Annotated in this window: 117 protein-coding genes (2 of these 117 running past the window's edge); 27 read left to right on the top strand and 90 right to left on the bottom strand. The window is 37.2% G+C overall.

Annotated elements, in window-relative coordinates:
- From FLUTA_RS09850 to FLUTA_RS09705, 31 genes are all read right to left on the bottom strand, one after another.
- On the bottom strand, positions 1-793 hold the 5' portion of the coding sequence (locus tag FLUTA_RS09850) for an NADH-quinone oxidoreductase subunit N (protein ID WP_013686727.1). It extends 587 nt beyond the left edge of the window; the window shows 793 of its 1,380 coding nt (coding positions 1-793); the start codon lies at positions 791-793; its stop codon lies beyond the left edge, outside the window.
- Position 794: 1 nt separating this feature from the next.
- Entirely contained in the window at positions 795-2,231 is a 1,437-nt protein-coding gene (locus tag FLUTA_RS09845) for a complex I subunit 4 family protein (RefSeq protein ID WP_013686726.1), read from the bottom strand.
- A 3-nt stretch (positions 2,232-2,234) separates the two neighbouring features.
- Entirely contained in the window at positions 2,235-4,160 is a 1,926-nt protein-coding gene (gene nuoL, locus FLUTA_RS09840) for an NADH-quinone oxidoreductase subunit L (RefSeq protein ID WP_013686725.1), read from the bottom strand.
- A 3-nt stretch (positions 4,161-4,163) separates the two neighbouring features.
- Positions 4,164-4,493 carry an NADH-quinone oxidoreductase subunit NuoK gene (gene nuoK, locus FLUTA_RS09835; RefSeq protein ID WP_013686724.1) on the bottom strand — a complete coding sequence of 110 codons (330 nt, stop codon included), beginning with the start codon at positions 4,491-4,493 and terminating at the stop codon, positions 4,164-4,166.
- Between the two features lies 1 nt (position 4,494).
- Positions 4,495-5,007 carry an NADH-quinone oxidoreductase subunit J family protein gene (locus FLUTA_RS09830; protein ID WP_013686723.1) on the bottom strand — a complete coding sequence of 171 codons (513 nt, stop codon included), beginning with the start codon at positions 5,005-5,007 and terminating at the stop codon, positions 4,495-4,497.
- Positions 5,007-5,546 carry a NuoI/complex I 23 kDa subunit family protein gene (locus tag FLUTA_RS09825; RefSeq protein WP_013686722.1) on the bottom strand — a complete coding sequence of 180 codons (540 nt, stop codon included), beginning with the start codon at positions 5,544-5,546 and terminating at the stop codon, positions 5,007-5,009. The genes FLUTA_RS09830 and FLUTA_RS09825 overlap by 1 nt, the downstream gene beginning before the upstream one ends.
- A 2-nt stretch (positions 5,547-5,548) precedes the next feature.
- On the bottom strand, positions 5,549-6,679 hold the full coding sequence (gene nuoH, locus FLUTA_RS09820) for an NADH-quinone oxidoreductase subunit NuoH (RefSeq protein ID WP_013686721.1): 1,131 nt from the start codon (positions 6,677-6,679) through the stop codon (positions 5,549-5,551).
- A gap of 1 nt (position 6,680) precedes the next feature.
- Positions 6,681-7,649 carry an NADH-quinone oxidoreductase subunit G gene (locus FLUTA_RS09815; protein WP_013686720.1) on the bottom strand — a complete coding sequence of 323 codons (969 nt, stop codon included), beginning with the start codon at positions 7,647-7,649 and terminating at the stop codon, positions 6,681-6,683.
- Between the two features lie 13 nt (positions 7,650-7,662).
- Positions 7,663-9,006: an NADH-quinone oxidoreductase subunit NuoF gene (gene nuoF, locus FLUTA_RS09810; protein ID WP_013686719.1), complete on the bottom strand. Its 1,344-nt coding sequence runs from the start codon at positions 9,004-9,006 to the stop codon at positions 7,663-7,665.
- A gap of 2 nt (positions 9,007-9,008) precedes the next feature.
- Positions 9,009-9,482 (bottom strand): NADH-quinone oxidoreductase subunit NuoE family protein, encoded by a 474-nt coding sequence (locus FLUTA_RS09805; protein ID WP_043024226.1) that lies wholly within the window; start codon positions 9,480-9,482, stop codon positions 9,009-9,011.
- Positions 9,483-9,546: 64 nt separating this feature from the next.
- On the bottom strand, positions 9,547-10,767 hold the full coding sequence (locus tag FLUTA_RS09800) for an NADH-quinone oxidoreductase subunit D (RefSeq protein WP_013686717.1): 1,221 nt from the start codon (positions 10,765-10,767) through the stop codon (positions 9,547-9,549).
- 12 nt (positions 10,768-10,779) lie between these two features.
- Positions 10,780-11,286, bottom strand: coding sequence for an NADH-quinone oxidoreductase subunit C (locus tag FLUTA_RS09795; protein WP_013686716.1), 507 nt, complete (start codon positions 11,284-11,286; stop codon positions 10,780-10,782).
- The gene (locus FLUTA_RS09790) at positions 11,279-11,827 is read right to left on the bottom strand and encodes an NADH-quinone oxidoreductase subunit B (RefSeq protein ID WP_013686715.1); all 549 of its coding nucleotides are present in this window, start codon (positions 11,825-11,827) and stop codon (positions 11,279-11,281) included. Before FLUTA_RS09790 ends, FLUTA_RS09795 begins: the two co-directional genes overlap by 8 nt.
- Positions 11,815-12,180: an NADH-quinone oxidoreductase subunit A gene (locus FLUTA_RS09785; RefSeq protein WP_013686714.1), complete on the bottom strand. Its 366-nt coding sequence runs from the start codon at positions 12,178-12,180 to the stop codon at positions 11,815-11,817. The genes FLUTA_RS09790 and FLUTA_RS09785 overlap by 13 nt, the downstream gene beginning before the upstream one ends.
- 286 nt (positions 12,181-12,466) lie before the next feature.
- Positions 12,467-14,296 (bottom strand): tetratricopeptide repeat protein, encoded by a 1,830-nt coding sequence (locus tag FLUTA_RS09780; RefSeq protein WP_013686713.1) that lies wholly within the window; start codon positions 14,294-14,296, stop codon positions 12,467-12,469.
- 7 nt (positions 14,297-14,303) lie between these two features.
- Positions 14,304-14,831 (bottom strand): hypothetical protein, encoded by a 528-nt coding sequence (locus FLUTA_RS09775; RefSeq protein ID WP_013686712.1) that lies wholly within the window; start codon positions 14,829-14,831, stop codon positions 14,304-14,306.
- A gap of 175 nt (positions 14,832-15,006) precedes the next feature.
- Positions 15,007-16,278, bottom strand: a complete 1,272-nt coding sequence (serS, locus tag FLUTA_RS09770; protein ID WP_013686711.1) for a serine--tRNA ligase — start codon at positions 16,276-16,278, stop codon at positions 15,007-15,009.
- Between the two features lie 112 nt (positions 16,279-16,390).
- Positions 16,391-16,660, bottom strand: coding sequence for a 50S ribosomal protein L27 (gene rpmA, locus FLUTA_RS09765; RefSeq protein WP_013686710.1), 270 nt, complete (start codon positions 16,658-16,660; stop codon positions 16,391-16,393).
- A gap of 45 nt (positions 16,661-16,705) precedes the next feature.
- Positions 16,706-17,017, bottom strand: a complete 312-nt coding sequence (gene rplU / locus FLUTA_RS09760) for a 50S ribosomal protein L21 (protein WP_013686709.1) — start codon at positions 17,015-17,017, stop codon at positions 16,706-16,708.
- 118 nt (positions 17,018-17,135) lie between these two features.
- The gene (locus tag FLUTA_RS09755; RefSeq protein ID WP_013686708.1) at positions 17,136-19,211 is read right to left on the bottom strand and encodes a M43 family zinc metalloprotease; all 2,076 of its coding nucleotides are present in this window, start codon (positions 19,209-19,211) and stop codon (positions 17,136-17,138) included.
- Between the two features lie 230 nt (positions 19,212-19,441).
- Positions 19,442-20,044: a fasciclin domain-containing protein gene (locus tag FLUTA_RS09750; protein WP_013686707.1), complete on the bottom strand. Its 603-nt coding sequence runs from the start codon at positions 20,042-20,044 to the stop codon at positions 19,442-19,444.
- 115 nt (positions 20,045-20,159) lie between these two features.
- Positions 20,160-20,327, bottom strand: a complete 168-nt coding sequence (locus tag FLUTA_RS21590; protein ID WP_013686706.1) for a hypothetical protein — start codon at positions 20,325-20,327, stop codon at positions 20,160-20,162.
- Positions 20,328-20,416: 89 nt separating this feature from the next.
- Positions 20,417-22,231, bottom strand: coding sequence for a BatD family protein (locus FLUTA_RS09745; RefSeq protein WP_083800546.1), 1,815 nt, complete (start codon positions 22,229-22,231; stop codon positions 20,417-20,419).
- Positions 22,140-22,802: a tetratricopeptide repeat protein gene (locus FLUTA_RS09740; protein WP_169312078.1), complete on the bottom strand. Its 663-nt coding sequence runs from the start codon at positions 22,800-22,802 to the stop codon at positions 22,140-22,142. Before FLUTA_RS09740 ends, FLUTA_RS09745 begins: the two co-directional genes overlap by 92 nt.
- A gap of 41 nt (positions 22,803-22,843) precedes the next feature.
- Entirely contained in the window at positions 22,844-23,971 is a 1,128-nt protein-coding gene (locus FLUTA_RS09735; protein WP_013686703.1) for a VWA domain-containing protein, read from the bottom strand.
- Entirely contained in the window at positions 23,964-24,989 is a 1,026-nt protein-coding gene (locus FLUTA_RS09730) for a vWA domain-containing protein (protein WP_013686702.1), read from the bottom strand. The genes FLUTA_RS09735 and FLUTA_RS09730 overlap by 8 nt, the downstream gene beginning before the upstream one ends.
- The gene (locus tag FLUTA_RS09725) at positions 24,986-25,900 is read right to left on the bottom strand and encodes a DUF4381 family protein (RefSeq protein ID WP_013686701.1); all 915 of its coding nucleotides are present in this window, start codon (positions 25,898-25,900) and stop codon (positions 24,986-24,988) included. The genes FLUTA_RS09730 and FLUTA_RS09725 overlap by 4 nt, the downstream gene beginning before the upstream one ends.
- Complete coding sequence (locus FLUTA_RS09720) at positions 25,897-26,766, bottom strand: DUF58 domain-containing protein (RefSeq protein ID WP_013686700.1); 870 nt, start codon at positions 26,764-26,766, stop codon at positions 25,897-25,899. Before FLUTA_RS09720 ends, FLUTA_RS09725 begins: the two co-directional genes overlap by 4 nt.
- Before the next feature lie 6 nt (positions 26,767-26,772).
- Positions 26,773-27,789: an AAA family ATPase gene (locus FLUTA_RS09715; protein ID WP_013686699.1), complete on the bottom strand. Its 1,017-nt coding sequence runs from the start codon at positions 27,787-27,789 to the stop codon at positions 26,773-26,775.
- Between the two features lie 112 nt (positions 27,790-27,901).
- Positions 27,902-28,393, bottom strand: a complete 492-nt coding sequence (locus FLUTA_RS20760; protein ID WP_052301367.1) for an ankyrin repeat domain-containing protein — start codon at positions 28,391-28,393, stop codon at positions 27,902-27,904.
- A gap of 16 nt (positions 28,394-28,409) precedes the next feature.
- Positions 28,410-30,179, bottom strand: a complete 1,770-nt coding sequence (locus FLUTA_RS09705) for an Ig-like domain-containing protein (RefSeq protein WP_043023749.1) — start codon at positions 30,177-30,179, stop codon at positions 28,410-28,412.
- Between the two features lie 128 nt (positions 30,180-30,307).
- Here FLUTA_RS09705 and FLUTA_RS09700 point away from each other — a divergent pair, with 128 nt between their 5' ends.
- A complete protein-coding gene (locus FLUTA_RS09700; RefSeq protein ID WP_013686696.1) occupies positions 30,308-30,670 on the top strand; it encodes a hypothetical protein in 363 nt (120 codons plus the stop codon).
- Positions 30,671-30,744: 74 nt separating this feature from the next.
- Here the strand turns inward: FLUTA_RS09700 and FLUTA_RS09695 are convergent, their stop codons facing one another.
- From FLUTA_RS09695 to prfB, 5 genes are all read right to left on the bottom strand, one after another.
- Positions 30,745-31,122 carry a hypothetical protein gene (locus tag FLUTA_RS09695; protein WP_013686695.1) on the bottom strand — a complete coding sequence of 126 codons (378 nt, stop codon included), beginning with the start codon at positions 31,120-31,122 and terminating at the stop codon, positions 30,745-30,747.
- A 245-nt stretch (positions 31,123-31,367) separates the two neighbouring features.
- Positions 31,368-32,765, bottom strand: coding sequence for a type III PLP-dependent enzyme domain-containing protein (locus FLUTA_RS09690; protein ID WP_013686694.1), 1,398 nt, complete (start codon positions 32,763-32,765; stop codon positions 31,368-31,370).
- A gap of 316 nt (positions 32,766-33,081) precedes the next feature.
- Positions 33,082-33,399 carry a hypothetical protein gene (locus FLUTA_RS09685; RefSeq protein WP_013686693.1) on the bottom strand — a complete coding sequence of 106 codons (318 nt, stop codon included), beginning with the start codon at positions 33,397-33,399 and terminating at the stop codon, positions 33,082-33,084.
- A 115-nt stretch (positions 33,400-33,514) separates the two neighbouring features.
- Complete coding sequence (gene arsC, locus FLUTA_RS09680; protein WP_013686692.1) at positions 33,515-33,859, bottom strand: arsenate reductase (glutaredoxin); 345 nt, start codon at positions 33,857-33,859, stop codon at positions 33,515-33,517.
- A gap of 105 nt (positions 33,860-33,964) precedes the next feature.
- Positions 33,965-35,047: a peptide chain release factor 2 gene (gene prfB, locus FLUTA_RS09675; RefSeq protein ID WP_013686691.1), complete on the bottom strand. Its 1,083-nt coding sequence runs from the start codon at positions 35,045-35,047 to the stop codon at positions 33,965-33,967.
- Between the two features lie 140 nt (positions 35,048-35,187).
- Between prfB and gcvH the strand changes: the two genes are divergently transcribed.
- The 3 genes from gcvH to FLUTA_RS09660 all read left to right on the top strand — a co-directional run bounded on the left by gcvH (position 35,188) and on the right by FLUTA_RS09660 (position 38,521).
- Entirely contained in the window at positions 35,188-35,565 is a 378-nt protein-coding gene (gene gcvH / locus FLUTA_RS09670) for a glycine cleavage system protein GcvH (protein ID WP_013686690.1), read from the top strand.
- Between the two features lie 105 nt (positions 35,566-35,670).
- Positions 35,671-36,231, top strand: coding sequence for a hypothetical protein (locus tag FLUTA_RS09665; protein ID WP_013686689.1), 561 nt, complete (start codon positions 35,671-35,673; stop codon positions 36,229-36,231).
- 202 nt (positions 36,232-36,433) lie between these two features.
- Positions 36,434-38,521, top strand: coding sequence for a T9SS type B sorting domain-containing protein (locus FLUTA_RS09660; RefSeq protein ID WP_013686688.1), 2,088 nt, complete (start codon positions 36,434-36,436; stop codon positions 38,519-38,521).
- 108 nt (positions 38,522-38,629) lie between these two features.
- Here the strand turns inward: FLUTA_RS09660 and FLUTA_RS09655 are convergent, their stop codons facing one another.
- The 5 genes from FLUTA_RS09655 to deoC form a co-directional block, all read right to left on the bottom strand.
- The gene (locus FLUTA_RS09655) at positions 38,630-39,211 is read right to left on the bottom strand and encodes a hypothetical protein (RefSeq protein ID WP_013686687.1); all 582 of its coding nucleotides are present in this window, start codon (positions 39,209-39,211) and stop codon (positions 38,630-38,632) included.
- A 236-nt stretch (positions 39,212-39,447) separates the two neighbouring features.
- Positions 39,448-39,873: a hypothetical protein gene (locus tag FLUTA_RS09650; protein ID WP_013686685.1), complete on the bottom strand. Its 426-nt coding sequence runs from the start codon at positions 39,871-39,873 to the stop codon at positions 39,448-39,450.
- Between the two features lie 13 nt (positions 39,874-39,886).
- Positions 39,887-40,768, bottom strand: a complete 882-nt coding sequence (locus FLUTA_RS09645; protein WP_013686684.1) for an aldehyde dehydrogenase family protein — start codon at positions 40,766-40,768, stop codon at positions 39,887-39,889.
- Between the two features lie 149 nt (positions 40,769-40,917).
- A complete protein-coding gene (locus tag FLUTA_RS09640; RefSeq protein WP_013686683.1) occupies positions 40,918-42,420 on the bottom strand; it encodes an aldehyde dehydrogenase family protein in 1,503 nt (500 codons plus the stop codon).
- A gap of 82 nt (positions 42,421-42,502) precedes the next feature.
- Positions 42,503-43,423, bottom strand: a complete 921-nt coding sequence (gene deoC / locus FLUTA_RS09635) for a deoxyribose-phosphate aldolase (protein ID WP_013686682.1) — start codon at positions 43,421-43,423, stop codon at positions 42,503-42,505.
- 220 nt (positions 43,424-43,643) lie between these two features.
- Between deoC and FLUTA_RS09630 the strand changes: the two genes are divergently transcribed.
- From FLUTA_RS09630 to FLUTA_RS09585, 10 genes are all read left to right on the top strand, one after another.
- Positions 43,644-44,462 carry a 3'(2'),5'-bisphosphate nucleotidase CysQ family protein gene (locus FLUTA_RS09630; RefSeq protein WP_013686681.1) on the top strand — a complete coding sequence of 273 codons (819 nt, stop codon included), beginning with the start codon at positions 43,644-43,646 and terminating at the stop codon, positions 44,460-44,462.
- Positions 44,459-46,000 carry a hypothetical protein gene (locus tag FLUTA_RS09625; RefSeq protein WP_013686680.1) on the top strand — a complete coding sequence of 514 codons (1,542 nt, stop codon included), beginning with the start codon at positions 44,459-44,461 and terminating at the stop codon, positions 45,998-46,000. The genes FLUTA_RS09630 and FLUTA_RS09625 overlap by 4 nt, the downstream gene beginning before the upstream one ends.
- Positions 46,000-47,481, top strand: coding sequence for a hypothetical protein (locus FLUTA_RS09620; RefSeq protein WP_013686679.1), 1,482 nt, complete (start codon positions 46,000-46,002; stop codon positions 47,479-47,481). Before FLUTA_RS09625 ends, FLUTA_RS09620 begins: the two co-directional genes overlap by 1 nt.
- Positions 47,482-48,093: 612 nt before the next feature.
- Positions 48,094-48,957 (top strand): heme o synthase, encoded by an 864-nt coding sequence (cyoE, locus tag FLUTA_RS09615; protein WP_169312077.1) that lies wholly within the window; start codon positions 48,094-48,096, stop codon positions 48,955-48,957.
- Positions 48,958-48,982: 25 nt separating this feature from the next.
- Entirely contained in the window at positions 48,983-50,038 is a 1,056-nt protein-coding gene (locus FLUTA_RS09610; protein WP_013686677.1) for a cytochrome c oxidase subunit 3 family protein, read from the top strand.
- Positions 50,039-50,059: 21 nt separating this feature from the next.
- Positions 50,060-51,112: a cytochrome c oxidase subunit 3 gene (locus tag FLUTA_RS09605; RefSeq protein WP_013686676.1), complete on the top strand. Its 1,053-nt coding sequence runs from the start codon at positions 50,060-50,062 to the stop codon at positions 51,110-51,112.
- A 19-nt stretch (positions 51,113-51,131) separates the two neighbouring features.
- Complete coding sequence (locus tag FLUTA_RS09600; RefSeq protein WP_013686675.1) at positions 51,132-51,500, top strand: cytochrome C oxidase subunit IV family protein; 369 nt, start codon at positions 51,132-51,134, stop codon at positions 51,498-51,500.
- A gap of 24 nt (positions 51,501-51,524) precedes the next feature.
- The gene (locus FLUTA_RS09595; RefSeq protein WP_013686674.1) at positions 51,525-52,217 is read left to right on the top strand and encodes an SCO family protein; all 693 of its coding nucleotides are present in this window, start codon (positions 51,525-51,527) and stop codon (positions 52,215-52,217) included.
- On the top strand, positions 52,214-52,882 hold the full coding sequence (locus FLUTA_RS09590; protein ID WP_013686673.1) for an SCO family protein: 669 nt from the start codon (positions 52,214-52,216) through the stop codon (positions 52,880-52,882). Before FLUTA_RS09595 ends, FLUTA_RS09590 begins: the two co-directional genes overlap by 4 nt.
- The gene (locus FLUTA_RS09585) at positions 52,860-53,438 is read left to right on the top strand and encodes a DUF420 domain-containing protein (RefSeq protein WP_013686672.1); all 579 of its coding nucleotides are present in this window, start codon (positions 52,860-52,862) and stop codon (positions 53,436-53,438) included. Before FLUTA_RS09590 ends, FLUTA_RS09585 begins: the two co-directional genes overlap by 23 nt.
- A gap of 171 nt (positions 53,439-53,609) precedes the next feature.
- Here the strand turns inward: FLUTA_RS09585 and porG are convergent, their stop codons facing one another.
- Positions 53,610-54,440: a type IX secretion system protein PorG gene (gene porG, locus FLUTA_RS20755; RefSeq protein ID WP_013686671.1), complete on the bottom strand. Its 831-nt coding sequence runs from the start codon at positions 54,438-54,440 to the stop codon at positions 53,610-53,612.
- Between the two features lie 25 nt (positions 54,441-54,465).
- Positions 54,466-55,479 (bottom strand): aspartate-semialdehyde dehydrogenase, encoded by a 1,014-nt coding sequence (locus FLUTA_RS09575; protein ID WP_013686670.1) that lies wholly within the window; start codon positions 55,477-55,479, stop codon positions 54,466-54,468.
- A gap of 320 nt (positions 55,480-55,799) precedes the next feature.
- Between FLUTA_RS09575 and FLUTA_RS09570 the strand changes: the two genes are divergently transcribed.
- Both FLUTA_RS09570 and FLUTA_RS09565 read left to right on the top strand, forming a co-directional pair.
- Positions 55,800-56,927: a DEAD/DEAH box helicase gene (locus FLUTA_RS09570; protein WP_013686669.1), complete on the top strand. Its 1,128-nt coding sequence runs from the start codon at positions 55,800-55,802 to the stop codon at positions 56,925-56,927.
- 84 nt (positions 56,928-57,011) lie between these two features.
- A complete protein-coding gene (locus FLUTA_RS09565) occupies positions 57,012-59,570 on the top strand; it encodes a lamin tail domain-containing protein (RefSeq protein ID WP_013686668.1) in 2,559 nt (852 codons plus the stop codon).
- Positions 59,571-59,673: 103 nt separating this feature from the next.
- On the opposite strand, the gene pyk is transcribed toward FLUTA_RS09565, so the two are convergent.
- The 14 genes from pyk to FLUTA_RS09505 all read right to left on the bottom strand — a co-directional run bounded on the left by pyk (position 59,674) and on the right by FLUTA_RS09505 (position 71,710).
- The gene (pyk, locus tag FLUTA_RS09560; protein WP_013686667.1) at positions 59,674-61,092 is read right to left on the bottom strand and encodes a pyruvate kinase; all 1,419 of its coding nucleotides are present in this window, start codon (positions 61,090-61,092) and stop codon (positions 59,674-59,676) included.
- A complete protein-coding gene (locus FLUTA_RS09555) occupies positions 61,089-61,520 on the bottom strand; it encodes an IPExxxVDY family protein (protein ID WP_013686666.1) in 432 nt (143 codons plus the stop codon). Before FLUTA_RS09555 ends, pyk begins: the two co-directional genes overlap by 4 nt.
- A gap of 170 nt (positions 61,521-61,690) precedes the next feature.
- A complete protein-coding gene (locus FLUTA_RS09550; RefSeq protein ID WP_148235419.1) occupies positions 61,691-62,272 on the bottom strand; it encodes a hypothetical protein in 582 nt (193 codons plus the stop codon).
- 104 nt (positions 62,273-62,376) lie between these two features.
- Positions 62,377-62,526 carry a hypothetical protein gene (locus FLUTA_RS21585; protein WP_013686664.1) on the bottom strand — a complete coding sequence of 50 codons (150 nt, stop codon included), beginning with the start codon at positions 62,524-62,526 and terminating at the stop codon, positions 62,377-62,379.
- A gap of 69 nt (positions 62,527-62,595) precedes the next feature.
- The gene (locus tag FLUTA_RS09545) at positions 62,596-63,237 is read right to left on the bottom strand and encodes a hypothetical protein (protein WP_013686663.1); all 642 of its coding nucleotides are present in this window, start codon (positions 63,235-63,237) and stop codon (positions 62,596-62,598) included.
- 69 nt (positions 63,238-63,306) lie between these two features.
- Positions 63,307-63,942, bottom strand: a complete 636-nt coding sequence (locus FLUTA_RS09540; protein ID WP_013686662.1) for a hypothetical protein — start codon at positions 63,940-63,942, stop codon at positions 63,307-63,309.
- On the bottom strand, positions 63,939-64,025 hold the full coding sequence (locus FLUTA_RS22045; protein ID WP_071841680.1) for a T9SS type A sorting domain-containing protein: 87 nt from the start codon (positions 64,023-64,025) through the stop codon (positions 63,939-63,941). Before FLUTA_RS22045 ends, FLUTA_RS09540 begins: the two co-directional genes overlap by 4 nt.
- A gap of 23 nt (positions 64,026-64,048) precedes the next feature.
- Positions 64,049-64,672 (bottom strand): hypothetical protein, encoded by a 624-nt coding sequence (locus tag FLUTA_RS09535; protein ID WP_013686661.1) that lies wholly within the window; start codon positions 64,670-64,672, stop codon positions 64,049-64,051.
- A gap of 72 nt (positions 64,673-64,744) precedes the next feature.
- Positions 64,745-65,371, bottom strand: coding sequence for a hypothetical protein (locus FLUTA_RS09530; RefSeq protein WP_013686660.1), 627 nt, complete (start codon positions 65,369-65,371; stop codon positions 64,745-64,747).
- Positions 65,368-68,274 (bottom strand): T9SS type A sorting domain-containing protein, encoded by a 2,907-nt coding sequence (locus tag FLUTA_RS09525; protein ID WP_013686659.1) that lies wholly within the window; start codon positions 68,272-68,274, stop codon positions 65,368-65,370. Before FLUTA_RS09525 ends, FLUTA_RS09530 begins: the two co-directional genes overlap by 4 nt.
- A gap of 3 nt (positions 68,275-68,277) precedes the next feature.
- A complete protein-coding gene (locus FLUTA_RS20750; protein WP_013686658.1) occupies positions 68,278-69,279 on the bottom strand; it encodes a hypothetical protein in 1,002 nt (333 codons plus the stop codon).
- Between the two features lie 168 nt (positions 69,280-69,447).
- Entirely contained in the window at positions 69,448-70,170 is a 723-nt protein-coding gene (rnc, locus tag FLUTA_RS09515) for a ribonuclease III (protein ID WP_013686657.1), read from the bottom strand.
- Positions 70,171-70,177: 7 nt separating this feature from the next.
- A complete protein-coding gene (fabF, locus tag FLUTA_RS09510; protein ID WP_013686656.1) occupies positions 70,178-71,431 on the bottom strand; it encodes a beta-ketoacyl-ACP synthase II in 1,254 nt (417 codons plus the stop codon).
- Between the two features lie 42 nt (positions 71,432-71,473).
- Positions 71,474-71,710 (bottom strand): acyl carrier protein, encoded by a 237-nt coding sequence (locus FLUTA_RS09505; protein ID WP_013686655.1) that lies wholly within the window; start codon positions 71,708-71,710, stop codon positions 71,474-71,476.
- A gap of 160 nt (positions 71,711-71,870) precedes the next feature.
- Here FLUTA_RS09505 and purN point away from each other — a divergent pair, with 160 nt between their 5' ends.
- Together purN and FLUTA_RS09495 are read left to right on the top strand one after the other, a co-directional pair.
- On the top strand, positions 71,871-72,446 hold the full coding sequence (gene purN, locus FLUTA_RS09500; RefSeq protein ID WP_013686654.1) for a phosphoribosylglycinamide formyltransferase: 576 nt from the start codon (positions 71,871-71,873) through the stop codon (positions 72,444-72,446).
- A gap of 4 nt (positions 72,447-72,450) precedes the next feature.
- Positions 72,451-73,149, top strand: a complete 699-nt coding sequence (locus FLUTA_RS09495) for a MarC family protein (protein ID WP_013686653.1) — start codon at positions 72,451-72,453, stop codon at positions 73,147-73,149.
- A gap of 175 nt (positions 73,150-73,324) precedes the next feature.
- Here FLUTA_RS09495 and FLUTA_RS09490 read toward each other — a convergent pair whose 3' ends face one another.
- The 4 genes from FLUTA_RS09490 to FLUTA_RS09475 form a co-directional block, all read right to left on the bottom strand.
- The gene (locus FLUTA_RS09490) at positions 73,325-74,350 is read right to left on the bottom strand and encodes a rod shape-determining protein (protein WP_013686652.1); all 1,026 of its coding nucleotides are present in this window, start codon (positions 74,348-74,350) and stop codon (positions 73,325-73,327) included.
- A 251-nt stretch (positions 74,351-74,601) separates the two neighbouring features.
- Positions 74,602-76,134 carry a bifunctional phosphoribosylaminoimidazolecarboxamide formyltransferase/IMP cyclohydrolase gene (gene purH / locus FLUTA_RS09485; protein ID WP_043024216.1) on the bottom strand — a complete coding sequence of 511 codons (1,533 nt, stop codon included), beginning with the start codon at positions 76,132-76,134 and terminating at the stop codon, positions 74,602-74,604.
- A gap of 196 nt (positions 76,135-76,330) precedes the next feature.
- On the bottom strand, positions 76,331-77,374 hold the full coding sequence (locus FLUTA_RS09480; protein WP_013686650.1) for a PorP/SprF family type IX secretion system membrane protein: 1,044 nt from the start codon (positions 77,372-77,374) through the stop codon (positions 76,331-76,333).
- 2 nt (positions 77,375-77,376) lie between these two features.
- Positions 77,377-80,457 (bottom strand): CotH kinase family protein, encoded by a 3,081-nt coding sequence (locus tag FLUTA_RS09475; protein ID WP_013686649.1) that lies wholly within the window; start codon positions 80,455-80,457, stop codon positions 77,377-77,379.
- A 180-nt stretch (positions 80,458-80,637) separates the two neighbouring features.
- Here FLUTA_RS09475 and FLUTA_RS09470 point away from each other — a divergent pair, with 180 nt between their 5' ends.
- Both FLUTA_RS09470 and FLUTA_RS09465 read left to right on the top strand, forming a co-directional pair.
- Positions 80,638-81,066: a hypothetical protein gene (locus FLUTA_RS09470; protein WP_013686648.1), complete on the top strand. Its 429-nt coding sequence runs from the start codon at positions 80,638-80,640 to the stop codon at positions 81,064-81,066.
- Positions 81,066-81,779, top strand: a complete 714-nt coding sequence (locus tag FLUTA_RS09465; RefSeq protein WP_013686647.1) for a DUF2490 domain-containing protein — start codon at positions 81,066-81,068, stop codon at positions 81,777-81,779. The genes FLUTA_RS09470 and FLUTA_RS09465 overlap by 1 nt, the downstream gene beginning before the upstream one ends.
- A gap of 77 nt (positions 81,780-81,856) precedes the next feature.
- Here FLUTA_RS09465 and rodA read toward each other — a convergent pair whose 3' ends face one another.
- The 8 genes from rodA to FLUTA_RS09425 form a co-directional block, all read right to left on the bottom strand.
- A complete protein-coding gene (gene rodA, locus FLUTA_RS09460; RefSeq protein WP_013686646.1) occupies positions 81,857-83,254 on the bottom strand; it encodes a rod shape-determining protein RodA in 1,398 nt (465 codons plus the stop codon).
- A gap of 133 nt (positions 83,255-83,387) precedes the next feature.
- The gene (locus FLUTA_RS09455) at positions 83,388-85,271 is read right to left on the bottom strand and encodes a penicillin-binding transpeptidase domain-containing protein (RefSeq protein ID WP_013686645.1); all 1,884 of its coding nucleotides are present in this window, start codon (positions 85,269-85,271) and stop codon (positions 83,388-83,390) included.
- Complete coding sequence (locus FLUTA_RS09450) at positions 85,268-85,750, bottom strand: rod shape-determining protein MreD (RefSeq protein ID WP_148235418.1); 483 nt, start codon at positions 85,748-85,750, stop codon at positions 85,268-85,270. The genes FLUTA_RS09455 and FLUTA_RS09450 overlap by 4 nt, the downstream gene beginning before the upstream one ends.
- Positions 85,751-85,786: 36 nt before the next feature.
- On the bottom strand, positions 85,787-86,635 hold the full coding sequence (gene mreC, locus FLUTA_RS09445; protein WP_013686643.1) for a rod shape-determining protein MreC: 849 nt from the start codon (positions 86,633-86,635) through the stop codon (positions 85,787-85,789).
- 64 nt (positions 86,636-86,699) lie between these two features.
- A complete protein-coding gene (locus tag FLUTA_RS09440) occupies positions 86,700-87,425 on the bottom strand; it encodes an outer membrane beta-barrel protein (RefSeq protein ID WP_013686642.1) in 726 nt (241 codons plus the stop codon).
- A complete protein-coding gene (galE, locus tag FLUTA_RS09435; RefSeq protein WP_043024215.1) occupies positions 87,412-88,437 on the bottom strand; it encodes a UDP-glucose 4-epimerase GalE in 1,026 nt (341 codons plus the stop codon). The genes FLUTA_RS09440 and galE overlap by 14 nt, the downstream gene beginning before the upstream one ends.
- A 21-nt stretch (positions 88,438-88,458) precedes the next feature.
- Positions 88,459-89,901, bottom strand: coding sequence for an oligosaccharide flippase family protein (locus FLUTA_RS09430; RefSeq protein WP_013686640.1), 1,443 nt, complete (start codon positions 89,899-89,901; stop codon positions 88,459-88,461).
- A 9-nt stretch (positions 89,902-89,910) separates the two neighbouring features.
- Positions 89,911-90,639 carry an FkbM family methyltransferase gene (locus FLUTA_RS09425; RefSeq protein WP_013686639.1) on the bottom strand — a complete coding sequence of 243 codons (729 nt, stop codon included), beginning with the start codon at positions 90,637-90,639 and terminating at the stop codon, positions 89,911-89,913.
- 490 nt (positions 90,640-91,129) lie between these two features.
- Here FLUTA_RS09425 and FLUTA_RS09420 point away from each other — a divergent pair, with 490 nt between their 5' ends.
- From FLUTA_RS09420 to FLUTA_RS09405, 4 genes are all read left to right on the top strand, one after another.
- Positions 91,130-91,657, top strand: coding sequence for a DKNYY domain-containing protein (locus FLUTA_RS09420; protein WP_013686638.1), 528 nt, complete (start codon positions 91,130-91,132; stop codon positions 91,655-91,657).
- A gap of 88 nt (positions 91,658-91,745) precedes the next feature.
- Positions 91,746-92,888 (top strand): glycosyltransferase family 4 protein, encoded by a 1,143-nt coding sequence (locus tag FLUTA_RS09415; protein ID WP_013686637.1) that lies wholly within the window; start codon positions 91,746-91,748, stop codon positions 92,886-92,888.
- A gap of 23 nt (positions 92,889-92,911) precedes the next feature.
- Positions 92,912-93,742: a hypothetical protein gene (locus FLUTA_RS09410; protein WP_013686636.1), complete on the top strand. Its 831-nt coding sequence runs from the start codon at positions 92,912-92,914 to the stop codon at positions 93,740-93,742.
- An 8-nt stretch (positions 93,743-93,750) separates the two neighbouring features.
- A complete protein-coding gene (locus tag FLUTA_RS09405) occupies positions 93,751-94,695 on the top strand; it encodes an endo alpha-1,4 polygalactosaminidase (protein WP_013686635.1) in 945 nt (314 codons plus the stop codon).
- Between the two features lie 12 nt (positions 94,696-94,707).
- On the opposite strand, the gene FLUTA_RS09400 is transcribed toward FLUTA_RS09405, so the two are convergent.
- The 6 genes from FLUTA_RS09400 to FLUTA_RS09375 form a co-directional block, all read right to left on the bottom strand.
- Positions 94,708-95,892, bottom strand: a complete 1,185-nt coding sequence (locus tag FLUTA_RS09400; protein WP_013686634.1) for an ABC transporter permease — start codon at positions 95,890-95,892, stop codon at positions 94,708-94,710.
- 5 nt (positions 95,893-95,897) lie between these two features.
- Positions 95,898-96,857: an HlyD family secretion protein gene (locus FLUTA_RS09395; RefSeq protein WP_013686633.1), complete on the bottom strand. Its 960-nt coding sequence runs from the start codon at positions 96,855-96,857 to the stop codon at positions 95,898-95,900.
- A gap of 7 nt (positions 96,858-96,864) precedes the next feature.
- Positions 96,865-98,256 (bottom strand): TolC family protein, encoded by a 1,392-nt coding sequence (locus FLUTA_RS09390; RefSeq protein ID WP_013686632.1) that lies wholly within the window; start codon positions 98,254-98,256, stop codon positions 96,865-96,867.
- A gap of 145 nt (positions 98,257-98,401) precedes the next feature.
- Entirely contained in the window at positions 98,402-98,980 is a 579-nt protein-coding gene (locus FLUTA_RS09385; RefSeq protein WP_013686631.1) for a Crp/Fnr family transcriptional regulator, read from the bottom strand.
- 23 nt (positions 98,981-99,003) lie between these two features.
- The gene (locus FLUTA_RS09380) at positions 99,004-100,185 is read right to left on the bottom strand and encodes an acyltransferase family protein (protein WP_013686630.1); all 1,182 of its coding nucleotides are present in this window, start codon (positions 100,183-100,185) and stop codon (positions 99,004-99,006) included.
- Positions 100,182-101,432, bottom strand: coding sequence for an LETM1 domain-containing protein (locus FLUTA_RS09375; RefSeq protein WP_013686629.1), 1,251 nt, complete (start codon positions 101,430-101,432; stop codon positions 100,182-100,184). Before FLUTA_RS09375 ends, FLUTA_RS09380 begins: the two co-directional genes overlap by 4 nt.
- 378 nt (positions 101,433-101,810) lie before the next feature.
- Between FLUTA_RS09375 and FLUTA_RS09370 the strand changes: the two genes are divergently transcribed.
- From FLUTA_RS09370 to FLUTA_RS09360, 3 genes are all read left to right on the top strand, one after another.
- A complete protein-coding gene (locus FLUTA_RS09370) occupies positions 101,811-103,634 on the top strand; it encodes a T9SS type A sorting domain-containing protein (protein ID WP_013686628.1) in 1,824 nt (607 codons plus the stop codon).
- Between the two features lie 174 nt (positions 103,635-103,808).
- Positions 103,809-104,447, top strand: a complete 639-nt coding sequence (locus FLUTA_RS09365; RefSeq protein ID WP_218916793.1) for a peroxiredoxin — start codon at positions 103,809-103,811, stop codon at positions 104,445-104,447.
- Positions 104,444-104,893 (top strand): DUF4395 domain-containing protein, encoded by a 450-nt coding sequence (locus FLUTA_RS09360; protein ID WP_013686626.1) that lies wholly within the window; start codon positions 104,444-104,446, stop codon positions 104,891-104,893. Before FLUTA_RS09365 ends, FLUTA_RS09360 begins: the two co-directional genes overlap by 4 nt.
- Before the next feature lie 48 nt (positions 104,894-104,941).
- Here FLUTA_RS09360 and FLUTA_RS09355 read toward each other — a convergent pair whose 3' ends face one another.
- From FLUTA_RS09355 to FLUTA_RS09285, 15 genes are all read right to left on the bottom strand, one after another.
- A complete protein-coding gene (locus tag FLUTA_RS09355) occupies positions 104,942-105,406 on the bottom strand; it encodes a hypothetical protein (protein WP_013686625.1) in 465 nt (154 codons plus the stop codon).
- A gap of 68 nt (positions 105,407-105,474) precedes the next feature.
- On the bottom strand, positions 105,475-108,357 hold the full coding sequence (gene infB / locus FLUTA_RS09350; RefSeq protein WP_013686624.1) for a translation initiation factor IF-2: 2,883 nt from the start codon (positions 108,355-108,357) through the stop codon (positions 105,475-105,477).
- Between the two features lie 146 nt (positions 108,358-108,503).
- Positions 108,504-109,739 (bottom strand): transcription termination factor NusA, encoded by a 1,236-nt coding sequence (gene nusA / locus FLUTA_RS09345; RefSeq protein WP_013686623.1) that lies wholly within the window; start codon positions 109,737-109,739, stop codon positions 108,504-108,506.
- A gap of 6 nt (positions 109,740-109,745) precedes the next feature.
- Positions 109,746-110,222 (bottom strand): ribosome assembly cofactor RimP, encoded by a 477-nt coding sequence (rimP, locus tag FLUTA_RS09340; RefSeq protein WP_013686622.1) that lies wholly within the window; start codon positions 110,220-110,222, stop codon positions 109,746-109,748.
- Positions 110,223-110,346: 124 nt separating this feature from the next.
- Complete coding sequence (locus tag FLUTA_RS09335; RefSeq protein ID WP_013686621.1) at positions 110,347-110,823, bottom strand: hypothetical protein; 477 nt, start codon at positions 110,821-110,823, stop codon at positions 110,347-110,349.
- Complete coding sequence (locus FLUTA_RS09330) at positions 110,823-111,239, bottom strand: hypothetical protein (protein ID WP_013686620.1); 417 nt, start codon at positions 111,237-111,239, stop codon at positions 110,823-110,825. Before FLUTA_RS09330 ends, FLUTA_RS09335 begins: the two co-directional genes overlap by 1 nt.
- A gap of 26 nt (positions 111,240-111,265) precedes the next feature.
- Positions 111,266-111,769, bottom strand: coding sequence for a hypothetical protein (locus FLUTA_RS09325; RefSeq protein WP_013686619.1), 504 nt, complete (start codon positions 111,767-111,769; stop codon positions 111,266-111,268).
- Positions 111,766-112,254 carry a hypothetical protein gene (locus FLUTA_RS09320; RefSeq protein WP_013686618.1) on the bottom strand — a complete coding sequence of 163 codons (489 nt, stop codon included), beginning with the start codon at positions 112,252-112,254 and terminating at the stop codon, positions 111,766-111,768. The genes FLUTA_RS09325 and FLUTA_RS09320 overlap by 4 nt, the downstream gene beginning before the upstream one ends.
- A gap of 26 nt (positions 112,255-112,280) precedes the next feature.
- Positions 112,281-112,757 (bottom strand): hypothetical protein, encoded by a 477-nt coding sequence (locus tag FLUTA_RS09315; protein WP_013686617.1) that lies wholly within the window; start codon positions 112,755-112,757, stop codon positions 112,281-112,283.
- Positions 112,754-113,176, bottom strand: coding sequence for a hypothetical protein (locus FLUTA_RS09310; protein WP_013686616.1), 423 nt, complete (start codon positions 113,174-113,176; stop codon positions 112,754-112,756). The genes FLUTA_RS09315 and FLUTA_RS09310 overlap by 4 nt, the downstream gene beginning before the upstream one ends.
- Positions 113,177-113,202: 26 nt before the next feature.
- On the bottom strand, positions 113,203-113,679 hold the full coding sequence (locus FLUTA_RS09305) for a hypothetical protein (protein WP_013686615.1): 477 nt from the start codon (positions 113,677-113,679) through the stop codon (positions 113,203-113,205).
- Positions 113,676-114,101, bottom strand: a complete 426-nt coding sequence (locus FLUTA_RS09300) for a hypothetical protein (RefSeq protein ID WP_169312076.1) — start codon at positions 114,099-114,101, stop codon at positions 113,676-113,678. The genes FLUTA_RS09305 and FLUTA_RS09300 overlap by 4 nt, the downstream gene beginning before the upstream one ends.
- A gap of 26 nt (positions 114,102-114,127) precedes the next feature.
- The gene (locus tag FLUTA_RS09295; RefSeq protein WP_013686613.1) at positions 114,128-114,604 is read right to left on the bottom strand and encodes a hypothetical protein; all 477 of its coding nucleotides are present in this window, start codon (positions 114,602-114,604) and stop codon (positions 114,128-114,130) included.
- Complete coding sequence (locus FLUTA_RS09290; protein WP_148235417.1) at positions 114,601-115,020, bottom strand: hypothetical protein; 420 nt, start codon at positions 115,018-115,020, stop codon at positions 114,601-114,603. Before FLUTA_RS09290 ends, FLUTA_RS09295 begins: the two co-directional genes overlap by 4 nt.
- Before the next feature lie 26 nt (positions 115,021-115,046).
- Positions 115,047-115,343 carry the 3' portion of a hypothetical protein gene (locus FLUTA_RS09285; RefSeq protein WP_013686611.1) on the bottom strand. The gene runs 180 nt beyond the window's last position, so 297 of the gene's 477 nt are visible here — the last part of the coding sequence; its start codon lies off the right edge, out of view; the stop codon is at positions 115,047-115,049.

The raw sequence follows: 115,343 nt of genomic DNA, 5'->3' as shown, positions 1-115,343 counted from the left end.
TCCAGAATAAGAATAATTCTCCTTGACCAAAACAAATCGCAAACATTTTAAGGAAAGCATAAAACGCAGCTATTTTAACTACAGATGCCATAAATCCAGTTACAGCATGGGGTGACCCATCGTATACATCTGGACTCCAAAAATGGAAAGGTGCAGCTCCAATTTTAAAGACGAAAGAAGCCATAATTAGAAGCACACCAATCATTAAAATAGGACTCAATGTATCCATTTCTCCAACTTTCATCTGAATTTCAGCAAGTTTAAACGTCCCTGTTGCTCCGTAAACCCAAGCCAATCCGAATAAGAAGATTCCTGTTGCGAATGATCCAGTTAAGAAATACTTCAAAGATGCTTCTGAAGAGCGCACATCTGACTTATTACTCCCTGCCATGACATAGATTGGTAAGGAAAGGATTTCTAAACCAAGAAAGAACATAAACATATCTGTATATGCTGTCATAATCATGGCACCAGTGGCAGAGAACATAAGCAATCCAATATACTCGCCTGTATGCGTTGGATTTTCTTTAAATCGTTCGTAACCAATTCCAATAATTAAGAGCGATAATACACAGATTGCAAGGCTAAAAATCAACGCAAACTGATCAAAAAGCAATCCCTCATAAGTCAAAAAGTCAAAAAATGCTTTTCCTGTTTGAAGTTGAGTGATAATAATGATAATGGCAGCTAACAAACCAATCATTGCTGAGCTTACAACTAACCAAGGCTTCTTAGCAAAAGCAGCAAATAGGGAAATCAATCCACTGGCAAAAACAACTAATAATGCATCCATATTATAAACCTGAAGGTGTTGAAAGTGTTTCTAAAACTATTTTTAAACTTGGATTTACAAAATCCGTAATCACTGCTGGGTAAACTCCCAAAATCACTACTGCGATAACAATGAATGCCAAAACAAAGAGTTCAGACCAATGCAAATCTGCAAATTGATCTCTTGTTACTGGACCGTACATACTCAATTGATAAGCTCTAAAGGTATAAACTGCTCCTAAAATCAATGTTGTTCCTGCAATAATTCCAATAATCATGTCAAACTCAACAAGTCCTTTTAACATCAAAAATTCACCAATGAAGCCGCTTGTTAATGGAACCGAAACCGAAGCGAACGCCAAAGCTGCAAACCAAAATGCAAATTTCGGAGCTTGTTTTGCAAATCCACCCAAATCAGCCAAGTTTCTTGTTCCCGTTCTGCGTTCAATAATCTCTACAGCAAGGAACAATCCAACTGCAACCAATCCGTGATTGACAATTTGAACCATACTTCCTGATAAAGCATCAAAATCCCAAACCATGATTGCTGCAGCAATTAATCCAACGTGAGACATCGAAGCAAATGCGAATACACGCTTGATATCTTTTTGTTTAATGGCAATAACCGCTGCATAAACAACACCAATTGTAGCTAAAACGATAACAAAATACTGTAAACAAGGCATTGCTTCTGGAAATAATGGAATCATCCAGCGAATCATTCCGTATAGAGCCATTTTCAGCATAATACCAGAAAGTAACATAGTACCAGCCATTGGAGACTTCGTATAGGTATCAGGCTGCCACGTATGGAAAGGAAAAATTGGAATTTTAATGGCAAATGCCAAGAAGAATCCAAGCGCCAACCAACAAGCGGTTTTAGAAGTAAAGACAACTGCTTTCAAATCTTCGATCTGGAAAGATGCTGCGTTTACTTTGATTCCGATTAAAGCTGCCAACATAGCAAGAGATCCTACAAATGTGTAAATGAAGAATTTCATCAATGCTGCCTTTCTTTCCGGGGCACCAAACCACCAAGAGATTAAGAAGATCGGAATTAAGGTAATTTCCCAGAAAACGTAGAACCACAATCCATCCATTGAAATGAACACGCCAATTAGACCCAATTGCATGAAGAAAACCATACTTGTAAACAAGCGATTTTCTGCCAATTCATTTTTGAAATTAGATACCAAAACCAATGGAACCAATACTGCTGTCAATAACAGCATGAGTAAAGAAATTCCATCGTAGCCAAAGCTAAGGGTAATTCCAAACAACCATTGTTTATTTGCAAATAATTGAACTGTTCCATCATTGTTGTACTGCGTCATACATGCTATTACAACACCTAAAACGGCAAGCGAACCGATAATTCCGTATGCACGAACGCCACTTTTAGGGACGATCAATACCGATAACGCAAAGAAAACTGGTAAAATAAATAAAAGAATTTCCACGTCTTAGTTTTTATAATAGATAATGTAATAAACAATTAACCCAATGATTCCGAAAACCATCCAAAGAATGTAATTGTCTGTTCTTCCCGTTTGAATTTTACGGACTAAATCTCCTGATTTTCCAATCACTTTTCCAATTCCAACCACACTACGGTGTAAAAATACACCTTCAAAATAATGTGCTCCTTTTTCAGAAATCCAAAGAACAGGTCTCACAAACAAGAAGTCGTAAATCTCATCAAAGTACAATTTCATGGCAGACGCTTTTGCTAAACCTTTCACATCCTCATCTGCAGCTGGAAGACTATTTTTCTTCACATAAACAATGTATGTTACAATTGCAATAATAACAGCCATCGCTCCCGCAGCAACCATCAACATCAATGTTGTATTTGGATCTGCATGCTCACCCATTTGAATTCCAGAACCAGAAACATTATGAGCATAGTAATGAGACAACCAATGTGTTCCATTGTGGAGGAAAACACCTGGTAAATTCAACAATCCACCAAAGATGGAAAGAATCGCAAGAATTACCAAAGGCAAAGTCATAGAAGCAGGACCTTCATGTAAATGATGCTCTTGTTCGTGCGTGCCACGGAATGTTCCGAAGAAAGTCACGAAATACAAACGGAACATATAAATCGCAGTCAAAGCTGAACTAAACATCAATGCGAAATACACGAATTTGTGTGATTCGAATGCATGACCGATAATTTCATCTTTCGAATAGAAACCAGAAAGCAATGGAATACCTGAAATTGCTAAAGTTCCAATTAAGAAGGTAATGTGTGTAATTGGAATTTTCTTGCGAAGTCCTCCCATTTTACGAATATCTTGTTCGTCAGACATAGCATGAATCACACTTCCAGATCCTAAGAATAACAATGCTTTGAAGAATGCGTGTGTTGTAACGTGGAACATAGCCGCTGTGTAAGCTCCCATTCCCAATGCTACAAATAACATCCCCAATTGAGAAACCGTTGAATAAGCCAATACTTTTTTGATGTCGTTTTGACGCATCGCAATGAATGCTGCAACAATCGAAGTTGCCAAACCAACGTACAACATGATATCTTTTGTTAGATGCGCACCATCCAATTCGAATAAGAAATTAGAACGAACCGTTAAGAAAATACCAGCTGTTACCATCGTTGCAGCGTGAATCAATGCAGAAACTGGAGTTGGTCCAGCCATCGCATCAGGTAACCATGTAAACAAAGGAATTTGAGCCGATTTACCAGTTGCACCGATAAACAAACAGATTGTAATACCGAAGATGAGCATTTCAGAGATTTCGAATCCTTCTGTCATTACTGCATTCGCAACTTCTCCGTATTCCAATGTTCCGAATTTTCCAAGAATCAAGAATAAACCTATCAATAAACCTAAGTCTCCAATACGATTCATGATGAATGCCTTGCGAGCAGCCAATGTGTTTTTGAAGTCTTGGTACCAGAATCCAATCAACAAATATGAACAAATTCCTACACCTTCCCATCCGAAGAACAACATGAAATAATTGCTTCCCAAAACCAGAACCAACATCGCAAAAATGAAGAGATTCAAATAGGTGAAGAACTTGTAATATCCAGCATCATGCTTCATGTAACCCATGGAGAACAAATGAATCAATGTTCCAACACCTGTTACAATTAAGGTCATCCACATGGATAAATTATCTGCGAACAATCTTGCATTTAAAGAGAATGAACTTGTTTTAATCATTGTAAACAAATGAACCGTTACCGATTCACCATGCTGTACGCTCATAAAAGCCATCACTGCAAGAACAAACGAAACGGCCATTACACCTGTTGCAATCGTTCCCACCATCACTTTTGAAAGAGATTTCCCTATTGTACCATTGATAAATGCCCCCATTAACGGAAGCAATAAAATCAAAGGAAGTATTTGTGATACCGACATGTTTTAGTTTTTTAATTTGTTAAACAATCGAATATCCACTGAACGGGTATTGCGGAAAAGAAGCACTAAAATCGAAAGACCTACCGTTGCTTCAGCAGCAGCCACAACCATGACGAAGAACACAAAAAGTTGTCCGTCTGCCTGCCCGAAATATGTTGAAAACGCTACCAGTAACAAATTCACTGCATTGAGCATTAATTCAATACACATCAATAAAATGATTGCATTCTTACGGTAAAGCACACCAAACACACCTATGACAAACAATGCCGTAGCAAGTACCATGTAGTGTTCAATCTTTACCCCTGATTCAAATAATGTCGCTAATAACATATCAATCTATAGTTTGTTTTTCTTTCTTCGCTAAAAGAACTGCCCCAACCATTGCTGCCAAGAACAATACTGAAGAAACTTCAAAAGGAAGTACGTATTTTGTAAATAGAATTTGCCCCAAGTTCTCAACCAATCCTACTTTTTCAGAATTCGCATCAATCATTGGAGTTGCCAGAATTGCATCGCGCATTGCTGCAACCACTACTAGGAATAGACTTCCTCCAGCAACAGCAGCTCCGATGGTCATCATAGGAGAATGTTTTGGTTCGTTTTCCTTATTGAGGTTCAATAACATCAATACGAATAAGAAAAGGACCATGATTGCTCCTGCATAAACGATAATGTTTACAATGGCGATGAACTGAGCATTCATCAAAACGTAGTTCGCAGAGATTAAGAAGAATGTAAGTACTAAGTACAATACACTTCTCACAGGGTGTTTACTCAAAACAACCATCAAGGCTGTTCCAATAGTCAATCCACCAAGAATATAAAATATACTATCTAAACTCATTACGCAGGTCTTTTTCCGGTTAATTGTCTTTTACTAATGTCTACACGCTGATCAACTGGTTCAACCAATTTATCTTTTCCGTAGATAAAATCATTGCGTTCAAAATAAGTAGGAACGATACGATCTGTTAAGAAAATTGCTTCTTTTGGACATGCTTCTTCGCACAAACCACAAAAAATACAACGCAACATATTGATTTCATAGGTCGTTGCATATTTCTCCTCGCGGTATAAATGCTCTTCGCCTTTTTTACGTTCTTCCGAAGTCATTGTGATTGCTTCTGCTGGACAAGCCACTGCGCATAATCCGCATGCTGTGCAATTTTCTCTTCCTTCTTCGTCACGCTTTAATACGTGTTGTCCTCTATAAACAGGTGCAAACTCGCGTTTAACTTCCGGATATTTAACAGTATTATGTTTCTTGAAAACATGCTTCAAAGTAATCCACATACCTCCCAAAATTGCAGGGAAGTACATTTTCTCCATGAAGGTCATCTTCTTGTTCGAAACGACTTTTTTACGATTTGATAAACTTTCCATTCTTATAAGCTATTTCCAGTTTTAGTCTTTTCAATGGATGTATTCACACCCAAAGGCTCCTCCATTTTTGCATTACTTGCAGATTCGTTTTCCTTACTTTTAGAGAACCAACCTTCCGTATAAGCAATCACAACTCCTGTAATCAACAAGTTGATTAATGCGATAGGAATCATTTTTTTCCAACCAATGTGCATCAACTGATCGTAACGAAAACGCGGCAATGTCCAACGAATCCACATGAATACGAAGATGAAGAAGAATGTTTTTGCGAAGAAAACCAAGGTTCCAAGAATTGCTAACGTATTTCCTGAGAAGTTGTCCATTCCTGGGAAGTTGTATCCTCCGAAGAACAATGCCGAAATAACTGCACAAGAAATGAACATGTTTACATATTCTGCGAATAGGAAGAATCCTAATTTCATAGCACCGTATTCTGTGTGGTAACCACCAATCAACTCGGATTCACATTCCGCTAAATCGAACGGAGCACGGTTACATTCTGCCAAAGCCGTAATTAAGAATACGACGAAACAAATCGGTTGTTTGAACACATTCCAAGAGAACCATCCGTTATCCCAGAAACCATGTTGCTGATCAACGATTTCACGGATACTCAAAGAACCCGTCATCAAAACGATGGTAATTACGGAAACTCCCATCGCTAACTCGTAGGAGATCATTTGAGAACTTGCACGAATTGCTCCGAACAAGGCAAATTTATTATTGGAAGCCCAACCTCCGATCATGATCCCGTAAACTCCAATGGAAACTGCTCCCATAATGAAGAGAATTCCAATATTTACGTCTGCAACCTGCAAAGCAATTGATTCACCGGCGATTTTCAAATCTGGTCCCCAAGGAATTACTGCACCTGTAATGAGTGAAGTAAACATGGCAATTCCCGGCCCAATGATAAACAACCATTTATCTGCATTGGTTGGTCTGAAATCTTCTTTGAAGAACATTTTTCCACCATCTGCGAGCGGCTGAAGCAAACCAAACGGTCCTGCTCTGTCTGGCCCGATACGATCCTGCATCCAGGCTGCAACTTTTCGCTCCATCAGAGTCAAATAAGCTGCGATCCCCAATGTGATTGCGAATAACGCAACAACTATGATTAATTTTATGATCATCTTATTTTCCTGTTAGTTTTTTGGATTCGAGGCGCTCGTCAACCAAGTATTGATTTTGTGCGATCACTGAATGACGATTGATTACTCTTGGACCTTCAATATTCCATTGACTTTTATCTTTCTTATCGAAACGACATTCGTTACAAATCCAAGCTGTTTTTCCATCGATGTCTTCGATTTCACCATACTTATCTTTGCGACCAGTAACACGGTAAATTTCATCTCCGAACATCCAAACAACCGCTTTTCCAGCACACTTTGTACACTCGCAAGAAGCTTCCATTGGTTTCAAAAACCACACACGACTTTTGAATCGGAATGTTTTATCTGTCAATGCTCCTACTGGACATACATCGATGACGTTTCCGGAGAAATCGTTATCAATTGCCTGCTCGATATAAGTTGAAATTTCTGCATGATCTCCACGATGCATGATTCCATGAACGCGTTTATCAGTCAATTGATTTGCCACATAAACACAACGGTAGCACAAAATGCAACGATTCATGTGCAATTTGATTTTGTCACCGATATCAATCGGATCAAAGGTTCTGCGTTTCTCTTCGTAGCGCGTTCCTTCTTTTCCGTGTTCGAAACCAAGGTCTTGCAAATGACACTCACCAGCCTGATCACAAATCGGGCAATCCAATGGGTGATTGATCAACAAAAACTCCGTTACAGCTGCACGATTATCGTAAACGCGTTCTGATGTTTTGTTCTTCACAATCATTCCATCCATTACTGGAGTAGAACAAGATGCAACCAATTTCGGCATCGGGCGCGGATCTGCTGTAGAACCAGCGGCTACTTCAACCAAACACGTTCTACATTTACCTCCACTTCCTTGCAACTTGCTGTAATAGCACATTGCAGGAGGAACTACATCTCCACCGATCTTACGAGCAGCATTCAGGATGGTTGTTCCCGGTTCTACTTCAACTTCGATATCGTCAATGATAACTTTTACCATAATGGGATCTCTTTTATACTAAAGGCATGTGATTAGACGCAATCCCAAAGTTGCGTTTTACCGCTTCATCTGGATGAGTTACATGCCATTCAAATTCTTCTCTAAAATGACGAATTGCCGCCGCTACTGGCCATGCTGCTGCATCACCTAGTGGACAAATCGTGTTTCCTTCTATTTTCTTGTTGATCTCTGCCAACAAATCGATGTCGTGCATGTGACCTTGTCCGTTTTCCAAACGACGAAGTACTTTCTCCATCCATCCAGTTCCTTCACGACAAGGTGAACATTGTCCGCAAGATTCGTGTGCATAGAAACGTGCAAAATTCCAAGTATTTCTAACAATACATTGGTCTTCATCAAATACAATGAAACCTCCTGAACCCAACATGGAACCAGTTGCAAAACCACCTTCTGCCAAACCTTCGTATGACATTAAGCGATCCACTCCTTCCGCTGTTTTTGTAATCAGGTTTGCTGGTAAAATTGGAACGGAAGATCCACCTGGTACACAAGCCTTGATCTTTTTTCCGTTAGCGATTCCTCCACACCACTCGTCTGAGTAGATGAATTCTTCGACAGTCATTCCCAATTCAATTTCGTAAACACCCGGTTTTACCAAGTTTCCACAAGCTGAAATCAACTTTGTTCCTGTACTTTTTCCAATACCTATTTTTGCGTATTCAGCCCCTCCGTCATTTACGATTGGAACAACTGCTGCAATGGATTCTACATTGTTCACTACAGTTGGACATCCCCACAAACCTTTTACAGCCGGGAATGGTGGCTTGATACGCGGATTTCCACGTTTCCCCTCCAATGATTCAATCAATGCAGTTTCTTCACCACAGATATAAGCTCCACCACCTGGCGCAATAGCTAAATCTAAGTCGTATCCTGATCCTAAGATATTTTTTCCAAGAAAACCATTTGCGTATGCTTCGGCAATTGCTTTTTCCACAATTTCCAACACCCACATGTATTCTCCACGGATATAAATGTATGATTGATTACACCCCAAAGCGTACGAAGAAACAATCATTCCTTCTACCAAAAGATGTGGGATTTTCTCCATCAAGTAACGATCCTTGAACGTTCCAGGTTCAGACTCATCTGCGTTACACAATAAGTAACGTGGAACTCCTTCCGGTTTTGCCAAGAAAGACCATTTCATTCCTGTAGGGAATCCTGCTCCTCCTCGACCTCTCAATCCAGATGCTTGAACTTCTTCTACCACATTTTGTGGAGACATCGTTTTCAAAGCTTTTTCCACAGAACGGTAACCACCATTTTTGCGGTAGACTTCAAACGATTCGATTCCAGGAACGTCTATGTGTTCCAATAATAATTTTCTTCCCATTCCTATTTCTCTGAATGTTCTTTACGCAAGGTATCCAATAACTCATCCACTTTCGCAGGAGTTAAATGTTCGTGGTAATGTTTTCCGCATTGTAACATGGGGCCATAACCACAAGCTCCCAAACACTCTGCAGTTTTCAATGTAAACATTCCATCTGCCGATGTTTGACCAACTTTGATATCTAATTTGTTTTCAATGTGTTCGATAATCTGATCCGAACCAACTAACATACATGGTCCTGTTCTACAAACTTCCAAAACAACTTTCCCAGGTTTTTCGATATTAAACATGGTATAGAAAGTTGCTACTTCATACACTTCGATCGGTTGAATATTCAACAAACCGGCAACGTAATTCATGGTTGGAACACTTAACCAGCCTCCGAATTCTTCTTCTGCCAAGTGAAGGATACGCATCAATGCACTTTTCTGTTTTCCTTCTGGAAACATCGCAATGAAACGTTGTACTTCAACCATTTTCTCAGCACTGAATTGTGGTTCAGCCTGATCTGTACTATTATGTGTAACTGATATACTCATCTTATGCGTCCAATTCTCCTGCAATCACGTTCAAACTACTTAATGTCAATACGGCATCTGAGATGGTTTGACCAGTAATCATTTCTGGATATGCTTGATAATAAATAAAACAAGGTCTTCTAAATTGAAGTCTGTATGGCGTTCTTCCGCCGTCTGAAATCAAATGGAATCCTAGCTCTCCGTTTCCTCCTTCTACTGCGTGATAAACTTCTCCAACTGGAACTGGTGTTTCACCCATTACAATTTTGAAGTGGTAAATCAATGCTTCCATTTTCGTGTAAACATCTGCTTTTGTTGGCAAATAGAATTCTGGTACATCTGGAGAGAAGTAACTTCCTTCTGGCATGTTGTTGTATGCCTGCTCTATAATCTTCATACTCTGACGGATCTCTTCTTGACGCACACAAAAACGATCATAGGTATCACCTTGTGTTCCAACTGGAATAATGAAATCGAAATCTTCATAAGAAGAATACGGAGTCATTACACGAACATCGTAATCCACACCTGCTGCGCGCAAGTTTGGACCAGTGAATCCGTAATCCAATGCCCGTTCACCAGAAATAGGACCAGCACCAATCGTACGATCCATGAAAATGCGGTTACGCAATAATAAATCGTCGAACTCTTGGAAGTGCTTATTGAATTCTTTGAGGAATTTTTTCAATTTCACGTGGAATGTCGGAGAGAAATCGCGCTCGAACCCCCCAATACGACCGATGTTTGTAGTCAAACGTGCACCACACACTTCTTCATACAATTCATAGATCAACTCACGTTGTTGGAACATGTAGGTAAAACCCGTCAATGCTCCAGTATCCACACCAATTACGGAATTACAAACCAAGTGGTCTGCAACACGCGCCAATTCCATAATGATCACACGCATGTAATCTACTTTCTTTGGAACAGTCACTCCGATTAGTTTCTCCATCGTCATTTCCCAACCCATGTTGTTGATCGGGGAAGAACAATAGTTTAATCGGTCTGTAATTGGAGTAATTTGATTGTATGGTCTTCTTTCAGCCAGCTTTTCAAAAGCACGGTGAATGTAACCTACTGTCTGAACCGAACCCAAGATTTTCTCTCCATCGACCGTTAACACGTTTTGGAAAATACCATGTGTTGCAGGGTGAGTTGGCCCGAGGTTTAATGTTGCTATTTGTCCGTCGATGGTTTCATCGGCAAACAAGCTTTTATTTTTATTGGAAGTATCGCTCATAAATCTTTCGTCTTACCTACCGAAGTAGCGATCATCTTTATCTTCTCTTGTTGCATCTTCCAAATGGTACTCTTTTCTCATCGGGAAATAATCCATTGAATCTTCGTTCAAGATTCTTGTCAGGTTTGGATGTCCTTCGAAGATCACTCCGAAGAAATCGTATGTTTCACGTTCTTGCCAATCTGCACCAATGTAAATATCACGAATGGATTTAATCGTCGGATTTTCAATTGGAAGAAAAGCTCGAATACGTAAACGAACATTGTGACTTAATGAATGAATATGATAATTCACACACAATTCACGGTCTTTATCATTGGGAAAATTCACTGCTCCAATTAGAGTCAAAAAAGACATTTTCAACACATCATCTGCTTTCAACCAAGCAATTAAATCATGCGCTTTCTCAGCTTGAATTTCAATCGTCAATAATCCGTAAGGCTCTTCATGATTACGAATAGCATCACCGAATTTTTCTTGTAGACGAGCTAAAACGGTTTCGTTTGTTAAATTACTCATCGTTCAAATCGTATTTCTTCAACAAATGTTTGTATTCGTCTGAATAACGGCGACGTAGTGATTCGCTTTTCACCAACCGGTGAATATTCATACATCCTTCGATGATTTGCTCCGGTCTTGGCGGACATCCTGGAACGTAAACGTCCACAGGAATTACACGGTCAATTCCCTGCAAAACGGAGTATGTATCAAAAATCCCCCCTGAAGAAGCACATGCACCAACAGACAAAACCCATTTCGGTTCAGCCATTTGTTCATACACTTGTTTCAAGATTGGAGCTAATTTCTTGGAGATTGTGCCAGCAACGATTAATAAATCTGCCTGACGTGGAGAAAACGACATACGTTCCATTCCGAAACGTGCAACGTCGTAGTTACTTCCCATTGTACCCATGTATTCGATACCACAACACGAAGTAGCAAAAGGCAAAGGCCAAACGGAATTTGCACGAGCAGCTCCAATCACTTTATCAAGTAATGTCAATTGGAAGCCTTCTCCATTAATGGTTTCTACACCATTTATAATTTCTACTTTTCCCATTCTAAAGCACCTTTTTTAAGTACGTAGAAAAATCCTGTTAGGAAGAATGCCACGAAAATGATTACTGCAACCAGTCCATCCATTTGCAAAAACTTAAAGTTTACTGCGTACGGGTAGAAGAAAATAACTTCTACATCGAACAATACGAACAAAATTGCTGTTAACAAATAACGAATGGAGATGGGGAAACGAGCGTTTCCAACCTCTTCAATACCACATTCCCAGTTGGCATCTTTCTTTTTACCTTTTAGTCTAGGGCCCAACATGGGAGCTACCACTAAAACAAGTATAACAAAACCCAAAGCAACACCTGCTTGGAGTAATATCGGTAAGTAATCTTCTGAAGAAGACATAATCTCTAGTTTTTTAAGACATGCGAATTTAATACATTTTAACAACAACAAAAGGCGAAAAAACCTATTTAGATTTAATCTAAATTACAGGTGAAATAGGTTTGAAACCCAGTAAAAATGTTGGTCGAAGAAAAGTATTTGTATAGCGATGATAAAGGTTGATTGGTGAGGTTGTTTTTAATCTGGTTTTAAGAAAACCATTAAATCAGGGTGGTAATTTTACCTGATATTTTAGTTTTTAGATTAAAATTTAATGAAATAAGCTAATAGAATCCCTAGTGGAAAGTCACAAATCTTCTGAAGCAGAAGCATCTCCACGAAGTGCACGATACCGTTTTCTTGCTTCAACAGTCAATAAACTTCCTTTACATTCGAAAAGGATTTTCTTGTAATATTCGGTTGCTTTCTCTTTGTCTTGAAGGTTGTTCTCGTAGATTTCAGCGATTGTAAAAATGGCATCATCTGATAAAATATCATCCATGTGAAACATTACAATTTTGTTAAGATAATCCAACGCTTCTTGCCATTTACCTTGATATTGCATGGCTTGTGCTTTGCGGAAAAGGATTTCATCGGCTAAACCGTGTGCAGGGAAAGCTGCGTTTATCGAATCGTAGAGTTTGAATGCGCGATCGAATTGATGTTGCTCCAATAATAAATCTGCTTGTGCAAATTGATACATGGCTGTATAATTGCTATCTAAGCCCAAATTATCAGTAATCAAAACAGATAGCTTCATCGCATCATTCGCAATTAGTTTACTCGTTGATTCCTTCAAGATGTCTAGTTGTGATTGTGCAAACTTGAAATCGCCATCGTAGTAGAAAATACGCGCATTCTTGAATTTTGCTTCCGAGCCAATTGCTTCAAACTTAAACTCTTTATCGATTTGCATGTAGTACAAGGAAGCTTGCCAAATATCATCCTGAAGAACCAATACATCTGCTAAAGCCATTTTCACCTGAGACTTCTCAAAATCAGACAATCCAGGAACGGCCAAACAACTATCTAACAAATCTACAGCACCTTTGGCATCATTTCCGTAATAGGCTTTTATTTCAGCCAATTCTTTAGCTGTATAAACCGCATTTCTACTCCACCCAAGTAATTTCAGTCCTTTTCTATACTCTTTTTCAGCGTCGACAATATCTTGAGCTTGAAACTTTTTTTCGATAGTGATTTCACGGTAACGAATATTAAGTAATGCGCTGTAGGCTGAATAATAATTTGGATTCTGAGCTCCTTGATCAATTACGTAATTGTAAGCCAAACGCGCCGTAGCGTAATCGCTGTTTTCGACACACGTTTCTGCTAAATCCAAAACACGGTTTCCATTTCCTTTTTCTCTTCGATCTAATGCCTGTGTTTGCGTTAGAGCCGATTTGAATTCTTTCTTTTGAATGAACAACCAAATAAGCATCTCAGAATATACAAAATCGTTTGGTTTTTTCTGAATCCGCACCAATAGCTTCTCTTTCAATTTTTGATAAACACCTGTTTTATCTTCAGAAAAGTCAATCTGTTTCGTTAAGGCATTTTGAATATTGCTTGTGTAATTTGGATACTGATCCAAAATATCGAAATACTCATCAATCATTTCATCAGTTCTTCCCAAAAGTGAATAGACTTCAGCAAATTGAATTTGTAGGGGATAATTTTTCTTCAGTGATTTTCTTCCTGCCTCCAAAGTTTTCAAGCCCCAATCAACTTTCCCTTTTTTGATAAAGGAATTATACAATTCGATGACTTCGTAGCCATTTTGAGTAGTGTTTTTTATCTTCTCATTATACAACTTTTCAGTTTGGGAAGTGCGTTCAGTTCGCTCGTATAAATCTCCAAGAGCAATCGTATAATCAAAATCATTGGAATTGGACGAAACCAATTTTTTCAAAAATTTTTCTGCATCTTTTGCTTGATTCGTTTTTTCCAAACAATCCACATAGCGCAACTGATCAAACTTTGTACTTTGTTTGGTCAGAATTTTCTCAAAATAAGGAAGTGCCTTTTCAAACTCGCCATTGTTGTAATACAAATTCGCCAATTGCTGATCCGTACTCGTTTGAGCTGAAATGACAAAGGAGAAAAGAATGCAACAAAAAATTAATGCGTGTTTCATGATTTATTTAGTGTACGACTTTAAAACGCTCAAATGTAGGTTTAAATTGCTCGTAAGATTGTTTAAAATCTATAAATTGTTTCTCTAAGATCAAACTATGTTTGCGAATTACCTCCACTTCTTTTCGTTCCAATTGGACATTCTCAAAATAAGCAGACCGATCTCCTGCATCATTTTCAATGTCTGCTTGTAATTTCTGGAGTCGTTTACGCTGCTCTTGCTGCGCTATTCTGAGCTGACGGATTTCTGTTGTGAAAAAGTCGGTAGCTCGATAGCTTTGAATAAATCCATCTATTTCATGAGCAGTTTCGATATCTAGCGTGTCATTTCCGAGTTCAATATTGAAATTCAAAAGCATCATTTTAGACTTTCCGCGTAATTTTAAGAGTTGATTGGTATCTAATTCTTGGAGTAATTTCTGAACAGAATCATTCGTAGCTACTGAGAATAGTAGATCCTCTTCAAACTTTCCCAATTTGCTTTCGCAAGAGGAAAAGAATGTAAGCAGTACCAGAAGGGATGTAATTCTGAGCATGAGACTAAATTACATAAAATGATTTTATTTCACCGCAAAGAATGGAAGAGCGCAAAGAATTGTCTTAAACTTTGAGTCCTCAGCTCCTTTGCGGTTTAAGGAGAGAGCAAACGTCCGGAAAACAAAAAATCCTTTCCACCTAAGCGAAAAGGATTTCATTATTTGTGAGTTTATCTTAATCGATTCTTGTAAATCCGGTATACTTATGCAATACCTCCGGAATTTCAATTCCATCCAGTGTTTGATAATTTTCCATAATAGAAGCCATAATTCGTGGCAAAGCCAAAGCTGAACCATTTAATGTATGCGCCAAATGATTTTTCTTATCACTTCCTTTGAAACGCAATTTCAAGCGATTTGCTTGAAATGTGTCAAAACGAGAGCAAGAACTCACTTCCAACCATTTTTCTTGTGCAGCAGAAAACACTTCAAAATCATACGTCATTGCAGATGCAAAGCCCGTATCTCCACCACACAAGCGCAAAATACGATAATGCAAGCCTAATTTCTCCAATAATCCTTTCACATGATTCACCATTTCTGTTAACGCACGATCTGTATTTTTTGGATGCTCAATTCGAACTATTTCCACCTTATCAAATTGATGCAATCGATTCAATCCACGAACATGTGCTCCATAACTTCCTGCTTCACGTCGGAAACAAGGAGTATAACTCGTCATTTTAATAGAGAAATTCTCATCAGGAAGCACTACATCGCGGTACACATTTGTTAATGGAACTTCTGATGTTGGGATCATATACAATTCATCAACAGGCATGTAATACATCTGACCTTCTTTATCTGGAAGTTGACCTGTACCATAAGCACTTGCTTCATTCACAACGTGAGGAACGATGAATTCTTCGTAACCTGCTTTCTCTGCTTCGTCCAAGAAAAACTGAATCAATGCGCGTTGCAATTTTGCACCTTTCCCTCTGTAAACAGGGAAACCTGCACCTGTAATTTTAACTCCTAATTCGAAATCAATCAAATCAAACTTCTTAGTTAATTCCCAATGAGGAACTGCCTTGTTGTGCAATACTGCTGGCTCGCCAACTACTTCAATTGTTTCGTTATCTTCTTCATTTTTTCCAGCAACAACCAAAGTGTTCGGAACGTTTGGAATTTGATAAAGTAACTGCGTGATGTCATTTTCAAGCGTATCTACCTGTGTTTTCAACTGCTGCTCATCTTGCTTTAAATCTGCAGTTTTTGCTTTTGCCGCTTCAGCTTCTGCAGTTTTACCAGTTTTAAAGAATTCACCTATTTCCTTTGCTATCTTATTCAATTCAGAAGCAATAGATTCCATGGACGTTTTCGCAGCGCGCCATTGTTGATCTTTTTCAATAATTGCATCAATTGTTTCCGTAACATCGATGTTGCGCTTTTTCAAAGCAGTGATAATTTCATCACGTTCAGCGCGGATTTTGGTCATTTCTAACATAAACAAGTTGAATTTATGGCCCCAATAGTTATCGGGATGGTAAATTAAAACGTAAAAAGGCGAATTCCGAAACTATCGGAATTCGCCTTTATCAAAAATGTATTTTATTCGATTAAGCTTCCGTAGTTTCAAATGGAACTACCGATACAAACGAACGATTATCTCTTTTCTTACGGAACTCAACTGTTCCGTCAGTCATTGCGTATAATGTGTGGTCTTTTCCAATTCCAACATTAACTCCTGGGTGGTGCGCAGTTCCGCGTTGACGAACGATAATGTTCCCAGCGATTGCAGCTTGTCCACCAAAAATTTTCACTCCTAGACGTTTGCTATGTGATTCGCGACCGTTTTTGGAACTACCGACTCCTTTTTTATGTGCCATCTTTTCTAATTTTTTATCCGTTCATCAGCTGATGAACTGAATGAATTACCCTTTAATACCTGTAATTGTAATTTGTGTAAAAGATTGACGGTGTCCGTTTCTTTTCACATATCCTTTTCTGCGTTTTTTGCGGAAAATGATAACCGTATCACCTTTAACGTGATCATTTACTTGAGCAGTAACCAAGGCTCCTGCTATAGCTGGGGCGCCAATACTAACTTTCCCACCATTGTCTACCAATAAAACACGATCAAATTCGATTTTTGATCCTGCCTCAGCGTCTAAACGGTGTACAAAGATTTTTTGGTCTTTTTGCACTTTAAATTGCTGCCCTGCTATTTCTACAATTGCGTACATAACAGTATTTTTTAAATTTTAATTTGGAGGGCAAAGATAATAAAGTTTTTCAACAATCCACTGTGTAAGAGAAAAATATTAGTGAAAACTGCTCTGACAACTCAATTATTCCTTTAACTTATTTCAATATCAAAGGTACTGAATGAATGCCTTGGATTCCATTTACCCTCACAAAATAATACCCGGAATCTAATTCTTTCAAAGGAATTTGATTGGAATTAGATTCTCCAACATCGCTCGTTTCGTAGACAACCCTTCCTTGCGCATCTACCAATTCAATTGCATTTGGAGACAATTGTTCATTCCATTTTACCGTTGCAAATCCTGCTTTTTCAACTGGATTTGGATAAACCTCCAGCATGTTTTCAGAGCCCACTTCGTGTAGTCCCAATTCATTTAATTTGCCAATTCGAATGTTATCCAAAAAGAAATTATTTCCTCCTTTCGATTCAAAACGAAATTTCAATTGAGTGTGATTTGTGAAGTTGGCAGCATTATTAATGATTGCTGTATCACTAGCCCACTCACTCAATGAAGCAGGAGTAAATGGTAAAGTCCATAACTGATTAACGGATTTCAGAGAGTTTAAACCCGAATACGTTTTTTTGACCTGCCATGTAACACCACAATCATTTGAGAGGAAAATCTGAAGCAAATCCGCATTATTTACTGTTCGTTGTGCAAAAGCCCAATCAAAAGCAACAGCTAAACTGGTAAATCCAGATAGATCCATTGGATCAGAGAAGAACTCATACCCCATGTTTGAACCTCCGTCAAAATTATTGATCTTAGCACATTGATTACTTTGGAAGCCTGTGTTAGTTATTTCCCAATTGCTTGCCTGACCGACATCTATCACATTCCACTTATCTGAAAATGTCGTTAAATCATCTTCAAATCCTTCAGTTATTCCGTGAGCAAAACCTTGGGCTGGAATTACTTTTATATAATCAGTGAATACACGTTCTAAGGTGTCTACTCCATTGCTAACTTTCAAAACAACATCAAAGCTACCAACTTGATTAAATAGGACAAATGCTGTATCATTGGAAGAAGAACCAGCCACAGTTCCAGATTCAAAACTCCAAATTCGGCTTGTTACTCCATGAGACGAAACGTCATTAAACAAAACTGTTTCTCCCTGACAAACTATTTGTTTACTTGATTCGAATTTCACCTCACACAATTGATTCACTAAATCATTAGTTCCTGTTGCGGCCAGATTTGTAGTCGACCACAAATTATTTCTTTGAGCTACGGGGGAATTCAATGCTGCGTGCATACGTACCTTTTGTCCTTCTGTAAACATCAATGCACAATACGCATAATCCATGTAATTCTGAACATTATCTAAGGTACTACAGGAATTTGCATTTAAGTTGCAGGAAGACCAACCAATTGTATTCGGTGTGTCCATCACCTCATCATCATAAGCGCAGTTACCTGCACTTCCAACAGGTAAGTAATAAAAATTAGGAACGTTATTTCCGCCCCAAATGTGGTATAGATTCAAGTAATGGCCTATTTCATGAGAAAGAACCGTTCTTCTGAAATAATCCGAGGTGCCAATAGTTCCTACATAATCATGACGCATAACAATTCCATCCCATTGAGGAATTGTATCTGCAGCTGCAGGCATCAATGCATGCCCAGCTAAGCCAGCAGCATCGAGACACACATAAATATTCAGGTATTTTTCAGGAGGCCAATGAATCAAACTTTTCACTTGATGATCGCCAGGATAAGTCAAAGAAGAAACTGTTCGGGTAATTCCGGAAGTGCAATTTCCATCAGGGTCAATTTGTGCCAAGCGAATTTCGATTTGAGCATCAGCAGCAATCGATTGAAAAGCAGCAACGATTTGATTTGTATCTGGATTCAATTTTCGGTATTGCAAATTTACTTGCTTGACGGCATCAAAAATTTGTGAATCATCGATGTTTTCAGTCCCATTGTTGTGAATGATATGAAATACCACTGGAATAATGTAAGTGGCTCCAGATTTTGTGGGATTTTCCTGAAATTGTTTGGTAAACGATTCCAATTTTTTCTTGGACCGTAAAAAAGCTTGTTGGTATTCAGGATGTTCCTGAAACAATTTGCTTTCCATTTCATCACTTCCACAATGAAGCAAGGATTGTGCAAAACCACTAGACAATGTGAGTGATGCAACGAACAAAAGAATTCCTTTCATAGTATTTAACGAGTAGTAAGTTTGCTAAAGATAAGAAAAAGCTACGCTTTTGAAAACTGAGTAACTAGGGAGAAATTAGTATTTTAAAATACTCTAGGAAACACCTGATTTTCTAACTAAACTTACAGAAATTCATCATTTTTAGTGATTGTGCTTCACTTATAAACAAAAAAACCGATCTGCCAAAGACAAATCGGTTTTCACGCAAAAGTTATATTCTAGGATTTCAATTACATTTTTTTAGGTAGTACAACCGCATCAATTACATGCGTGACACCATTTGATGAAACAACATCTGCAATCGTGATTTGAGCACCATTCACATACCATTTCCCATCCTTTTCTGTTACCATTAAGTTTTCACCTTGAACGGTTTTCAATGTTTGACCTGCTTTCAAGTCACCTGCTTTTAAAGATCCAGCAACAACATGGTACGTTAATACCGAAGTTAATTTCCCTTTGTTTTCAGCTTTTAATAAGCTTTCAACTGTCCCTTTTGGCAATTTGTTGAATGCTTCATTTGTTGGTGCAAACACTGTAAACGGACCTTCTCCTTTTAATGTTTCAACTAACCCAGCAGCTTTTACTGCCGCAACTAGCGTCGTGTGATCTGCAGAACCAGCAGCATTGTCAACGATGTCTTTCGAAGGAACCATTTTCGCTCCACCAACTAAGACAAAAGATTCTTCTTCAGCAGGCTCTTCGGCAGGCATTTCAGCAGATTCTTCCGTTTTGGTTTCTTCGTTCATTTTTTCTTCGCTTCCTCCACAACTTGATACTCCAAATGCTGTCATTGAAGCAGCAATTGTAATCGATAAAATTGACTTTTTCATACTTGTTCTTTTAAGGTTATGATTTACATACGAAACAAGTGATTTTTTGGATTTTTGAGGCACAAAAAAACCCAGACAAAATGTCTAGGTTTTTACTAATATAGTTTAGCGCTAATTACTTAGCTTCTGAATCATCTTCTTTTTCAAACACACGTTTTGGGCGCATTTGTTGACTGATTCCCAAAGAAATCCAAAAAGGAAGAACAAATCCCATTAAGAATAATAACATCCAAAATGCCATACCTCCAATTAAAAGAAACAATACTATTCCGAAAACGCTCATGATGTACTAATTTGTGTTTTGTGGGATAAAAGTAGTAAAAAAATCAAAAGTCACCATTTTTTAGAACAAAATTCTACTAAAAACAGCCTTTATGATGGTAATTGACTGAATAATTTTTCTGTATGAGCGAATATTTCCTTCGTTTCCAAGTGTCCACCACCGAATCCGTATCGATACTGATCACAAAGATCGATAATCTCTCTTAAACTTTTAGCAATTTCTGGGTGAGTATCCAGCAAACGATCAAATGCTTTTTCACGGGATTGAAAATTGCATTTTTCACATTTCTCAATACGTTGAATGATTGCTTTTGGTAAAAGAATTGCAAACACACTTGGATCCTCTATATGCTTTTCTGCCTCTGTCCAATAATCTATTGCTTCTGCAACAACAGGTTCTTTTGATTCAGCCAAGAAAACAGGTCCTTTTGGTAATTCAATGGAATCATTCGCCTCTATAACTGCTAAATCTTTTTTCTTGCGTTTTCGAATCATCAGAAAAACAAATAAGGCTCCTAATAAACTTGTTGGCGCAACGATTCCAAGTATCAATCTTGTATTGATTGAACTTGATTCAGATTTCGTCACTTTTGTTCTTACGGTACCATTTTTCAAATCCGTCACATCAGTATGTGTTCCATCAGTTGGGTTTGTAACAATAACAGCATTGAATGTTTTATCTGGGACAACCTCAACTTTAAAGGGATTTCCTCTAATAGTGATGTATTTTTCCTTTTCGGGATCAAAATAACTAATCGAAGGCGCTTGAAAATTCAAATCATGGTCATTCAATACTTGTATATTGAATCGATAGGTAATCATTCCCTCGGAGCCATTTTCTGTAAAGTCAATATCATCCAATTTTTCAGGATCTCCATAAATCGAACAGCCTTTAGGTAATTTTAATTTTGGAGCATTGGAATTGTGTATATTTCCTACCCCTGAAACAACTAATTCCAAGGTGAAAACTTCTCCTTCTTTCACTTCTTTGGTTGGATTCTTTTGTGAGAATCGGTATTCCCCAACGGCACCAATAAAATCAGTTGGGGCATTTGCAGGAAGTGGTTTTATATTAATTACAAGCCCAGAAGAACGGATACGAATAGTCTTGGAGAAAATTGATCCGTGGCAGCGCAAAGCCATTTCAAAAGGTTTGACATGACATTTTCCAGTGGAAATTGGAATTAAAAGTTGCTTTCCGTATTCAAACATTAAGGCATCTTTTCCATTAATTCGAGTCTGTTCTACTTCAACCCGGCTGTTTGGAAAAGTGTGCTCCTCCATGGAAACATCTGCTTTAAAATCGGAATATCCTTCCAAGTATTCGATGTTCATGTAAGAAAACACTTTCGCCTTCAGCAAAATGGGCTCTCCTTCATAAACACATAATTTTTTACATTGAATTACACCAAAAACGGGATCATTGGAATTAATCTTATCTTCCTCAGAAGCCTCATTGACCTTAATTGTAATCTTATTTGAGCGATATGTTTTATTCCGATAAGTGGTGTAAGCGTAAAATGAATAGGTTCCTTCTTTTTTAAATGCCCCAGATTGCTGCATGTAATAGTAGGTTTTGATTTTTCCACTTGGATCCATCTTCTGTTCCATTCCATGCATAACTCCTAAATCAACTTCGAACTCAACTGGATAGTCGATTTTCATAGATCCTTCTACATTCGAAGTAATGGTAAAAGTAAGGTGCTCATCTTTACCGATTTCTTTTTTATCGGAAGTAAGAGCGACAATCGTTTTTTGGGCAAGGGAAATCTGGCTCACTAATGTGAACAATACAACTAAAAACTGCCATTGACTACCAGTCTTTACGTGCTTTGCTTCCACCTGTTGTCCCTTTTGAACCATCCAATCTTTTCTTTGTATGTTGTTCTTGTTTGCTAAACTCATCTAGTTTTCGCTCCGTTTCTTTGTCTTCTAACTTTTGTTTTTCGCTCTTATTTCCTTGAGACTGTTGATCTTGTTGCTTTTTATTTTGTTGTTCTTTTTTATCCTGATCGCTTTTATTTTGCTGATCCTGATCTTGATTGTCTTTATTTTGATTTTTATTCTCTTTGTCTTTTTTGTCCTGTTGTTTCTTTTGTTGCTCCAACAAACGTTTTGCTTCCATCAGTCGCTGTCTGGCTTTTTCATTATCCTGATCCAACCTTAGTACATCTTTGTATGTATCAATTGCACCTTGATAATCTTGCTGCTTCATACGAGATTCTCCCAAATTTGTTTTAGCCTGAATCTCTTTTTGTTTCGTTTTAGCAGTCTTTGCTAAGTGCTCAAAATGTTCTGAAGCAGTTTTAAAATCATTTGCTTTATAAGCTGTTTGACCTATCTCCTGTGACAAATCTACATCATTTGGGGCTAACTGTTCAGCTCTTTTATAATACTTTAACGCTTCTTTGTAATCTCCTTTTTTGTAGAGCCGCCGAGCTTGGTTAACAGTCTCTTTCCAGTCTTGACCAAACAAGTTGAAACACAAAGTGCACAAAAGAAGTAGCAAAGCTGATTTCATGACTTATTTGAGCGTATTAGAATTGGTAAAAAGAAGTAGCATATCATGCATAGAAGTGCCAAAATTGTAGGGACGTAAAAATAGTTTTTATCTACATTAAATTCCACTTTCATCACCTGTTTGTTTTTGGTGTTTTTATAATTTGTAGCAATATCATAAATATTCGGAAAGGGCGAATCCGATGTAACCAAGATACTTCCTGATTCACTTGCCATTCTTTCTAAACCACTTTTGTCGATTCTTGAGACAACAGCCTGTCCACTTTCTCTTTTATAACCTTCAGAGATATCGTACGGATTATTTGGAATCAAGCCACCTTTACTAGAACCTAATCCCAAATAGGTCAATTCTACATTTTTCTTTTTCAATTCTGCAATTTGTTCTTTCCAAAGAGCTTCATGATCTTCGCCATCGGTAATCACTAATATCGCTTTTCCAGATTCGGTGTCTTTAAATTGCTCTTGTGCGATTTCCAAAGCTCTTCCAACATTGGTTCCTTGATCTGAAATCATGGATGTTTCAATATCTGGAATAAACAATTTTGCAGCGCCATAATCCATTGTTAAAGGAAGCTGAGTATACGCATCGTTTGCAAAAATGACCACTGCAATTCGCTCACCTTTCAATTGATTTAGTAATTCCCCAATTGCTTGTTTTGCAGCTGTTAATCGACTCACATCATTTCCTCCCATGTCTTGGGTGTTCATGGAATTTGAAATATCTAAACAAATAACCAAATCCAACACCCGTTTGGAGCCATTTACTTTTCGGCTTCCAGCAACAGGCTGAGCCATCGCCAAAATGATAAAGAAATAGGTTGAACGAAGCAAAAAATAATGCAAAAAGGCCTTTAAGGGCTCAAAAGTTACCCAAAGCATTCGTGTATTTCCATAACCCGAATAGTTCTCATAAATTTTCGCCTTCCAATTCCAATGAATCCAAGACAAACCTGCGAAAACAGGAATGAGCATCCAAAGTGAAAGCATTTCGGGGAAAAGTAACTTTACATTCCAGCTATTAAATGGAATAAAAAGATACGCCATCAACACCAAAAGCCACCAACCACCTTCAGAAATAAGCAATAAGCTCATCAAACGCTGATATGTCGTTGTTTTTTTAGTCATCCAATTTGAATTTCAATCGTTGAACTCCCCAAGCGATTAAAGAGAATATCATACTCCAAATAAAGAACGGAAACAAGGTAAGCGGCGGTTCAGCAGCTAAATGCTGATCTTCCATTTTACGTTTTTCCAATTTGTCTATTTCTGCGTAAATCTTTTCGAGTGATTTTTCGTCTTGTGCTCTAAAATACTTGCCATTTGTAGCTGAAGCAATCTCTTTCAAAACTCCTTCGTCAATTTCTACTGGTAAATTTTGATAAACGACTCCAAATGGAGTATTTACAGGAGTTGGAGCCATTCCATCTGCTCCTACTCCAATCGTATAAACTCTACATTTCTTTGCTTTGGCAAGTTCAGCAACTTCCAAGGGTTCTGGACCTGTATTGCTACTTCCATCTGTTAAAAGAATAATCACTTTGGAAATCAAGCTATCACTTCTAAGTCGGGTTACCGCAACCCCCAAACCACTTCCAATTGCAGTTCCGGGTTCTAAATGACCTGGCTCAATGGCTGAAATTTGTTCCTTCAATAATTTATAATCCAAGGTTGCTGGACAAGCGGTGTAGGCCTCTCCTTCATAAACAACCAAACCAACCCGATCGCCTTTTCTTGAATCCACAAATTTCTTTGCAACTCGCTTAGCAACCTCTAATCTATTTGGATCAAAATCTTGTGCCAACATGGAACCCGAAGCATCAATCGACAAAATAATATCAATTCCATTTTTGTAATCAATCTTAGGCGGATCGATTGAATTATTGTAGGGTTCAGCAAAAACAAAAACAAGACAAGCCATTGAGAACGCATAAAACGACGTAATTCCCCAGCGAATGTAACGAACCCATTTTACGGAATAAGCCAGTTGTTCTTTTTCCGAATTCGCATATTTTAATTGACCAGTACGATTTTTTTGCAAAAACTCCCAAAAAAACAACAAAACTGGAATCACCAATAAGAGCCACAATAGCTGTGGTTTGTAGAAATCATATTCCCAAAAAAAGATGTTGAAATAGCGACTCATTCTGGAATTTCTAGTGGACTTAATTCGGTGATTATTTCTTCTAGGCGCATCAAACTAGATCGAATGTGGATGTCATCCAACTCGGTCTTCGCAAACTTTACCATATCTGATTCTTTCAAGAGAATTTCAATGCGTTTTACCATTACAAAATCCAATTGTTTCAACCTCAGTAAAGCAATTGTTTCTTGTGTAGTGCGTTCCATTAGGTTCAATTCAAATCTAGAGCTCAAATACATCTTCAAAATAGAAGAAAAAGAAACATAGTGAGATTTGGTTTTCCCATGAAGCCATTCTTCCTTCTTTTTCAACTGTTTAATAGCTAACAGCGTTCGATCTCTCAAACTCAACTCTTCTGTTTTTTGAATTTTTCGACGTCGATTCCATAAAATGGCCAAAGTGATTCCCACAAGAACAATCAGAATCAACCACCAATAATCTTTCAAAAATCTCCAAGAATCGGTTTCTGGTTCAATCACAATTTCATCAATACCTTCTTTTACTTTTTTCTTCACGAATCCAACATGTAAAGACGGTGCTCTAAAAGAAAATGTGGAATCCTTCCAGGTCATCCATAAATCAGGCAGGCGGTATTTTGCAGAATCCCAAGCTGTTAGTTCATAAACGCCTTTCCAATAAGAAACTCCTTTTTGGGTATATGTGGTGTCTTTGAAAGAAGTGATTTCTAGTTCACCTCCTGGTTTCCAAAGCGTTTCACCTTTATGAATGACATCACAAATAAACACTCCTGAAATTGGATTGTAATCAAACTTACTTGGCTTGTATTTAACCAAAATGGTCAATTTAGCTTTATCCCCAACACGTACAGAATCATGCTCCCAAAAAACATGTTTGGTTTGCGCGCCAACCATTCCGAAACAGCAAATTGTCAATATGGATAAGCAAATCCTCATTTGCGGCGTTTGAATAATTGGAGTAAAGGCAAATAAACATGATCACCAACCTCAAAAAATGCAGCATCAATTCCCAATTGCTGGAAAAAGATTTCTGTTTTTTCTTTTCGAAGTTGGAAGTTGTTCTCATATTCTTTTCGAACATTCACAGAAGAACTATCAATCCAATTGGTAGCCTTCGTTTCGGCATTTACCCAACGTACAAAACCTACATCGGGAAGTTTTCCTTCTCCTGGATCACTTACTCCAAGTGCCACCAAATCGTGTTTGCGGGCAGTATTTGCAAATCCTTCTTTGGAGATTTCTGATTGTGAAAAGTCACTAATTACAAAACAAATACTTCGTTGTTTGAAAATATTTCGAGCATATCTCAAACCCATGTCAAGACTTGTACCTGTTGATTTTGGGTTCAGATTAATCAATTTTCGAAGCAAAAAATGAACATGACCAAATCCTTTTTTTGGTGGAACATAATATTCTACTTCATCTGAAATGAGGATTGCTCCTACTTTATCGTTCTTTTTAGCTGCTGAAAAAGCCAATGTTGCTGCAAGTTCAACGGCCAATGAAATCTTCGAATCTTTTCCTTGACCAAAATACATCGATCCTGAAACATCAATAATGAGCAAAACCGTCAATTCGCGCTCTTCTTCAAAAATCTTGATATAAGGTTCACGAAAACGAGCAGTTACATTCCAATCAATAGTTCGGACATCATCCCCAAACTGATAAGATCTGACTTCACTAAAAGACATACCACGACCTTTAAACGCAGACTGATATTGTCCAGCGAATACTTGTTCGGTCATCCCACGAGTTTGAAGTTCGATGGTACGAATGCGTTTCAGTAAAGCTTCTTTATCCATGATAATTTATGGAACTTCTACACGCTGCAATAAACGTTCGATGATTTGCTCAGGTTTAACTCCATCAGCTTCAGCTTCGTAATTTAAGCCAATTCTATGGCGAAGAACATCCATGGCAACAGTTCTCACATCATCTGGAATAACGAATGCACGTTGTTCTAGAAATGCATTTGCCTTAGCGGCTAAAGCCAAATTGATGGATGCTCTCGGAGAAGCTCCATAGAGTAAATACTTCGAAATCTCGGAAATTCCAGCATTAGCTGGATTTCTCGTCGCATCCACAATGTCAACGATGTATCGTTCTACTTTCTCGTCCAAATAAATCGAACGTGTTAAGTGCTTTCCTTTTATTAAATCCTCTGGATTCATGACGTGAGAAATCTTCTCCAACCCTTCAGGTCTTACATTGGAGCGCAAAATCAATTGCTCTTCCGACTTGGAAGGATAGCCCATAAATACTTTTAGCATGAAACGATCTACTTGCGCTTCTGGCAAAGGATACGTTCCTTCTTGTTCAATCGGATTTTGTGTTGCTAGCACTAAAAATGGCCTTGGCAATGGATATGTTGAATCACCAATCGTTACTTGCCTTTCTTGCATGGCTTCCAATAATGCTGCTTGTACCTTCGCTGGGGCACGATTTATCTCATCGGCCAAGACAAAATTGGCGAATATCGGGCCTTTTTTCACGGCGAATTGCTCCGATTTTTGCTGATAAATCAAGGTTCCCGTCACATCGGCAGGAAGTAAATCGGGAGTGAATTGTATGCGCGAAAAGTCACCTGAAACAGCACTTGAAAGTGTTCGAATAGCTAATGTTTTTGCCAATCCTGGAACTCCTTCTAGCAAAACGTGTCCATCAGCAAGTAAGGCAATAAGTAAACTTCGAACCATGTTCTCTTGTCCAACAATTACTTTACCGATTTCTTTTCGCAATAAATCATATTTCAATCCTTCGGTTTTAATTTCGCTAGCAATCACTTGCAGCTGTTCCGAAGGAGATAAATGAGGGTTGTCTATCATTGTTTTAGCCTAAGGTCGCAAATATGTGAAAGAATGTTCTTAAGGCTTTGCAATTGCTGTTAATTTATGTTAAGTAAGTTGTTAATCGTGGCTTCCAACGACTCTAATTAGGTCATTGAACTAGCTTTTGAATTTTGGAATTACTCAAGGTCATTGCAAGTGAATGGGCTGTTTGTCCATCCTTGTTTGTCAACTTCAAATCTGCACCTCCTTTCTTAAGCAAATCCACCAATTTCAGATTTTGATTCAAAACGGCATACATCAACGCTGTATTGCCATCTGGACCTTGAGTATTCAATTGCGCTCCTTTCGAAATCAACAACCTTGCGAGATCTGTATTATTTTGATAACATGCCGCTTGTAAAGCACTCCCTTCAGCTGAAGGGCGATTAACATCTGCTCCATGTTGGATCAAAAATACTGCACACTTTGTTTGACCACGATAACAAGCAATCATCAAAGGATCAAAACCCATTTGATTCACTTTCAAAATAGTGTCTTTATTTAACGAAATCAGTTTTTTTAACTGCTTGATATTTCCTGTTCGTGCCGATTCAAAAACATCTTGAGAATGAGCTGAAAATCCCGCAAATATTGAACACATAAGAAAAAGTCGTGTCTTATTCCATATATATCCTAAAGAATGATGGTACATTATTCTGGTGAATTCTTACGGTGTAAATTCCAATTGGAAGATTGTCCAATACGGTTTTTTGTGAATCAATTTTTCGAACCAACTTTCCACTTGCATCAATTATCTGACCTGCTGAATAATCCAATTGAATAATCAATTCTTTTCCATTCCAAGAATACTCATTCATCGATAATTCTTGTAAGCCCAATTCGGATGTTGATCTAAAGGACCAATCAGTGGTATCTGAAATTCCAGCAAAGGGATTTCCTGCTAAATCCATCAGTGCATTATTATCAATTAAAATGTGATAATTAGTCGTCGATTCAAGATCAAGCGCTGGATTAAGTGTTACAGTATTTCCGCTAATTACTGTGTTTCCATTTGAATTACTAAATTCTTCTGAAGTTCCGGCAAGTTCATTTACTAAAAAGAAACTTCCTGTACTGAGAGCAACTGGTTCATTAAATGTAATTGCTGGATTTGTCGTTAGTAGGACACCGATACTATTATCCAAAGGATTCAAACCTGCAATTGTGGGCGTGGAGAAATCTCCCACAGCAAAGTTCCAAAACGTATTCGTTGTGATTCCAGCAAAATTATTTCCTGCCAAATCTTGAATGAATCCTGGTGTAATATGAATATAGTAAGCGGTATTTTCTCCTAATGGATTCGTAGTGGAAAAGTTGACTGTAGAACCTGTTACACTAAGTTGAGCTGATCCTGAATTGAATGACTCCAACAAAGTTCCTGCTGATGTAAAAATCTCAATGACACCTGTTGAAGAAATTTGCACATTTTCATTGAATGAAATACTGCAAACACCATTACTTGGTACATTTACAGCATCATCTGCTGGTGAAAATGGAGCAACTACCAATGGTGCAACCAAATCATTCGTATTGAAGCTCCATGTAACATTATCTGCAATTCCCGCAAAAAAGTTATTTGCTGCATCTTTAAATGCGGTTGCATCAATTTTAATGTAATAAGACGTATTCAGAATTAAATTGCTTGGTGGATTATAGGAAAAATTCGTCCCTGTAATGGTCACATTCGGGTTTCCACTGGAAACAGTTTGAATTACATTGTCATTTCCATCATAAAGTGTTAATGATCCTGTTCCCCATGAAATATTCTCTGAAAAATTGATCGTCAAGTTTGTTGTGATACTTGCGCCAATTGCATTATCCGCTGGTATTGTATTTGAAATTGTTGGTGGAGTAACATCTGGAACAATCCAATTGCGAACAATTCCACTTGCACGATTACCTGCACCATGGTAAACCAATTGATTCGAAGCACTGGCTCCCTTGGCCCAGAACAAATTTTGGGTGGTTGACGCAAAAGTAAATGCTACATCATTCGCATCTCCTGTATTCAACGCTCTTGTCGCTACAATCGTTCTGTTTCCCCCGGAAATCGTATTGGAAACAACAGTCCAATCTTGCTGTGAATCAACAGTAGGTTCATTTCCTTGTCCAATCATTCGGTGATCTCGTAATTGAAGCGGTGCAGCGCCAGAGCCCAAAGTTGACCAAATAATCGCATCGTTTCCAGTTGCCATACCCGTTCCGAATCCAAAGGCTAAAAAACGATCGGATGGTCCTTGAACGGTAACCGTAATATCTGTTGTCGTCATCACCGCCCCAAAATACATTCCACTTCCAACGGTGAGTTCAGAAAATGTAATTTCTTTTGTTTGACCAAAGGATAGAAAAGGACAAATCGAAAACAGCAAAAAGTAAATTTTATTCATAATCAGGAGTGTTTTGTAGACAAACATATCTCATAAAGAATTAATAATCAATAATTTTTGAGATTATTGCACCCCTTTTGTATAAATCGACTATTTTTCTACTTCAATTGAAGAAATGATTAAATAGAATGTTAGAGAGAAAATGCCTAGAATGCGGACAAAAACTAAGTGGCCGAAAGGATCAGAAATTTTGCTCCGATTATTGTAGAAATACATTTAATAACCGTTTGAACGAAGATGCAACAAAGTACGTGCGTCGAATCAATAACATATTACGAAAAAATCGGCGAATCTTAGCAGCTTTAAATCCCTCAGGAAAACGGACCGTTGATGCCATTACATTGGCGGAAGAAGGTTTTAACTTTCACTATTACACCAACACGTATCAAACGCAAAAAGGGAACACCTATTTTTTCTGTTACGAACAAGGGTATTCGAAAATAGAAGGAAATCAATATGTTTTAGTGTTGAAACAAGACTACGTGAAGTAATTATCAATTATGAATGGGATAATTATCAAGAAGTGCTTACTTGACAATTGATTAATTATGGAATTGATAATTAATTAAAGATTCCACTTCTCCTTAAAGAAGTCCATTTTTGGATGATCTTTGATTCCTTCGCTTCCGATGAATAAAACGTCTTTACATTTTGTACGGTCGAAAAACAACGACAAATGAGATAATGCAACATTCATCGTACCACTCAAATCAATCTTGTGAATTGGTGCTTGATGAATTTCAAACAAATCGCGCAATTCAGCAGTTCGTTTGTCAAAATTGTGATTATCGTGAAAGATAACGACAGCATCAATTTTTTCAGTCAATTCATCATTCTCCTGAAATGGCAAAACATGAAAGCCTAACCCTTCTAACCATGAGTTAACTGTATCGGCAAACGGTGTTTTGTCTTCGGTGTAAATGGTCTGAATATGTGTTGTCATTCTTCCCTTAAATTTGTTATATTTTGTTTACGTTTCTCAAAAGAGAGTGCAAAAATACTCTAAACTTTTAGTAAACTCCTGTTAAAATTGAATTAATTATTCTTTTAAGTTCTTTTAGCATTTCAACTATTGAGAAAACAATTGATTTTGAAATATTTAACTCCAAGCCTCAGAATTTTAGAAAATTACAACAATTTCAACTAAAAACCTAGCAGAAAAAACACTAATTCGATTTAGTTGGCTATTTAACGATAACCTAATATTCGCATAAAATCTTCAGCCGTTTGTTCTTCTGAAAATAGTTCTGTGACTATCTTTCCATGTTCATCGCGCTGAATAAGCACGTGTTTTGGTTCGGGAATTAAGCAATGCTTGAGCCCACCGAATCCACCAATTGTTTCTTGATAAGCTCCCGTATTAAAATACCCAATATACAAAGGTTTGTTTTTATCAAACTTTGGAAGGTAAATGGCATTGGAATGTTGCTCCGAATTGTAGTAATCATCAGAATCACAGGTCAATCCACCTAACAAGACGCGTTCGTAATCATCATTCCAACGGTTAATTGCCAGCATGATAAAGCGTTGGTTGATTGCCCATGTATCTGGAAGATTCGTCATGAACGAACTATCAATCATATTCCACTTTTCACGGTCATTTTGTTGTTTCTGATGTAGTACATTAAAAATAGCACCTCCACTTTCACCAACTGTAAATGATCCGAATTCGGTATAAATATTGGGTTCTGGAATATCGTTATCTGAACAAACACGTTTCACCTGCATCAAAATTTCGCGTACCATATATGCATAATCGAACTCAAATGCGAGAGATTTTTTGATAGGAAATCCACCACCAATATTCAAAGAATCCAGTGTTGGACAAACTTTCTTCAAATCGGAATAGATTCTCAAACACTTTGTCAACTCATTCCAGTAATATGAAGTATCGTTGATTCCTGTATTGATGAAAAAGTGAAGCATTTTGATTTGAACGCGCGGATTATCTTGAATAAATGCCTTGTAAAACGGAACAATTTCGCGGTAACGAATCCCTAAACGAGAAGTGTAAAACTCAAATTTCGGTTCTTCTTCCGAAGCTATTCGAATTCCGATTTTCAATTCATTTTCGCCCGTTGCAGCAATTAAATCGTGTATTTCAGCTGTATTATCCACAACTGGAATAATATTTAAGCGTTTATCCTCAATTAAATCTGCAATATTCTGAATGTACTTGGGAGGCTTAAATCCGTTGCAAATAACGTAGCTTCCTTCTTTGAGCTTTCCTGCATTTAGAATATTCTTTACGATATCAATATCAAATGCAGAAGAAGTTTCAATGTGAACATCATTCTTCAAAACCTCATCCAAAACAAAGGAGAAATGTGAACTCTTCGTGCAATAAGAATAATAGTAATTTCCAGAGTAACCCAAGTTATTCATTGCCTCTCGGAACCAACCTTTGGCTCGTTGAATGTTATGTGTAATTTGAGGTAAGTAATTGAACTTCAATGGAGTACCATACTCTTCAATTAATCGCATCAAATCAATTCCATGAAACATCAAACGATCTTCTCTCAAATGAAATTCATCTTGAGGGAAATCAAATGTTTGTTCGATAAGGTCAATGTACTTAGTTCTCATTGGCTACACGTTGCACTCCTCTGCGCCTTCGCTGAAGCTTTAGCGTTACGGAAATCTTTCTTAAAAGTTCTAAAATCAACTAAATTATTTCTTGAATAATTTAGTGCAAATTTAGAGGAAAGATTGGGATGTGACAGGTAAAAAATCAAAAATTACAACGCTTTTGGTATCCAATTAATTATCAAGGAGTTCTATTACTGTATAAATCCTTTTGGCCTCACACTTTTTAGAACAAAAATTTTCGAGATTTTACGTGGTTCACTTAGATAGATAGTATGAACAATGAAAGCTAAGCCTGCAACTATTGCATTCGAATCTATGAATGATGTTTGGACAAATGTTCGACCAGTTTCGATGCGCGATAACTTGAATACATTCCAAATGCATTCACAACAATTCCCTTGATTTCATTGGAAGACGAAGAGATCGCATAAACAATCATTTCATCACCAGGATCTGTGATCCCTTCAAACCGATATACCTCATCAATGCTAAAATCTTCTGGAGACAATTGGATTGCGGTAGATTTACAAACTAAGCATTCTTTATCGGCTTCCATGGATAAATCTGCTGTATATCCGCGCTTCTTTAAGTCGTTAACAGCTTCACTCACTGTTTCGTAATCTCTAATCATACCTCCGTCATTTTATTCTTTTAAAGATACAAAAATCAATGAAAAGAAATTTGATGGATAACTGAAAACTTATTGTCTATTAAAAAGAAACTTTTGAGGTTTCAGATTCAATGAATTACAGTAAATCTTTTACCAAAATTGGAGGTCTGCCTATTATTGCTTGATTTTCTTTGACAACAATTGGTCGTTCAATCAAAACTGGATTTTTGACCATCACTTTAATCCATTCTTTGGGCGATTTTTTCTTGTCTTTGTATTTCAATTTATACAAATCCTCGCTTTTTCGAATCAGGTCGAAAGGCTTAATTCCAAGCATCTTGATTAAATCAGCTAGTTCTTCCTCGTTCGGAGTTTCCTTTAAATATTCAATAATGTGAATATCAGCACCCTCTTCTTCAAGCATGCAAAGCGCTTCTCTACTTTTAGAGCAACGTGGATTGTGGTATATGATTGTTTTCATTTAGAGATATTAAGATTTTAGGACTTCAGGATATTATGACTTCAATTTGCAGGAAGAGAAAAATTCAAGTCCTGACATCTTAAAATCCTTTAGTCCTAAAGTCTATTAACTGCCATACATCATCAAGAAAGATTTCAAGAAAGGCAGCAAATCACCATCTAAAACTTTATCTGGGTCGTTTACAGAATAATCTGTTCGGTGATCTTTCACACGACGGTCATCCAAAACGTAACTTCTAATTTGAGAGCCCCACTCAATTTTTTTCTTTCCTGCTTCAATTTGATCTCTGGATTCAGCGCGCTTACGTAGCTCTATTTCGTATAATTGAGAACGCAATAACTGCATGGCTTTTTCCTTATTGGCAAGTTGTGATCGAGATTCCGAGTTTTCAATGATAATTCCTGAAGCTGCATGTCGTAAGCGAACTGCTGTTTCAACCTTATTTACGTTTTGTCCACCAGCACCACCCGAACGAAAGGTTTCAAAGGTAATATCAGCAGGATTGACATAAATTTCAATTGTATCATCTACAGAAGGGTAAACGTATACTGATGCAAAAGAAGTCATTCGTTTTCCTTGTGAATTATAAGGACTCACACGTACCAAACGATGAATACCATTTTCTCCTTTCAAGTAACCAAAAGCAAATTCTCCTTCGATTTCAAGTGTTACCGTTTTAATTCCAGCCACATCACCTTCTTGAAAATTGAGCTCTTTTACTTTGTAACCGCTTTTTTCAGCCCACATAATATACATGCGCATCAGCATTCCAGCCCAATCACACGCTTCCGTACCACCAGCACCGGCAGTAATTTGAATAACTGCACTCAATGCATCTTCTTCTCCAGAAAGCATGTTTTTCAACTCCACTTCTTCAATCGTAGTAAGCATCGATTGGTACGCCTCGTCACATTCAGACTCTTCTGCGGCACCTTCTTTCACAAACTCAATCAACACTTCCAAATCATCCGATTGAGATTTTAAACGTGTATACGATTCTATCCAAAACTTCAGTCCACGAATGTCTTTCATTTCTGCTTCGGCCTTTTTGGGATCATCCCAAAAATTAGGGTCTTGTGTTTTCAATTCGCTTTCACGCAATTGCATTTCCTTTTCAGGAATTTTTAAATAGCTTGCAATCGCATCAATGCGTTGATTAATTTCTTTGAGTTGGTCACTGTTTACCATGTTCCAAAATTAAGAATTCTGAATGAAGAATCCAGAGAAGATATTCCAAGATTTTTTTCACCTCTTCATTCTGAATTCTGCATTCTTAATTGAAATAAATTACATTTGCACCGAGAAAAAGACTTTAAACGAAAAACAAGATGAATATTCCAGCAAATTTAAAATACACAAAAGACCACGAGTGGATTAGTGTTGAAGGTGATATTGCAACAATCGGTATTACTGATTTCGCTCAAGGTGAATTAGGTGACATTGTTTATGTTGAAATTGAAACAGTAGGTGAAACAATGGATCAGGAAGAAGTATTTGGTTCTGTTGAAGCGGTTAAAACTGTTTCTGATTTGTTTATGCCAATTTCAGGAGAAATCATTGAATTTAACGAAGGTTTGGAAGCAAATCCGGAGGCAGTAAACAAAGATCCTTATGGAGACGGATGGATGATTAAAGTAAAATTGAGTAATCCAAGTGAAGTTGACGGTTTGTTAGATGCTGCTGGATATCAAGCTTTAGTAGGATAATTTAGAATACCCATTTATATGAAAGCTCTGACGGTAAATGTCAGGGCTTTTTTTATGGTCACTCCACTACAGAATTAAAAATCGTTACCTTTCAAAAAAAATCACATGAAAATAGCTTCATACATTGCTGGAATAATTTTGCTTCTAAATTCTTGCACCATTGTTACTTCAACAAATGCACCTGGAAAACCGGAAAAGGCATTTCCTAAATCGATGATTGGTTCTTACGAATTAATTTATCCTGAAAGTTTTCAAGGAATGATGGAAGGAGCAGAAATGAAAACCACTATAGAAATTAAATCTGATGAATTGATTATGAACAGTGGTGAGGGCGATTCGCACATGAAAATCAATGATTCTATTTCCATCAATAAATTAGGGAAACAATATTATTTATGTATGGGAAGATCTCCTGTTTTAAATGTTTTCAAAGTAGTGAAAAAGGACAAAGATTTTGAGTTTCATTCCATGAATGCAAAAGAAGGTGTTACTGCCGACCAATTGAGACCATTTTTCTCAGAAGTTACCACAACATCTGATTTAGATGAAGAAACAGGTGAAATTACTGATTCTTATACGGTTAAGATTGATGATAAAAAGATTGACAGCTATTATAAAAGTGACATTATTCACGTGGAGCCGTTTACTTTGAAGCGAGTGAAATGAAGATCCTGAGCATGTTTCCTTTTAGCGTTTAAATAATCAGATTCTGAGAGTAATATAAAAACATAGTTTTCGACTAATTCCGTTTAAACAGGATTAGTAACCCTTAAAATACCCTGCCAGACAGTACAATCAATGGTATAATATCCCAGGCAACGGTCAGAAATCCCTTTTCGTCATACATCTGACTGTATATATTAGATTTATGAAGATTCTCCTTTTTCTCCTCCTCGGAGTTACTTCTGCAGCCTTCGGGCAGAACGCGCACATGAACTGGCATTTTGGCGATGGTGTAGGATTAAATTTCACCACAGGAAATCCTGTGCCCTTTTCGGGGAGTATGTTAAATACTCAAGAAGCATGCGCCTCTGTGAGCGACAACAACGGCAATGTATTATTCTATACCAACGGCAATGTGATTTGGAACAAAAATAACTCTCCAATGCCCAACGGATCTGGACTTCTTGGTAACATCAGTGCCCAGTGCATTGCCATTCCTCGTCCAGGGAATCCCGGTAAATACTACGTAGTTGCAACGGATGCTATGTTTTCAGATCCTTCCAACGGACTCACTTATTCGGAAGTAGACCTGTCATTAGATAATGGGAATGGTGATGTAACTTCTCTTAAAAACATTTCTCTTTCTGCATCAGGTGGAGAATGGCTAACCGCAGTTCCTCATGCCAATTGCACCGATACCTGGATTATTACACACGGAAACTCTCCCAACAGTGTGTTTATGGCTTTTCATGTTAGCTCTGCCGGAATTAGTCCTACTCCCGTTACCACAAATTTGGGATATACTGTAGTTTCCAATGCAACAGTCGGTATCATGAAACCAAATGGGACAGGAACTTTGATTGCTATGACCAGACCATTTATGGAGGGTGCAATCGATCTGATTACATTTGATCCCGCAACGGGAATAGCTACAGGATCCTCCAATTTACACACAAATGCAGGTAACATGTCCTATGGCCTGGAGTTCTCCAGATCCGGGAATAAATTGTATGTTGGTGAATTTAGCATTGGTAAACTTTTCCAATACGACATGACAGCAGCTAATATTGCTGCAAGCCGAACCGAAATTGGAGATCTCTCCGTTCCGGGAGAAGCCGGACAGTTACAAATTGCGCCGAACGACAAAATTTATGTCAACTATAACGTATTTCCAGCCGGAGCCAATTTTATCGGAGCTATTAACAACCCGGAAATAGCAGGAACCGGATGTGGATTTGTTCAAAATGCAGTTTCATTCGGCCCGATTACTATAAATGGTCTTCCCTGGCATTACAATCCTGTTACCCAGAACCCTGACACGCCCGATCTTGGACCAGATACCGTTCTGTGTGCCGGTTCAGCAATGGAATTAAATCCTCAGGTTCCTGCAGGAAACGCAACTTTCCTGTGGTCGGACGGAAGTACAAATCCCACGCTAACCACTCAACAATCAGGCATCTATTGGGTCTCTTATCAGGTTGGGAGCTGCACGGAGAGAAGAGATACACTGTCTGTAATTATGGATACTACATCAATATCCGGTTCGGTTACGGAAATTTCAGGTTGTGCTCCGCTTACTGTTTCGCTGGATGCAGACGCAACAGGCAATATAAGCGAATGGCACTGGGATTTTGGAAACGGGAGTTTTCTCCATACTCCTGATGGGAACTTCACCTATAATACTGCGGGAACTTATTCCATCCTGCTTTCTGCAACCAGCTCATCGAATTGCTTGCTTTGGGATAGCGTCGTAGCTGAAATAACCGTTTTCCCAAAGCCGGTTGCACGTTTCAGTTTCACACCGGCTCTTGCTGATCCCAACCAACCTGTGACACTTACAGATCATTCCATGGGTGAGATAAATAGCTGGTTGTGGTTGAATGCACACAATCACCTGTCGTCCTTCTCCGAATTCAGTTTGATTCCATCTCAATTACTTTCATCCGAAATCACGTTGGTTGTTACAGATACGAATGGTTGTGCTGATACCATTTCACAGACAATATCTTACCTGCCACAAGAATTGTTTTTTGTACCCAATGCATTTACACCCGAAAGTGACGGAATAAATGATTCCTTTAATGCTGTTGATTTCTTTGGATGCGTTACCCATTTTGCGATTTATAACCGTTGGGGAGAAGAGGTTTGGAAACAACCTTCAACTAAGGAAGGATGGGACGGAACATTTCATGGGACGGATGCAGAACCTGGAATATATACCTGGTTAATTACCACGAGTGTTAATGGAATTGCTTCAGCCCAGCATCAGGGGCATGTTGTACTTGTCCGATGATCAGTATATCCTGGAAGATTTTTGCTTGACCGTTCAATGGATTTTAGATAATAAAAAAGGGGCTGTCCCTATCCTACAGCCCCATTTATGTGTTTAATCTGCTACGAATTAAACAACTTCACTAATCTCATCATCTAGGTAGATAAAAAATGCATATACATCATCTTTCAATGCCTCAGATTGTTTTTCTTTCAACTCTTTTTTAAGCGTTAATTTCTGTACCAAAGCCTGATCTGCTTTCAAATCTGCAGTGTTTCCTTGACGAGTATCTTTACGCAATTCTTTTTCCGCTACCTGCAATTCTTTCTTTGCTGCTCTTCTATCACTATTTGATTGACGAACTGCTACTGCTTGATCGGATTGTAAATCACACTTATCAATGCGTAAATACTTTTTATCTCTTTTTAAATCAGCTTTCGCTTTTCGGATTTCTTTTTTACTCATGTGTGACTCAATGACCAAGCCTGCTTCTTTATTTTTCTTGTATTCAGCTTTGTGAAATGCAATACGATCACGGTCTTTTTCAATACGCGACATTGTTGCTTTCATGTCTTTGTACTCTTTTCGATGTAAGAATCGATTTCCTTCAATTGAACCTTCCGTGTTTCCGGCAAAAGAAGGTGTTGATGCTAATAATCCTGCTACCATCGTCCCGATCGCAAACAAGTTTCTTAATTTCATCTTTTCCATGATTTCTTATTTTTATGGTTCGATTAACCACAGGCAATGGATGTGCCATGAATGAAGAAAACAGTTCAAATACTTATACTGCAAGAGATTAAAGCGATTTATTCAAAATGAAAAAAAATGTGAAAATTTTTCAAAATGAAAAACTGGAGGTCGAAATGGCAAAAAATGACGTTTCTAATCTTGAAAAGATGGAATCAAACAGTTAGAAATTTTCAATAATTAATTTGGTTTTAAAGTCAGATTCCTCCAGATGATCTTGAACCAAATCCACCTCGAAGGACCCTAGAACCTTGTGTAACATTTGCCAAAAAAACAAATATGAAAGACCCAATGGCTATGTAAATTACACTTAAATAATATAACTCAAAAATTTCCCGTTTCCAATAAAAATAGAAGGTTATTAAATGGAAGAATGTGAGACAAATCACAGGGTAATAAGATTTTGCTCTTAGTTTTTGGATTTTTTTCCAATTTTTATCTCTCAGCAAATCTAAAAATTCCTTTTCGTAAAGATGGTGTTTTTCGAAGGTGTTTAAACGGATAAATTTATGGAACAAACTGCTGTATTTACTGTAATAAACGCCAAAATAAATCAAATGAATGAACACCCAAATAGTATTGAAACCCATTATTCCATCTAGTATTTGAGGCGTAATGTACATTTATTAAGATTTACTAATACGTACTCGTTGCTCCACCCACATTCTCGATCGGATGCCAGGTCGTTTTTAATTCCTGTAGATCGGTAATGTAATACGGATTCTCATCCGTTGCTTTGGTGAAGTCATTTTCGTAAACAAACACGCGCTTCACATTACAATCAGCGCCAGCTTCAATAGCTAGTGCCTGTTCTTTGTTACCGCCTGCATAAACAACCGCATTCACATCCATGTGACTGTGAAATTGTTCTACCAACTCTTTTTCTGTTCCTGTGAGAATATTGACAGCACCACCTGTTAAATCAGATGTTGCTAAAACTTCCGCGAAAGTAATTGCACATAAAGGCAAATTCTCTGAAGCCAAAACAATACAGGTATTTCCACCAGCAATTACAGGCAAAATCGTCGAAACGAGACCAATCAATCCGTTTGTTTGTGGGGCAATAATTCCCACAACTCCCATTGGTTCCAAAGCCGAGAAATTGAAATGACTGCTCGCAACCGGATTCACCGAAGAGAAAACCTGCTGATACTTATCACACCAACCTGCATAATACACACAGCGATCAATGGCCAATTCTACTTCTTGTTTGGCTTTTGCTTCCGTACTTCCTTGCTTTATCAATTCTTCTACAAATTGCCCCTTACGACCTTCCAGCATTTCAGCAATTCGGTACAAGATTTGTCCGCGATTGAAAGCCGTTTTTTCGGACCACGAACCTAATCCTTTTCGTGCAGAAACTACTGCATTTCTAAAGTCTTTTCGGGACGACAAACATATATTCGCCAAAGGCTGACCTTTCTTATCCAATGGTGTGTAATATCTTCCTGATTCCGTTCTCGGGAATTGTCCGCCGATGAAGATTTTATATGTTTTTAGTATTTCCAATCGTTCCATTTGAAATTATCAATGTTATAATTATCATTTATTAAATGGATTAATAGTATCACTTTCAAGCCATCTCCCTCGCTCCCCCTTCAAAGGGGGAAGTTTCAATCTGCCTCCTCCCTTGAGGGAGGACTGAGGAGGGTGGCAGAATTCTATACTTATTTTTCCATTTTCAAATAAGCTCCCAATCCTTGCAATCCTCCTTCTCGCCCAAATCCGCTCTCTTTGTAACCTCCAAAAGGTGAAGTTGGGTCGAATTTATTGTAGGTATTTGCCCAAATTACTCCTGCTCGCAATTTGGATGTTAGATTGAAGATTCTCGATCCTTTATCTGTCCAAACTCCAGCTGCTAATCCGTAAGGAGAATTATTTGCTTTTTGAATCACCTCATCAATTGTTCTGAAAGTTTGAATCGTGAGAACAGGTCCAAAAATTTCTTCTTGGGAAATTCTACTCGATTGTGCTACATCTGTAAATAAAGTAGGTCGAACAAAATATCCTTTTTTCGGAAGTGCACACGAACTTTCATACATGCTTGCTCCTTCGTCTTTTCCAATTTTGATATATTTCTGAATCGTTTCCAATTGCTCTTTCGAGTTGATTGCTCCTATATCAGTGTTCTTATCCAACGGATCTCCAACATACAAAGTGTCCAATCTGTCTTTCAATTTTTGAATCACTTCTTCTGCCACTGATTCTTGAACAAATAAACGCGAACCAGCACAACACACATGTCCTTGATTAAAGAAAATTCCGTTTACAATTCCTTCTACAGCTTGATCAATCGGTGCATCTTCCAACACAATATTTGCTGATTTTCCACCCAATTCCAACGTTAATTTCTTTCCTGTTCCGGCAACTGCTTTCTGGATAATTTTTCCAACATTCGTTGAGCCTGTAAAAGCAATTTTATTGACATCCGTATGATTCACCAATGCTGCTCCAGTATCTCCATAACCCGTCACAATATTTACTACACCTGCCGGCAAACCACTTTCATGAATAATTTCTGCCAAAAGCATAGCAGTTAACGGGGTTGTTTCTGCAGGTTTCAGTACTACTGTATTTCCAGCCGCTAAAGCAGGTGCAATTTTCCATGCAGCCATTAAAAGCGGAAAATTCCAAGGAATGATTTGCCCCACAACACCCAATGCACTCACTTTCCGATTTGGAAAAGCATACTCCAATTTATCGGCCCAACCTGCATAGTAGAAAAAATGATTACACGCTAAAGGAACATCTACATCGCGCGACTCACGAATGGTTTTTCCTGCATCCAATGTTTCAACAACCGCCAATTCGCGTGCTTTTTCCTGCATTAATCGAGCAATACGATAAATGTATTTCCCACGTTCCTTTGCAGACAGCTTCGACCAAACGTTTTCGTAAGCCAAACGAGCGGATTTTACTGCTTTATCAATATCTGCATCATTTCCATAAGCTACCTCTGCCAACACTTTTTCCGTTGACGGATTCGTCGTTTGAAAGTATTTACCAGAACTTGGAGCAACGAATTCCCCATCGATGTATAAATTGTATCGCTCTTTCAGTTTTATGTGACTTGTACTTTCTGGGCTTGGGCTGTAATCCCATACGCCATTGAAATCGAAATCATTTTTTGACTGCTCTTCTATTTCGGTTTTCTTATTTTTTTTTGTCATTTTATATCATTTGGCCATACCCCTCGCTCCCCCTCTGCTCCTACGCTGTAGCTTCAGCGCAAGCATAAAGGTGGAAACAAAATTAATCTATCGAAAAATAATCAGCACTTTGATAATGCCCTGTTTCTTGTTTTACTAATTGCATCAAGACATCATTTGCCAATGAGCTTGCCCCAAATCGGAACCAGTCATTGGTCAACCATTCGCTTCCCAACGTTTCTTTCACCATGACCAAATTGTGCAATGCTAGTTTCGAAGAAGAAATTCCACCTGCTGGTTTCATTCCTACTTTTACTCCAGTTTTTCTATAAAAATCCTTGATTGCACAAAGCATCGTATAGGTTACTTGCATCGTTGCGGCAGGTTGTATTTTACCTGTTGATGTTTTGATAAAATCTGCTCCTGCATACATCGCAATATCACTCGCTCTTCGCACTTGATCTAAAGAAGCCAACTCTCCAGTTTCAAAAATCACTTTCAATCGTGCCTTTCCACAAGCTTCCTTAATTGCTGCTATTTCATCGAAAACAAAATTGTAATCTCCTGCCAAAAATTTTCCACGAGAAATCACCATGTCAATTTCATCAGCCCCATTTTCTACTGCAAATTTCGTGTCGAGTAATTTAATTTCCATCGTAGATTGTCCGCTGGGAAATGCTGTAGAAACGGAAGCCACTTTAACTCCCGAATTTCCCAATGCTTTTTTTGCTTCGGCAACCATTGTTGGATAAACGCAAATTGCAGCTACAGTTGGTAATCCATCTTGCAAATCATGTAAATGCTGTGCTTTATAACACAATTGACGTACTTTTCCAGGAGTGTCTTTTCCTTCTAGAGTTGTTAAATCAATCATATTCAACACCATTTTCAAGCCCTGAACTTTTGATTCGTTCTTAATGCTTCTGGTTTGAAACCGGGCCACACGCTCCTCCACTCCTACTTTATCCACAGTGGGCGAAAGTTTGAAGTCGGGAATGTTTTTTACTAATTTATTTCTATTCATCTATTATGAATGTGATTTACCCAAAGATACAGATAGGAAATTAACTAACGTTTAAATTTTAGGTAAGAAATGGTACTAAAAGGAATTAGTCAATTTATTTACCCTGGTAAATGGTGGATAAGTGCACGCTTATCCACTTTTGCATCACTTTCAAATCAATTATCATTCAATTTCCCTGCAATTTTTCTCAACATTCCTCTTTTCTCCTTACTTTTATCCTATGAATCTTCCAGATATTCAATCTTTTATTCCAATTGTTCTCCAAGCATGTGTTGATGCTTCAGAAGCAATCATGAAAGTATATGAAACAGATTTCGACTTAACTCGAAAATTGGATGGAAGTCCAGTTACAAAGGCCGATTTAGAATCAAATGCACTTATTCAAAAAGCATTGGAACAAACCAAACTTCCTGTAATAATGGAAGAAATAAAAAATGAGCCTTTTGAAACACGAAAAAAGTGGGATACTGTATGGATTGTAGATCCTTTGGATGGAACAAAAGAATTCATTCGTAAAAATGGTGAATTTGTTGTTTGTATTGCACTCGTTCATAAAAACCAATCTATTTTTGGCGTCATTGCTTCACCCGTGAAAAAGAAAATTCTTTTTGGTGGAAAAGGCATCTCGGCTACATGTATTTCATTCAACGAAGTGAATCAACAAGAAACATGGATTCCAATTCAAGCAAAAGATACCGTAAACAATCCTCTTCAAATTGCTGGAAGCAGATCCCATCATTCAAAAAATGAGGAATCATTCAATCAAAAGATGCGGGATACTTTTGGTGAAATTGAATTTATTCAAAAGGGAAGTGCATTAAAATTTTTTGATTTAGCATTGGGAACAGCTGATGTTTATCCTCGATTCGCGCCAACCATGGAGTGGGATATCGCTGCTGGACAAGCAATTATCGAATCATTAGGCGGAAGTGTGAATCATGTAGAAACAGATCTACCTTTGACCTACAACAAAGAAAATTTATTGAATCCATTTTTCGTGGTAAAAACGAAAGCTGTTATTGATCGATTGAAAAAATGAAGCTACTTCTAAAACTATTTTTTTCAATCCTACTTACTTCCAGCGTTTTTGGACAACAATACCGTGTTTTACCCATTGAATCTTATTTCAGAGACGTTGCTTTTTTTACAGATTCTTCTTTTGCTCCAGTTTTTCCAATTGCTAATCATGTGGTCAATTATTATAACACGGCTAAAGAACAAAAATTGCGGTATGCCACAATTGGCCATTACATCTATCAAAGAGAACTCATTCAGGTAGTTCGAGAAGATGGAGCTTTGTGGATTAGTCCTATTTTAGATATGCAAATTGGAAGAGAGCGTGGTGATACAAGCATGCGTCAGTTTTTAAATGTACGTGGAGTTCGCTTGGAGGGAAGTATCAAAAATAAAGTCTTTTTTTCTGGTTCGTTTTATGAAAATCAAACGATTTTGCCTTATTATGCAGAGCAGTATGTAATCAACCGAGGTGAATTTTATCCAAACAGTGCTGATTCCAGTTATTCTCAGATAAATGCTGTTATTCCTGGAGGCGCTCGTACAAAACCATTTAAAGCAACTGGTTTCGATTATGCGTATGCAACTGGAATGGTTCAATGGCAAATTTTTAAAAATCTTTCCGTATCAGGAGGAAATAACCCCTTATTTATTGGTAGTGGTTACCGGTCGGTTCTTTATTCTGACAATTCTCTACCAACGATGAATTTTAGAATCAATTATTCAATCGGAAAAAAGTGGAATTTTCAATTGATTCGCATGCAAGGATTGAACATGCTTCGAATTCCTTATGCTACAAACGGGGAAGCATTGTACGAAAGAAAAGCATTTAGTCTTGGTTCCATTTATTATCAGCCTACAAAGCATCTGCGAATTGGACTGATTGAAGGAGGAATCTGGACAAGAGGGGATTCCATTCAGAAACAAGCCGTTGAAGGAGCATTCTACATTCCACTTCCAGGAGCAGCAACACTTCAAGAAGGAATCAATGAAAAAAGCTACTCCTACTTAGGATTGGACTTGAATTGGAGAGTATGGAAAGTGCTCTTATACGGGCAATATGGTCGAAATCCTTACACAAAATCAAGTGATGTGGCACAAATTGGGGTTCGTTATTGGCCATTCAAATCACACAATTATTTGGTTCATATTGAATACAATCATACCTCTTCAAACGCCTATAAATCGCCTAATCCAAGAATTAATTACACCAATTTCAATCTTCCAATTGGGCATCCAATGGGAGCAAGTGTGGATGAAATTGTATTTCGACTAAGAGGAGAATGGAATCATCTCTTCGTAAGTTCTTCTACCAATTATTACTTAGCTCAATCTAGTAATTACCGACAATTACTTCCTGTTTACGAAGTAAATTCCGGAGTTAATCAGCAAGTATTGATTGAAAATGTTGAGATCGGGTACAGTTTCAATCACAGTTATGGATTGGAAATCTTCGGATCAGCTCGTTTGCGAATGCTCAAAAATCCTGTTCAAGATGGTCAATCTTATTGGATCAATGTGGGAATACGAACTGCTCTTAATAATCATTATTTCGACTTCTGATGCAAATCAAACTTCTCATAGCATTTTTATTTATGGCTGTCTTGGGGTATTCTCAAGGAGGTATTGATCGGATTCGTCATTTCAATCTAAAACCAGATAATAAAAGCATTCATCATTCAATTCAACCTCTAATACGATATACCCCAACGAGAGTTGATTCGAAAACTGACACACTCATTTTCGATGGAGACACAAGTATATTTAATACTCATTTTAGTCCAAAAGGAACTCGAAACAGAAGCTTTGCTATTCTTCCAGCAACAGATAGCTATTTTCAATACGATACCGTTATTAGTTATCGAGCAGCTATTGGGTTTAACTTCGAAAAAACGTGGGGAAAATGGTATAATCGGACCATTCTTACATCCGGGTGGAGTTTGCGAGAAGATTATACCCAAACTCATGTCGCTTTTTCTCCACTTCAGGATCGTGCCTCATTCTGGTTCACAGATATTCGAACTCGACTGGGGTACACACCCAATAAATACCTACATGTGAGTGCTGGAATAGACAATCAGTTTTTTGGGGAAGGATACCGTTCTTTAATTCAAGGAGACCAAGTAGCTCCAAATCCATTTGTTCAGTTTCGAGTAAACTTTTTAAATTTAGAATATGGACTTATTTATCAATTCTTGCATGATAATAATTTAACTACAAAAACACGCGATTGGAAATACAATACCACACATTATCTAAGTATGAATATCGGATCCAACTTCAATGTAATGATTATGGAATCGGTGATTTTTCAATCTAGAGATAGCACATACAAGCGTGGGTATGAAGTCGAATATTTAAATCCATTTGTATTCTTTCGCCCTCAGGAATACAGTTTAGGCTCTACAGATAATGTCCTCCTCGCCTTACAAACTTCTTATTATTTTGGGTCAAAAAAGCATTGTGTCTATATCCAAGTCCCATTGGATGAATTTGTATTAAAAGAAATTAAAAACCGCTCAAAATGGTGGGCGAATAAATACGGTTTGCAACTAGGAATTAAAGGTCAATTCAAAAAGTGGTCGTATTTATTGGAAGGGAATTTAGTAAGACCTTATACTTTCTCACACATTTCATCTGGGCAAAACAATGGGTCATTAGGATTACCCTTGGGACATTATTTAGGAAGTAATTTTGCTGAACTTCTAGCAACGGCGCAAATTCCATTCAAAAATTTCCAATTGACTCTTTTCTCTTCCTTCTATTTAAAGGGATACGATAATTCGGCGATTAGTTATGGTGGGGATATTTATAAAAGTTATACTTCTCATCCAAAAGAATATGGGAATACAATTGGTCAAGGCATTACCCAAAGGACTGTTTCTGTGCAAGCAAATGCCTCAACTACTTTAAATAAAATACAATTAGAATTGTATCTCCAAAGTGGCTTTCAATATTCTTGGGGAGAAATGGGTTCTAGTGCTAATCCACTTATCTGTGTCGGGATGCGAAGCAACTTATTCAACGAACGGAAAATCAGATAACAAAAAAGAGAGACCTAAGCCTCTCTTCTTTTTACCCCACAAATCACCCTCACTTAAATCCTATTTCCAATTTGTTTCAACCAATATCATTGTCAATCGAAACAAATCCGTACGAAGTAAAAGCGAACAATATGCCAAAATCTCTATTGCACATTCAAATGAACGCTAATTCCTTAACAAATAAAGAAATATATTAAAGTTGAAGGAAGGAATGCGTTAGGAAAGATGCTTGAATGATTCTCAATATGAAATTAAAGTTTTCAAAATGAAAAATTAGTGCAAAAAAAGAGGGAGGCTTACCACTTCCTCCCTCAAACTAACACACCTATGACCCGATTTTGAGAGAATTCAAGAAAGAATCTCTTTTAACCTGATACAATACAAAGATATCTTTAAAGTTAAATCAGGAATAGGCAAATTAACAATAGGTGGGAATGAAGTAACATTTGGTGTATTTTTAAGAATAAGTGAACATATCTACCCTGACAAATACACAAATTTTTAAGCGCTTTTGAAATTTTGAATTGAGGTAGGTGCAATTTCCAACTTCGATGCGTACATTTGTCGCTGTCTTAATAAAGAGTAATTATGGGTATCGGCAAAAAAGTGAAGATGTACATGAATTTCACCAAATTCAGGCTCGCATCACTTGTAATTCTCTCAGCACTTTCTGGTTATTTGTTTGTGGGAGGTCATGATGGTCTGGAAATCACCTATTTATTGATTGGCGGGTTGCTGGTTACTGCTGCTTCTAATGGTTCCAATCAAATTTGGGAACGAGAATTAGATATACTCATGAAACGCACTGGAAAAAGACCACTTCCAATGGGAGAAATGACTGTGAACGAAGGTTTGATTGTTATCGCTGCTTGTTTATTGCCTGGCCTTTGGATGTTGCATGAGTTAAACTTAGCATCCATGCTTCTTGGTTTAACCGCATTCGTGTCATACGTTTTTATTTACACACCCATGAAACGTATTTCTACATGGGCTGTTTTTGTTGGAGCATTTCCAGGAGCAATTCCCCCCATGATTGGTGTGGTTGCAGGAACAGAATCTGGAGAATTAGGTTTGGTAGCAGGAGTATTATTCTTTGTACAATTTATCTGGCAATTTCCACACTTTTGGGCCATTGCGTGGGTTTCTCACGATGATTATAAACAAGGTGGTTTTTCCTTATTGCCCTCTAAAGATGGACGAACAAAAGGATCTGCATTTCAAATAATGATTTATTCGTTGGCACTTATTCCCTTTTCGTTATTGCCTTGGTTAATGAATTGGACTTCAAGCATAACCCTTGCAATTGCTGGTGCTTGTTCGATTTTGTTCTTCCTACAATCCTATAAATTGTTCTTAAGCCTTACTGTTGCTGATGCACGAAAACTAATGTTTGCATCTTTCATTTGGTTGCCAATTGTTCAATTTTTATATGTATTCGATAGAAATCTTCCAGCAATTAAAGCTGCCTTGTTATAACACGGAACCCTTTTTTAATTAAAATATGTCACAAAACGATTACAATCAAGAATTAACCCCAGAAGTTCGGGAGAAGATGCGTAAAAATCTCATTTACGTGGGGATTTTCAGTATCATGATGTTATTTGCAGGCTTATCTTCTGGTTACATTGTAAGCGCTGGTGATACTTTTTGGGTAAAGTATAACTTCCCGCCTGCATTCTATATTTCTACTGCACTAATCATTCTTAGCAGTATTGTTCTTGCTATTGGAATCAAACTCGCACAAAAGGGAAAACCAAATATTCTTAAAACAATTGTTCCATTAACGTTCATTCTCGGGGTTGGTTTTGCTTACTTTCAGTTGAAGGGGTATCGTGAACTCAATGAAAACGGTGCTTTTTTAACTTCTAAAATCACTGTTTCTGATGGTCGTTACGGAGATTACTACGAATTGCAGGTAGATGGGAACTATATGGAGGTTGATGGAAATGATTACTTTCTAAAAGGAAAACTAGTTTCAGATTCGCAAAAGAAAGATATTGGTTTATTTGCCAAACAATTTGAAGCGATTTCAAGAGAAAAAGAATCTAAAATTACAAATTATGGGAAGTATACCATACTATACAAACACCAACCAGTAAGCTATAAAGCTGGAAAGCTTTTTATTCAAGATACCATTCAATTATCACCTGTAGATTTAATCCGTTTAGAAGAGTTTTCTTGGCATATTCGAGATGGCCGTGGTGATTTTTTTCACAAGGGAAAATATGGTAAGGATTTTAAAATATATTATAAAAACAAGGAGCTGGACTACAAAGATCGTACACTCTATTACAATAACATTCCATTAAATGCTCCTTTACAATTAAAAATGGATTCATCTTCGGATACAGCAACTTCCTATCTATATATTCTAACTTTCTTACACTTACTACACATTTTAGTTACTTTGATATTTATGCTCCGAGCTTCAATTCGCTCATTTTCAGGATCATTGGTAGCAGATAATTTCCTCCCAGTACGCACCCTTGCTATTTTCTGGCATTTTTTAGGTGTTTTATGGATCTATTTGTTGCTTTTTTTGCTTTTTATTCATTAAACTTGCACAAAAAATTATAAAATGGCTGGACACGCTACAACACATGTCGACGCTTCTACCGCTTGGAACGGGAAAGTTTCTCCGTTTAACGTAAGTTACGGGAAGCTTATGATGTGGTTTTTCTTGGTATCTGATGCATTGACATTCGGAGGATTGTTAGTTGCTTATGGTTATACGCGCCACACCACTCAGAGCGCTTGGCCGATTGGTGAAGAGACTTTTGACTCCTTGCCTTTCTTAGGTCATGGTTATCCATTAATTTATGTCGCATTAATGACGTTCATCTTGATTGTATCATCTGTAACGATGGTTTTAGCAGTTGAAGCTGGTCATAGAATGGACAAAAAAGGGGTGATGAAATGGATGATTGCTACAATCATTGGTGGTTTCTTCTTCTTGGGTTCTCAAGCTTGGGAATGGTCTCACTTTATTCACGGTTCTCATTTTGGAAGCGTTGAAATTATGTCTGGTGAGCACACTGGATCTCGTGCAATTGTAAAAGGGCACTTCGGAGATTTAGAAAGCTTTACTGTTGTTCAAGCTGGAAAACACCACAAAGTAGGTGATGTGATTAAAGAAACTCCTGACGAATTATTCCACCATTTCCGCACAGCGGTTATGAATGGAGATGTAAAAGACGGAAAAATCACCCTTCACGATGGTTCTGTTGCAACTTGGAAAAAACAACATGACCACGAGATGAAATTAATCATCAAAACAGATGGAAATGAGCATTCTTTAGCAAAAGTTACGGTTGTTAAAGGAAAAGATGCGGAAGTGAAATATTGGGAATCTGTTAACTCTGGAAAAAAAGGAGCTATTATTTATGGTGCTGATTTAACAAGCAACGAATATGGTCCTTCTCAATATGGTCAGTTCTTCTTCTTTATTACTGGATTTCACGGATTCCACGTATTCTCTGGAGTTATGATCAATATCTTAATCTTCTTAGGTGTTTCTCGTGGTACTTACCACAAACGTGGACACTACGAGATGGTTGAAAAAACAGGATTGTACTGGCACTTTGTCGATTTAGTTTGGGTGTTTGTATTTACATTCTTCTACTTAGTTTAATTTTTTAGAACGATATATCATGGAAAGAGACGATATTATTGAATACTCATTAGATGCTCACCATAGCGAAGAAGCTGGTAAAAAGATTCGTCGTAAGATTTGGTTAGTAACTGCTATTTTAACAGTAATTACTGCATTTGAAGTTGCTGTTGGAGCTTTAGTTCACCAAGATAATTCCATGTGGTGGATTGTAAAATTGCTTTTCATCGGATTAACGTTGTTGAAAGCAGGTTACATTGTACTTGTATTCATGCACTTAGGTGACGAACGAAAAGTGTTGAAATATTGTATTTTAATTCCATATTTCATCTTTATTTCCTACCTTATTTTCATTGCTTTAACTGAGGCAAATGCTGTTCACGCAGCTTGGGAAACATACGGAGGATAGTATAAAAATAATTTATTGTAGCCAATGGCTAAGTCAAATACTAAGGCCGGTTCGTTAAGAGCAGTATTTCCATTACTGCTTCTATTCGGACCGGCTCTTATTTTAATATTCATTTCCACTCGTGGTTGTGAACACAAATTCAAACAGTTGGATGACTATGGTGTAATTCCAACATATTCATTGAAAGATGCGAATGGAAAGGTTTATACCAATAAATCATTCGACAATGAAATTGTACTTTATACAACAATCCAACCTTCTTGTCCAGATTCTTGTGGAATTACCATTTGGCATTTAGATCAGTTGATTTATCAAACTCTTCGCGAAAACAAAAAGAAATTACACCATGTGAAGTTGGTATCCATTTTAACAGATGGAAACGGAAATCCAGATCAACGCATAAAAGATGTTCAATTCATGTTGAAGGACCGTGTTGAAGGATTTGATCCATCTATTTGGATTATTCTTGCTGGAGATGCAAAATCAATCTTCAACATGAAGCACAATGGACAATCTTTGCTTCAAGAAGATAAAAAATATTTTGGTGGCAATGGTTTTCAAGAATTGATGCTTTTATCGGATAAAAAGAATCATCTAAGAATGGTCTTACCTGGTAAAACGGAAGGCACCATTCGTACCATGCGCGATCACATGGCCTTGTTGGAAAAAGAATACGATATCAAAGCATATAAATTGAAGAAATCAAAGGAGAAATGAAACAGATTATTGGTCTTGCATTCATCCTAATCCTACTAGTTAGCTGTAAAACAGAAAAACAAACGAAACTTCAAGCACTTCCTTATTTTGGGAACTACGACATTGAGTTTTCTGAAACAGATGGTGTTCAAGCTGTTGATACTATCTATCCCAAAATTCCAGATTTTTCTTACCTCAATCAAGATTCCCTAGTAATTACTTCAAAATCGATGAAGGGTAAAGTTTGGATTGCCAACTTTTTCTTTACAAGTTGTCCAAGTATTTGCCCACCCATGATTTCACAAATGAAACGCTTGAATATTTTGACCCAAGATTTGGTTTCAGAGGTTCAATTCATGTCATTTAGTATTGACCCAAATACAGATCAACCATCGGTGCTGAGAGCTTACATCAAGAACAACGGAATCCAAACTAAAAACTGGTATTTTTTTACTGGAAATGAAGCTAAAACCCATCGTTTGGGCGTGATGCACTTCATGGTTCATGCAGATAAAGATCCAATGGCTGCTGGGGGATTTGCACATAGTGATGGAATGGTTCTAGTAGACAGAGAAGGATACGTTAGAGGGATTTATAGAGGAACACAAACCAAAGATGTAGATCAATTAAACAACGATTTACGCAAATTATTAGATATTGAGTATGGAATCAACACAAAGCACTAAACATGGAATTCGCAAGCTGATTATTGCGCTTTCAATCATCATTCCACTTGCAGTTGCTGCATTGTTTAAAATTAAAATTGGAGGAGTTGATTTATCCTTCTTACCCGCAATCTACGCTTGTATCAATGGAATCACTGCGATTCTTTTGATTTTAGCTTTAGTCGCAATTAAGAAAAAGAAAATCAGTCTTCATGAAGGAATCATCAAGATTTGTATGGTTCTTTCAGCCTTATTCTTGGTGTGTTATATTGCTTATCACATGACCTCAGACCCCACACTTTATGGAGATTCGAATGGAAATGGTGAGTTGGAAATGTTTGAATTAGCGAGTATTTCAGCTGCAAGCAAAATAACATATTACCTCATCTTAATTTCGCACATTATTTTAAGTGTTGCAGTAGTTCCTTTGGTACTTTTCTCCTACTTATACGCTTGGGAAGGAAAATACGATAAACACCGAAAGCTGACGAAATTTACGTGGCCAATTTGGTTTTACGTTGCTGCAACAGGTGTCATTGTTTATATCATGATTTCGCCTTATTATGCTCATTCGTAATTGCGAATACCTAATTACAAATTAAATCTGAGCGTTTAAAGCAGCAGAATTGTACTTTATACCTTTATACTTCGCGGGCATTCGGGCATTCAGTAATCAATTCAAACCTTAAAAGAGACCTTGAATTTTCAAGATACAGAATATCGGAAGGTAATACTGTGAAAGGTTTTCCTATCTTGGCTGAGGGCAACTTCCTTTTCCTCCCAATCGAAACATCAATCCAATTCCGAAAAAGGTATACCAATCTCTCGTAGCTCTATTTCCTCTTTGTGCAAAGCGATTAGCATCCAAACTTCTATTGCCTAATGCGGCAGATGTAGGACCGTTAGAAGCTGCTAAAAGCAATGGATCGGCATAGCGATAACCACCAACGTCATCCAAATAATCGGTGAATAGAAAACGAATTCCATATTCTATGTTTAAAGCAATATTTTGAGAAAGTGAAAGGCGTACGCCAACTGCCATCGGTACTCCCAGTTGAATCCGAGAATACTTTTTTCGATCTGCTAATTCAGTTCCTTGCCCTTCCGTTCCGAGTGGTTGCAATTCAACTAAACCTCCATTATAATCTGCTTTCGGATTAATCCGTGTCAATGACAATTCAGCTAATAAATAAGCCGTTCCCTTGTATTTTTTATTTCCGATTTCGAATGGAAAATAAGTCACCTCTATTCCTGTTCCAAACTCAAACAAATCTGATTGAAAAGAAAGATTTCGATTCTGAAAAAAATCACCTCTTTGTTGACTGTCATAACCTTCGATCTTACCATAAGTGAAATTTGCTCGATAAGCCAAACGTGCATTGATATTGTAGCGATAAAGTAATTGACCAGCTATATTTGTATTCTTGAAATGCGCTTGATTTAAATCGCCAATGTAATAACTTCCACCAGCCATGAATCCAAATTCGGAAAGTGACAACGCATTGTGACGATGTGATTTCTGTCCCCAAGAATAAGAAGACAAAATACCAATAATTAAAACCAGAAATCCTTTCTGCATCCTATAATAACGCTAACTCGAGTAATTAATTGTGCGCTCCTGTGGTCATCGGAACCAAAATACCTTTCTTGATTAACAACTCAGCAATCTGAATAGCATTTGTAGCTGCTCCTTTCCGCAAGTTATCGGCTACTACCCACATATTGAGAGTGTTTGGCTGACTTTCATCTCTGCGAATTCGACCAACGAATACATCGTCTTTCGATTCTGCAAAACGAGGCATTGGATAAGAATTCGTTGTTGGGTCATCTTTTAAGGTAATTCCTTCCGTTTCATGTAGCAATTTACGTACGTCTGCTAAGTCAAAATCCTTCTCGAATTCCACATTAACTGCCTCTGAATGTCCACCAACAACTGGAACACGCACTGCTGTTGCAGTTACAGAAATTGCAGGATCTAATATTTTCTTCGTTTCTTGAGTCAATTTCATTTCCTCTTTCGTGTATCCATTATCTAAAAATGAATCACAATGAGGAATACAATTTTTATCGATTGGGTAATTATAAGCCATTTCACCAGAAATTCCTGCTCGCTCATTCTCTAATTGCTGAACAGCTTTTACACCTGTCCCAGTAATAGATTGGTATGTTGAAACAACCACACGCTTCACTCCATACGCTTTGTGCAAAGGAGCCAAAGCCATCACCAATTGAATCGTGCTGCAATTTGGATTAGCAATAATCTTATCTGCAGCTGTCAAACTATCCCCATTAATTTCAGGAACAATCAATTTTTTGTCGGGATGCATTCTCCACGCCGAACTGTTATCGATTACAGTTGTTCCAACAGCTTCAAACTGCGGAGCCCACTCTAAAGACGTTTCGCCACCAGCAGAAAAAATTGCAACATCTGGTTTCATGGTAACAGCAGTAGCTAAATCAACAACTGGAAATTCTAATCCTCCAAATTCAATCATCTTACCTACTGATTTTTCAGATGCTACGGGAATTAATTCTGTAATCGGAAAGGAGCGTTCTTTCAACACCTCCATCATGACATTTCCAACCATTCCTGTTGCTCCAACAACTGCTACTCTCATAACCAATAAATTTTTGACAAAAATAACTGAAATCCAACTTTAAAAGAGATAAAAAAGTGTAAAAAGTTCACTTCAACTGCACTCAGTGTGCTTTCGGTTCAAAGGTATTTAACTAAACCGTATTGAATCAATTCTGGCTGAGACTATTGAACTAAATTTTCAAAAAATCATTACTTCATTTTATAGTTTTAACAAGCAAGCAAAGAAACCAATTGATTTTCGTACTTTCGCAGTGGAAAAAATCATTTTCTGCCGATTTGAAGTGAGGAAAAGTTCACCACACGTGACATTCAGTTCGGACAATTTTACAGAACAATTTCATGCAATTTGATGAATTAAACTTGCTTCCACATTTATTGGATGCACTAAAAGAATTAGAATACACTACTCCTACACCTATTCAAGAACAATCCATCCCCAGTTTATTACAAGGAAAAGACTTATTTGGCTGTGCCCAAACTGGTACTGGAAAAACGGCTGCTTTCGCATTGCCTATTTTACAACATTTAGATCCAGATGGTCAAGTAAAGGGTAAAAGACCAATCCGTTGTTTGGTACTTGCACCAACAAGAGAATTAGCGAATCAAATTAATGATAGCTTTAAATCCTATGGAAAACACTCCAAATTGAGATCCATGGTTATTTTTGGTGGAGTGAATCAAAATAAACAAGTTAATCAATTAAACGCTGGTATTGACATTTTAGTAGCCACACCAGGACGTTTATTGGATTTGATGAATCAAGGACATATTCAATTATCGAAAATCACTCATTTTGTTTTAGATGAGGCGGATCGTATGTTGGATATGGGATTTATTCACGATATAAAAAAAATACTTCCTCGATTACCGAAAAATAAACAAAATATCTTTTTCTCTGCAACCATTTCTCCAACGATTATGGAACTTGCAGGAACTATTTTATTTGATCCAGTAAATGTACGCGTAACACCCGTTTCTTCAACAGCAGAAATCGTAGAGCAATTTGTTTATTATGTTGAAAAAGCAGATAAACGTAATTTCCTGAAACAATTGATCAAAACGGAGAATATCTCCCATGCAATTGTTTTTACTCGAACAAAACATGGTGCAGACCGTGTAGCTCGGGAATTAACGAAGTCAGGATTGAAAGCTGAAGCAATTCATGGGGATAAGTCTCAAAATGCACGTGAAAGAGCATTGGCAGGATTCAAAAATCGAACAGTTAGTTTCCTGATTGCAACAGACATTGCTTCTCGCGGAATTGATATTGATTTACTAGAATATGTCATTAATTTTGAAATTCCTGAAGTAGCAGAAACCTATGTTCACCGTATTGGACGAACTGGTAGAGCTGGTGCAAGTGGTATTGCTTACACCCTTTGTTCAAGTGAAGAAAAAGCTTATCTAAAAGCCATTCAAAAATTGATTAATCAACAAATTCCAGAACGAACGTTGAAAAAAGCATAACGATTCAAAAAGAATTTCAATAAAACACATTCATTTACTTCTTCAGAAAGTCGGACTTTTGTATATTTAGTCCGACTTAATGATATGAAGACACTTTTCATTGTAATTACACTACTTTCCCCTCTGATTGCTTGGAATCAGGTGGTTGATGACTTTTCAGACGGAGATTTTACTGCAAATCCTGTTTGGACTGGTACTTCTGCAAACTACATTGTCAATGCAAGTCAGGAATTGCAGTTAAGTAATACCGTTGCAGCTACTTCCTATTTAACTACTCCACATTCCTTGTCTTCTTTAGACAATATGCAATGGGAAATTTTGGTTCGACAAACATTTGCACCAAGTTCCAGTAATTTTGGACGCGTTTATTTGACTTCCAGTTCGGCAGATTTATCTACCAATCCAGATGGGTTCTATTTGCAATTTGGAGAAGCTGCTGCAACAGATGCTGTTCGACTTTTCAAAATTGTTTCAGGGGTTTCTACCCAGATATGCGCTTCCCCAGATGGACAAATTGCAGCGTCATTTGCAACTCGGGTAAAAGTAATCAGAGACAATGCTGGTCTTTGGGAATTATATGTCGATGCAACTGGTGGTACTAATTTTGGAACTCCATATACTGGAACAGATGCAACTGCTCTCCTTGGAACTCATTTTGGAGTACTTCAAACCTACACTGCTTCAAATGCTACTAAATTTTTCTACGACGACATTTACATTGGAGCAGAGATTGTGGATACTCAAGCACCGAATTTGGTCAATGCAACTCCGATAACAAATACCCAAGTTGATGTACTGTTTAACGAGCCCGTTGGTGGTACAACTTTACTTCAAACGAGCAATTATAGTTTTAATCCATCAACGACGGTTTCAAGCGCTTCCATTGACGGAACAAATCAAGCATTGATTCATTTAATCCTTTCCACACCACTTACCAATGGTCAAAGCTACACATTGACAGTTACTGCCGTTGAAGATATTTTTGGAAATGTAGCTACAAATCTTACTGGAAATTTTACGTATTTAGTGGGTGAAATAGCAGTAAAAGGTGATCTATTGATCTCAGAAATCATGATAGACCCATCACCTGTAATTGGTTTGCCAGAATTAGAATTCATCGAAATCTACAATAAAAGCAATAAGTTCATTGATCTTACAGGTTGGAAAATTGGGGATCAAAGTGGTGATGGAACCATTAGTTCTGGATTCATTAATCCTGGCCAGTACAAAATCCTTTGCGCAACAGCTAGCATGACCGATTTCCCAGGTTCATCTGGCGTAAGTAGTTTTCCGAGCTACAACAATTCAAGTGATGATGTAGTTTTGAAGAATAATTCAGGAGTAATCATCGATAAAATCTCTTATTCTGATTCGTGGTACCAAGACCCAATAAAAAAAGCTGGCGGCTACACGTTGGAATTAATTAATCCGAATGATCCATGCTCAGATGCTTCCAATTGGATTGCTTCCACCAGTGGAACAGGTGGAACTCCTGGCTCGCAAAATTCCGTTTATTCGATTACTCCTGATACTCAAATTCCATCTATTACGAGTTTGATTGCTTTGAGTCCAAATTACGTAGAAATCCATTTTTCAGAAGGAATGGATTCAAGTAGTTTAGTGAATGCCACACTAACAACTTCTCCGAACTTAACTGTACAATCCATCTTTGTACAATCCGCTTTCAGCAACCAAGCAGTTATCACTTTCAACGAAAATTTAGCACTCAGCCAATATTATACACTTTCTTATGGGTCGATTAGTGATTGTTGGTTAAATAATACAACCGTTACAGGTTCTTTTGCTTTAGCAGATGTTCCTCAAGTTGGCGATTTGATTATCAATGAAATTCTATTTGATCCAGCTACTGGTGGTTCCGATTTTGTGGAAATTTATAATCGCTCTTCCAAGGTCATTAATCTAAAAGATTTATTCATTGCAAACTATAAAGACGATACAATTCAACTGACTCAAAATTATTTCATGCGCCCTGGTTCGTATGCAGTATTAACTCCAGATAGCAACTATCAAAAAGCGATTTTCCCAGAAGCCGTTTTAGGAACTTTTTACAATACTTCACTTCCTGCTTTGAATAATGATTCATCAACAATAATGCTTTTGTACAACAACTTAATTATCGATCAAGTAAGTTATTCCGAAGATTGGCACCTTTCACTCATTGATGATACGGAGAATAAAACATTGGAACGTATTCATCCGGAAGGGGCCTCATCTAGTGCTTCCAATTGGCATACAGCAGCAGAGGCTATTGGCTTTGGAACTCCAGGGAAAATCAACTCTCAATACATGACAGGAACTATATCTTCTACTTTTGGAACTACAGAACCCATTTTTTCTCCCGACAATGATGGTTTTCAAGATGTGATTCTATTTCAATACAACTTTGAATCAGGAATGACTGCCACCCTGAAAATTTTCGATAGTCAAGGGAGAGAAGTTCACACACTCTTTTCAAGTGAATTATTGGCACAACAAGGAGCTTTTAGTTGGGATGGTGTCTACTCAAACAATCAGAAAGCACCTGTTGGAATTTACATCGCTGTAATCGAAGCCTTCTCAACAAATGGTGGAAAGCAATTTGCGAAACGAGTTGGGTTTACTTTGGCTGGCAAATTAAATTGAGAATGTAAATTCTCGAATCCAGAATTTTTTGAATTCGAGAATTTACTTGTTCACAAAGATGTGAACAGATTTTTAGATAAAAGACTGATTTTAAACTAACTAGTCAATCCACATAACTCAACTTCAACATATTCGATTTTCCATTTTCTTCGATTGGAATTGATGCTATATTAATCACTAAATCGCCTTGTTTCAATAATCCTTCTTTTGCCAACAAATACTTAATATCTGCGATGGTATGATCGGTACTTACTTTCTTGTCGTAATAAAACGCGCGCACGCCCCAAACCAAACTCAACTGCGTAATGATTTGTTTGTTTCCTGTGAAGACGAAAATGGGCGCATTTGGTCGCTGAGAAGCAATTTTATAGGACGTATATCCTGAATAAGACATCGTAATGATTGCATCTGCTTCAACACGTTGAGCCAAACGACACGCATTAAAACAAATTGAATCGGAAATAAAACGCGACTGAGACTTATCTGGAAGTTGATCCTTGTGATAAATCCCATCAAATTTCTCCATTTCATCTACAATGTTTACCATTGTTCGAATGACTTCATTTGGAAATTTACCAACGGATGTTTCTCCTGAAAGCATCACTGCATCTGCACCATCCAAAACCGCATTGGCAACGTCATTTACCTCTGCGCGAGTAGGCGTAATATTCGTAATCATGCTTTCCATCATTTGAGTTGCCACAATAACTGGCTTCGCATGCTGGTGTCCTTTTCGAATCAACATTTTCTGAATCAAAGGAACATTTTGGTAAGGAATTTCAACACCCAAGTCGCCACGTGCAACCATCAATGCATCTGTTACTTTAATGATTTCATCAATATCATCAATCGCTTCTGGTTTCTCAATTTTAGCAACAACCAAAGCTTTTGCCTGACGATTGGAAATAATATGTTTCAATTCAATAATATCTCTTGCAGAACGCACAAACGACAATCCAATCCAATCTACATCATTATTGAGAGCAAACTCTAAATCTTCGCGGTCTTTTTCAGTCAATGAAGGCAATGAAATTTTGGTATTTGGAAGGTTTACTCCTTTTTTAGAGGAAAGAATTCCACCATGAATGACTTTCGCTTTGATTTCAGATTCCCCATTGGTGGATACAATTTCCATTTGTAATTTCCCGTCATCCAATAGAATGCGTTCTCCAGGTAAAACATCTCTCGGCATTAAGGAATAACTAATCCCAAATCTTTCGGCTGTACCGGTAATGCGTTCTGTTACAATGGTAACGATAGAACCTTCTTCCATCATCACTCCATTGTTCTCCATTTCGTACGTTCTAATTTTTGGACCTTGTAAATCTGCCAAAATCGAAACATTCAAACCTGTTTCTTTATTGATTTCACGAATCATATCGATACTTTTCTTGTGATCTTCGTGAGAACCGTGCGAACAATTCAAACGACACACGTTCAAACCATCTAATATCATTTGTTTTAAAACTTCTTTTTTTGCGGTAGCAGGACCTAATGTTGCTACAATTTTTGTTTTTTTCATTCGAAAATTATTAGTTCTGCGGAAGGAATGGCGGTTGCTTCAAATATATAGGCTGCCATTACACTGTTTGATTCACGAAGTTTATCAAGCAAATCATCTAATTCATGGAGGATATTTTCCCGTAGAATTAAAAAATAATCGATTTGATTTTTTTCAGGAATCAAGAATTTACCTTCCGATTTATTCTTAATTAAATACCATTCCATGTGGTCTACCTCATCGATAAACACATGGAAACTGTGTTGCGAAACAATAGAACCTTTCTTTGATTGAATCACAAATGGCTCTTCGCTTTTAGTAAGCTCCAAACCCAAAATTTTATTGATTCCCCAAGCCAATCGGTAGTCACTGTGGTGAGAACAGATTCCAATTAGTTCAAAGTCGATTGCTGTTTCTAAAGAAAGTACATGACGCTTTTGTTTGCTCATCCACTTAAATTTTGTTCACGTGAAGGTACACATTTTAGCGGAAATGGCAATAGGGAGCGTATACTGAAAACAATCATTTAATGATTCAGTAATAAAGTTGGCCAGCTTTCAAACAGTGTTTCATGCTTTTTTTCGGAGCGAAAGAAATAACTATTTTATGATATTTAATTTCAAAACAAATCAACGTTATTAGTCACAATTAGAAGATAATAGACCAGCAGAAATAACAATGCTCCAAATACAACAGTTCCCAATGCAAAAAGAGTCCAAGTCAACCATTTAGATTTATACCTCATTGGATTTTTTCGGATTCTAACTATTGAGATTATTGAAAATGTGATCAATAGTAACCCAAGAACGAGGAATACTACACTAAAAGGATTTATAGAAATCCACATTAAAGTCAGGATCATTAAAATGAAAGATCCAAGAGCAAACCAAGTGAATTTATCTACTTTTTTTGGAGCCTGTTCAACGGCAATTTTATGATTAATGGGTTCTTGTTTTTTCGCGATTTTTTTATCCCAACTTTGGAGATTTGAAATTTTTTGGGTCTTGGAGATGAGATTTTGAAATATATTTTCGGTTAGCCTATTTTCTTGATGCGACAATTCAAGTATTTGTACTGAATCAGTAGGGTGATTATTTTTGGCAATTACTTTTTGTGTTTCACAAATATTACATAAAGATTCTGTTGGATTAATTTCAATACTCAAATTTTTACTTTCATAATTCTCGTTTTTTTCAATCATTTGTTGAGATTTTCTCCATTCAATATGATACCCTGAATTAAAGTTCCGCTTTGTAATTGTACAAGCAAAGAGCATAGAACTGGTCAATAATAGAAATAGTAGCTTCATAGGAAGATGGTGTATTTAACCCCTGAAATGGGTTCATCGCTATAAGGAATGTGAGCTTTGATTTTGAACTCAATGGGGTTGTCCTTATCCAGTTTTTTGCAAGAAGCAATTAAAACAACAAATAATGTAAATAGCAGGTTTCTCATAAGTACAATTTTAATCAAATGTAGGTCAATGATTTGAAAGGTTTGTTGCGATTTTCAGTACGTGATTATTTAGTAGTTTATATCATATATTTTGTATTCTCCTGCTGAGAAATTAATCGTGTCATAATATGTTGTGGTCACATTATTTCTTGTTACCTCCCATTTCCAATACATATTTCCCATAGGAACAGAAGAGAAATCATTTCCAGTATAAGAATAACACCCCCCTCCTTGAAGGGAAAGTGCTCCTACGATATTTGAACCTTGTCCTCCTACTTGTCTCCCCATATAATATAGTTTAAAATAATCACTTGCTCCTTGGCAATTTATATTATTGATATTCAATTTCAAATTCGCACATCCCGCAAACTCAAATGTAAAGGTACCGTCGACATCATAAGGGCTATCAAAGTACTGAGTGATTTCTTTGTTGTAACAGCTGTTTTCAGGTTCAACAACACGCACAGCGTATGTTCGGTATTGTTTCTCTCGAATAATCTCAGTGGCTTCTCCATTCTCGTTTAAAAATCCAGATTTTTCGGTTTTGTATTTTTCACCGTTTCCACTGGTAGTAGATGAAACTATATAATATTGCAATCCTGCATAACGCTCACCAGTAGCAGCATTTGTAGCCGTAATATGGATGGATCGTTTCTTACCACAAGAAACGAGAAATAGAGTTCCAAATAAAATGAATAGCAGGTTTCTCATAAGTACAATTTTAATCAAATGTAGGTCAATGATTTGAAAGACTTGTTGCGATTTTCAGTACTTGATTATTTAGTAGTTTATATCATACGTCTTATACTCTCCAGGACTTAAATAAAGTGTGTCATAATAAATATTCGTAATTCCATTTCTTATTACTTCCCATTTATAGAAGCGTCTCCCCATTGGAACGTCCGAAAAATCGCTCCCTGTGTATGAATAACAGCCCCCCCCCTCTCGAATAGGGCTACCTTGAGAAACATTCAAAAATCCTACATCACTTCCATAATGATATAGTTTAAAATAATCCCCCCCCCCCTGACAATTCACATTATTAATATTCAGCTTCAAATAAGCACACTCCGCAAATTCAAAATCAAAATGCCCATTTTTGTCATTCGCCCCGTCAAAATACATGGTAATTTCTTTATTGTAACAGCTGTTTTCAGGTTCAACAACACGCACAGCGTATGTTCTGTATTGCTTCTCTCGAATGATTTCCGAAGCTTCTCCATTCTCGTTTAAAAATCCAGATTTTTCGGTTTTGTACTTTTCACCGTTTCCACTGGTAGTAGATGAAACTATATAATATTGCAATCCTGCATAACGCTCACCAGTAGCAGCATTTGTAGCCGTAATATGGATGGATCGTTTCTTACCACATGAAACGAACAGAATCCCCAATAATACAATCAATAACACCCTCATAATACGATTATTTTTTTAGTGATTACTTGTTCGTTTTCGTTCCATTTCAGGAAATAGACCCCTTTGGGTAATTGAAAAACCACATTGTTTTTAAGTAAAACTTATTTTAATAATGTATTGATATTGTCCCATACTCTCCGGGAGCTAATTCGATACTGTCTAAACCTTCTATAACGCCAGACTGCCTAATAGCTCTCCACTGAAAGTATCTTTTCCCTGCAGGAACTTTAGAATAATCTCCTCCAGTGTTTGAGAAACATCCCATAATATCATAAGACCAACCTGACCATTCAGAATAAGTGAAGCGATCTCTTATATTAAAAATATCTGTTGATCTTTCACAATTAACATTTACAATATTTTGTTTCAAATAAGCACATTCTGCAAATACAAAATCAAAATGTCCATTTTTGTCATTCGCACCGTCAAAATACATGGTAATTTCTTTGTTGTAACAGCTGTTTTCAGGTTCAACAACACGCACAGCGTATGTTCGGTATTGCTTCTCTCGAATGATTTCTGAAGCTTCTCCATTCTCGTTTAAAAACCCAGATTTTTCGGTTTTGTACTTTTCTCCATTTCCACTGGTAGTAGAGGAAACAACAAAGTATTGCAGTCCTGCATAACGTTCTCCAGTAGCACCGTTTGTTGCGGTAATAACGATAGTTCGTTTTTTACCACATGAAACAAGTAGAAACAAGAAAAGGATGAATGTGAACAGTTTTTTCATTTCATTTTTTTACAAAATTGAGGAAATAGTAGTTGCGATTTTCCATATATTGGTTATACCCTTTATTGAAAACTAATAATTGAATTCGTAATACTTATATTCTCCAGCGGCTAAAAAGATAGTGTCAGAATATGAAGTTGTTACTCCATTTTTGGTTACATCCCATGTGAAATACCAATTACCCATTGGAACTTGAACAAAGTTTGGCATGGTGTAATCCGCGCAACCATCGTAAGTAGCTGGATTATAAAATCCCACATAACCTGCTAAGTTTGTAATTCTTGTAACTTCTATATGATCCCCCCCCCCCTGACAGGAGGAGTTATAATATCTGAATTTCAAATAAGCACACTCCGCAAATTCAAAATCAAAATGTCCATTTTTGTCATTCGCTCCGCCAAAATACATGGTAATTTCTTTATTGTAACAGCTGCTTTCAGGTTCAACAACACGCACAGCGTATGTTCGGTATTGTTTCTCTCGAATAATCTCAGTGGCTTCTCCATTCTCGTTTAAAAATCCAGATTTTTCGGTTTTGTATTTTTCACCGTTTCCACTGGTAGTAGATGAAACTATATAATATTGCAATCCTGCATAACGCTCACCAGTAGCAGCATTTGTAGCCGTAATATGGATGGATCGTTTCTTACCACATGAAACGAACAGAATCCCCAATAATACAATCAATAACACCCTCATAATACGATTATTTTTTTAGTGATTACTTGTTCGTTTTCGTTCCATTTCAGGAAATAGACCCCTTTGGGTAATTCAATGTACAGCTTTTTGTTGTTTTCGGCAATGGGTCCTTGCTTAAATATTCTACCGTTTGAATCAAAAATGGAATAGTTTCCTGCAGCAAGCGGAAACAAAACGGTAAATCCTTCTGTTGCAGGGTTTGGGAAGATTTGAAGATCGATGGCAAGATTAGCTTCTTTATTGTCGTTATCCAAGAGCGAAATTTGTAGTTCGTTTGATTCTTGGTCAGATTCTGTATTGCTTGCGCTTTTTCCTCCTTCCCTTGGCCGCGAACAGCCATCACAATACTCATAAGCGTGGAATCTGCTGCCACTTTGTGTATGAAACCCAGGGGTTATATGAATACCATTACAGGCATAGGCTGTTATTTCTCCGCTCGATTCAATGATGTAGGCTCCAGTATCTGTCTTTGGAGTCACCGATGCGCCAAAAATGATACGATCGTATGCTTTGTACCAAGCTTTGTAGCGGTAATTTGGATCCCATTGCAGGTGGTTCTTACCAATTATTTTATTCTGCAGATAAACGACATCTGCTTCTACTTCATCTAGAATAAAATTGCGGGTATGTACTAGGTAAACATCGTCCATTCCATCATTTTCATCTATGGAAGCCTGCATTTTAATGTGCTCGTAGGTTTGCGGATCACAATACACCGCCTCAAAAGGAGTAATGTTGAAATGATTGGTTGGATGAGCTAAATTTGGATAACCATATAGATTAGATGCTGGATTGTTTTGAATATCAAATTGATTAAACATCAATCCTTCATCTTTTAGATTATAATACAGGTTATTATTCTGCCAAATGGAAGGGTTTATTCCCAATGCAGAAACCATTGGTAGAAAAGAAATATGTCCTTTATAGTGCTGTGTCCCCCATAATGGACCAAAAGGAAGTAGAATGTTTTGAGCTGAAGCAACCAAAATATTGATAGCCCCAACGGGAATGCCAGACAAAGGAGCTGCATTCCAATTCATAGCACCTTCGTCATAAAATTCATCCTTGTATCCACCTTGTGCTAAATCCCACTCATAGGCATTATTTGTTTTGTAGAATCGTTTAAACCATAGGGGAAAACCTAAGAACAAATACAAGTCTTCTCGTTTAAATACTTGTCTTGCTGTGCCAGATTGTGAACTGTAGATACTTCTGTTGAATGCTTTTCCACCATACCAAGCAGGGGCAAAAACGTTTTGTGAAAATAATTTCATTCCAGGGAATAACCCATATTGTGAATCGTAGTTGGCAGAATTATTTCCAGTTGATATAGCGACATTTCTGGTGAAGGTTGGAAAAGTTTTGCGCAAATCATTCATTGGGGTGAATTGATGATTGAACCAATTATCCAATTGATTGGAAATATTCAACTTTTCAGATGCAGGAGCAGGAGTAATCGTATATACATGATTATCTTCTGTTAGATTGCTACCAATAATGTGATTCATCAACATATCTTTAGATGCAGCATCCGTTAAACTTTCGTATGCAAATAAGGCAGGCATACTGAATGCATACATATCTCGATAAACAGCCTGAGCAAACATGGGTACATTTGCTCCCCAATGTGGAGAATCAAAAGGAATATAGAGACGTGTGTGGTGATGTGGCGTTCCAGTTTCCATGTGCTCTTTTTCCAGTTTCTTCAATGCATAGCGCCAATGTTGTCCGCCAGCACTAAAACCAATGACCACATTTTCCCAGTCTTCATTTGGAAAGTGTTCCTTTTTCTTTTCGTTAATAAATTTGATGAAATCCCCCAAAATACTCCCAGCATGATTAATACCTCTATTTCCTGGAGTTTCTTTGACAAAAATGACATCATATCCCATTTCTGCTAAAGAGGTCAGCAATGACTTAAAATCAAATTGATCGTAATACTTATTAAAAGATAAAAGAAATTGCGAAATAGGCCTGTAAGGCGGAGCAAAAATGACAGGACGTCTTATTTTCTCATTCACATTCCCACAACCATATAAAATACAATACTGTAAATCATTCCCGAAATACCGAACAGGTGAATCCCATTGACTTGCAGATTTTTCGGTGTTCTTATACTTATATGTCCTTGTAGAGACATAAAAAGAAAGTGTATCGGATATACTTACCCCGTTGAGCATGTATTCGATGGCAGCTTGTCCAAGTTGAAAATCTTTCAGAATGGAATAGGTGATTTGATTAGCTGTTGCTGAAAAGGGCTGAAAACCAGTTCCCATATTCAGATGAATAGAATTAATTGTAATATCCGGACTGGTAGAAATGAAGTCTTCTGTGTAATAAATGGTTCCTTGATCGTAGCCATGTTCACCATCCAGTTCCAAAATTGCTGCACTTTTCAACATTACTTTCTGATAGATTGTACTTTCATCAATACTTTCGTTCAATTTCAATTGGCTTTGATCGTTTGAGAACACTCCAAGAGTATTGAGTAGAGTTGTATCAATGCGACTTACCTGATGCAATAACAGTCCAAAAGGTTGTTTCAGCTGATCCAATCCGGAGGTGTCTCGCATGTCCAATTGAAAATTCTCCAAACGATGTAACAATGCTGTGTCAGAATACATATAGGTAGAATCAACATAGCTTAAAGCTATATCAGAATACGCCTGAAGCCAGCTCCATCCCTGAGATACACCTGAATAATCACTATATTGTAGTTGATTAATCAAAAGTGAGTCTTCTGTCATTGAACGTTCAATCAAAGCTGGACCGTAAATAGTTGGATCTAAAAGACCTAATACTGTATCAGCAACTTGCCTTCTTGTTGTAAATTGAAGGGTATCCGTTTGTCCCCAAGCCTGTGAACCCACAAGCAAGAGGAAAGCTACTAAGAACTTTCTCATAACTTACAGTTTTACAGGTTTCTGTTGTGCTTGTTGAATTTGTAAAATCAATTCCTGCTGCAAACGAATGGTTTCTTGCTGTTGTTTCACCAATTCTTCTTGAGTTTTTACCCGCTCATTGATCTGAAGCACGTATAGCGTTAATTCTTCCACCTTTTCCATCAGCATTTTACTGTTTTCAGCTATATTCAAACCATTAGTTGTCATTTCGGTTGCACTTGGCACATTGGGTAAATGCTTGTTTTGGTTGATAAACTGCTGCAGTTCGTTCAAAGGCATTAAAGAGTAATTTTTATCAAACACATAATCTGCCCAGTTGTCTAGATTCACTTTTATTTCGCGTGCATACAGCAATCCTGTGTGGTCCAACTGCATCAATTTTCGGGGTAGTACACTTGGGTTACTGCTTAGGGTTTTTTCAATCAATAGGGGGTGTAATTGGGAATTTAGATCTAGCCGCACATGAAATTTAGCATCTGGTCTCACACCAACTCCCAATCGTGGATCAGGAGAACATGGAGTTTTAATCAAAAACATGCGTTGCGGATTGGCTGTAGCTTGCCAAAAAGGAGCGGTTTCAAGGAGATTACCGTGTATATCTGTTGCACAATTCGTTGCTGGTTCAGAACGATAGAGCAGACTCTTCAAATCGCCGCCATTTTTTACTTTGCCCAAAGCATCAATCGTTAAGATCCCATCTTCTGGAAGACTTGTATCTCCCAAGGATTTGATTTGTAAGTTGCCTTCTTCTAAGAAGACGTTTTTAGATGCATGTAGGTCATCTCCCAAGAGGGTTTTTCCATCTACACGTAAGTCGCTTTTAATGTGTGCATCTCGGTCAACGATCATCGAATCGCGAACAGTTAGCGTAGAATCGATTCGTGCTGACCCATTCACGGTAAGTCGTTCAGAGGGTGATGTTGTTCCAATACCTACATTTCCAGTTGTCGGAAGTGTGTTGGATTGAGCAAATGATAGTGCAGAAATGCAGCTAAAGCCGAGCATTAGTAAGCCTTTTAAAAAAATGGGGGGGGGGTAAAATTTGTGGTTTTCATGAGTAGTAATAAATTAGTTGCGATTAAATCTACAACTTATTCAATTACCAAGCATCAGTATAAATACCGAAAAGCCATTGCGGGAAACCACATTTTTTGTTGTGAAAGAGAAAAGAGTTTACAATTCCCCCATCAAAATCAAGGTCTCTTTTGCTGCCGCTTGCTCAGCTAGTTTTTTGGAATTTCCACTACCTTTTCCGTAGTTTACAGAATTTACCTGAACAATAACCTCGTAGAACCAAGTCCCGTGATTGTTCTCTTCTCTCAATACAACAAATTCCAAAGCCAATCTTCGTTTCTGACTCCAAATAAACAATTTGGATTTAAAGTCAATTTCTTCTTCCAAGATTTTGTTCAGATCAACATACTTGCGGAAGATGTGGTTGTAAATAATTTTCTTGGTTTCCTCGTAAGAACTATCCAAATAAATAGCTCCAATGATGGCTTCGAAGGCATTTCCTTCCAAAGAAGATAAATTAATTGATCGACCTTTGTTGTAGCGAAGAATAGAGCGCAATTCGAGTTCTTCTCCAATTTCAGAGAGTGTTTTACGCGAAACGACTTTTGATTTTACTTTGGTCAAATACCCCTCGTCTTCTTCTGGAAATCGTTGAAACAAGAATTCAGCAATGATGGAATCCAAAATGGCATCTCCGAGGAATTCCAAACGCTCGTTGGAAAAATCTTTTTGTCCATGATAGGCAATGGAACGATGAGTTACCGCTTGATAAAACAGTTCGATATTCTTTGGTCTATATCCAAAGCGATTTATAAAAAATCGAATGAATGCAACGTCTTCAGGAGACCTTTTTTGCTTGAGAAATGGTAATCTAAATTTCACCTAGATTTTACCCTTTATACTTTCGCACAATCACAGAAGTGTTGTGACCACCGAAACCAAAGGTGTTTGATAAGGCAACATCCACAGTACGGTGCTGAGCTTTATTAAATGTAAAATTCAATTTGTTATCAATTTCTGGATCATCTGTAAAATGATTGATCGTTGGGGGAACAACATCATTTTGAACAGCTAGAATACATGCAATTGCCTCGATAGCGCCTGCAGCACCCAATAAATGCCCAGTCATTGACTTTGTGGAGCTGATATTTAGTTTGTAAGCATGTTCACCAAACACTTGCATGATTGCTTTTGTTTCAGCCAAATCACCAAGGGGTGTAGATGTACCATGAACATTCACATAATCAATTGCTGTTGGTTCCAACTCTGCATCTTCCAATGCAGCAATCATTGTGTTTCGTGCGCCAATTCCATCTGGATGCGGAGCGGTCATGTGATAAGCATCGCCAGACATTCCACCACCAAGTATTTCAGCATAAATAGTTGCTCCACGTTTAATAGCGTGTTCGTACTCTTCCAAAATAAGTGCACCACCACCTTCACCCAACACAAATCCATCTCGATCTAAATCGAATGGACGAGAAGCTGTTTCTGGTGAATCATTTCGAGTAGACAAAGCTCTTAAAGCATTAAATCCACCCATTCCCATTTCATTGACTGCAGCTTCAGATCCACCTGTAACAATTGCATCTGCTTTACCCAAACGAATCAAATTGAACGAGTCAATGATTGCATTTGTAGCCGAAGCGCAAGCAGAAACAGTTACGTAGTTTGGTCCACGTAAGCCATATTTAATGGAAATATGACCTGCAGCAATATCTGCAATCATTTTAGGGATAAAGAATGGATTGAACTTTGGAGTTCCATCTCCTGCAAAGAAATTTTGAGACTCATCCTGAAAGGTTTTTAGTCCACCAATTCCAGAACCCCAAATAACACCAATTCGGTCTACATTTGGGTTAGATTCCATCAATTTAGAATCAACCATGGCCTCTGTAGCAGAGACCATGGCGTATTGTGAAAATTGATCTAATTTCCGTGCTTCTTTTTTGTCGATGTGATCTTCGACATTAAAATTTTTAATTTCACAAGCAAATTGCGTCTTAAACTTAGAAGCATCGAATTGTTGAATTGGAGCTGCACCACTCTTCCCATTAAGTAATCCATCCCAAAATTCTGCAACAGTATTACCAATTGGCGTAATAGCGCCCAACCCAGTTACAACAACCTTCTTTAGCTCCATAAATGTTTAATTCGTTTTAAATGCTCGGAAAACTAAGATCTCTTAGTTAGCGTTTTGCTCGATATAAGAAACTGCGTCACCAACTGTTTGAATGTTCTCAGCTTGATCATCTGGAATAGCGATGTTGAATTCTTTCTCGAATTCCATGATCAATTCTACAGTATCTAGTGAATCAGCACCTAGATCATTTGTGAAGCTTGCTTCGTTTGTTACTTCGCTCTCTTCAACTCCTAACTTATCTACGATAATAGATATTACTCTTGATTTGATATCAGACATCTCAATTCTTTTATAAGGTTTTTCAGCTTGCAAAGAAAATAGGAAATGCGATAAAAACAAAATATAAAGTGACTTAATTGCATAATAAGTCTTTGAAAAATCTTGTTTTCAGCTTGTAATCCGCCTGTGCTGTGTCATTTGGATTATGTAACTTTGTGCCATGAACAAGAAATCCATAGCGCTATTCGCATCTGGTAATGGCTCAAATGCAATAAATTTGATTCATTTCTTTCAAAATCACCCCAAAATTGAGGTGAAAACACTCCTCTGCAACAGAGAAAATGCTCCGATTGTGGAAAAAGCCAAATCTTTAGGAATAGAAGTACTCCTATTTTCCAACGAAGAGTTTGAAAGCGGATTAACGGTTCTTCAAGAGTTAGATTACCGAGCTATTGATTGGATTATTCTAGCTGGATTTTTGCGAAAAATCCCTGTAAATATTATTCGTGGATATCATAATCGCATTGTTAATATTCACCCCTCACTGCTCCCGAAGTTTGGCGGACAAGGAATGTATGGAAAGTTTGTGCATGAAGCTGTAATCGACGCAAAAGAGTCTAAAAGCGGTATTTCTATTCATTTAGTAGATGAGGAATTTGACAAAGGAAAAGTGTTGGCGCAATTTGACACACTAATTGAAGAAAAAGATACCCCAGAAAACCTTGCAGAGAAAATTCAACTACTTGAACACAAACATTTTCCTATTATTGTGGAACAAACGATTTTAAACAACTGAGTGTATGCTTAATTATTTCACTGCTTTTAACTTTGGCGAACTTTTCAAAGCTTCGATGGTCCTATTTGCGGTTATTGATGTCATTGGGTCAGTTCCTTTAATTATCAAAATTCAAGAACAAAGCGGAGATATTCATCCAGCACGAACCAGTTTTGTATCACTTGGAATCATGATTGGATTTCTCATTTTGGGAGAATCTATCCTGAAATTATTTGGAGTTGATGTTGGTTCATTCGCCGTTGCGGGTTCCTTAATCTTATTTGCAATGAGTTTAGAAATGATTCTTGGAGTCCGTTTGTTTCGCGATTCTGTTTCTGGAAAAACTGCAAGTGTTGTTCCATTGGCTTTCCCTATTATTGCAGGGGCCGGAACAATGACAACGTTAGTTTCTCTTAGAGCAGAGTTTCAAAATATTAATATCGTTTTGGCGATTCTTTTAAATGTCTTATTGGTTTACACCGTTTTGCGTTTAACTAAACGTATCGAGCGCATTCTTGGTCCTGGAGGAATTGCCATTATGAAAAAAGTGTTTGGAATTATTTTGCTTGCAATTGCAGTGAAACTATTCACTACCAATATCGCTAAGATTATTTTGAATATAGAAACAGAAAAGAAAGTTCAAAAGGTGGAAATTGTACATGCTCCTCAACAGGATAAACCAAATACACCAAGTGAGCAAAAGGATTCAACACTGAACCAGTAGGGTGCTTATTTGTCAGTTATTTTGCGGGAAAATCAATTGATATCCCAACCCGTTTTCTCTTAAAACAGTCAGTTTGGCTCCAATTTGATTTAAGTGATTCATAAAATTGAAAATTCCAAAAAAGCCCAGATCCTGTATGTAAGGAATCTGGGCTTTTACTTTATGTGTTTTTATCTTAGTCTTTAATCAAGAACTGGAATCTATCCAAGTTTTTCAATGCGATACTTGTTCCACGTGCTACAGCTCTCAATGGATCTTCAGCTATATGGACAGGTAATTTTGTTTTCTCATTGATACGACGATCCAAACCACGCAACATAGAACCACCTCCTGCTAAGTAAATACCTGTTTTGTAGATATCAGCAGAAAGTTCTGGTGGCGTTTGTTCAAGAGCACTTAAAATTGCTTCTTCGATTTTAGAAATGGTTTTATCTAAAGCGTGAGCAACTTCTGAATATGTAATGATAATTTCTTTTGGAATCCCTGTCATTAAATCGCGACCACGAACTGCATAATCAGCTGGCGGATTGTCTAATTCAGGAAGGGCAGCACCAACTTCAATTTTGATTTGCTCTGCAGTACGCTCACCAACCAAGATGTTGTGTTGACGACGCATGTATTCTTCAATATCGGAAGTAAAATCATCACCCGCAATACGAATAGACTTATCACAAACTATTCCACCCAAAGCAATGACAGCAATTTCAGAAGTACCACCACCGATATCGATAATCATATTTCCCATTGGTTCTTCCACATCGATACCAATACCGATTGCAGCAGCCATCGGCTCGTGAATCAAATAAACTTCTTTTGCTCCCGCATGTTCAGCAGAGTCACGCACAGCACGTTTCTCAACCTCTGTAATTCCAGAAGGAATACAGATAACCATACGAAGTGTTGGGTTAAATAATCGTTTCCCTGGATTAATCATTTTGATAAATCCACGAATCATTTGTTCAGCACTTTGAAAATCTGCAATTACGCCATCTTTCAACGGTCTAACTGTTTCAATCAATTTGTGTGTTTTTCCGTGCATCTGTTGTGCCTTCTTACCGATGGCCACAACTTTACCCGTTTGTATATCTTTTGCTACAATTGAAGGTTCATCAACCACCACTTTGTCATTCATAATGATCAGTGTGTTTGCAGTTCCTAAGTCAATAGCAATTTCTTGTGTCAGAAAATTAAACAATCCCATCCTAGCGCGCTCCTTTTTGCGTTTCTTTCCCTTATTCGTAAATTCTTGGAAAGTGTTACAAAATTAGACTAAATAAATTGAAAAAAGTCTAAATCTTTCATCAATTTGCAGAAAGAATTTTGAAATTCAATAAATTGTTTTAGCAACTACGCTAAATCATTCAAAAAGTGTTGGTTTTACTCAAGAATTGCGAACCTCATAAAACAAAAAAGCCCAGTCATTACCGACTGAGCTTCCAACTATTTTTAGAATTAATGCTTAAAATGTCTATTTCCTGTGAAAACCATCGCCAACCCGTTCGCATTGCAGTAATCAATCGACAATTCATCTTTGATAGAACCACCCGGTTGAACAACAGCTGTAATTCCAGCATTTTGGGCAATTTCAACGCAATCTGGGAAAGGGAAAAATGCATCAGATGCCATTACCGCTCCGTTTAAGTCGAACCCGAAATTTCGTGCTTTTTCAATGGCTTGTTTCAATGCGTCTACGCGGGAGGTTTGACCTGTTCCACTTGCAATTAACTGCCCGTTTTTAGCGAAAACGATTGTATTCGACTTTGTGTGCTTCACCAATTTATTCGCAAAGATTAAATCTTCTACTTCCTGAGCAGTAGGAACCGTTTTTGTTTTAGGCTCAAAATTCGTTGCAGATTCAGACAATAGATCTTTTTCTTGCTCCAAAACTCCATTCAATAAGGTTCTAAATTGACGGTTTGGCAATTTGACTTGTTTTTGAACTAAAAGAATGCGATTCTTCTTGCTTTTCAAAACCTCTTCCGCATCTGCATCAAAACCTGGTGCAATCACTACTTCACAAAACAAATCGTTGATTTGATTAGCCGTTGCTAAGTCAATTTTGCGATTTGCAATTAAAATTCCTCCAAAAGCAGAAGTTGGATCACCAGCTAACGCATCTGCATAAGCTTGAGCCAAAGTAGGACGAGTCGCTAAACCACACGCATTGTTGTGTTTTAAAATTGCAAAAGTTGGATCATTTTTCTCAAATTCAGCCATCAATTGCACTGCTGCATCTACGTCTAACAAGTTGTTGTACGAAAGCTCTTTTCCATGAAGTTGATCAAACATAGCGGAAAAATCTCCGTGAAACCACCCTTTTTGATGTGGATTTTCTCCATAACGAAGTGATTGACTCTCTAAAATACTTTGCTTGAAAACAGGAGTTTCATTATCTGCATTGAAATAATTAAAGATGTGCGTATCGTAATGAGAAGAAACCATGAATGCCATTTTAGCAAACTGCTTTCTTTGATCAATTGTTGAAGAAGCTCCTTGTCCATTTAAAATTTCCAAAAATGCTGCGTATTGATTTACTGAAGGAATAATAACCACATCGTTGTAGTTTTTAGCTGCAGCACGAATCAATGAAATTCCACCAATATCGATTTTCTCAATAATGGATTGATGATCTGCTCCAGAAGCAACCGTTTCTTCGAACGGATATAAATCTACAATTACTAAATCGATTGTAGGAATATTGAATTGTTTTGCTTGGTCTAAATCAGCTTGAAGATTTCTTCGGTGCAAGATCCCGCCAAAAATTGCGGGATGTAATGTTTTCACACGTCCACCAAAAATTTCAGGATACGATGTCATTGATTCAACTGGTACAACCGGAATACCCAATCCTTCAATGAACGTTTGCGTTCCTCCTGTAGAATAAATCGTTACCTTTTCTTCGTTCAATTTACGTACAATTGGCTCTAAGCCGTCTTTGTAATAAACTGAAATTAAGGCCCCTGTAATTTTTTTAGTGTTTTCCATATCCATAACTTGTTCCTTCCAATCAATCTGATTCGAGGGCGCAAAAGTACCGATTTTAAATGGAAAATCGTTGTAGTTTTTAGATAATTAATTACCATCACTTTAGAAGGAAATAAACACATTAAAATTACTTACCTTGGTAAATGGTGGATAATCGTGCACTTATCCCACTAAAGGATAAAATAGGAAAAGCCAGCTACCTAAATCCTTTTCTTCTGGTTTTAAACAGCGCATTATTCATATTCGTGTAACTCAAAGAAAATTCTAAGCTTCCACCTTTATAACCATAACGCAAAGCAGAAAGAGTAAAATCATAAGAAACTCCAAAATGAAATCCTCTCCAATCAATTTGCATTGTTGGAGCAATTGCATCTTTTAAACGTGTGTAAACACCCAATCCGAAAAAGGCATCCTGACTGAATCCTGTAATTTTACCGCCATCTTGAAAACGTCTTCTTAAAATCAATCCTAAAATAGATTCGTAATGTCCACCTTGAATGAACTGAGCAAATTGCGCATCAAAAGCCAATTTTGAATTGGGAATATCCATCGAATATTTAACCATTCCAACATACTTACGCGCCAATTGCTCTTGGGAACCTGTACGATATCTCATCATAGGCCCATTCAAATGATATCCAGCAAATCCAATTTGAAACTTGACATCATTATTACGCGCGAATGTTGTTTGCCCTCCATCAAATTGGTAAAAGACTCCAGCTGAAGCATCGATGTATGCAAACGAACTAAGAGTTCCTGTTTCACCACTAGCAATTGTAGGGTCGTAAGCCCCATTTCCATTCCATTGGGAATCATAAATCAACCGAGACATATCACCCGTTCGATTTCCCATTCCTGCTTGAATTCCAAGTGACAATTGGCTTCCTGCTCCCACGGGTAGAATTCCTGAAACCGTTAATGACCCATTTTGCATTCCATAGCCTGATTTACCCGCAATATCGTTGTAAAACTGAAGTCCAACTCCTAAATGAGCTTTGGGTTTTCGATCACTTTTGAAAAAATTTGCATCGGCAGTAATCCCAGATGTCATATAAGTTGCACCTCCTGCCAGCCACTGATTCCGATGTTGAATCGCTATTCTTTCCCAACCATCGTAAACACCAACCGCTCCAGGATTGAGTAAATTTGGCGCTTGAAGAATTTGCGTTACATGAAAATCTTGGGCACTTGCTGACAAGCCAGTCAAAACTACAAGTGCCGTAAATATCCTTCTCTTCATGATTACCTTGTTACAGTGATATTACCTGAATATGTTTCCTTCTTACCATTCGTAAAAACAACATTTGCCTGGAAAGCATAAACGCCTGTGTTTAATTTCTCTCCATTGAAAACTCCATCCCATTTGAAATTTGGATCAGAGCTAACAACCATTCTATTCCCCCAACGGTCATAAACATACCAAGTAAAGGATGCAACATCGCGTCCAATTCGAGGAGCTAAAAAGTCATTTAAACCATCATTATTCGGTGAAAATGCTGTTGGCATATGGAATCCTAAGAAACACATTTCTCCAACAGGATTCGGATCACAAGAGTCTAGCGGATCTGTTCCATTTGTTACTTCATCTCCATCATTGATTCCATCTCCATCTGTATCTGGATTGTTTGGATCGGTGCCATACACAACCTCACTTCCATCTAAAATTCCATCTCCATCTGTATCTACATTACAAGCTGGGGTAGCATTTGGAGGAGAACAAGGATCTAAAGGATTTGTCCCATTGGTAACCTCATCGCCATCATTAATTCCATCCCCATCTGTATCAGGATTGGTCGTATTTGTACCAGCAGTGGTTTCTTCCGCATTCGTCAATCCATCACCATCTTGATCACATGGACCTGCATTTGGATTTGGAATACATGGATCTGTATTTGCAGGATCTGATTCGTCATTCACCCCATCACCATCCGTATCTGTAGTACTAGGCTCCAATGCGTCAATGATTCCGTCACCATCTGAATCTAATGGTGTTGAAGGATTTGAACCAATTTCGGCACAATCATTTTCACCATCTCCATCTGTATCAGCCACATTCGGATCTGTTCCTGCAATAACCTCGTCAGTATTCAAACAACCATCTCCATCAATATCCGGATTATCAACAATGAAAACTGCCGTGATTGTTACTGGAGCAACAATATCCATCGAATTTGTATCTTGAGCTATTGGTGCTGTAAGCGTATTTGCAGTGTGTTCCCAATGAGAGAATACATAACCAGTTAATGGCTTGGCTATTAAATTGGTTTGAATACCTCCAAAATAGTTTGCATTCCAAGGATAAGTAGGAGCCCAAACAGAGTTTACTTTAACCTCTCCAGAAAGTGCAGGACTAACCGTCACTACGATTGCACTTGGACCTGTAACTTGATAACAATCCACCAAACCTTGGTTTAATGCTGTACAACGCAAATTGATAAAATTCCGCATTGCCTGAACGTTAGCTTGCCACCCTGCCACTGTTCCTCCCCATCTAGTGCAATGTTGAGCCATTTCTGGAGCTATCTGATTGACCATGCTGTCTAGCAAATTATTCATGTACGCACACGAGAAATGAGTATTTACCAAATCAATATATCGGGAAATATAATACTGTTCAACTACCGGATTTTCATCAATTAATTTCTGAATAATATTTGTGTGTCCTTGTCCTCCTGGATTTGGAAGGTTTTCTGCTTGACATGGATTAGCGTTGGCACTTGGATCAGGAATGTTTGTAAAGTTGATATAATGTCCGAAACAAGCATCCATATCCCAAAGAATATAACGCCATTTCTTCTTGTCGCCGTTCGGATCCATTCCACGCCACCAGCCAGTATTCCAATTCAACCAGTCTTGGCTAACGATATAGGAGTTGATGACAAAATAGTCAACCAAAGATTCCCAGTTCAATTGGCTATCCACATACGTGAAATTGGCAGCAACACCCATATTATTGGTGTTGATATAATTTCTCAATGCGTTCCAATCTGGAAGTGCATTCGGAGCTCCATATTCTTCCCAGGTAGTCCCCCAGGTTTTCAAATATTGTAAGTTAAATTTATCCTGATTATAATAGTGTTTGGTGAAATCTGCATCATCTGCTTTTTCACGCAATTCGTAGACTCCCCAGTATTGTCCGTTCAAATAAACAACGCATGGTCTCCAGGTACGCTCGTCCAGCTTCAGGTCAGCACGCTGAGAAAGTGTATGCACAAAAGCATCGCGGATATGTGCTCCTCCTGTTTCGAACGGATAATTGTCACTTGCTGCAGGTTTTAAAATTAAACGCTGAAATTTATCCCGATTTTCAGTTGGAAAGATTTGGTGCTCAATTTCATGATCGTATCCGTATTGATCTCTCATAATAAAATCGAAACCTCTTTGTGGATAAGCCCAAGAGTCATTACCGTGTTTGTTAAACTGCCCTTCCCCTTTACCAGCAAATGATTTATCAGCCTCCCACAATTCAAAAAATCCCTGAGGCTCTATTTGAGTTCCATTCAAAAGAGTTGCCACCGAATTAGGTCCAGCACCAGCAATTGACACAACAGGAACTGTGTGATTGACATTGATGAAATAAGTCCCTGACATCGTAAAACTTACTTGATTCGTCGAAAATGCTTTCGCACGTAAAACCTTCGTAGAAGTAATCGCAACTGGTGTAGAATACAAAGTAGAAGTTGCTGTAGGTTCAGAACCATCTGTTGTATACCGAATCGTTGAACCAGCATCTGGACAAGTAATTGTTACATTCTGGGTTGTTGTATAAAACCCTGCAGCTACGCTAAATACGGGTGTTGATGTGTAAAAATTAATCCCTCCAGTATTTGAAGCCAGTGGAGTCGGTGTTAAAAACAATCGCCAAGTAGCCGCACCATTCGTTTGGCGACCAATTGAATGATTTTGCTTGGTCATTTGTGTAAACTCAATGAAATCAACAGTAACATTCGCGGGACTTGTCAAAATAAACCACTCATTGGAAGTTTGTGCCAAGTTAAAATTTGGATGGATTTCATTTCCACTAACAATTCCTCTTCCGCTACAATAAATCATTTTGTAACCACCAGCAGCAATTGATCCAGAAGGGATTTGCCATTTTGTGGGATTGTTGTCATTATCAGAAAGGTAATATCCAGTTAAATCAACCGCACTCGCACCAGCATTGTATAATTCGACCCAATCTTCTCGTTCACCAAAGGCATCTGTTGGACCGGCAATATTCGAACAAGAATATTCATTGATAAAAACTTGAGAGCTTGCTACCTTAGATAAAAGAAGTAACAAGAAGAAGAATAGTGTTTTAGAGAGAGTGTGTAGTTTCATGGGTAGTTTCCATTTAAGAGTGTATAATTTTACGAATCTTTTATGTTATAATCCAAACACTAGACGTATTATTTCACGAAAAGTAGCTAAAAAGTTCATTTTTATTTTACAATTACTTATTTCAAAAGTATTATTTGATTAAAATTCTCTTAATATTGTGACTCTATTTAAACTCGACTAATGAAAAAAATATTTTTTGGAATTGCAATTATCGCTGCAATTTCTTCTTGCAAAAAAGTAGAAGGTGATGGCGGAAGGGCATCAATCACTGGAAATGTTCTTGTTAGCGAAACACTTTATATCAATGGTCAAGAGGTCGACACCGTTACTTATAGTGGTGCAAAAGAAGATATTTACATTGTTTACGGCGAGGGAAATACCATGTATAACGACAAGATTGAAGCCTCGTACGACGGTTCTTTCAAATTCGAATTTTTACAACCTGGAACATATACTATTTTTGGCTACAGTGAGATTTTACATAAAGGAAATAACATTCCCAATAACGACGATGACTACAAAACCTTAGAAGTTGTTAGTAAAACGATTACAATAAGTAAGAAGGAACAAGGTGATTTGGGAACCATTACACTCCTAAAAAATTGGTGATGAAATCACTTATTTCAATAACACTCGTTCTGTGCATTTATTCCATATCTTGGGGACAACAAAGCACCAGAGGGCAATTTTGGTTTAGTGCAGGAATAAAGCGCGAAATAAAATACGATTTAGAAGTCAATTTGAATACCAACCTTCGTCTCAACAACTTTGGGGAGTTGGCTACCTTGTATCAAGAAGCAAGTGTTAAATACACCAAATTAGATTGGTTTAGACCTTCTATTGAATACCGAATCATAACCAACTATGATGAGCGCAGAAATTACGACAATAGTCACCGCTTAAATTTCAATGCTGATTTTAGACACAAAATTGAACAAATCAAATTTGGGGCTCGTTTGAGGTATCAAATGTACATTGGAGGGTTTGTTTCCACTGGAAGTGATTTAGATCCTGCTTTCCGAATAAAACCTCATGTTGCTTGGGATAGACCAAAATCTAAAATTACTCCAGAAGCCTCTGTGGAATTTTTCTATAACCCAAATTTTGGACCTTATGGAAATCGATTTAATCGGGTTCGTTATGGATTAACACTTGATTTTGATCTTCCGAAATCGAACAAAATTAGTTTGACTTACTATTACGGACAGAAATTCAGTTCAAAAAATAATTACAGCGAACATATTCTTTCTTTGGAGTACACTTACGAATGGAAAAAGGCTAAGAAGAAAAAGAAAAAGGAGGAAGAAATTATTGAGGAATAGTCTTTCAATTCAAAGAACAACGTGGTCATTCACGAACCACTCCGCACTCGAAACAATCTGAATCACATGTTCAGTATTTAGAATAATACATCCCTTCGTTGACTATCTAATTTTAACAAGATAAACAACAACATCGAGAAGGACATTAAAGAGGATCCTCCGTAGCTAAAGAACGGTAAAGGAATTCCGATTACAGGAGCCAATCCAATGTTCATTCCGATGTTGACCGCAAAGTGGTAGAAAACAATCATTGCTACACAATAGGCGTAAACGCGATTAAATGTAGACCGTTGGCGTTCAGCAATGACAATTATTCGGAACAACATTCCCATAAAAAGTCCTACAATAGCGAGGCTTCCCATAAAACCCCATTCTTCCGCAAGTGGGCAAAAGATAAAATCGGTTTCACTTTCAGGAACGTGATTTGAACGCACACTTGCAACACTTGCTTTGCGATAGCCCTTTCCAAACATTCCTCCAGAGCCAACGGCTGCCATTGCTCTGTTGCGGTTGTAATCCTTTCCATCATCGTCTTTGCGAAGACCAAGTACCAATTCAATACGATCCTTTTGGTGAGGGGCTAAGCTTGAAAAGGAAAAATTCACAGTTGTAGAAACGGCAACGGATAAAAACCAACCCGTAATGATGATTAGTAAAACCCGTCGAAGATCTCTTTTGGAAGAAATCCATCTCAAAACTAAATAAGCAATGAGCGCAATGACCGTAATCACTGTAATTACTCCATAAAATCCAGGAATTAATACACCTGGTAAGAACGTAAATTCATACTTGTTGCTGCTCATCAGCAAGGTTACAATGGAAAGAAAAACGACGTAGAAAAGAATCGGAATAAAGTGACTTCCAACCCATGTTTCTTTAAAACGAACTCCCGGAATAATATTTACCAATTTCAATACCAATGGATCGAAAGTGATTCCTTCCCGATATAATACAAAAAAGAACGAAGTGAAAACAACAAATGTTCCAGCATCTGGTTGTAGTAAAATCATTACCATCGGAACCATTACAATCGCTAGTGCAATCAATACTGTTTGCACATTTTGGTTCTTCACGTTTACCGTTGAAATATAGCGCGAAAGAACAATTGCGGTTCCAATTTTCATGAATTCCGCAGGTTGAATTCCCATTGTACCAATTCCCAACCAAGCTCTTGCTCCATTAATTGGCGGTGTAAATAAAACAACTATCAATAATGAAAAACAAAACAAATAAATAGGAATGGCAAATTTTCGATAAATGTCTGAATCAATCAAAAACACCAAAAAGCCGAGGAAAATAGAAATTCCAACCCACATAATCTGCTTTCCATACTTTTGAGAAAAATCAAAAATATTGGGATGGTCGGGATCGTATGCTGCTGAGTAAACGTTGGCAATTCCCATACCCAACATAATGACCACTATTGAAAGTAGCCACCAATCCACATGTTGTGTCAAGGAATCTTCTCTTCTCATTTACTTTTCTTCGTAATTAATTCTTCTTTGTTGAACCGCACTAACGCTTGTTCATTTTTCAAAAGCGAACTCTTTCAAATAATCATCCGCTCTTTGTTGAACTGCACTAACGCTTGTTCATTTTTCAGGGGTTTCACCCCTTCTTCTTTTTGGGCCGCGCCTTAATGTTCAAAAGGTTCGCATTGACGATCATTTGTTCCTTTGCTTTATCTTTCACTTTCCGGTGAATGTACTTTTCCATCATCAAACTTGCAGTTGGAGCAGCCCAAACACCTCCGAAACCGGCATTTTCTATAAACACAGCGATTGCGATTTTTGGGTTTTCCATCGGTGCAAATGCAATGAAAACCGAGTGATCTTCCCCATGCGGGTTTTGTGCCGTTCCCGTTTTTCCGCAAACCGTCATTCCTTCTACCTGTGCTTTTTTCGCGGTTCCGCCCGGTTCGTATACCGCTCTTCGCATTCCTTCAATAATCGGGTCAAAATTGACAGCGTCTACCTTGGTTCTGTGGATTTTTTTGAACTGCGGAAGTGGTCCTTTATTTCCAATCGAACGGACAAAATGCGGGGTGTAATACCAACCTTTATTTGCTATAATTGCAGCAATATTGGCCATTTGAAGCGGTGTTACTTTCACCTCTCCTTGTCCGATGGAAATAGAGCGAATCGTTGAAAATGCCCATGTATTGTGTCCGTACCATTTATCGTAATAAGCAGAATTTGGAATTAATCCAGAGCGCATTCCAGTAACATCTGTTTCAAATTGGCTTCCCAATCCAAAACTCATCACATAATCATACCATTCATTCAATCCTAATTCGGCATCAGCAAAAACAGAACGCTTCTTTCCCTGTTGAATGATTCGTCTCATCACATAATAGAAATATGGATTACAAGAGTGTTTAATTCCATCAGGAAGATTGGTGGCATTGGGGTGATTGTGACAACCAACCATAGATTTGGTGCATGGAAAACCCGATTCTGGAGTAATGACACCTTCTTGCAAACCAATCAGGGATTGCAGAAGCTTAAAAATGGATCCCGGAGGATACTCTGCCGCTAGAGGTCTTGGATACAATGGTTTTCCTTCATCCAACAATAACTTGGGGTAATTTCTACCAATATTTCTTCTTCCAACCAAGATATTTGGGTCGAAACTCGGTGCTGAAACCAAAGCCAATATTTCACCCGTTTTTGGTTCAATGGCAACGATACAACCGCGTTTGTTTTGCATGAGCTTTTCACCATACACTTGCAACTGAATATCCAAACCAAGATGTAAAGCTGGTCCTTGCTCTGCCAAAGTATCGTATTTTCCACCAGCATAGGATTCAATTGCATTGTTGAGTGCTGAAGTTACTATGTACTTGATTCCTTTTTGTCCTCTTAATTCCTTTTCATAAAAACGTTCTATACCAGCTCGTCCAACCTGATCTCCTCCTCTGTAGAAACGATCTTCATCAACTTCTTCTTTAGAAACCTCATTCAAATACCCAAAAATATTAGCTCCTCCTGAGAAAGGATAACTTCGCATAGAAGTCAAATCTTCATAAAATCCAGGAAATTTTTCTAAATGAGGAGCAATTCGAGTAATTTCATCAATTGTTAATTCTTTGATAAAGGGATAAGCACGTTGAGGCTGATAATTATCTTGTAATTTGCCCGTATTTGGATTTCTATACTTTCCTTCCCCTTTTTTGATTTGGTAGAATCGATCCTTTACTTCCTGCTTCGTCCAACCAACTAATTTAGCGAATTCAAGTGTGTCAAAATCACGAATATTCTCTTGTTTCATCATCAAGTTGTAGTAACTTCTATTGGTTACAACTTTCTTGTTTCGGCGGTCGAAAACAATTCCTCTTGGAGGAGTAATTTCGATTCTTTTTTCAGCAATTTCCTGCGCCCTTAACTTCCATGAATCATCAACAACCTGCATGAAGAAAAGACGAATCAAGTAGATTGATCCAACGAGGATGAAAAACACCAGTATCACATATTTTCTGCCATCTAAATTCATCGGATTTCCTTTTTATTGGAGACAAAAATAAACTGCACTAATAAACTTAAAATAAAAGAAGTAGGAACACTTAATCCTATTTTTAAAAGGACCCAAAGAAATTCATTTAGTTTAAACGATTCGATGAAGAAAAACCAAGTATTATGAATTAAAAGAAGGGTTCCGTATGCGTATAAAAACCAACGTCCACCCATCGAGTAAACATTGACAGACTCAACACTTTCGTATCCATCACGAGGAGAAAGCCATTTAAAAATGAGTGGTCTGAAAAAAGCCATGATTACAGCGCTTGAAGCGTGAAGTCCAAATGTGTTTGAAAATGAATCGATAACTAATCCAAAAATAAAGCTCAAAAGCATTAATGGAACCGTTCCCAATTGAAATGGGAGCATAAAGATAAACAAAGGATAAATCATCGGATAAATCCCAAATCCTGGTTCAATATTATTTAAGATCAGTACTTGAAAAAGTACAAACAAAACAAACCGAATGCTATTTAGTACAACACTATTCACTTACAAATCCTCCTCTTCTTTATCTGGTGGAATTTTACCTTCCAACTCTCTTAATTCATCTAACATCACATTCTGAATGACATACACATGCTGAATGGTTCTAAAATCTTCTGCAATTCGAACTTGTAAATCCCACAAAGGTTTTCCTTCAATTGATTTTCGTTTGGTAATCACACCAACAGGAATTCCTCTTGGAAAAATTCCCGAACCACCTCGTGTAACTACTTTGGTGAATTTTTTAATCGTAATATCATTTGAAATACCACTTACTTGACAAATTTTCGAATTGATGGCATCCCATTTTAACAAGCCAAATGCACCGCCATCACGCATACTAACATCCACATTGATGTTTTTAGAAAGAATCGTCTTTACAACAGCATACGATTCTCCAACCAGATGAACAATTCCTACAACTCCTTTGGAAGAAATAACTCCCCAACCTTTTTTGATTCCGTGATTTTTACCAATATCAATGGTCATATAGTTGTTTCGCTTATCATAAGTATTGTTGATAACGGTTGCCGCTAAATACAAATACTGCTGATGATAACTCGTATCTTCAATTTGAACAAGTTCTCGGTCTATTTTGTAATTCGAGTCTTTCAATTTCGCACGCAATCGTGCGTTTTCCCATTCTAGTTTTCGATTGGTTCCTTCTAGATTGAAATGCTTGGTAACTGAATTGCGAACGGTGTAAATTCTTCCATTGATCATAGAAGCACTCGAAAAAACTTGTAGGCGCGCAAAATCAGAATATTGAACATAAGCCGAAAGTGCTACTACTTGAAGAAACACAAAGACCAAAAAGATCTGAAATCGTTTGAAAAAAGCAATCAAATTGCGCATACCACAAAATTAGTTAGATAAACGATTATCTAAAGAAGGATTTCATTTTTTTTGACAATGTAATTTAAAAAAGTGAAAGTGAAACACCAAAAGCTAATGCGCTGATTTTGTCACTCTTATTACTCTTAAATTGGGGTGCTAAGGTATAATCGGCAAATAAGGCCCAATTACGAATTCCAATTCTCATATGAACTCCATAAACCAACCTGTTCACATCGGGCAAAGACTTATCTTTTATCGCATGTTTTTTTTCAGGCCACATTTTCTGAAATGTTTGTAAGCGATAACCTACCGACCCTCCTATATGCACTTTGAAGTGTTGCCATCCATGTGTTCTAAAACGAAATTCAATAGGAATTGCAAGAATATGGTTTCCAAAGGTGTTTTTTCGATAATCCATGTAACTGGAATCAGCATAATAGTGGGTATAGGAATTTGAACCATCGGCAAAAAACAATCCTTTTGGACCCGTTTTTTGATATTTATAAGCCAATCCTATTCCGAAAGAAACCGTTTTCGCTTTTGTCAGTGGCGTATCCCACATCAAGTTCAGATTGCAACCAAAAGAGCGTGCTGGATTTTGGCTTACTCCACCTGTTTTCTGTAATTGATTGTAAGTCACATCGATTACTAAACGGTCATATTTTCCTGTTTTTCCAGGTCTCATCCCAGTGAAAAACCAAAATATTCCAGGACGATAGCGGGTAGCACGTTTTGAATAGATGCTATCCGACTGCGCAAATCCTTGGCAAGCAATAAGCAAACAAATAAGTAGTTTAAGAAATCTCATGCTCCAAGCGATATTGTTCCCATTTCCATGCATCTAAAATAGCATCTTCAATGGTTCTTTCTGTATTCCAGTTTAAAAATTTCTTTGCTTTGGATACATCTGCATACAATGCATCTACATCTCCAGGTCTTCTGGCACCAAAGTGATAATTCAATTTCTTGCTCGTCACTTGTTCGAATAGTTGAACCAATTCGAGAACGGATGTTCCTTTACCTGTTCCAAGATTAAACACTTCAAAAGCAGATTCAAACGAGTGCATTAGCGATTTTACGTGAGCTTTTGCCACATCCATCACGTGGATATAATCTCTCACACACGTTCCATCTGGAGTGTCATAATCATTCCCGAAAATCGTTAATTCTTTTCTTATTCCAGCTGCAGTTTGGGTAATATATGGAAGTACGTTATTTGGTGGTCCAAGAGGCAGTTCTCCTAATTTTCCACTAACATGTGCTCCCATTGGATTGAAATATCTTAAAAAAATAGGCCGTAGAGATGTTCCTTTAGCAATATCCATCAGTATTTGTTCCGCCATCCATTTTGTCCAGCCATAGGGTGAATTTGGTTTCCCAACTGGCATTTCCTCCGTTAAGGGATCCAAACTATTTGCAACTCCATAAACGGTACAGGAAGACGAAAAAACGATTTTATTTACTTCAAATTCTTCCAAACATTTCAATAAATTTAGAAGAGCACCCAAATTATTGTCGTAGTAATGCAATGGCTTTTCAACCGATTCGGCAACTGCTTTAAAAGCTGCAAAATGAATCACTCCAGAAATTGAATGTTTTTTGAAAACAGATCTCAAAAATTCTAAATCGCGCATATCTCCGTGGTAAAAAACACAGTCTTTACCTGTAATTGCGCTAATTTGTTTTAGAATTGCCTGACTAGAATTGGACCAATTATCCAAAATAATGGGCTCATACCCCAACTCAATTAACTCAACAACCGTATGAGAACCAATAAAACCAGTTCCACCTGTTACAAGAATTTCTTTGCTTTCAATCATCTGAGATAAAGATAACTCCATTTAATTCTCCTTCTTACTGAGCAAGCTTAATATTTGAACCAAATCAATGATTTTTAGACCAAAAACCAAAACAACCCACAACAAGCCTAAACCAACAATGTAATAGAGAATACTCCACTGAAAAACAATCTCAGCAAACATAAACGCAATTAAACAGAGACTTAGTATAAATAATTTTAACCACGTGTTTTTTGCTAATAGATGTTTCATTCTATATCTCACCACGAAATATTGAAGAACTCCTAAAATAGATTGCGCAACTAAAAATGCTATTGCCGCGCCAATTGCGCCAAAAAATGGAACTAAAACAAGATTCAAAATACACACAACAATTAAGGATAATAGAGCAATTTGATTCAAGATTCTCAAAGATCCATTTGCAGTTAAAAGCGTTCCAAAAACAACAGTGAAACACATTGGAATAAAGGCGATTGAATGGAAAACCCAAGTGTAATAGGAATACGCGTTCGCGTCTTCATACAACATATCAAACATCGTTTCTTTGATTCCAATTGTAAATACTACCATCAGTAAACCACCTGAAAATAGAATATTTAATGCTGTTGTCATAATTCCAGTTGTGGAACCATTTTCTTTCAAAAGTCTAGAGAATACAGGCAAAAGAATACTTCCGAATAAAACAGCAAACATCCAACAGGCATCTAGTAAGCGAAAGCTTTGTGTGTAATACGAAACTTGATTCGTACCATCAGGATGAAGTTTTTCGATAAACACCGCGTCTAAACGCGCCGTCAACATCATGAGTATAACTAAAATTGCATAAGGATAGGACTGTCTAAAAATGGCTTTGAAAAAATCTGTGTCCCAATGAAATTTTGGAAAGGCAACAATTTTCAAGTAAATAAAAGTTGCAATGACTAATGAAATTGCAGAAGAACCTACAAAAGCAGTAACAAACCACCCTAAGTTAATAGGCTCAATAAAAGTGGTATACATCAAAATTCCACCGAAAATAAAGTACACACTTCTTTCCGCCACAGAAAGTGCTGCATCTAAGCTAAACTTTAGCAATCCGCCCGTATATGCGCGGACATAATTCACTGTGATGATACTGATTTGGTGTGCAATCAATGCGCTCAAGACCCAAAACCATTGCATTGGAAATTGCAAGATGAAAAAGAGTGAAACTGTCCAAAGAACATAAATCACCACTAAAATCAGACGAAAAGTAAAGAGGCGATTGCTGTATTTGTAAATCATGTGTGGGTGCTGAGCAATCATCCGAGTCATGAAATTGGTAATTCCCATATCCAAAAACATGGAAAACAAAAAAGTGAAGCTCAACATCGTCTGGAAAATTCCATACGTTGCAGAACCTAGCTCATTTTGCATCTTGATATCAACCAAGAAAATAGTAGCTGGTTTAACAAGTAAATTCAACAATAGCGTAATGCCTAATCCCTTTAAAAACAGTTTCTGCATTAGCCGATGTTATTCTGCGATGAAAATAAAGTTTTGTGTGTGATGTTTAGATGAATCAAACAAAACAATCGATTTATTCTCGCCAACATAAACCGAATAATTGAACGATTTCAAATAATCAAAACATTTGGACCTGTTTTCATTGTCCCAAAGTTCTGCATAAATGATTGGTTTGTTTGATGTAATAATTCTATTAGCACCTTTAAGCGCAAAATATTCGAAATTCTCAATATCAATTTTAATAGCTTGAACTGGTTGACCATTTAAAATATTATCCAACTTGTCCAACTTCACATCTACTTCCTGGCCTTCATTCCACTCCGTGATTGTTTCGTGCTTCACATGACTTAAACCCTGCATGATTGTACTTCCATTTACAGGCAAAACCATTTTTGCAGTTCCAGACTCATCTCCAAGGGCAATCTCGTGAATTTTAGCTTTCGACAACTTAAATTTTGCAATGATCTTTTTGAGAACACTTACATTTGCAGGCATTGGTTCAAAAGCATGAATAGTTGTATTTGGAAGGGTATTGGCCAAATGAACAGTCATAACTCCCAAATTCGCTCCAATATCTAAAACATCTCCTTTACCATCTTTCAATAAGGATAAAAAAGTAAAGAAATCATTCTCTTTTTTGTCGGAGCGTAGGGTTCTAATTTTGTAAAGCGCAAAGACATACAGATAGGTATGTAAACCTAACAATTTCTGTAAAATATATTTAACGCTATTCTTCATTTTCACTAAGATGTCGCGAAGTTATGAAAAGTTGGAAAGAAGGCGTCTTATTATTTTAGATATTTTGGATAAATGTGTCGTTCATTCTTGGAAAAGAAGTTCAGAACCAACTTTAAAACAAAAAACTCTCTTGTCAAATACTTCCCTTTTTATAACTTAGTATCATCCACACGAATCTTCATAACATGAAATTGATTCCTTTTTTATTTGTTTTAGGTGTTCTTAACTACACTTCAATTTCAGCTCAGGAAAGTATGAAAACGTATCCCTCTGGAGAATATCTTGTTAATTATGGTGGGGATGCACAATAAGAGAAACGGTTTCATTCAAATCAGTTGGAAATGATCTATACCAGGACAAAGAAAAGAATCTTTACTATTTATGTTTTGACAAATCTGATGAAACTGGGAAAGTAAAAAGACCCATTTTCATTAAACGATTCAGAAGTAATTGCGATGAAGGAGAATTTGCATCCGATTCAATTTATGATTTGAAACAAACCATCGATCTAGCAACATTTCAAGAATTAGGTGATGGCTATTACAAAGATTATTCTAACAAATACTATTTTGAATCCATGGCTGACGGCGGTGAATTTCGTGTTGTTTACAATGATCTGCGGACTTATACAGCTCTTGACCATCAATTTTTTCGCGGAGATGACGGGAAATTGTACATCCAAACAGAACAATTAATCAATCCACCAGAAAATTATGGGCCCAGATTCTACCGGCAAGTGCCAGATATTGACGTATCAACTTACCAAGAATTGAATGCGAATTCTGACTATAAGAAAGACAAAAATTGCATCTATTGGGAGTATGGAACAACAGATGGAACATTCATTAAATTGGTGAAAGCCGATCTTGAAACCTTTCAGGTTATTGAGTTTGGCTTAGGTAAAGATAAAAAACACGTATTCTTTCACGGTGAAATTGTGGAAGGTTTGAATCCTAAGTCTGTGAAAACTTACAAGGATTACGAAAATTTTGAGGCAAAGCGGAGGAAACATAAATGAGTTTACTTCAAGCAAAAGAAATGCTTCCTATTTATTTTTTTACCGCAGAGATGCAAAGAACGCAAAGTAGTTTGTACCTTCGATTCCAATGCGCATTGGAATAAATACTCGATTCTTGTTGTCTTCCAAAATGGAAGGTTTCGGATGGTACACTTTTGAAGTGGTGAAACGTATGGTGGAAGCACATCCAGAACACGAATTTGTGTTCTTCTTCGATCGAAAGTTTGATGAGAAATTTGTTTTTGCGAAAAATGTGACACCCGTTGTTTTGTTTCCGCCTGCTCGTCATCCAATTCTTTTTGTATGGTGGTTTGAACATTCCATCAAACGAGCACTCAAGAAATACGAAATAGATGTCTTTTATTCGCCTGATGGATACTTGTCTTTAAAATCCGATGTTCCACAAATTGGTGTAATCCACGATTTGAATTTCGAACATCACCCAGAAGATATTCCAGCAAGCCCTTTGAGGTATTTACGCAAATACTTTCCGAAATTTGCGAAAAAGGCAGCGCATGTCCTCACTGTTTCTGAGTATTCGAAACAGGATATCATTCAATCTTACAACATTTCACCTTCTAAAATAACGGTTGCTTGGAACGGAGCTTCGGAATCTTTTGTTCCATTAAGTGACGACGAAATTCAAGCTGTACGAACACAAAAAACAGAAGGTCGGCCATACTTTATTTTTGTAGGAGCAATTCATCCTCGCAAAAATGTGGGACGATTAATAGAAGCTTTTGGAAAATTTGCTGAAGTAAATAACGACATTGATTTATTAATTGTTGGCGAAAGTTTGTGGGGCAATAATGCGTCTTCTATTCCTGAAGTTTCTGGAAATTTGAAAAAACGGATTCGTTTTACAGGACATGTTTCTTTGGAAGAATTGAACAAATTCATGGGTGCAGCCTTTGCCCTCACGTACATTCCATACTTTGAAGGATTTGGAATTCCATTAGTTGAAGCTATGCGCTGTGGTATTCCAATTATCTCTGGAAATCTGACTTGTTTGCCTGAAGTGGCAGGTGAAGCGGCCATTTATGTAAATCCATTCGACACAGAAGAGGTTTCAAAAGCAATGACAGAGTTGGTTGTTGACGAACAGAAATACCAAGAATTGAAAGTAAAAAGTCTAGAACGCGCCGAATTATTTTCATGGGACCATACTGCAGAAGCCACTTGGAACGTTATAGCTGATGTCGGTACGCCAAACCAAGGCAACACTATTTAAAATAGGACTCAAATTCATTCTTTATGCAAAAAGGGTTGTTTTTTCTGATGTATTTTGGGTTTATTTCAATTTGTCACTCCCAAGTTGTATTTCACTATTTAGACAAAAAAGCGTTGGTGAAGAATCACGTACGCAAAGTCATTCAAGTAATCAAAACGGATACAACTGCATCAAATACCGATAGCTCTTATGTTGTTTTTAATGAAAAAGGACAAACAATCATTTCAAAAAAATACGATTTTCAATACAATCAGCTTTTAGGTATTTATGAAGAAGTAGAAGAGATTATTTATCGGTATTACGATGAAAATGGAAAAATGGCAGCTCAGATAAATTACATTCCAAACTCAGAAAATCCTATTAAGAATGTATTTCTTCGCAGTGACGACACGATTTCAAAAATCACCTCACATATGAACTTTCATTCATATTCAGAAGGTGAATATACACTCGATTCCTTCACCTCTGCAAAAACAGTGGATACTTCGCACTTCAACCAGGACACTATTTGGATTACAAAAGTTCATGCAAAAGTTCCATATCGCAGTTGGGGAAAAACAACATACTATGAAGAAATCAATTTTGATTCCAAGGGAAGGGTTGAAACTTCCGAACGAATTGAACTGGCATTCAAGCCTGGCATTTATGAACATCCCGTAAAAACAAGCTATCATTATGACAAAAATGGAACTTTAATCTCCAAGACTGAAAATTGGTTTGATGAAAAATGTGAGCAGTATGAAACGGATGAATTTTACTATTTGGAAAATGGATTACTCAGCAAAGTTCTTCTGCAAAACAAAAGAGATCAGTCTATTCAGGAATTTGAGTTTATCTATGAATACCGAAAATAATGCGTGAAATGATATCGAAACTAACTTTTTTCCTGATTGCAATACTATTCCTTTTCTCCTGCAAAGAGAAGAAAACGCGAAAAGCAGGTGTTAACATGCAGGATTTCATTATTGCAATCAGTGATTATGCACGTGCTCAAGATCCAGATTTTATTCTGATTCCTCAAAACGGAGAGGAAATTCTGTTTGATGATATTGATCCCGAAAATTCTGTAAACCCTAGATTGGTCCAAGCAATTGATGGCTATGGAGTGGAGGAATTATTCTACAACGGATCATCTTATTCCCCCGATGATTACCGTCTGAATATACTTCGACAAGTAAGTCCAGAATTAAAAATCATGGTAGCGGATTATTTGAGCGATGACTCCAATACTTCCAATGCTTTTCAGTCTGCAGATGACAAACAATTCATCGCTTTTCCAAGAGCTAGTTCCAATTACGATTACAAGTATATTCCTTCAACCGTCTATCACGAAAATGCAAATAACATTCAAACGCTTACTCAGGCTCAGAATTACCTCTATTTGATTAGTACAGACAATTATTCCGACAAAGCGAGTTTTCTCTCAGCTATTCAGCAAACGAACTTTGATGTGGTGATTATTGACGCTTTTTTTGGGGATGAATTATTGACTTCAACAGAGGTAGCAAGCCTGAAAACCAAATTAAATGGTGGACAGCGATTAGTGATTTCATACATGAATATTGGTTCAGCAGAAAAATACCGCTATTACTGGAAGAAAACTTGGGGGCTGCATCATCCGCTATGGCTGAAGAAAAAATACGACGGCTACAAAGATGAAATTTGGGTGAAATTTTGGAAGAAAGACTGGCAAGAAATCATTTATGGAAAATCGGATTCGTACACTCAGAAATTGTTGGATGCAGGATTTGATGGGGCGTATTTGGATAACGTAGAAGGGTTTTACTTTCTTTACCACAAAGACTAACCCCATTTTTTGCTACTTTTCTTCTTTCGCAACTAGAGATTTGGATTTATACATTCTCCATTTGATTAGAAGGAGGCTTAAAATTCCATACACCAGTATTTGAATTCCCATTGTTGAAAGATCTTTCACACAATCTGCTAATTCACCTCCTTCAATCAATAGAATTTTGAATGAATTTAAAAAGGGTGTTAGCGGAATAATGGAGGCAAAAAATTGAATTCCCTGGGGCATTGCTTCGAGCGGCCAGGTATAACCGCCTATAATAAAACTAGGAGATGCAATAATCATTAGAATCTGAGTTGCTTTCAATGCATTTGGAATCAACATACTCACCACGGTTCCCAACAATGAAACAGCAACTACGAAAAAACCTGTGATAACAACAAAGCTTGAAACCTGACTAGGAACTGGTGCGTTGAAAAGCAAATGAAACAGGTAGAAAAATCCGATAATTATTACTGAAAAGAACCAAATCGGAATATTCTTAATCAGGATTGCACCAATTGCAAATCGTCTTCCGTCCATCAATTCAGAGTTGAACGTTTTCTCTTCAAATTCCGTTGAAAAACTCACTGCCATTGCCAGCAAAATAACCTGCTGCAATACCACTGCCAACATTGCTGGCCACATAAAAGTGAAATAATTGCCTGTTTTATTGAACACTTTCTGGTAATTCTGTTTGAAAGGTTCGTATTTCGTCATCGCCTGTGAATACGACATTCCTCTTTTCTGCAAAGCTTTGACTTCTGTCCCCACTGCAAAAGTTCCTAACGACTGCTGAATGGATTTACTAGCAAAATTGGCTGTCAAAATATTAGACGTATTACAAAAAATCTGAATTTCAGGATATCGTGTCTGTAAAATATCTGCTTCAAAACGATCTGGAATAACAATCACTGCAGCAGCAGAGTTTCGAATCATTTCTTTCTTAATGTCTTTGAGCTCAAATACTTGTTTTTCAACCTGAATACCTTCATTATCCTGAAGCATTTCGATTACTTGGGCGCTTAAAGGAGTGGCATCTTTATCAACCACAATAATTGGAATTTCCGTGACCTTTCCTTCCTGATAAACAAATGCCAGCAAAACAGCATAAATAATTGGAGCTAAGAAAAAGACGGATAACAATGTTTTATTTCTTAAAAACCGTCCAAATTCGCGTTTCAATAAACCAAACCAATTTTGAATTACTTTCATATCGCTTATTTTTCAAGGATTACGGTTGCATTAACCAATAAATCAGTCAATTGATTTGTTTGATTTGGAATAATCTTCAATTCGTAAATTGCATCTTCCAACTGATAATCAGGGTATGCTGCAGTAATATCTGCATAACGACTCAATTGTTTAATGATGCGGATTTTTCCTTTCACTGATTGCTTGTTGTAAGGAATCATTAAAGTAAGTTCCTGACCGATCTTGTATTGCCCGATTTCACTTTCTGGAATGGTCATTCGGAAATAAGTGGATGCAGGAATATATCCGTTAAACAACGCATATCCAGCAGTTGCCAACTCTCCTTCATTCAGACTAATCGTTTCTATCTGCATGGTATTTGTTGCAATAATGTACTTTTCGGAATAAGCAATCTCTACTTCTTCCAAAGCTCCCAAAGCTTGTTCTTTTTGTCCAAAAGTTGCATCTTTGGTTTCGAAACGAACTCCTTTTTCCACTTCATTCAACTCAGCGGTAACGGCATCCAGTTGTGCTTTTGATGCTTGATATTTCACAAATACCTCATCATAATTTTGTGGTGCCATCAAGCCATCATCAAACATTGCTTTTGCACGATTATACGACTTCTCCGCAAATTGAAATTGTTCGCTTGCAGCGGCATACTTCGCTTTCAGTTGTTTACGCTGATTGCTTGTTGCTCCATTGTTTGCCATTGTATTTTGAGCTGTCGCAGCTTTTACCACTCCGGAAACTTGTTTCAATTTTGCATCTACTTCTGGAACGTCAAGCATTGCTAGTGTATCTCCAGGCTGTACGATATCTCCTTCTTCGACGTAAATTTTCAGAACCCGTCCAGTTACTTTTGGTGTAAACGAGATGATTTTTCGCTTGATTTTGCCTTCGACTGGTCGGCTTGTATTTTCAGAACATCCTGTTAATCCAACGATAAGGGATGCTGCAATTGCTATATTGATTTGTGTTTTCATATTCGTCTTATTTTCCGATTTTTTCTAGTGTCAAATTTCCTGCTGCTTTCAGGTAAGTTACTGAAGTTCTGCGTTGGTTGAAAATGGCCTGGGCATACTCCATTTCTGCCTGCTGCAAGTCATTCTCTGCTTCTATTAATTGGGTGGATTTGATTAATCCTGTCTTGAATTCTTCGCTTGCCTGATTCATGGCATTTCTAGCAATTTCTCTGGATTTGTCTTTTTCGGCCAGCTGATCCTCTGAAATTTGCATTTCAATTTCGTTTTTTTGCAGATTGAGATCTAGTTTCTCCTGAGCATCCTGCTGATTATTTTGAGCAATTTTCAAATCGATTTTTGCTTTTTTGACGGAAGAAATTCCTTCTCGGCCATCAAACACATTCCATTTCAAACCGATTCCCGCATTTACCAAAGGAAAAACATTGAGGTTATTGAACCGATAATCTAACGGCTCTCCTGTCATCATCATCGGATCTTTACTTTGAATGTTTCCATTCAGCAAACCTGCATAACCCAAGGAAGCAGAAGCTCCTACTTTAGGAACCCACCAGGTTTTTGCTGCTTTCAATTTGTATTGATATGCTTCGATGGAATAAGTCAAAGCTTGTAATTCTGGTTTGTTGGTTACGGATTGTTGTTTTTCCGCCGCGATGGTTGCCAGATTCACATCCAGTAGCTCCAGACGACTCATTTCAATATGAGTCAAAACGTGCAATTGAAGCAGAACCAAACGTCTTTTACCTTCATATTCCCTTTGTTTTGACTGAAGTTGGGATTGAGCCAATTCTATTTTTTTTAGCTCATAAGCCGTAATAATTCCATAGGAATAAGCTTTTTCAGCAGTATTTTTGTTCTCCTGAAGGCGTTTTTCAGCACCATCCAATACCTTTTTAACTTCTTTCAGCATTCCCAGCTGATCATAAGCTGTTAAAGTCTGACTCAGAACTTCCTGTTTGTCTTTTTCCAGTAAAACCGTTTGAGCATTAATCTTTGCTTGGTTCGCTTTTTTCATGTTGGAAACTTCGCCACCGCCATAAAGCAAAATAGAGGCTTTTGCATTGGTTGTTACCACAAATGAGCTCAGCTGATAATTATTGGTGTGCTCAGGTAAAGCCAATCCCAAACTGGGGAGTGCGAATGCAGGGGATGTTAGATTAAACGCCGAATACAAATAACCACCTTTCGCATCTATCTCCAATCTCGGCATGTAAGCATCTTTGATTCTCTCCTGATCAATCTTCGACAATTCAACGCTTAATTCGCTATTTTGAATTGTGTGATCAATGACCAAAGCGCTGTCGAGTATTTCTTTTAATGTGGGAGGTGTTTGAGAAAAAGCTTGAGGCAAAATTAATACCTGCATCACAATCAGTCCCACTTTCCATATATTCTGTTTCATCTTCTATGAATTGATGAAACAAATGTAGATCAGACAAAACGGGTAAAAATTCACCTATGTGAAGTAATGCACTTTTACCTGAAAATTGTAGTTGCGGAAAAAACTTATTAATCACCTAATCCTCTCTGATATTTAGAGAATCCAGCTAATAAAACTTATTGACGATTTTTGCCCGAATACGGCTCAAACTCTGAGGTTTTACTCCCAAATAGGAAGCAATGTGCTGCAAAGGAGCAGCTTTGAACAATTCTTCCTGATTTTCAATCAAACGCAAATAACGGGTTTCCAAACTCTCTGTCTGAAATTCTTTCAATCGCTCAACTGCCTTGATATAGGCTTTTTCAGCCATTTCCCGAGCAATCCGTTCAATTCTGGGATACTCATTAAACAAAGCTTCTATCTTTTTCTTTTCAATCCGAAATACACGAGTCGAAACCAAAGTTTCAAAATAATGATTACTTTGAATCCCTTGGAGGTAACTTTGAAAATCAACACAAATTTCACCTGGAAGAAAAAAGGAATAGGTGAAATCATTTCCATCCACGATTCGATAGGATCGAATCATTCCTTCTTCTATAAATAAGAAATAATCGAACACCCGATCTGCCTGAAAAAAAACTTCATGGGCTTTATATTCTTTCCCTGCAGCTAGTCCACAGACCAAATTCACCTCTTCTTCCGAGAGCTGAAATTCACTTAAGAAATAACGTAGTTTTGAGTCCAAGCTAGATTTTTGAATTAAAGATATCAAATTGAATGATTCGATTCTTTCATTCGTCGAAGTACTTTTTGTTTCTTCTTTTCAAAGTAAGCCTCCAAAGTCCGTTTTGAAAGCGCACAAATTCCAATAATCAATGGAAGCGAAACTCCATAATAGAAAAGGGTTTCCCAAACCATTCCAGAACCTGCAACAAAGCCTTTCAATAATTCAATAATCTGAGAAAGAATCAATAAGTGGAACATATAAATACCGTAAGAAATTTCTCCGAGGTAAGAAAATACCCGGTTTTCAAGTGTGAATAAATTGCGATCTACGACCGATACTCCGATGATTAAATACAAGAATAACGCATTTGGAATAATGGCTGAAACAATTGGATTCTCAAAGAAGAAATACCAAATATTCGAATGAATATTCGCTCCAAAAAAGATAAAAACCAAAATCAAGGAATAGAAAAAAAGTTGTGTTGGAATGCTGTAAAGAACAGATTTATTGATTTTACTTCCATGATTGAAAACCAGATAAGCACCCAATCCTCCAATTGCCATCGCTTCAAATTGGTGAATGCGAATCAGATAACTCAAAACTTTGGGAACAAGATCATTGGTATACTGATTGATTACAAATGTATTGAGACAGATTAAAATCAATTTAAAAGCAATTACACCAAGAATTAATTTCAAAACGTGCTTCTTCAACCATTTGAATAAGGGCGCCCAAATCAAATAGAAAACCTCTTCTACTCCAATAGACCACAATGGCTCTAACAAGTTGCTTCCAAAAAATAAATTGACCAATCCTGGTACAAAAAATACGAAATAATACCATGTTTCGCCAAAAGTATAGGGCATTTTATAGGGAATATTGAACCATTCGATGAAATAAGGCTGGATGATTGCACCGATAATCACCATTAAAAAATACAAAGGCCAAATACGAAAAACACGTTTGATATAGAATTGCTTAATCGAAATATCCTTCTTCACTTCTCGTTCTTTCAACAACAAATAAGTGATTAAAAAACCACTTAAAACGAAGAAAAAACTCACGGCGTGTTGCCCGTTTTCGAAAATTCCAATTCCTTTCAAATGTCCCAATTCATGGTCTTTTCGCAAAGATTCAGCATGATGAATTACTACTAAAAAAGCAGCAAAAAATCGCAGGGTATTCAAGCCTTTGAAATGAGAAATTGCTTTGAAATCTCTCACTCTTCTAACTCATTATCTTTAAATGCAGATGGCACCAAATTGGGGATAATCTTCAAAACAATCAGTAAAAGTAACGCTCCACCAGGTAATAGAAAAATAGCTAAAGCTGGCATCGATTTCACAATGTCCATAAATTGTGTTTTCACTTTTTCCTTTTCTTCTTTGGAAAGTTCTTCGGAAGCAGATTTGCGAATCAAGAAAACCAACTCTTTACTCTGCTTAATTTCTTGCGCCAATTTATCTTTATTTCTTCCTAAGATCTTAATCCAGCGTTTCGAAACTGAATCAAGCATCAATTCCATAGAGTTTGTATCATTCAGGTAAGAAACTCGCTGGTTATTTTCCAATAAGAACTGATCCGTACAATAAATTGCTTCGTCCAAGTCACGTTCCGAAGAATGCATCCATTCTTTTAAAGCCAATAAAGTCTCATGATCCGATTCACTAGAGCTTTGATTCATGTGCATTGTCAGAACAGAAAGATCCAATAAATAACGCTTAAAATTCCAGGAATCAACCATATCTGAACTCAGCTCATTCAAACTTATTCCTTGCTTAAAACGCAATTTTGCCAATTCTTTTTCATCAGAATCTAAATCCGCTGAAAGTAAAAAAGTGGTGAATAAATTCTTTTCATGCTCTTGAATCTGACCATCCGAATTGGCAGAAATTGTAATTATTCCAAGTGCCAAAAGCGCTAACTTCTGATAATCGAGCGTTTGCACTTTTTTATTTCTTAGGAAATCTTCAAATAGAATAACATCCAAATAAATGAACGAATTATTGAAATAACTCATCCATGACTTTGTGCTGGTGAGGTTTTTCGGAACATCTGTACGCTTTTCTAGAATTCGCTCAATTCTTTCAGAAGCACTCTCTTTCAAGAAAAAAGTAAGTACAGAAGACAGAGATTGAACGCGGTGTTTCTTGTAAAAAACATTCAAATCATTCAAAAATTCAGTTGAATCGAGTTTTGCTTTTCCTTGAATATTATAATGCGTAAACAAAAGTGATTCAAATAACAAAACGGTCAGTTGCTCATCGTGTGTCCATTTGGAAGTATCCCACTCTTTTCCAAACAATAATTTAGACGGATAGCCAAAGATAATTCCAGTAAGTGAAAGGGTGTAATGATTGAATTCTGCTCGTGTTAAATCCGTTGGCTTCTTCAAGTCAATAGATAATTCACCTGATTCTATCAGCTGTAAGTACTTAGCAATCCATCCTTTCGAACCTGGAGCAATCATGGGATAAAGTTAAGCAATTATAATGTCCGATTTTAATTATCCATTTTGACTATCGAATTATTAACCTGAGTTCAATTATTCAAACTTTGTCAAAACGGTTATAAATAGTGAGATACGAAATTTTTCAATTCGGAATATCGAGATATTTCGAATTGAAAAGGGGAAGTGGATTCCTGTTTATAGACGAAATAATCTTATTTTAGTTCATTAAAGAACTCGTTTACTGCCTTAGGTTTTAACGCGATAACTCGTTATCTCTTATAAAATCTGCCTTGTCCACAAGTCATTTAATTAATTTTGACTTTGTTTTAATAAACTAATTCAGGTTATTACACTATTTATTAATTTTGAACGGATTAACCAATTTTTTACTTAAATATGAAAACAAAAATTTTACTTCTTTTATTAGGTTGCATCTCATCCTATTCTATTTATTCACAATACTCAGCTCCTGCGGCAATGGAATGGGCTACGCATTGCGGTGCTTCAAATACTCCTGATGATTACACAACTGATATGACCGCAGATGCGAGTGGCAATATTATCACAGCTGGTTATATTACTGGAACTGCCATTTTTGGCTCTACAACCCTAATGACTGGAAATCTATTTTATGTATCAAAAACAAGCCCTAACGGGCAAATCCTTTGGGCTAAAGAAATTCCGATCACAGTTGCTCTTCCAAGTGTTTCTACTGATGCAAGTGGTAATATTTACATTACAGGAACCCTTCATCATAATGGATTCTACACATATAATTTTGGAAGCACAACGATGAATATCAGTAGTAATGAATCATTTAGCTTCATAGGAAAAATTGATCCAAATGGGAATTTTCTTTGGGCTAAAGTATTTAATACCACCCAGTCTAGTGATGGTCGAGCAATTAAAGCTGATGCATCTGGCAATATTTATCTGAGTACCATTTTTGGAAGCAATGTAACTATTGACGGTACTCCGCTTTCTGCTGGTCAATATATATGTAAATTTAATCCAAGTGGGACTCTCATTTGGGCAAGTGCAATAGGTGGTTATGCTATAAAAATTGATGTTAACAGCACTAGTGAAGTTTATGTTGCTGGATCGTTTTCGGGAAATTCTGCTTTTGCAGGTCTTTCATCTTATAGTGGTTCCTCGGATATTTTTCTGACTAAATTAAACGCTTCCGGTGTTCAACAATGGGTAAAGCAGTGGGGAGGATCAGATTCGGACTTCTTAGGTGATATGACCTTAGATGCAAGTGGGAATGTTTATTTATGTGGTAATTTTCAAGGCACTGCGAACTTTGAGGCAGCTACTTACGTCAGTGGTGGAGCAGAAAATATTTTCTATATGAAAACAAATTCGTCTGGAACGGTAACTTGGGCTAAACATCTTTCAAGTAATGGAAGTAGTGATATGGCCCATGGTATTTTTGCCGATGCAACAGGAAATGTTTATCTAGCGCTTGAATACCGAAATACCATTCAGATTAATGGTGTTGGTTATCCTACTTATGGTTGGATGGATGCAATGATTGTAAAAACAAATTCTGCAGGGATGCCTCAATGGGCTTACCAATTTGGTGGTCAATATGATGATGCCGCCAAAGGTGTATATGCGAACGCTAGTGGAGAAGTATTTGCGGCTGGTGAATTTTCCGATGAATGGGGAGATTGGGATGTAATCCTTGATCCGTTTGCGGGTGGGTATAAAGATTTGACCGTTTTTAAGTTAAAAATGTGCACCAATCAGAATGCTCAAATTGTTCAAACTGGAAATAGTTTAAGTATCACTCCTTCTATTTCTGGAGGTGAATATATTTGGCAAACATGCGACGGTACAACCATTCAGGGCGCTACAGCATCAACATTCAATCCAAGTTCGAATGGTAGTTATCGTGTTTGGATTAATAACAATGGTTGTGTTAGCCGAACTGCTTGTAAAACTTTTACAGCTTCAACCGTAGGTTTAGAAGAAACATCTTATTCTTTTGAACTATTTCCAAATCCTACTGAAAACGAAGTTACACTTCAATTTAATGAGCAAATTACATTAAATGAATTAACGATTGTTACACTTGCTGGTCAAGTTCTAGAATCAATCCATGATTGCTCAACAAAAGAACTAACGATTAATCTATCCAAAATTTCAAATGGAACTTATCTGTTAAAAGGAAAAATCAACGGAGAAAATTTTGTTCGTCAGATTGTGAAAAAATAGGATTCACTTTACTTTTCAAGGGCTCAAAAATGATTTTGAGCCCTTTTTTGTTTTTCTTAATATTCTATTGATTAGTTGTTAAAAATATCGAATTCGGTTGATATTCATTATTGATAAATTATATTTGTCTACTTATTCGATAGATTAAGCGTATTATATAGATTAAATTTACACATTATGGCATTAAGACTTGGCGACACAGCACCCGACTTTACCGCAGAAACAAGCATTGGAAAATTAAGCTTACATGAATTTTTAGGAAATTCTTGGGGAGTTTTGTTTTCTCATCCGGCAGATTTTACACCTGTTTGCACCACCGAATTAGGAACCACTGCAAAATTAACCAATGAGTTTATTGCTCGAAACACAAAAGTTCTTGCATTATCGGTAGATGGCGTTGCTTCGCATCACGAATGGATTAAGGATATCAATGAAACACAAAATACGCAGGTGAATTTTCCCATTGTTGCAGATGAAGATCGCAAAATTGCTGAACTGTATGACATGATTCACCCGAATGCTTCAGCGACATTAACCGTTCGTTCCTTGTTTATCATTGCACCTGATAAAACAGTCAAACTAATCATAACCTATCCAGCATCAACTGGGCGGAATTTTCAAGAGATTTTGCGCGTATTGGATTCATTACAGTTAACGGCAAATTATAGTGTCGCAACTCCAGCAGATTGGAAGCAAGGAGAAGATGTCGTTGTGGTTCCAGCAATCAAAACGGAAGATATTCCTGCAAAATTTCCGAAAGGATTTACGGAGGTGAAACCATATTTGCGTTTAACTCCTCAACCAAATCTATGATGAAAGAAGAAGTAGGAATCAGTTGTCCTATCAACGACAAGCAAGTCAATGAAATTGTGATTCGTACGATTGCCATGCAAGTCATCTTTATTGGTTCGGCTGCCTTATTTTTTCAAAATCCAATCATCGCTGTTTTGTTAGCCATTGATTTTGGGCTCCGCGCATTTGGATTTGGTCAATGGTCTGCTTTGCGATACAGTGCTCAAAAATTAGTCACTCATTTCAAGTTGGGATATAAAGCAACAAACGAAGCTCCGAAAAAATTTGCGGCAACAATTGGCTTCGTGGTAATGAGCATTTTTTCAATTTTATTGTTTCTAAAACTTTCCGTTTTGGCAACTATTATTGGAGGATTATTACTGCTTTTTGCCACTTTAGAAGGAGGATTTGGGATTTGTGTTGGGTGTATACTTTACCAACAACTTACCCGTTTTCGATTGGTATAATCTTTCAAACAAAGTTATTGTCAACAAAAAGACCGTGCAATTTTAGGATTACACGGTCTTTTTATTTTTAACTGTCAATGCTTTATAGTCAGATTTGTTTAGAATTCTTTCCAGATAATCAAAATCATTTATCTCATTAGAAGAAATCTTAAGTGATTTGGAATTTCTTAATTGAATCGTAAATGTGGTTACTTCAATTCGGTACTTGTAAGTCTTGTACTGATGCTTTTTAATCTCCACGATTTCACACTTACTAAAATGGAGTTCTCTGCGAGGAAAAAGATAGCGAACTGTCCAAACATCCTGATTAATCTCAATTGTTTTCAGAAGAAAAAGAACATAAGTTGCTGGAAATAAAAAGAGTGTAGGGAAAAGTATCTGCACATAGATTCCAGGTCTCCAGTTTGAAATGGGAATGTCTTTTGCAATTTGATTGTACACCAAAAACGGAACCACCAATGCAATCAAAAAAGCGAGTAAAACACTTAGAACAACACTCTTTTTTGGCTTCATAAACATTCTTTTATAAAAAAACCCTGACATCTTTTCAGAAGCCAGGGTTATCAATTATTTATACGTAATTATGCTAATTTTCTAGCAACTTCTACTTCTTCGTATGCTTCAACTAAATCGCCAATTTTGATATCGTTGAATTTATCGATGTTCAAACCACATTCGTAATTGTTTTTCACTTCTTTCACATCGTCTTTGAATCGTTTCAATGATCCAAGAACACCTGTGTGAATGACAATTCCATCACGAATAACACGGATTTTAGACGTCCGTTTGATGAGACCATCTGTTACATAACATCCTGCAATCGTACCCACTTTCGTAATGTCGAACGTTTCGCGAATTTCTGCCGTACCCAATACCTTCTCTTCGATATCTGGAGATAACATTCCTTCCATTGCAGCTTTCAACTCATCGATTGCTTTGTAGATTACAGAATACAATCGGATATCGATTTGTTCTTGTTCTGCCAATTTACGTGCAGCAACTGAAGGTCTAACCTGGAATCCAATCACGATTGCATCAGATGCAGAAGCTAAGTTTACATCGGCTTCGGTAATTGCTCCAACTCCTTTGTGAACGATATTCACTTGAATTTCTTCCGTAGAAAGTCTCAACAAGGAATCTGATAATGCTTCAATAGATCCATCCACGTCACCTTTCACAATCAAGTTCAACTCTTTGAAATCTCCGATAGCCAAACGACGACCGATCTCATCCAAAGTAATGTGTTTGTTTGTACGAAGACCTTGCTCACGGTATAACTGCTCACGTTTGGTAGCAATTGTTTTCGCTTCGCGTTCGTCATCCATAATGTGGAATGTATCTCCTGCAGATGGCGCACCATTGATTCCTAAAACAGAAACTGGTTGAGATGGTCCTGCTTCTTTCAAAGCAACTCCATGTTCATCATGCATTGCACGAACACGACCGTAGTTACGTCCCACCAATACAATATCACCAATTTTCATTGTTCCAGCATGAACCAACATGTTTGTAACATATCCTTTTCCTTTATCCAAAGAAGATTCAATTACAGTACCAACTGCATTCTTGTTTGGATTAGCACGTAGGTGCAAAATTTCTGCTTCTAACAATACTTTATCCAACAAGTCGTCAATATTCAAATTCTGTTTTGCAGAAATCTCTTGACATTGGTATTTTCCACCCCATTCTTCTACTAAGATATTCATAGCAGAAAGTTGTTCGCGTATTTTATCTGGGTTTGCACCCGGTTTATCAATTTTATTGATTGCAAATACCATTGGTACGTTTGCAGCTTGAGCATGCGAGATTGCTTCTTTTGTTTGAGGCATCACGTCATCATCTGCAGCAACGATAATAATAGCAACATCCGTTACTTGAGCACCACGAGCACGCATCGCTGTAAAGGCTTCGTGACCCGGAGTATCTAAGAAAGTCATCTTGCGATTGTCTTTCAAAGTAACTGAATATGCACCGATATGCTGTGTAATTCCACCAGCTTCACCCGCGGTTACGTTTGCATTACGGATTTTATCTAACAAGGATGTTTTACCATGATCGACGTGACCCATCACCGTAATGATTGGTGGACGATCAATTAAGTCTTCCTCTTTATCTTCTACTTCTGGAATTGCTTCCTGAACATCTGCAGAAACGAATTCTGTTTCAAATCCAAATTCTTCCGCAACGATTTGAATCGTTTCAGCATCCAAACGTTGGTTGATTGAAGCAAAAATTCCCAATGACATACAAGCCGAAATAACTTGTGTTGGGGAAACATTCATCATTGACGCTAACTCGGAAACAGTTACGAATTCGGTTAATTTCAAGATTTTCTCTTGCATTTCAGCCTCTAGTTGTTCTATTTCACGACGTTGCGCACGATCATCTCGTTTTGCACGACGATTCTTAGAAGCTTTCGACTTACCTCCTTGAGAAGATAAACGAGCCAATGTATCTTTTACTTCTTTTTGGATATCTTGTTCAGAAGCTGCCGGCTTATCCGTAACTGGCCCTTTTCTGAAGTTATTTCCTGGTCCACGGTTGAAACCACCTTGTCCGCCAGGACGATTTCCACCGCCTTGACCTGGACCTCCACCTGGACGGTTTTGGTTGTTTCCACCTGCTTGTCCTGGAGTTGCAGGACCATCCTTCTTAATGCGTTTTCTTTTCTTACGGTCGTCACCTGGGCGAGAAGAACCAACAGATTTTGGTTTTTCAACAGGTAATTCAATTTTACCAAGAACCGTTGGTCCAGATAATTTTGTGCGATCAACACGAATTGTTTCTATTTCTTTTGGAGCTTCAGGAGCAGCTGGTGTTTCCTTCGCTTTTACTTCCTCTTTTACAGGAACGACTGGCGCAACAACTGGTTTTGGATAATCGCTTTTATCAATTGGTCCATCTTCTTTCTTGCGTTTATCCGGTCTTGTTTTGGTATTCAACTTATCTAAGTCGATTCTACCAATTACCTGAATTCCACCATCATTCGTAGGTTGAGCTACGGGCTCTTCCACCACTACTTTTGGTTTCTCTTCCACTGGTTTCTCAACAACAGGTGTAACCTCCACTACTGGCTCAGGAGTTGGCGTAGGAATAACTTCTACTTTCTCTTCTACCTTTGGAGTTTCAACTTTTGGAGTAACAACAGGCTGTGCTTTTGGTTGTTCAGACACGGAGTCATCAAAATTCTCATCGTCCTCATTAGACTTAGAGTCATCTTTGATGTCGCGTAGGGTAATCGTCTCACGCTTTTCTCTTTTAACCACCGTCATTTTGGATTGCTCCTTTAAATTTTGGTCTGCGGCAAATTGAGTGCGCAACATGTCATACTGCTCCGGATCCAACTTCGTATTTGGATTGGAGTCAATAGCTTTCCCCTTCGATGCCAAAAACTCGACAATCGTAGTGACTCCTACATTCAACTCTCCTGCTGCTTTTCCTAAACGCTGTGTTTTACCAGACATATATTATTTGCTTCTTTTTAATTAATGTTCACCCGTCAATACGAACAAGATGAACAGTTTTTGCTTTGTAAAGATAGTTAGTGTTGGTCAGATATACCTAAAAATCGGTCAGGTATTTTTTGCCCGACCGATTTCACTTCAGTCTATCATTCAAATTCTGAGCGAAGAATACGCAACACTTCTTGTACTGTTTCTTCTTCTAAATCTGTACGTTGTACTAAATCTGCCACTGTTAATTCCAATACAGATTTCGCTGTATCACAACCAACTGCTTTCAATTCGTCCAAAATCCAGCTGTCGATTTCGTCTGCAAATTCTTCTAAATCAACATCTTCGTTGTCAGACTCTCCATCTCTGAAGACATCTATTTCAAATCCTGTTAATTTACCTGCCAAACGAATGTTGTATCCTCCTTTTCCAATTGCCAAAGAAACTTGATCTGGTTTCAAGAACACGCTTGCACGTTTTTGTTCTTCATCAATTTCAATATTGGTAATTTTCGCTGGAGACAATGCACGCTGAATAAACAATTTCGGGTTGCTTGTGAAATTGATTACATCGATGTTTTCATTGCGTAACTCACGAACGATTCCATGAATACGAGAACCTTTCATTCCCACACAAGCTCCAACTGGATCAATACGATCATCGTACGATTCAACGGCAACTTTTGCTCTTTCTCCTGGTTCACGAACGATGCGTTTGATTGTAATCAATCCGTCGAATACTTCAGGAACTTCCAACTCGAACAAACGCTCCAAGAATTCTGGTGCGATACGAGAAAGAATAATTACTGGTGAGCTATTGCGCATGTCTACTTTTGAAACAACTGCACGAATAGATTCACCTTTCTTGAAGTAATCTGAAGGAATTTGTTCTGATTTTGGAAGAATCAACTCATTGTTTTCATCATCCAATACCATAATTTCTTTCTTCCAAACTTGGTACACCTCACCGGTGATGATTTCACCAATACGCTCTTTGTATTTCTTGTATAAATGGTCTTTCTCCAATTCAAGGATACGAGAAATCAAATTCTGACGAAGCGACAAGATATTTCTACGACCGAAGTCATTGAAACGGAATTCTTCGGATACTTCCTCACCGATTTCGAAATCCGGCTCAATTTTAATTGCATCCGAATAAGCGATCTCCGTATTCTGATCCTCTACTTCACCATCAGCAACAATTTCTTTGTTCACGAAAATCTGAACGTCTCCTTTATCAATGTTTACAATCACATCGATGTGCTCATCAGTGTTGAATTTTTTCTTCAACATCGCACGGAATACGTCTTCCAACACGTGTTGCATCGTTTGTTTGTCGATGCTTTTGAGTTCTTTGAACTCGGAAAACGATTCTACTAGTTCCAAGCTGTTCATAGCTTCTTATTTAAATGAAATAACAATTTTTGCTTCGTTTATATCTGAAAATGCGATCTTATTTTCGATCACCACCAGTTCCTTTTTCTTTTTCCCTTCGATTGCTTGCTTTTCTTCATGCTGCAAAACAACTCCAGTTTCATCAACAGAAATCAACGTTCCCGTTACTTTTTCTTTTGATTTCAATTTCACATCCAAGCCACGACCAATGTTCTTCACATATTGGGCATGCACACGCAACGGTTTATCTAATCCTGCAGACGAAACACTCAATTCAAAATCGGCATCTTCGCGATCCAAGTTGTGTTCAATGTTTCGTGAAACCGACATACAATCTTCGATTGAAACGTTTCCTTCCGTTTTATCCAATTCCAAACGAATCACATTGGTTGAGCTAATCGTCAATTCCACAATAAACAACCGTTCATCGCGCTCTTTGATTCGTTCTTCTGCTAATTCTTTTACTGTTTGTTTTGAAATCATATGAGATAAAAAGAGGGGACTTGCGTCCCCTCATTTGTGTGTTTTACTTAAATGTGATGCAAATATAGGTATTTTTTATTAACTAGCAAAAATTAAGATGCGTTAATTTACTGTTGGTCAAATCCTATTTGCGTTTTAAAGTCCATTTGCCTTTCAAAACGGTGTCTTGCATTCCATAAACTTCCGCATTGGTCCATAAAAACTCAAACTTCCCATCTTCCACGATAAATTTCCTGCCTTTTTTCTCATAAGAGCCCCCAACTGTTAGAAAACCCTCGAAAGAACCAGTTTGATTCGCTGAAAACAAGGTGGTTTGAGTTTTTTCAATCAAAAAGGAACCCATTAGTTTTTTTGATTCTGTTTTGATCAATACTTTATCATTTTCCAAATAAATTGCTCGTCCATGTTTTAATGTGACATCTTGAGCCAGATCCTCATCATCGTAATGATCCTTTCGGTATTTTTCATACATTTTATATTGATAATGCCATTCATCTCCGGATTCAAATACAAGTGCAAAATCATAGGGTTTCTTCCCATTCTCTTTGGTACACCTCAAAACAAGTAGACAGCAAATGAATATGTATAATAGTTTTTTCATTATTCTATTAAATTAAATATGATGGTTCCTGAAGTGGTGTCTAATGATGAAGTATAGGAAATTGTGAGGTTTTCCTCTGAACAATCATAAGAAATAATTTTATGGCTTTTACCTGCTGCTCCCGAATAATAGATCCAAACCATGGATTTTAATTTTCTTTCACTAGTTGACAATGTAGCTCCACTAAAATTTGTAGAATCTGTTGCTTTAACTGTGAATTTATAATAAGCGCCTGAAGTTTTTGGACCATAAGCCGTATATTGATAATCATCAATATCTCCATTTGAACGAAGAACTTTATAATCGACTTTATACTTCCCCGTTTTTAAGGGAAGAAAATCATCCTTCTTTTTACAAGAGAATATCAAGAAGACAAAAAGACTAAAGCTTAACCAATTTAATGTGTATTGTTTCATATTAGTAAATATGTGGTTTCAATAATTTAGAGTCTTTTCATAGTCCATTTGCCTTTTAAAATCGTGTCTGGAAGACTGAACAAGCCTCCTTGTAATTGAAATTCAAATTTTCCATTCTCCACTGTATATTTTCTGAATTCTTGTTTATATGAACCTTCTAATTCGATTTTTCCTAGCATCAATCCACTTTGATGGTTTAGAATGGCAAAATTAGAAACACTCATAATAACATTACTTACTCCAATTAAAGTTCTACCATTGACTTTATAAAGAACTGTTTCTCCTTTTAGTACATCTGTATAAATTGCATCTTTGGAGTGTTTCAAATCGACCACTTTCTCAACTCCACTATTCTTGTAACGTTTGTTTTGTTTATGTTTTTCAAAAAGGTAGCATTCTTCTTCCCAAACATCTCCAGAATCAAATTCTAACCGGAATAGATATGGCTTTCTTGCATTTTCCTTCTTGCATGAACTGATAGTGGTTAACAATGAAATAGCTAAGAGAGCTAGTGAAAATATTCTTTTCATAATTCAATCCAGTTAAATTTAACAGATCCTGTATACACTATTTCCTCTTGTAAGCTAGTATAATTGGTAGTCGTAGCAGAATAGTTTATTACTAATTCAGACTCCTGCATATCATACGAATCTACAGAACCACCAAAATACCCCGGTGAGGAAAAAGCATTTGAGTAAAAACGAATACTCCAAGATTCGACTCCTTTTGGAAAAGAGCCTCCCGCAAACATTACTCGTCTATTTATATTAATATCTATTTCGTCTACAAGGTCATCTCCTATTTCGGGTGAAAAATAATGATGATATTTCAAAATTCGTGGTCCATATACAATACAATTTATGGTGTCTTTTTGTCCATTGGAGAATGTCCGAATATTAATCATTTCGTACTTACCCTTTTTCATGTCTGCCAAAGCTCCTTTATTTTTTTTGCATGAAAGGATGAAAAGGGCTAAAAAAAGGCAACTTATCCAATTTAATATGTGTTGTTTCATAATAGTATATAACTGGTTTCAATAATTTAGAGTCTTTTCATAGTCCATTTGCCTTTTAAAACGGTATCTTGCATTCCATAAGCTTCCGCATTGGTCCATAAAAACTCAAACTTCCCATCTTCTACAATGAATTTCCTGCCTTTTTTCTGATATGAACCCTCAACGGTTAAATAACCCTCAAACATTCCTGTTTGATTCCCTGAAAACAAAGTGCCTTCAGGTTTGGAAATCAAAAATGTGCCCATTAGTTTTTTTGATTCTGTTTTGTATAATGCCCTATGATCACCCAAATAAATTCCTGTTCCTTCTTTCAAAGCAATAGTATAAGGTAAATCTTCCTGGTCGTAATCGTCCTTTCGGTGTTTCTCATAAATTTGCCAATAATAGTGCCACTCATCTCCAGATTCAAAGACAAGTGCAAAATCGTAGATACTCTTCCCATTCTCTTTGGTACAACCCAAAACAAAGAAGCAACAAATGAATACGTATAATAGCTTTTTCATTCTTCTAGTAAATTAAAAATGACAGTTCCAGATGTCGAGTCTGAGTATGGATTTGCTTTGTAATGAATTGTTAAATCATCATTAATATAATCATAGTCAGTTATTTTAAGATCCAAATTAGTTGAGGAACAACCTATCAAATACAAGTAAGATAATTTATTTTGGTTGTATGAGATTTGAGCAAAGCAAAAATCAGTTGAATCTGTTGCTTTAATATCAAAAGCATACTTGCCTACCAACATTCTTGGACCGAATGCAGTATATTCTTTATAATCTACATTACCATTAGGGTGTCTAACAGTATATTCCACTTGATACTTTCCTGTCTTTAACCCAATGAAATTCTCGCTTTTTTTACAAGAGAATATCAAGAAGAAAAAAAGACTAAAGCTTATCCAATTTAATGTGTGTTGTTTCATAGTAGTAAATATGTGGTTTCAATAATTTAGAGTCGCTTCATGGTCCATTTGCCTTTTAAAACGGTGTCTTGCATTCCATAAGCTTCGGCATTGGTCCATAAAAACTCAAACTTCCCATCTTCCACGATAAATTTTCTGCCTTTTTTCTCATAAGAGCCCTCAACTGTTAGAAAACCCTCAAACATTCCTGTTTGATTCCCTGAAAACAAGGTGGTTTGAGTTTTTTCAATCAAAAAGGAACCCATTAGTTTTTTTGATTCTGTTTTGATCAATACTTTATCATTCTCCAAATAAATTGCTCGTCCATGTTTTAATGTGACATCTTGAGCCAGATCCTCATCATCGTAATGATCCTTTCGGTACTTCTCATAAATTTTCCATTCAAAATGCCACTCATCTCCTGAATCAAAGAAAAGTGCAAAATTATAGGGTTTCTTCCCATTCTCTTTGGTACACCCAAAAACAAGGAAACTAAAAGTGAATATGTATAATAACTTTTTCATTCTTCTAGTAAATTAAAAATGACAGTTCCAGATGTCGAGTCTGAGTATGGATTTGCTTTGTAATAAATTGTAAGATTATCCTCTGAACAATCATAGTAAGTAATTTTATATGAAGTTGAAAGCCCTGATAAACAAGTGATTAAATCTATTCCTAAAAGTGTCTGCTCTGATGCATAAAATGACGCTCTACAAAAATTGGTGGAATCTGTCAATTTAATATCAAAATTATAATCGCCTTTCATTCTTTTTGGACCATAAGCTATATAATTAAACACATTAATATTACCATTCTGATCTATTGCGGTTTGTTCAATCTGATACTTCCCAGTTTTTAAGGGTAAAAAATCATCCTTCTTTTTACAAGAGAATATCAGGAAGAAAAAAAGACTAAAGCTTAACCAGTTTGATATGTGTAGTTTCATTTTCATTGAATTAGTGGGTTCTATAACTACAACCGTTTCAAAGTCCATTTTCCTTTCAGCACAGTGTCTTGCATTCCATAAGCTTCGGCATTGGTCCATAAAAACTCAAACCTCCCATCTTCCACGATAAATTTCCTGCCTTTTTTCTCATAAGAGCCCTCAACGGTTAGAAAACCCTCAAACATTCCTGTTTGATTCCCTGAAAACAAAGTGCCTTCAGGTTTGGTAACAAAAAAGGTGCCCATTAGTTTTTTTGATTCTGTTTTGTATAATGCCCTATGATCACCCAAATAAATTCCTGTTCCTTCTTTCAAAGCAATAGTATAAGGTAAATCTTCCTGGTCGTAATCGTCCTTTCGGTGTTTCTCATAAATTTGCCAATAATAATGCCATTCGTCTCCAGATTCAAAGACAAGTGCAAAATCGTAGATACTCTTCCCATTCTCTTTGGTACACCCCAAAACAAGTAGACAACAAATGAATACGTATAATAGCTTTTTCATTCTTCTAGTAAATTAAAAATAACTGTTCCTGATGTAGTGTCTGATGATGAAGTATAATAGATTGTAAGATTTTCCTCTGAACAATCATAGTAAGTAATTTTAAGAGATTTCCCTGTACCGCTTGGACAAATAGTCCATAAGAAATTATTTAATTTTCTTTGATTATATGAGATTGAAACATTACAAAAATTTGTAGTATCTGTTAATTTAATATCAAACAGATACTTTAATGCTAAGTTTTTTGGACCATAAGCCGTATATTGATAATTATCAATATCTCCATTTGAACGAAGAACTTTATAATCGACTTGATACTTTCCCGTTTTTAAGGGTAAAAAATCATCCTTCTTTTTACAAGAGAATATCAGGAAGAAAAAAAGACTAAAGCTTAACCAGTTTGATATGTGTAGTTTCATTTTCATTGAATTAGTGGGTTCTATAACTACAACCGTTTCAAAGTCCATTTTCCTTTCAGCACAGTGTCTTGCATTCCATAAGCTTCGGCATTGGTCCATAAAAACTCAAACTTCCCATCTTCCACGATAAATTTTCTGCCTTTTTTCTCATAAGAGCCCTCAACTGTTAGAAAACCCTCGAAAGAACCAGTTTGATTCCCTGAAAACAAGGTGGTTTGAGTTTTTTCAATCAAAAAGGAACCCATTAGTTTTTTTGATTCTGTTTTGATCAATACTTTATCATTCTCCAAATAAATTGCTCGTCCATGTTTTAATGTGACATC

Source organism: Fluviicola taffensis DSM 16823 (assembly GCF_000194605.1).
Taxonomy (GTDB): domain Bacteria; phylum Bacteroidota; class Bacteroidia; order Flavobacteriales_D; family Crocinitomicaceae; genus Fluviicola; species Fluviicola taffensis.
The sequence above is the reverse complement of the archived record's forward strand: the minus strand, read 5'-3'. Positions and strand labels throughout refer to the sequence as shown.

What these genes read in the sequence shown, in the direction of transcription:
- nuoK (WP_013686724.1), bottom strand. Translation starts at nt 4,493, where the DNA reads ATGTTATTAGCGACATTATTTGAATCAGGGGTAAAGATTGAACACTAC.
- FLUTA_RS09330 (WP_013686620.1), bottom strand. Translation starts at nt 111,239, where the DNA reads ATGAAACAATACACATTAAATTGGTTAAGCTTTAGTCTTTTTGTCTTC.
- FLUTA_RS09620 (WP_013686679.1), top strand. Translation starts at nt 46,000, where the DNA reads ATGCAAATCAAACTTCTCATAGCATTTTTATTTATGGCTGTCTTGGGG.
- FLUTA_RS09555 (WP_013686666.1), bottom strand. Translation starts at nt 61,520, where the DNA reads ATGAGCAAACAAAAGCGTCATGTACTTTCTTTAGAAACAGCAATCGAC.
- nusA (WP_013686623.1), bottom strand. Translation starts at nt 109,739, where the DNA reads ATGAACAGCTTGGAACTAGTAGAATCGTTTTCCGAGTTCAAAGAACTC.
- FLUTA_RS09335 (WP_013686621.1), bottom strand. Translation starts at nt 110,823, where the DNA reads ATGAAAAAACTATTATACATATTCATTTGCTGTCTACTTGTTTTGAGG.
- FLUTA_RS09375 (WP_013686629.1), bottom strand. Translation starts at nt 101,432, where the DNA reads ATGATTGCTCCAGGTTCGAAAGGATGGATTGCTAAGTACTTACAGCTG.
- gcvH (WP_013686690.1), top strand. Translation starts at nt 35,188, where the DNA reads ATGAATATTCCAGCAAATTTAAAATACACAAAAGACCACGAGTGGATT.
- FLUTA_RS09405 (WP_013686635.1), top strand. Translation starts at nt 93,751, where the DNA reads ATGATATCGAAACTAACTTTTTTCCTGATTGCAATACTATTCCTTTTC.
- galE (WP_043024215.1), bottom strand. Translation starts at nt 88,437, where the DNA reads ATGATTGAAAGCAAAGAAATTCTTGTAACAGGTGGAACTGGTTTTATT.
- FLUTA_RS09800 (WP_013686717.1), bottom strand. Translation starts at nt 10,767, where the DNA reads ATGAGCGATACTTCCAATAAAAATAAAAGCTTGTTTGCCGATGAAACC.
- purN (WP_013686654.1), top strand. Translation starts at nt 71,871, where the DNA reads ATGAACAAGAAATCCATAGCGCTATTCGCATCTGGTAATGGCTCAAAT.
- FLUTA_RS09430 (WP_013686640.1), bottom strand. Translation starts at nt 89,901, where the DNA reads ATGCAGAAACTGTTTTTAAAGGGATTAGGCATTACGCTATTGTTGAAT.
- FLUTA_RS09570 (WP_013686669.1), top strand. Translation starts at nt 55,800, where the DNA reads ATGCAATTTGATGAATTAAACTTGCTTCCACATTTATTGGATGCACTA.
- FLUTA_RS09305 (WP_013686615.1), bottom strand. Translation starts at nt 113,679, where the DNA reads ATGAAAAAGTTATTATACATATTCACTTTTAGTTTCCTTGTTTTTGGG.
- nuoL (WP_013686725.1), bottom strand. Translation starts at nt 4,160, where the DNA reads ATGTCGGTATCACAAATACTTCCTTTGATTTTATTGCTTCCGTTAATG.
- FLUTA_RS21585 (WP_013686664.1), bottom strand. Translation starts at nt 62,526, where the DNA reads ATGAGAAACCTGCTATTTACATTATTTGTTGTTTTAATTGCTTCTTGC.
- porG (WP_013686671.1), bottom strand. Translation starts at nt 54,440, where the DNA reads ATGCAGAAAGGATTTCTGGTTTTAATTATTGGTATTTTGTCTTCTTAT.
- FLUTA_RS09715 (WP_013686699.1), bottom strand. Translation starts at nt 27,789, where the DNA reads ATGATAGACAACCCTCATTTATCTCCTTCGGAACAGCTGCAAGTGATT.
- FLUTA_RS09440 (WP_013686642.1), bottom strand. Translation starts at nt 87,425, where the DNA reads ATGAGATTTCTTAAACTACTTATTTGTTTGCTTATTGCTTGCCAAGGA.
- FLUTA_RS09300 (WP_169312076.1), bottom strand. Translation starts at nt 114,101, where the DNA reads ATGAAACTACACATATCAAACTGGTTAAGCTTTAGTCTTTTTTTCTTC.
- FLUTA_RS09705 (WP_043023749.1), bottom strand. Translation starts at nt 30,179, where the DNA reads ATGAATAAAATTTACTTTTTGCTGTTTTCGATTTGTCCTTTTCTATCC.
- FLUTA_RS09830 (WP_013686723.1), bottom strand. Translation starts at nt 5,007, where the DNA reads ATGAGTTTAGATAGTATATTTTATATTCTTGGTGGATTGACTATTGGA.
- FLUTA_RS09790 (WP_013686715.1), bottom strand. Translation starts at nt 11,827, where the DNA reads ATGGGAAAAGTAGAAATTATAAATGGTGTAGAAACCATTAATGGAGAA.
- pyk (WP_013686667.1), bottom strand. Translation starts at nt 61,092, where the DNA reads ATGAAAAAAACAAAAATTGTAGCAACATTAGGTCCTGCTACCGCAAAA.
- rpmA (WP_013686710.1), bottom strand. Translation starts at nt 16,660, where the DNA reads ATGGCACATAAAAAAGGAGTCGGTAGTTCCAAAAACGGTCGCGAATCA.
- FLUTA_RS09595 (WP_013686674.1), top strand. Translation starts at nt 51,525, where the DNA reads ATGGCTAAGTCAAATACTAAGGCCGGTTCGTTAAGAGCAGTATTTCCA.
- FLUTA_RS09795 (WP_013686716.1), bottom strand. Translation starts at nt 11,286, where the DNA reads ATGAGTAATTTAACAAACGAAACCGTTTTAGCTCGTCTACAAGAAAAA.
- FLUTA_RS09605 (WP_013686676.1), top strand. Translation starts at nt 50,060, where the DNA reads ATGGCTGGACACGCTACAACACATGTCGACGCTTCTACCGCTTGGAAC.
- FLUTA_RS09400 (WP_013686634.1), bottom strand. Translation starts at nt 95,892, where the DNA reads ATGAAAGTAATTCAAAATTGGTTTGGTTTATTGAAACGCGAATTTGGA.
- FLUTA_RS09665 (WP_013686689.1), top strand. Translation starts at nt 35,671, where the DNA reads ATGAAAATAGCTTCATACATTGCTGGAATAATTTTGCTTCTAAATTCT.
- FLUTA_RS09815 (WP_013686720.1), bottom strand. Translation starts at nt 7,649, where the DNA reads ATGGTAAAAGTTATCATTGACGATATCGAAGTTGAAGTAGAACCGGGA.
- FLUTA_RS09390 (WP_013686632.1), bottom strand. Translation starts at nt 98,256, where the DNA reads ATGAAACAGAATATATGGAAAGTGGGACTGATTGTGATGCAGGTATTA.
- FLUTA_RS09735 (WP_013686703.1), bottom strand. Translation starts at nt 23,971, where the DNA reads ATGACTAAAAAAACAACGACATATCAGCGTTTGATGAGCTTATTGCTT.
- nuoF (WP_013686719.1), bottom strand. Translation starts at nt 9,006, where the DNA reads ATGGGAAGAAAATTATTATTGGAACACATAGACGTTCCTGGAATCGAA.
- FLUTA_RS09355 (WP_013686625.1), bottom strand. Translation starts at nt 105,406, where the DNA reads ATGAAGCCAAAAAAGAGTGTTGTTCTAAGTGTTTTACTCGCTTTTTTG.
- FLUTA_RS09325 (WP_013686619.1), bottom strand. Translation starts at nt 111,769, where the DNA reads ATGAAAAGAATATTTTCACTAGCTCTCTTAGCTATTTCATTGTTAACC.
- rplU (WP_013686709.1), bottom strand. Translation starts at nt 17,017, where the DNA reads ATGTACGCAATTGTAGAAATAGCAGGGCAGCAATTTAAAGTGCAAAAA.
- nuoH (WP_013686721.1), bottom strand. Translation starts at nt 6,679, where the DNA reads ATGATCATAAAATTAATCATAGTTGTTGCGTTATTCGCAATCACATTG.
- FLUTA_RS09785 (WP_013686714.1), bottom strand. Translation starts at nt 12,180, where the DNA reads ATGTCTTCTTCAGAAGATTACTTACCGATATTACTCCAAGCAGGTGTT.
- FLUTA_RS09530 (WP_013686660.1), bottom strand. Translation starts at nt 65,371, where the DNA reads ATGAGGGTGTTATTGATTGTATTATTGGGGATTCTGTTCGTTTCATGT.
- FLUTA_RS09455 (WP_013686645.1), bottom strand. Translation starts at nt 85,271, where the DNA reads ATGAATTTAGATGGCAGAAAATATGTGATACTGGTGTTTTTCATCCTC.
- FLUTA_RS09545 (WP_013686663.1), bottom strand. Translation starts at nt 63,237, where the DNA reads ATGAGAAACCTGCTATTCATTTTATTTGGAACTCTATTTCTCGTTTCT.
- FLUTA_RS09575 (WP_013686670.1), bottom strand. Translation starts at nt 55,479, where the DNA reads ATGAGAGTAGCAGTTGTTGGAGCAACAGGAATGGTTGGAAATGTCATG.
- FLUTA_RS09290 (WP_148235417.1), bottom strand. Translation starts at nt 115,020, where the DNA reads ATGAAACTACACATATCAAACTGGTTAAGCTTTAGTCTTTTTTTCTTC.
- FLUTA_RS09720 (WP_013686700.1), bottom strand. Translation starts at nt 26,766, where the DNA reads ATGGATAAAGAAGCTTTACTGAAACGCATTCGTACCATCGAACTTCAA.
- FLUTA_RS09780 (WP_013686713.1), bottom strand. Translation starts at nt 14,296, where the DNA reads ATGAAACACGCATTAATTTTTTGTTGCATTCTTTTCTCCTTTGTCATT.
- FLUTA_RS09525 (WP_013686659.1), bottom strand. Translation starts at nt 68,274, where the DNA reads ATGAGAAAGTTCTTAGTAGCTTTCCTCTTGCTTGTGGGTTCACAGGCT.
- FLUTA_RS09415 (WP_013686637.1), top strand. Translation starts at nt 91,746, where the DNA reads ATGCGCATTGGAATAAATACTCGATTCTTGTTGTCTTCCAAAATGGAA.
- FLUTA_RS09540 (WP_013686662.1), bottom strand. Translation starts at nt 63,942, where the DNA reads ATGAGGGTGTTATTGATTGTATTATTGGGGATTCTGTTCGTTTCATGT.
- FLUTA_RS09470 (WP_013686648.1), top strand. Translation starts at nt 80,638, where the DNA reads ATGAAAAAAATATTTTTTGGAATTGCAATTATCGCTGCAATTTCTTCT.
- FLUTA_RS09655 (WP_013686687.1), bottom strand. Translation starts at nt 39,211, where the DNA reads ATGGAAAAGATGAAATTAAGAAACTTGTTTGCGATCGGGACGATGGTA.
- FLUTA_RS21590 (WP_013686706.1), bottom strand. Translation starts at nt 20,327, where the DNA reads ATGAGCGTTTTCGGAATAGTATTGTTTCTTTTAATTGGAGGTATGGCA.
- FLUTA_RS09625 (WP_013686680.1), top strand. Translation starts at nt 44,459, where the DNA reads ATGAAGCTACTTCTAAAACTATTTTTTTCAATCCTACTTACTTCCAGC.
- FLUTA_RS09310 (WP_013686616.1), bottom strand. Translation starts at nt 113,176, where the DNA reads ATGAAACAACACACATTAAATTGGATAAGCTTTAGTCTTTTTTTCTTC.
- FLUTA_RS09505 (WP_013686655.1), bottom strand. Translation starts at nt 71,710, where the DNA reads ATGTCTGATATCAAATCAAGAGTAATATCTATTATCGTAGATAAGTTA.
- FLUTA_RS09465 (WP_013686647.1), top strand. Translation starts at nt 81,066, where the DNA reads ATGAAATCACTTATTTCAATAACACTCGTTCTGTGCATTTATTCCATA.
- FLUTA_RS09480 (WP_013686650.1), bottom strand. Translation starts at nt 77,374, where the DNA reads ATGAAGAGAAGGATATTTACGGCACTTGTAGTTTTGACTGGCTTGTCA.
- FLUTA_RS09660 (WP_013686688.1), top strand. Translation starts at nt 36,434, where the DNA reads ATGAAGATTCTCCTTTTTCTCCTCCTCGGAGTTACTTCTGCAGCCTTC.
- rodA (WP_013686646.1), bottom strand. Translation starts at nt 83,254, where the DNA reads ATGAGAAGAGAAGATTCCTTGACACAACATGTGGATTGGTGGCTACTT.
- purH (WP_043024216.1), bottom strand. Translation starts at nt 76,134, where the DNA reads ATGGAAAACACTAAAAAAATTACAGGGGCCTTAATTTCAGTTTATTAC.
- FLUTA_RS09590 (WP_013686673.1), top strand. Translation starts at nt 52,214, where the DNA reads ATGAAACAGATTATTGGTCTTGCATTCATCCTAATCCTACTAGTTAGC.
- deoC (WP_013686682.1), bottom strand. Translation starts at nt 43,423, where the DNA reads ATGAATAGAAATAAATTAGTAAAAAACATTCCCGACTTCAAACTTTCG.
- FLUTA_RS09550 (WP_148235419.1), bottom strand. Translation starts at nt 62,272, where the DNA reads ATGATTGAAAAAAACGAGAATTATGAAAGTAAAAATTTGAGTATTGAA.
- FLUTA_RS09600 (WP_013686675.1), top strand. Translation starts at nt 51,132, where the DNA reads ATGGAAAGAGACGATATTATTGAATACTCATTAGATGCTCACCATAGC.
- FLUTA_RS09490 (WP_013686652.1), bottom strand. Translation starts at nt 74,350, where the DNA reads ATGGGATTGTTTAATTTTCTGACACAAGAAATTGCTATTGACTTAGGA.
- FLUTA_RS09695 (WP_013686695.1), bottom strand. Translation starts at nt 31,122, where the DNA reads ATGACAACACATATTCAGACCATTTACACCGAAGACAAAACACCGTTT.
- FLUTA_RS09295 (WP_013686613.1), bottom strand. Translation starts at nt 114,604, where the DNA reads ATGAAAAAGCTATTATACGTATTCATTTGTTGTCTACTTGTTTTGGGG.
- arsC (WP_013686692.1), bottom strand. Translation starts at nt 33,859, where the DNA reads ATGAAAACAATCATATACCACAATCCACGTTGCTCTAAAAGTAGAGAA.
- FLUTA_RS09475 (WP_013686649.1), bottom strand. Translation starts at nt 80,457, where the DNA reads ATGAAACTACACACTCTCTCTAAAACACTATTCTTCTTCTTGTTACTT.
- FLUTA_RS09395 (WP_013686633.1), bottom strand. Translation starts at nt 96,857, where the DNA reads ATGAAAACACAAATCAATATAGCAATTGCAGCATCCCTTATCGTTGGA.
- FLUTA_RS09685 (WP_013686693.1), bottom strand. Translation starts at nt 33,399, where the DNA reads ATGATTAGAGATTACGAAACAGTGAGTGAAGCTGTTAACGACTTAAAG.
- FLUTA_RS09360 (WP_013686626.1), top strand. Translation starts at nt 104,444, where the DNA reads ATGATGAAAGAAGAAGTAGGAATCAGTTGTCCTATCAACGACAAGCAA.
- FLUTA_RS09535 (WP_013686661.1), bottom strand. Translation starts at nt 64,672, where the DNA reads ATGAAAAAACTGTTCACATTCATCCTTTTCTTGTTTCTACTTGTTTCA.
- FLUTA_RS20750 (WP_013686658.1), bottom strand. Translation starts at nt 69,279, where the DNA reads ATGCTCGGCTTTAGCTGCATTTCTGCACTATCATTTGCTCAATCCAAC.
- FLUTA_RS09730 (WP_013686702.1), bottom strand. Translation starts at nt 24,989, where the DNA reads ATGAGTCGCTATTTCAACATCTTTTTTTGGGAATATGATTTCTACAAA.
- FLUTA_RS09565 (WP_013686668.1), top strand. Translation starts at nt 57,012, where the DNA reads ATGAAGACACTTTTCATTGTAATTACACTACTTTCCCCTCTGATTGCT.
- rimP (WP_013686622.1), bottom strand. Translation starts at nt 110,222, where the DNA reads ATGATTTCAAAACAAACAGTAAAAGAATTAGCAGAAGAACGAATCAAA.
- FLUTA_RS09585 (WP_013686672.1), top strand. Translation starts at nt 52,860, where the DNA reads ATGGAATCAACACAAAGCACTAAACATGGAATTCGCAAGCTGATTATT.
- FLUTA_RS09410 (WP_013686636.1), top strand. Translation starts at nt 92,912, where the DNA reads ATGCAAAAAGGGTTGTTTTTTCTGATGTATTTTGGGTTTATTTCAATT.
- mreC (WP_013686643.1), bottom strand. Translation starts at nt 86,635, where the DNA reads ATGCGCAATTTGATTGCTTTTTTCAAACGATTTCAGATCTTTTTGGTC.
- FLUTA_RS09640 (WP_013686683.1), bottom strand. Translation starts at nt 42,420, where the DNA reads ATGACAAAAAAAAATAAGAAAACCGAAATAGAAGAGCAGTCAAAAAAT.
- FLUTA_RS20760 (WP_052301367.1), bottom strand. Translation starts at nt 28,393, where the DNA reads ATGTGTTCAATATTTGCGGGATTTTCAGCTCATTCTCAAGATGTTTTT.
- FLUTA_RS09725 (WP_013686701.1), bottom strand. Translation starts at nt 25,900, where the DNA reads ATGAGGATTTGCTTATCCATATTGACAATTTGCTGTTTCGGAATGGTT.
- FLUTA_RS09700 (WP_013686696.1), top strand. Translation starts at nt 30,308, where the DNA reads ATGTTAGAGAGAAAATGCCTAGAATGCGGACAAAAACTAAGTGGCCGA.
- FLUTA_RS09775 (WP_013686712.1), bottom strand. Translation starts at nt 14,831, where the DNA reads ATGCTCAGAATTACATCCCTTCTGGTACTGCTTACATTCTTTTCCTCT.
- infB (WP_013686624.1), bottom strand. Translation starts at nt 108,357, where the DNA reads ATGTCTGGTAAAACACAGCGTTTAGGAAAAGCAGCAGGAGAGTTGAAT.
- prfB (WP_013686691.1), bottom strand. Translation starts at nt 35,047, where the DNA reads ATGGTAAACAGTGACCAACTCAAAGAAATTAATCAACGCATTGATGCG.
- FLUTA_RS09425 (WP_013686639.1), bottom strand. Translation starts at nt 90,639, where the DNA reads ATGAAGAATAGCGTTAAATATATTTTACAGAAATTGTTAGGTTTACAT.
- FLUTA_RS09495 (WP_013686653.1), top strand. Translation starts at nt 72,451, where the DNA reads ATGCTTAATTATTTCACTGCTTTTAACTTTGGCGAACTTTTCAAAGCT.
- FLUTA_RS09825 (WP_013686722.1), bottom strand. Translation starts at nt 5,546, where the DNA reads ATGGAAAGTTTATCAAATCGTAAAAAAGTCGTTTCGAACAAGAAGATG.
- FLUTA_RS09750 (WP_013686707.1), bottom strand. Translation starts at nt 20,044, where the DNA reads ATGAAAAAGTCAATTTTATCGATTACAATTGCTGCTTCAATGACAGCA.
- FLUTA_RS09630 (WP_013686681.1), top strand. Translation starts at nt 43,644, where the DNA reads ATGAATCTTCCAGATATTCAATCTTTTATTCCAATTGTTCTCCAAGCA.
- cyoE (WP_169312077.1), top strand. Translation starts at nt 48,094, where the DNA reads ATGTACATGAATTTCACCAAATTCAGGCTCGCATCACTTGTAATTCTC.
- FLUTA_RS09745 (WP_083800546.1), bottom strand. Translation starts at nt 22,231, where the DNA reads ATGAGTTTAGCAAACAAGAACAACATACAAAGAAAAGATTGGATGGTT.
- fabF (WP_013686656.1), bottom strand. Translation starts at nt 71,431, where the DNA reads ATGGAGCTAAAGAAGGTTGTTGTAACTGGGTTGGGCGCTATTACGCCA.
- FLUTA_RS09690 (WP_013686694.1), bottom strand. Translation starts at nt 32,765, where the DNA reads ATGAGAACTAAGTACATTGACCTTATCGAACAAACATTTGATTTCCCT.
- FLUTA_RS09805 (WP_043024226.1), bottom strand. Translation starts at nt 9,482, where the DNA reads ATGGTTGAAGTACAACGTTTCATTGCGATGTTTCCAGAAGGAAAACAG.
- FLUTA_RS09370 (WP_013686628.1), top strand. Translation starts at nt 101,811, where the DNA reads ATGAAAACAAAAATTTTACTTCTTTTATTAGGTTGCATCTCATCCTAT.
- FLUTA_RS09315 (WP_013686617.1), bottom strand. Translation starts at nt 112,757, where the DNA reads ATGAAAAAGCTATTATACGTATTCATTTGTTGCTTCTTTGTTTTGGGT.
- FLUTA_RS09645 (WP_013686684.1), bottom strand. Translation starts at nt 40,768, where the DNA reads ATGGAACGATTGGAAATACTAAAAACATATAAAATCTTCATCGGCGGA.
- FLUTA_RS09755 (WP_013686708.1), bottom strand. Translation starts at nt 19,211, where the DNA reads ATGAAAGGAATTCTTTTGTTCGTTGCATCACTCACATTGTCTAGTGGT.
- FLUTA_RS09610 (WP_013686677.1), top strand. Translation starts at nt 48,983, where the DNA reads ATGTCACAAAACGATTACAATCAAGAATTAACCCCAGAAGTTCGGGAG.
- FLUTA_RS09320 (WP_013686618.1), bottom strand. Translation starts at nt 112,254, where the DNA reads ATGAAACAACACATATTAAATTGGATAAGTTGCCTTTTTTTAGCCCTT.
- serS (WP_013686711.1), bottom strand. Translation starts at nt 16,278, where the DNA reads ATGTTAGAAATGACCAAAATCCGCGCTGAACGTGATGAAATTATCACT.
- FLUTA_RS09650 (WP_013686685.1), bottom strand. Translation starts at nt 39,873, where the DNA reads ATGTACATTACGCCTCAAATACTAGATGGAATAATGGGTTTCAATACT.